The organism is Enterococcus sp. DIV0574, from assembly GCF_051711125.1.
Classification (GTDB): Bacteria; Bacillota; Bacilli; order Lactobacillales; family Enterococcaceae; genus Enterococcus_D; species Enterococcus_D gallinarum.
This window is the reverse complement of record NZ_JBIOMA010000001.1, coordinates 2,457,572-2,572,914: the sequence shown is the minus strand read 5'-3', so window position 1 is coordinate 2,572,914 and position 115,343 is coordinate 2,457,572. Positions and strand designations below refer to the sequence as shown.

Annotated in this window: 102 protein-coding genes, 1 tRNA gene and 1 riboswitch (2 of these 104 running past the window's edge); of the genes, 72 read left to right on the top strand and 31 right to left on the bottom strand. The window is 40.1% G+C overall.

Annotation, left to right across the window (positions count from 1 at the left end; genetic code table 11):
- A protein-coding gene (locus IGJ45_RS12415; protein ID WP_349703634.1) for an ABC transporter ATP-binding protein crosses the window boundary here: on the bottom strand, positions 1 to 1,520 show its 5' portion. It extends 223 nt beyond the left edge of the window; only the first 1,520 of its 1,743 coding nucleotides appear in the window; its start codon is at positions 1,518 to 1,520; the stop codon falls past the left edge of the window.
- 82 nt (positions 1,521 to 1,602) lie between these two features.
- Here IGJ45_RS12415 and IGJ45_RS12410 point away from each other — a divergent pair, with 82 nt between their 5' ends.
- Entirely contained in the window at positions 1,603 to 2,442 is an 840-nt protein-coding gene (locus IGJ45_RS12410; RefSeq protein WP_349703633.1) for a MerR family transcriptional regulator, read from the top strand.
- Between the two features lie 282 nt (positions 2,443 to 2,724).
- Here IGJ45_RS12410 and IGJ45_RS12405 read toward each other — a convergent pair whose 3' ends face one another.
- Positions 2,725 to 4,011 (bottom strand): metallophosphoesterase, encoded by a 1,287-nt coding sequence (locus IGJ45_RS12405; protein WP_349703632.1) that lies wholly within the window; start codon positions 4,009 to 4,011, stop codon positions 2,725 to 2,727.
- 96 nt (positions 4,012 to 4,107) lie between these two features.
- Positions 4,108 to 4,344 (bottom strand): hypothetical protein, encoded by a 237-nt coding sequence (locus IGJ45_RS12400; protein WP_347093564.1) that lies wholly within the window; start codon positions 4,342 to 4,344, stop codon positions 4,108 to 4,110.
- Positions 4,345 to 4,528: 184 nt separating this feature from the next.
- Here IGJ45_RS12400 and IGJ45_RS12395 point away from each other — a divergent pair, with 184 nt between their 5' ends.
- Positions 4,529 to 5,866: a CHAP domain-containing protein gene (locus IGJ45_RS12395; protein WP_081132112.1), complete on the top strand. Its 1,338-nt coding sequence runs from the start codon at positions 4,529 to 4,531 to the stop codon at positions 5,864 to 5,866.
- A 538-nt stretch (positions 5,867 to 6,404) separates the two neighbouring features.
- Here the strand turns inward: IGJ45_RS12395 and IGJ45_RS12390 are convergent.
- Positions 6,405 to 8,549 (bottom strand): HelD family protein, encoded by a 2,145-nt coding sequence (locus IGJ45_RS12390; RefSeq protein ID WP_349703631.1) that lies wholly within the window; start codon positions 8,547 to 8,549, stop codon positions 6,405 to 6,407.
- A 355-nt stretch (positions 8,550 to 8,904) separates the two neighbouring features.
- On the opposite strand from IGJ45_RS12390, the gene IGJ45_RS12385 reads away from it, so the two are divergent.
- From IGJ45_RS12385 to IGJ45_RS12335, 11 genes are all read left to right on the top strand, one after another.
- Positions 8,905 to 9,942, top strand: a complete 1,038-nt coding sequence (locus IGJ45_RS12385) for an NADPH dehydrogenase (RefSeq protein WP_003125693.1) — start codon at positions 8,905 to 8,907, stop codon at positions 9,940 to 9,942.
- Positions 9,943 to 10,083: 141 nt separating this feature from the next.
- The gene (locus tag IGJ45_RS12380) at positions 10,084 to 10,401 is read left to right on the top strand and encodes a PadR family transcriptional regulator (RefSeq protein WP_113850285.1); all 318 of its coding nucleotides are present in this window, start codon (positions 10,084 to 10,086) and stop codon (positions 10,399 to 10,401) included.
- A gap of 4 nt (positions 10,402 to 10,405) precedes the next feature.
- Positions 10,406 to 11,245 (top strand): hypothetical protein, encoded by an 840-nt coding sequence (locus IGJ45_RS12375; protein WP_103300268.1) that lies wholly within the window; start codon positions 10,406 to 10,408, stop codon positions 11,243 to 11,245.
- A 122-nt stretch (positions 11,246 to 11,367) separates the two neighbouring features.
- On the top strand, positions 11,368 to 12,315 hold the full coding sequence (locus IGJ45_RS12370; protein ID WP_113849369.1) for a tocopherol cyclase family protein: 948 nt from the start codon (positions 11,368 to 11,370) through the stop codon (positions 12,313 to 12,315).
- 78 nt (positions 12,316 to 12,393) lie between these two features.
- Positions 12,394 to 14,373 (top strand): S9 family peptidase, encoded by a 1,980-nt coding sequence (locus tag IGJ45_RS12365; protein ID WP_311809689.1) that lies wholly within the window; start codon positions 12,394 to 12,396, stop codon positions 14,371 to 14,373.
- Between the two features lie 319 nt (positions 14,374 to 14,692).
- Positions 14,693 to 14,845: a 50S ribosomal protein L33 gene (rpmG, locus tag IGJ45_RS12360; protein ID WP_081132107.1), complete on the top strand. Its 153-nt coding sequence runs from the start codon at positions 14,693 to 14,695 to the stop codon at positions 14,843 to 14,845.
- Between the two features lie 58 nt (positions 14,846 to 14,903).
- The gene (locus tag IGJ45_RS12355; protein ID WP_021150266.1) at positions 14,904 to 15,023 is read left to right on the top strand and encodes a putative metal homeostasis protein; all 120 of its coding nucleotides are present in this window, start codon (positions 14,904 to 14,906) and stop codon (positions 15,021 to 15,023) included.
- A 31-nt stretch (positions 15,024 to 15,054) separates the two neighbouring features.
- On the top strand, positions 15,055 to 15,234 hold the full coding sequence (gene rpmF, locus IGJ45_RS12350) for a 50S ribosomal protein L32 (RefSeq protein WP_003125700.1): 180 nt from the start codon (positions 15,055 to 15,057) through the stop codon (positions 15,232 to 15,234).
- A 16-nt stretch (positions 15,235 to 15,250) separates the two neighbouring features.
- Positions 15,251 to 15,649, top strand: a complete 399-nt coding sequence (locus IGJ45_RS12345) for a hypothetical protein (RefSeq protein WP_081132106.1) — start codon at positions 15,251 to 15,253, stop codon at positions 15,647 to 15,649.
- Between the two features lie 200 nt (positions 15,650 to 15,849).
- Entirely contained in the window at positions 15,850 to 16,077 is a 228-nt protein-coding gene (locus IGJ45_RS12340) for a hypothetical protein (protein WP_003125702.1), read from the top strand.
- 226 nt (positions 16,078 to 16,303) lie between these two features.
- On the top strand, positions 16,304 to 16,705 hold the full coding sequence (locus IGJ45_RS12335) for a NusG domain II-containing protein (protein WP_081132103.1): 402 nt from the start codon (positions 16,304 to 16,306) through the stop codon (positions 16,703 to 16,705).
- Between the two features lie 77 nt (positions 16,706 to 16,782).
- On the opposite strand, the gene IGJ45_RS12330 is transcribed toward IGJ45_RS12335, so the two are convergent.
- The 4 genes from IGJ45_RS12330 to IGJ45_RS12315 all read right to left on the bottom strand — a co-directional run bounded on the left by IGJ45_RS12330 (position 16,783) and on the right by IGJ45_RS12315 (position 20,914).
- On the bottom strand, positions 16,783 to 17,058 hold the full coding sequence (locus IGJ45_RS12330) for a hypothetical protein (protein WP_086269038.1): 276 nt from the start codon (positions 17,056 to 17,058) through the stop codon (positions 16,783 to 16,785).
- Positions 17,059 to 17,193: 135 nt separating this feature from the next.
- Complete coding sequence (locus tag IGJ45_RS12325; RefSeq protein ID WP_005470619.1) at positions 17,194 to 18,339, bottom strand: cation:proton antiporter; 1,146 nt, start codon at positions 18,337 to 18,339, stop codon at positions 17,194 to 17,196.
- A 187-nt stretch (positions 18,340 to 18,526) separates the two neighbouring features.
- Positions 18,527 to 19,339, bottom strand: a complete 813-nt coding sequence (locus tag IGJ45_RS12320) for an alpha/beta hydrolase family protein (protein WP_081131581.1) — start codon at positions 19,337 to 19,339, stop codon at positions 18,527 to 18,529.
- Positions 19,340 to 20,914, bottom strand: coding sequence for a PucR family transcriptional regulator (locus tag IGJ45_RS12315; RefSeq protein ID WP_103301028.1), 1,575 nt, complete (start codon positions 20,912 to 20,914; stop codon positions 19,340 to 19,342). It lies immediately after the preceding gene.
- 116 nt (positions 20,915 to 21,030) lie between these two features.
- On the opposite strand from IGJ45_RS12315, the gene fdrA reads away from it, so the two are divergent.
- From fdrA to allD, 6 genes are all read left to right on the top strand, one after another.
- On the top strand, positions 21,031 to 24,039 hold the full coding sequence (fdrA, locus tag IGJ45_RS12310) for a DUF1116 domain-containing protein (RefSeq protein ID WP_103301027.1): 3,009 nt from the start codon (positions 21,031 to 21,033) through the stop codon (positions 24,037 to 24,039).
- A complete protein-coding gene (locus IGJ45_RS12305; RefSeq protein ID WP_438768686.1) occupies positions 24,032 to 24,838 on the top strand; it encodes a DUF2877 domain-containing protein in 807 nt (268 codons plus the stop codon). The genes fdrA and IGJ45_RS12305 overlap by 8 nt, the downstream gene beginning before the upstream one ends.
- Positions 24,839 to 24,853: 15 nt before the next feature.
- Complete coding sequence (locus tag IGJ45_RS12300; protein WP_060814492.1) at positions 24,854 to 26,104, top strand: MFS transporter; 1,251 nt, start codon at positions 24,854 to 24,856, stop codon at positions 26,102 to 26,104.
- On the top strand, positions 26,101 to 27,033 hold the full coding sequence (arcC, locus tag IGJ45_RS12295; RefSeq protein ID WP_103301024.1) for a carbamate kinase: 933 nt from the start codon (positions 26,101 to 26,103) through the stop codon (positions 27,031 to 27,033). Before IGJ45_RS12300 ends, arcC begins: the two co-directional genes overlap by 4 nt.
- A gap of 13 nt (positions 27,034 to 27,046) precedes the next feature.
- On the top strand, positions 27,047 to 28,264 hold the full coding sequence (locus IGJ45_RS12290; protein WP_349703630.1) for a dicarboxylate/amino acid:cation symporter: 1,218 nt from the start codon (positions 27,047 to 27,049) through the stop codon (positions 28,262 to 28,264).
- 66 nt (positions 28,265 to 28,330) lie between these two features.
- Positions 28,331 to 29,392 (top strand): ureidoglycolate dehydrogenase, encoded by a 1,062-nt coding sequence (allD, locus tag IGJ45_RS12285; protein WP_103301022.1) that lies wholly within the window; start codon positions 28,331 to 28,333, stop codon positions 29,390 to 29,392.
- Between the two features lie 105 nt (positions 29,393 to 29,497).
- Here allD and IGJ45_RS12280 read toward each other — a convergent pair whose 3' ends face one another.
- Together IGJ45_RS12280 and IGJ45_RS12275 are read right to left on the bottom strand one after the other, a co-directional pair.
- Positions 29,498 to 30,280 carry a formate/nitrite transporter family protein gene (locus tag IGJ45_RS12280; RefSeq protein ID WP_003125717.1) on the bottom strand — a complete coding sequence of 261 codons (783 nt, stop codon included), beginning with the start codon at positions 30,278 to 30,280 and terminating at the stop codon, positions 29,498 to 29,500.
- A gap of 216 nt (positions 30,281 to 30,496) precedes the next feature.
- Positions 30,497 to 32,521 (bottom strand): urocanate hydratase, encoded by a 2,025-nt coding sequence (locus IGJ45_RS12275; RefSeq protein WP_003125719.1) that lies wholly within the window; start codon positions 32,519 to 32,521, stop codon positions 30,497 to 30,499.
- 217 nt (positions 32,522 to 32,738) lie between these two features.
- Here IGJ45_RS12275 and hutI point away from each other — a divergent pair, with 217 nt between their 5' ends.
- Together hutI and IGJ45_RS12265 are read left to right on the top strand one after the other, a co-directional pair.
- Positions 32,739 to 34,004 (top strand): imidazolonepropionase, encoded by a 1,266-nt coding sequence (gene hutI, locus IGJ45_RS12270; RefSeq protein ID WP_003125720.1) that lies wholly within the window; start codon positions 32,739 to 32,741, stop codon positions 34,002 to 34,004.
- A gap of 159 nt (positions 34,005 to 34,163) precedes the next feature.
- Positions 34,164 to 37,214, top strand: a complete 3,051-nt coding sequence (locus IGJ45_RS12265; RefSeq protein WP_113849380.1) for an AAA family ATPase — start codon at positions 34,164 to 34,166, stop codon at positions 37,212 to 37,214.
- 130 nt (positions 37,215 to 37,344) lie between these two features.
- Here IGJ45_RS12265 and glmL read toward each other — a convergent pair whose 3' ends face one another.
- The gene (glmL, locus tag IGJ45_RS12260; RefSeq protein WP_349703628.1) at positions 37,345 to 38,739 is read right to left on the bottom strand and encodes a methylaspartate mutase accessory protein GlmL; all 1,395 of its coding nucleotides are present in this window, start codon (positions 38,737 to 38,739) and stop codon (positions 37,345 to 37,347) included.
- Between the two features lie 588 nt (positions 38,740 to 39,327).
- On the opposite strand from glmL, the gene ftcD reads away from it, so the two are divergent.
- From ftcD to IGJ45_RS12190, 14 genes are all read left to right on the top strand, one after another.
- Positions 39,328 to 40,227 carry a glutamate formimidoyltransferase gene (gene ftcD / locus IGJ45_RS12255; protein ID WP_003125723.1) on the top strand — a complete coding sequence of 300 codons (900 nt, stop codon included), beginning with the start codon at positions 39,328 to 39,330 and terminating at the stop codon, positions 40,225 to 40,227.
- 13 nt (positions 40,228 to 40,240) lie between these two features.
- Complete coding sequence (locus tag IGJ45_RS12250; RefSeq protein WP_003125724.1) at positions 40,241 to 40,867, top strand: cyclodeaminase/cyclohydrolase family protein; 627 nt, start codon at positions 40,241 to 40,243, stop codon at positions 40,865 to 40,867.
- Between the two features lie 37 nt (positions 40,868 to 40,904).
- On the top strand, positions 40,905 to 42,572 hold the full coding sequence (locus IGJ45_RS12245) for a formate--tetrahydrofolate ligase (protein WP_170081299.1): 1,668 nt from the start codon (positions 40,905 to 40,907) through the stop codon (positions 42,570 to 42,572).
- A gap of 128 nt (positions 42,573 to 42,700) precedes the next feature.
- A complete protein-coding gene (locus tag IGJ45_RS12240; RefSeq protein ID WP_003125727.1) occupies positions 42,701 to 44,068 on the top strand; it encodes an APC family permease in 1,368 nt (455 codons plus the stop codon).
- Between the two features lie 109 nt (positions 44,069 to 44,177).
- Positions 44,178 to 45,710, top strand: coding sequence for a histidine ammonia-lyase (gene hutH / locus IGJ45_RS12235; RefSeq protein WP_003125729.1), 1,533 nt, complete (start codon positions 44,178 to 44,180; stop codon positions 45,708 to 45,710).
- 82 nt (positions 45,711 to 45,792) lie between these two features.
- Positions 45,793 to 46,668, top strand: coding sequence for a YitT family protein (locus tag IGJ45_RS12230; RefSeq protein ID WP_003125730.1), 876 nt, complete (start codon positions 45,793 to 45,795; stop codon positions 46,666 to 46,668).
- A gap of 9 nt (positions 46,669 to 46,677) precedes the next feature.
- Positions 46,678 to 47,280 carry a HutD/Ves family protein gene (locus tag IGJ45_RS12225; protein ID WP_349703627.1) on the top strand — a complete coding sequence of 201 codons (603 nt, stop codon included), beginning with the start codon at positions 46,678 to 46,680 and terminating at the stop codon, positions 47,278 to 47,280.
- A riboswitch (THF riboswitch) is annotated at positions 47,264 to 47,361 on the top strand. It overlaps the preceding gene by 17 nt.
- Positions 47,362 to 47,403: 42 nt before the next feature.
- On the top strand, positions 47,404 to 47,925 hold the full coding sequence (locus IGJ45_RS12220; RefSeq protein ID WP_029486503.1) for a folate family ECF transporter S component: 522 nt from the start codon (positions 47,404 to 47,406) through the stop codon (positions 47,923 to 47,925).
- 23 nt (positions 47,926 to 47,948) lie between these two features.
- The gene (locus IGJ45_RS12215) at positions 47,949 to 49,298 is read left to right on the top strand and encodes a bifunctional folylpolyglutamate synthase/dihydrofolate synthase (protein WP_376715940.1); all 1,350 of its coding nucleotides are present in this window, start codon (positions 47,949 to 47,951) and stop codon (positions 49,296 to 49,298) included.
- A 285-nt stretch (positions 49,299 to 49,583) separates the two neighbouring features.
- On the top strand, positions 49,584 to 50,945 hold the full coding sequence (locus tag IGJ45_RS12210; RefSeq protein WP_349703625.1) for a WD40/YVTN/BNR-like repeat-containing protein: 1,362 nt from the start codon (positions 49,584 to 49,586) through the stop codon (positions 50,943 to 50,945).
- Between the two features lie 154 nt (positions 50,946 to 51,099).
- Complete coding sequence (locus IGJ45_RS12205) at positions 51,100 to 51,561, top strand: single-stranded DNA-binding protein (protein WP_003125737.1); 462 nt, start codon at positions 51,100 to 51,102, stop codon at positions 51,559 to 51,561.
- Between the two features lie 191 nt (positions 51,562 to 51,752).
- Positions 51,753 to 51,986: a hypothetical protein gene (locus IGJ45_RS12200; protein WP_311810638.1), complete on the top strand. Its 234-nt coding sequence runs from the start codon at positions 51,753 to 51,755 to the stop codon at positions 51,984 to 51,986.
- A 213-nt stretch (positions 51,987 to 52,199) separates the two neighbouring features.
- Positions 52,200 to 53,954 (top strand): ABC transporter ATP-binding protein, encoded by a 1,755-nt coding sequence (locus tag IGJ45_RS12195; RefSeq protein WP_081131566.1) that lies wholly within the window; start codon positions 52,200 to 52,202, stop codon positions 53,952 to 53,954.
- Positions 53,938 to 55,686, top strand: a complete 1,749-nt coding sequence (locus IGJ45_RS12190) for an ABC transporter ATP-binding protein (RefSeq protein WP_347083150.1) — start codon at positions 53,938 to 53,940, stop codon at positions 55,684 to 55,686. Before IGJ45_RS12195 ends, IGJ45_RS12190 begins: the two co-directional genes overlap by 17 nt.
- Before the next feature lie 104 nt (positions 55,687 to 55,790).
- Here the strand turns inward: IGJ45_RS12190 and IGJ45_RS12185 are convergent, their stop codons facing one another.
- Positions 55,791 to 55,967 (bottom strand): hypothetical protein, encoded by a 177-nt coding sequence (locus IGJ45_RS12185; RefSeq protein WP_167757172.1) that lies wholly within the window; start codon positions 55,965 to 55,967, stop codon positions 55,791 to 55,793.
- Positions 55,968 to 56,199: 232 nt separating this feature from the next.
- Between IGJ45_RS12185 and IGJ45_RS12180 the strand changes: the two genes are divergently transcribed.
- Entirely contained in the window at positions 56,200 to 56,802 is a 603-nt protein-coding gene (locus IGJ45_RS12180) for a short chain dehydrogenase (RefSeq protein ID WP_060814500.1), read from the top strand.
- A gap of 60 nt (positions 56,803 to 56,862) precedes the next feature.
- Here IGJ45_RS12180 and IGJ45_RS12175 read toward each other — a convergent pair whose 3' ends face one another.
- From IGJ45_RS12175 to IGJ45_RS12165, 3 genes are all read right to left on the bottom strand, one after another.
- Entirely contained in the window at positions 56,863 to 57,444 is a 582-nt protein-coding gene (locus IGJ45_RS12175) for an SOS response-associated peptidase (protein WP_103301012.1), read from the bottom strand.
- Between the two features lie 102 nt (positions 57,445 to 57,546).
- Complete coding sequence (locus IGJ45_RS12170; protein WP_156247997.1) at positions 57,547 to 58,905, bottom strand: Y-family DNA polymerase; 1,359 nt, start codon at positions 58,903 to 58,905, stop codon at positions 57,547 to 57,549.
- A gap of 380 nt (positions 58,906 to 59,285) precedes the next feature.
- Positions 59,286 to 61,097 (bottom strand): sensor histidine kinase, encoded by a 1,812-nt coding sequence (locus tag IGJ45_RS12165; RefSeq protein WP_438768685.1) that lies wholly within the window; start codon positions 61,095 to 61,097, stop codon positions 59,286 to 59,288.
- Between the two features lie 50 nt (positions 61,098 to 61,147).
- On the opposite strand from IGJ45_RS12165, the gene IGJ45_RS12160 reads away from it, so the two are divergent.
- On the top strand, positions 61,148 to 61,858 hold the full coding sequence (locus IGJ45_RS12160; protein WP_003125750.1) for a response regulator transcription factor: 711 nt from the start codon (positions 61,148 to 61,150) through the stop codon (positions 61,856 to 61,858).
- On the opposite strand, the gene citG is transcribed toward IGJ45_RS12160, so the two are convergent.
- From citG to IGJ45_RS12145, 3 genes are all read right to left on the bottom strand, one after another.
- On the bottom strand, positions 61,855 to 62,715 hold the full coding sequence (gene citG / locus IGJ45_RS12155) for a triphosphoribosyl-dephospho-CoA synthase CitG (protein WP_138371112.1): 861 nt from the start codon (positions 62,713 to 62,715) through the stop codon (positions 61,855 to 61,857). The genes IGJ45_RS12160 and citG overlap by 4 nt on opposite strands.
- On the bottom strand, positions 62,708 to 63,403 hold the full coding sequence (locus tag IGJ45_RS12150; RefSeq protein ID WP_003125752.1) for a GntR family transcriptional regulator: 696 nt from the start codon (positions 63,401 to 63,403) through the stop codon (positions 62,708 to 62,710). The genes citG and IGJ45_RS12150 overlap by 8 nt, the downstream gene beginning before the upstream one ends.
- A gap of 144 nt (positions 63,404 to 63,547) precedes the next feature.
- Positions 63,548 to 64,894, bottom strand: a complete 1,347-nt coding sequence (locus IGJ45_RS12145; protein ID WP_349703624.1) for a CitMHS family transporter — start codon at positions 64,892 to 64,894, stop codon at positions 63,548 to 63,550.
- Positions 64,895 to 65,314: 420 nt separating this feature from the next.
- On the opposite strand from IGJ45_RS12145, the gene IGJ45_RS12140 reads away from it, so the two are divergent.
- Genes IGJ45_RS12140 through IGJ45_RS12095 form a run of 10 tightly spaced genes read left to right on the top strand, consistent with a single transcriptional unit; the run spans position 65,315 to position 73,023 of the window.
- Positions 65,315 to 65,641: a hypothetical protein gene (locus IGJ45_RS12140; protein ID WP_005470668.1), complete on the top strand. Its 327-nt coding sequence runs from the start codon at positions 65,315 to 65,317 to the stop codon at positions 65,639 to 65,641.
- A gap of 18 nt (positions 65,642 to 65,659) precedes the next feature.
- A complete protein-coding gene (locus tag IGJ45_RS12135) occupies positions 65,660 to 66,055 on the top strand; it encodes an acetyl-CoA carboxylase biotin carboxyl carrier protein subunit (protein ID WP_176332978.1) in 396 nt (131 codons plus the stop codon).
- Between the two features lie 47 nt (positions 66,056 to 66,102).
- Complete coding sequence (locus tag IGJ45_RS12130; protein WP_081131559.1) at positions 66,103 to 67,218, top strand: sodium ion-translocating decarboxylase subunit beta; 1,116 nt, start codon at positions 66,103 to 66,105, stop codon at positions 67,216 to 67,218.
- Positions 67,219 to 67,233: 15 nt separating this feature from the next.
- On the top strand, positions 67,234 to 67,359 hold the full coding sequence (locus IGJ45_RS12125) for an OadG-related small transporter subunit (protein ID WP_005470670.1): 126 nt from the start codon (positions 67,234 to 67,236) through the stop codon (positions 67,357 to 67,359).
- A 21-nt stretch (positions 67,360 to 67,380) separates the two neighbouring features.
- On the top strand, positions 67,381 to 68,367 hold the full coding sequence (gene citC, locus IGJ45_RS12120; RefSeq protein WP_081131558.1) for a [citrate (pro-3S)-lyase] ligase: 987 nt from the start codon (positions 67,381 to 67,383) through the stop codon (positions 68,365 to 68,367).
- 6 nt (positions 68,368 to 68,373) lie between these two features.
- Entirely contained in the window at positions 68,374 to 68,682 is a 309-nt protein-coding gene (gene citD, locus IGJ45_RS12115; protein ID WP_081131557.1) for a citrate lyase acyl carrier protein, read from the top strand.
- Positions 68,670 to 69,557, top strand: a complete 888-nt coding sequence (citE, locus tag IGJ45_RS12110) for a citrate (pro-3S)-lyase subunit beta (protein WP_081131556.1) — start codon at positions 68,670 to 68,672, stop codon at positions 69,555 to 69,557. The genes citD and citE overlap by 13 nt, the downstream gene beginning before the upstream one ends.
- 2 nt (positions 69,558 to 69,559) lie before the next feature.
- On the top strand, positions 69,560 to 71,092 hold the full coding sequence (citF, locus tag IGJ45_RS12105) for a citrate lyase subunit alpha (RefSeq protein WP_081131555.1): 1,533 nt from the start codon (positions 69,560 to 69,562) through the stop codon (positions 71,090 to 71,092).
- Complete coding sequence (citX, locus tag IGJ45_RS12100) at positions 71,085 to 71,636, top strand: citrate lyase holo-[acyl-carrier protein] synthase (protein WP_003125765.1); 552 nt, start codon at positions 71,085 to 71,087, stop codon at positions 71,634 to 71,636. The genes citF and citX overlap by 8 nt, the downstream gene beginning before the upstream one ends.
- Entirely contained in the window at positions 71,629 to 73,023 is a 1,395-nt protein-coding gene (locus IGJ45_RS12095) for an oxaloacetate decarboxylase subunit alpha (protein ID WP_081131554.1), read from the top strand. The genes citX and IGJ45_RS12095 overlap by 8 nt, the downstream gene beginning before the upstream one ends.
- Positions 73,024 to 73,281: 258 nt before the next feature.
- On the opposite strand, the gene IGJ45_RS12090 is transcribed toward IGJ45_RS12095, so the two are convergent.
- Positions 73,282 to 73,428, bottom strand: a complete 147-nt coding sequence (locus IGJ45_RS12090) for a hypothetical protein (RefSeq protein ID WP_086269049.1) — start codon at positions 73,426 to 73,428, stop codon at positions 73,282 to 73,284.
- Positions 73,429 to 73,699: 271 nt separating this feature from the next.
- Between IGJ45_RS12090 and IGJ45_RS12085 the strand changes: the two genes are divergently transcribed.
- On the top strand, positions 73,700 to 75,181 hold the full coding sequence (locus IGJ45_RS12085; RefSeq protein ID WP_138371108.1) for a helix-turn-helix domain-containing protein: 1,482 nt from the start codon (positions 73,700 to 73,702) through the stop codon (positions 75,179 to 75,181).
- Positions 75,182 to 75,395: 214 nt separating this feature from the next.
- Positions 75,396 to 75,701, top strand: a complete 306-nt coding sequence (locus IGJ45_RS12080) for a prepilin peptidase (protein ID WP_081131553.1) — start codon at positions 75,396 to 75,398, stop codon at positions 75,699 to 75,701.
- A 280-nt stretch (positions 75,702 to 75,981) separates the two neighbouring features.
- Here the strand turns inward: IGJ45_RS12080 and IGJ45_RS12075 are convergent, their stop codons facing one another.
- Positions 75,982 to 77,604, bottom strand: a complete 1,623-nt coding sequence (locus IGJ45_RS12075; RefSeq protein WP_349703623.1) for an amidohydrolase — start codon at positions 77,602 to 77,604, stop codon at positions 75,982 to 75,984.
- 1 nt (position 77,605) lies between these two features.
- Complete coding sequence (locus tag IGJ45_RS12070) at positions 77,606 to 78,685, bottom strand: ABC transporter substrate-binding protein (RefSeq protein WP_138371106.1); 1,080 nt, start codon at positions 78,683 to 78,685, stop codon at positions 77,606 to 77,608.
- Between the two features lie 228 nt (positions 78,686 to 78,913).
- Here IGJ45_RS12070 and IGJ45_RS12065 point away from each other — a divergent pair, with 228 nt between their 5' ends.
- From IGJ45_RS12065 to IGJ45_RS12050, 4 genes are all read left to right on the top strand, one after another.
- The gene (locus IGJ45_RS12065) at positions 78,914 to 79,882 is read left to right on the top strand and encodes an NADP-dependent oxidoreductase (RefSeq protein WP_349703622.1); all 969 of its coding nucleotides are present in this window, start codon (positions 78,914 to 78,916) and stop codon (positions 79,880 to 79,882) included.
- Between the two features lie 13 nt (positions 79,883 to 79,895).
- Complete coding sequence (locus tag IGJ45_RS12060; protein WP_171917231.1) at positions 79,896 to 80,258, top strand: TIGR02328 family protein; 363 nt, start codon at positions 79,896 to 79,898, stop codon at positions 80,256 to 80,258.
- A 172-nt stretch (positions 80,259 to 80,430) separates the two neighbouring features.
- The gene (locus IGJ45_RS12055; protein ID WP_311809682.1) at positions 80,431 to 81,483 is read left to right on the top strand and encodes an LLM class flavin-dependent oxidoreductase; all 1,053 of its coding nucleotides are present in this window, start codon (positions 80,431 to 80,433) and stop codon (positions 81,481 to 81,483) included.
- Positions 81,483 to 82,160 carry an NADPH-dependent F420 reductase gene (locus IGJ45_RS12050; RefSeq protein WP_195957862.1) on the top strand — a complete coding sequence of 226 codons (678 nt, stop codon included), beginning with the start codon at positions 81,483 to 81,485 and terminating at the stop codon, positions 82,158 to 82,160. The genes IGJ45_RS12055 and IGJ45_RS12050 overlap by 1 nt, the downstream gene beginning before the upstream one ends.
- A 29-nt stretch (positions 82,161 to 82,189) precedes the next feature.
- Here IGJ45_RS12050 and IGJ45_RS12045 read toward each other — a convergent pair whose 3' ends face one another.
- Positions 82,190 to 83,620, bottom strand: coding sequence for a helix-turn-helix domain-containing protein (locus IGJ45_RS12045; protein WP_103301000.1), 1,431 nt, complete (start codon positions 83,618 to 83,620; stop codon positions 82,190 to 82,192).
- 379 nt (positions 83,621 to 83,999) lie between these two features.
- On the opposite strand from IGJ45_RS12045, the gene IGJ45_RS12040 reads away from it, so the two are divergent.
- Positions 84,000 to 89,525 carry a Spy0128 family protein gene (locus tag IGJ45_RS12040; protein WP_438768682.1) on the top strand — a complete coding sequence of 1,842 codons (5,526 nt, stop codon included), beginning with the start codon at positions 84,000 to 84,002 and terminating at the stop codon, positions 89,523 to 89,525.
- Between the two features lie 297 nt (positions 89,526 to 89,822).
- Here the strand turns inward: IGJ45_RS12040 and IGJ45_RS12035 are convergent, their stop codons facing one another.
- Positions 89,823 to 90,272 carry a DIP1984 family protein gene (locus IGJ45_RS12035; protein ID WP_005470685.1) on the bottom strand — a complete coding sequence of 150 codons (450 nt, stop codon included), beginning with the start codon at positions 90,270 to 90,272 and terminating at the stop codon, positions 89,823 to 89,825.
- A gap of 490 nt (positions 90,273 to 90,762) precedes the next feature.
- On the opposite strand from IGJ45_RS12035, the gene IGJ45_RS12030 reads away from it, so the two are divergent.
- Positions 90,763 to 92,388 carry a peptide ABC transporter substrate-binding protein gene (locus tag IGJ45_RS12030; RefSeq protein ID WP_349703620.1) on the top strand — a complete coding sequence of 542 codons (1,626 nt, stop codon included), beginning with the start codon at positions 90,763 to 90,765 and terminating at the stop codon, positions 92,386 to 92,388.
- 71 nt (positions 92,389 to 92,459) lie between these two features.
- Here IGJ45_RS12030 and IGJ45_RS12025 read toward each other — a convergent pair whose 3' ends face one another.
- The 3 genes from IGJ45_RS12025 to ypfJ all read right to left on the bottom strand — a co-directional run bounded on the left by IGJ45_RS12025 (position 92,460) and on the right by ypfJ (position 95,175).
- Complete coding sequence (locus IGJ45_RS12025; RefSeq protein WP_208773880.1) at positions 92,460 to 93,743, bottom strand: cytochrome P450; 1,284 nt, start codon at positions 93,741 to 93,743, stop codon at positions 92,460 to 92,462.
- 115 nt (positions 93,744 to 93,858) lie between these two features.
- Positions 93,859 to 93,940 (bottom strand) — tRNA-Leu (locus tag IGJ45_RS12020).
- A 341-nt stretch (positions 93,941 to 94,281) separates the two neighbouring features.
- Positions 94,282 to 95,175, bottom strand: coding sequence for a KPN_02809 family neutral zinc metallopeptidase (gene ypfJ, locus IGJ45_RS12015; protein WP_349703619.1), 894 nt, complete (start codon positions 95,173 to 95,175; stop codon positions 94,282 to 94,284).
- 213 nt (positions 95,176 to 95,388) lie between these two features.
- Between ypfJ and IGJ45_RS12010 the strand changes: the two genes are divergently transcribed.
- The 5 genes from IGJ45_RS12010 to IGJ45_RS11990 are packed head-to-tail and all read left to right on the top strand — an operon-like array spanning position 95,389 to position 99,740.
- Positions 95,389 to 97,026: a BglG family transcription antiterminator gene (locus IGJ45_RS12010; RefSeq protein WP_349703618.1), complete on the top strand. Its 1,638-nt coding sequence runs from the start codon at positions 95,389 to 95,391 to the stop codon at positions 97,024 to 97,026.
- Entirely contained in the window at positions 97,023 to 97,454 is a 432-nt protein-coding gene (locus IGJ45_RS12005) for a PTS sugar transporter subunit IIA (RefSeq protein WP_081131547.1), read from the top strand. Before IGJ45_RS12010 ends, IGJ45_RS12005 begins: the two co-directional genes overlap by 4 nt.
- Positions 97,455 to 97,466: 12 nt before the next feature.
- Positions 97,467 to 97,748 (top strand): PTS sugar transporter subunit IIB, encoded by a 282-nt coding sequence (locus tag IGJ45_RS12000; RefSeq protein WP_002301437.1) that lies wholly within the window; start codon positions 97,467 to 97,469, stop codon positions 97,746 to 97,748.
- A 2-nt stretch (positions 97,749 to 97,750) separates the two neighbouring features.
- Positions 97,751 to 99,001, top strand: a complete 1,251-nt coding sequence (locus tag IGJ45_RS11995) for a PTS ascorbate transporter subunit IIC (protein WP_003125789.1) — start codon at positions 97,751 to 97,753, stop codon at positions 98,999 to 99,001.
- A 1-nt stretch (position 99,002) separates the two neighbouring features.
- Positions 99,003 to 99,740, top strand: a complete 738-nt coding sequence (locus IGJ45_RS11990) for a sugar isomerase domain-containing protein (RefSeq protein WP_002301439.1) — start codon at positions 99,003 to 99,005, stop codon at positions 99,738 to 99,740.
- 251 nt (positions 99,741 to 99,991) lie between these two features.
- Here the strand turns inward: IGJ45_RS11990 and IGJ45_RS11985 are convergent, their stop codons facing one another.
- Positions 99,992 to 100,831, bottom strand: a complete 840-nt coding sequence (locus tag IGJ45_RS11985; RefSeq protein ID WP_208773877.1) for an aldo/keto reductase — start codon at positions 100,829 to 100,831, stop codon at positions 99,992 to 99,994.
- Between the two features lie 141 nt (positions 100,832 to 100,972).
- Positions 100,973 to 101,800: a manganese catalase family protein gene (locus tag IGJ45_RS11980; RefSeq protein ID WP_010723486.1), complete on the bottom strand. Its 828-nt coding sequence runs from the start codon at positions 101,798 to 101,800 to the stop codon at positions 100,973 to 100,975.
- Positions 101,801 to 101,991: 191 nt separating this feature from the next.
- Between IGJ45_RS11980 and IGJ45_RS11975 the strand changes: the two genes are divergently transcribed.
- From IGJ45_RS11975 to IGJ45_RS11960, 4 genes are all read left to right on the top strand, one after another.
- Positions 101,992 to 102,939, top strand: coding sequence for a magnesium transporter CorA family protein (locus IGJ45_RS11975; protein ID WP_156232107.1), 948 nt, complete (start codon positions 101,992 to 101,994; stop codon positions 102,937 to 102,939).
- Between the two features lie 634 nt (positions 102,940 to 103,573).
- Positions 103,574 to 103,822, top strand: coding sequence for a GlsB/YeaQ/YmgE family stress response membrane protein (locus IGJ45_RS11970; protein ID WP_002292290.1), 249 nt, complete (start codon positions 103,574 to 103,576; stop codon positions 103,820 to 103,822).
- Between the two features lie 199 nt (positions 103,823 to 104,021).
- Positions 104,022 to 104,426 carry an organic hydroperoxide resistance protein gene (locus IGJ45_RS11965; protein WP_002292291.1) on the top strand — a complete coding sequence of 135 codons (405 nt, stop codon included), beginning with the start codon at positions 104,022 to 104,024 and terminating at the stop codon, positions 104,424 to 104,426.
- Positions 104,427 to 104,559: 133 nt separating this feature from the next.
- Positions 104,560 to 105,603, top strand: coding sequence for a hypothetical protein (locus IGJ45_RS11960; protein ID WP_349703617.1), 1,044 nt, complete (start codon positions 104,560 to 104,562; stop codon positions 105,601 to 105,603).
- Between the two features lie 117 nt (positions 105,604 to 105,720).
- Here the strand turns inward: IGJ45_RS11960 and IGJ45_RS11955 are convergent, their stop codons facing one another.
- Entirely contained in the window at positions 105,721 to 106,065 is a 345-nt protein-coding gene (locus tag IGJ45_RS11955) for a PepSY domain-containing protein (protein WP_003125823.1), read from the bottom strand.
- A gap of 193 nt (positions 106,066 to 106,258) precedes the next feature.
- Here IGJ45_RS11955 and pepA point away from each other — a divergent pair, with 193 nt between their 5' ends.
- From pepA to ytpR, 4 genes are all read left to right on the top strand, one after another.
- Complete coding sequence (gene pepA / locus IGJ45_RS11950; RefSeq protein ID WP_003125824.1) at positions 106,259 to 107,335, top strand: glutamyl aminopeptidase; 1,077 nt, start codon at positions 106,259 to 106,261, stop codon at positions 107,333 to 107,335.
- Positions 107,336 to 107,552: 217 nt separating this feature from the next.
- Positions 107,553 to 107,867, top strand: a complete 315-nt coding sequence (locus IGJ45_RS11945; protein WP_003125825.1) for a thioredoxin family protein — start codon at positions 107,553 to 107,555, stop codon at positions 107,865 to 107,867.
- Positions 107,868 to 107,885: 18 nt separating this feature from the next.
- On the top strand, positions 107,886 to 108,341 hold the full coding sequence (locus IGJ45_RS11940; protein WP_005470736.1) for a universal stress protein: 456 nt from the start codon (positions 107,886 to 107,888) through the stop codon (positions 108,339 to 108,341).
- A gap of 211 nt (positions 108,342 to 108,552) precedes the next feature.
- Entirely contained in the window at positions 108,553 to 109,164 is a 612-nt protein-coding gene (ytpR, locus tag IGJ45_RS11935) for a YtpR family tRNA-binding protein (RefSeq protein ID WP_349703616.1), read from the top strand.
- Positions 109,165 to 109,218: 54 nt separating this feature from the next.
- On the opposite strand, the gene IGJ45_RS11930 is transcribed toward ytpR, so the two are convergent.
- Positions 109,219 to 110,526, bottom strand: coding sequence for a S1C family serine protease (locus IGJ45_RS11930; protein WP_060814535.1), 1,308 nt, complete (start codon positions 110,524 to 110,526; stop codon positions 109,219 to 109,221).
- Between the two features lie 248 nt (positions 110,527 to 110,774).
- Here IGJ45_RS11930 and rlmH point away from each other — a divergent pair, with 248 nt between their 5' ends.
- Both rlmH and IGJ45_RS11920 read left to right on the top strand, forming a co-directional pair.
- The gene (gene rlmH, locus IGJ45_RS11925) at positions 110,775 to 111,254 is read left to right on the top strand and encodes a 23S rRNA (pseudouridine(1915)-N(3))-methyltransferase RlmH (RefSeq protein ID WP_081131541.1); all 480 of its coding nucleotides are present in this window, start codon (positions 110,775 to 110,777) and stop codon (positions 111,252 to 111,254) included.
- A gap of 48 nt (positions 111,255 to 111,302) precedes the next feature.
- A complete protein-coding gene (locus IGJ45_RS11920) occupies positions 111,303 to 112,151 on the top strand; it encodes an LEM-3-like GIY-YIG domain-containing protein (protein WP_081131540.1) in 849 nt (282 codons plus the stop codon).
- A 282-nt stretch (positions 112,152 to 112,433) separates the two neighbouring features.
- Here IGJ45_RS11920 and IGJ45_RS11915 read toward each other — a convergent pair whose 3' ends face one another.
- Positions 112,434 to 113,255, bottom strand: coding sequence for a MurR/RpiR family transcriptional regulator (locus tag IGJ45_RS11915; protein WP_349703615.1), 822 nt, complete (start codon positions 113,253 to 113,255; stop codon positions 112,434 to 112,436).
- A gap of 124 nt (positions 113,256 to 113,379) precedes the next feature.
- Between IGJ45_RS11915 and IGJ45_RS11910 the strand changes: the two genes are divergently transcribed.
- Together IGJ45_RS11910 and IGJ45_RS11905 are read left to right on the top strand one after the other, a co-directional pair.
- Positions 113,380 to 115,251 (top strand): beta-glucoside-specific PTS transporter subunit IIABC, encoded by a 1,872-nt coding sequence (locus IGJ45_RS11910; RefSeq protein WP_113849404.1) that lies wholly within the window; start codon positions 113,380 to 113,382, stop codon positions 115,249 to 115,251.
- 27 nt (positions 115,252 to 115,278) lie between these two features.
- Positions 115,279 to 115,343, top strand: the 5' end (the start) of a protein-coding gene (locus IGJ45_RS11905) for a glycoside hydrolase family 1 protein (RefSeq protein ID WP_349703614.1). Its footprint extends 1,414 nt past the window's final position; only the first 65 of its 1,479 coding nucleotides appear in the window; the start codon lies at positions 115,279 to 115,281; the stop codon falls past the right edge of the window.

The window sequence follows — 115,343 nt, the reverse complement described above, 5'->3', positions numbered from 1 at the left end:
TTTGCATCTGTTTGATAGTCAAGCGCCGAAAAACTGTCATCAAAAAAGTAAATGTGAGCGGGCTTCACTAATGCGCGCGCTATACTCAAGCGTTGTTTTTGCCCGCCAGAAAAATTGCTGCCCTTTTGAGCAACGTGACTGTCGATCCCATCGGGTAGACTTTCGATAAACGACTCTGCTTGCGCGATTTTGACGGCCTGTGCTACTTGTTGCGGATCGGGATTGACAATCCCGAAAGTCAATGTGTCCCAGATCGATCCACTGATCAACAATGCTTTTTGAGGAACATAGCTGATAAATGATCGTAGTGCGACCTGTGAGACTTCTCGAATATCACGATCATATAATGTGATTGAGCCGTTAGAAACGTCTTTTAACCGCAAAAGTGCTTTGGCGATCGTACTTTTTCCTGATCCGGTGCCGCCAACAATCGCAGTGGTCTGTCCGCGATGGATCTCAAAATCAATATCTTCCAGTACGGGTTCCTCTGCCCCAGCATAGGTGAAGGAGACATGATGAAAGGCAGCTACTAATGAGCTTTCTTTTGGCAAGATTGGCTGTGGACCGTCTGTCATCGTTTCTTCTTCAGACAAAACTTCTTCAATCCGCTGCAAGGATGTCAATCCTTTTGGGATCATGACGATCACCATTGCTGCCATGGTCAAAAACCAAAGGCTCAAAACGGTATATTCGATGATCGCAGTGATACTGCCGATGGGCAGGTTTCCTGAGAGACTTTGGAAACCGCCGAATCCCAAAATGCTTAGAATGGACAGCCCCATGAAAAAGTGTACGGCTGGATTCAAAACAGCGAATAAACGATTGACTTGGATCATCACTTTTGCGTACCCTTCAAAAGTTTGGTCTGTCCGCTTTTTTTCGAAACTAGCTTTGTCAAAGGCGCGAATCACCCGTACGCCTGTATAGGTTTCACGCAAAATCCGCATCATAGTATCTACTTTTTTCTGCGTTTTCTTTGCCAAAGGGATTGCTTGATAAATGACGAAAAGTGCGACGATCGAGAAACAAGCAATCGCTGCAATAGGGATCCACACCATTCGCCAAGATACACTACCTGTTAAAATAATCGAAGCCAAAATGATCAGTGGAGCGGGAAGAATCATTTGTAAAGCCATCATCAAGATTTGTTGAATGTTATTGATGTCATTCGTTGTTCTTGCAAGCAAGGTTGGTGTACCATATTTTTCAAAACTAGAGATCGCAAGCTCCTGTATTTTGTTGAATAGTTTGATCCGAAGATGATGCCCGAACTTCCCTGCTAGATGGGCAGAAAAATAACTAGCACTGACAGCAATCACACCAGTTCCTAGTGCAACAGCCAGCATCCAGCCCCCATAGCGGATGATAGCTGATTGATCTTGTTTTAAAATGCCATCATCAATGATCTTGGCTACAAAATAGGGAAGAAAAAGTGTCCCGAAAGAATGGATCAGCATAAATAAAAAAGTACCTAGAAATAGGCTTTTTTCGGTGAAAAAAAATTGTTTTAATTGTTTCATAAAAATTCCCTCCAATTACGTCGTTCTGTGCTAGAATAAACTGTAACGTAACGTAACAGTCAATAGGAGGGAGGCATTTTTTTTGAAAAAATTTTTGACCATCAGTGAACTTGCGGCTTATGGCGATGTTAGTCGTCGTACACTGCTTTATTATGATCAAATCGGGCTGTTCAAACCTAAACAGATCGGTGAAAACGGGTATCGTTATTACGGATTTGAACAGTGTGCGGAATTAGATGTGATTTTGGTCTTGCGAGCATTGGATATGTCCTTAGAGGAAATCCAAACATTTCTAAGAAACCGCAATCCTGAGACGATGCAAAAAGAGTTGATTGTCCGTCGTAAAGAAGTAGATCAGAAAATAACGGAACTAGAGGAACATAAAGCCGTTTTGGATCGGTTCATTTCGCGATTTGAAAAAGTGCAGACAGCCGATTTTACCAATATGACTTATAGTTATCGGTCAGAAGAATATTTTGCTGTTTCTGAAGAAATCAATGAGTATGATGAGACTTCGGTCTTTCAGGCTTTTTCACGTTTTTATCCTTATTTAGATTACAAGGATTTATTTAGTGGCTACCCCATCGGTTATTTAGTAGAAGGATCTGCATTCGATCAAGAGTCGATCCATGAAGCGCCTTACCGTGCATTAGTGATGATTCCCAAAGAACGACTGCCTCTGTACTCGGATCAGGCAATTATTTGTAGACCAGCAGGAAATTATGTGTCGGGATTCGTCAGAGGGGAGATCCATCATTTAAAAGATTTTACAAAACGATTCAAAGCCTATCTGGAATCAGCTAATTTACAGATAGATGGAGATATCTGGGAACTGATGTGGCAAGATGATGTATCCACGGATCAAAAAGAACAGCAGATTTTTGAAGTGATGTTGCCTGTTAAGGAAAGAATACCAAGCTAAATCTACACAAGAATGGAGAGAGGAAGTCTGTTGACGACATTTTTGCCAAAATGTGTTATACTGATTGAATACGAGAAATATTTTTGTACCAACGTTATCTTGTTTTTAGGAAATTTATTCAAAACTGGCGTAACTTCAGAGTTACAAGGATGCAGTAGAGGTTAGGGATTGCATCGTTTAAATGAGAAATAAATAATAGTAGTAATAGTCTGCTTCAACTTTCAAAGAATAAATATTGCATCGTTAGATAGCCTTCCCGTCTTATGACAGGAAGGCTATCGTTCATTTTATGGGAAGTGTCAGCGCATTATCTGGACTCTTATCTTCCAATAGCGAGTCAACATATTGTTTTAGAAAATAAGAATATGTTGCCAGCAGCTGGTATTCTTCAGAATGTCGAATCGTTTCTTTTTCTTCTTGCGAATAAGCGTCGTCACCAGTAAATAACGCTGCATTCATCTTTGCAATAAATGTACATAATGTGTTGATTTGTTCTTCTGTCAATTCAGTAACAGATGTGAGCTGTTGGCGCACCATTTTAGTTGTATCTTGTTGAAAGATGGTTGCTTGATAGTTGCTATACTGCAAAAGTTGAGGATCTTTCCGCTTGTTCTTAGCAGCCCATTGGTCCAAATCAATCACCTTTTTATCGTAGTTGATCGTTTTATCAGTAAGTGTTACGACCCCATAGCCAAGTTCTTGTGTGGAATAAGAGCCGGTGACAATTTCCTGAATACCAGAGGGTCCTTCTGTAATATCTTGGATATGGATGTGTCCAGAAAAAATCGCTGGTACCTGATAAGCAGTTAGTAATTGCTGCAATTGCGCCGAGTTATCTAAAATATAACCTTCTTTCAACAATGAATTATGTTCCAGAAGATTATGGTGCATGAAGAGAAGTGGTGTCTGCTGCTGTTGTTTAGCTGCTTCTAGTTGATCCTTCAGCCATTCTAAGGTGCTTTCTTTCAAGCGGCCATTCGTAGTTGGCTGGTTCCAATTCACTTGTTCTTCATAAATACATGAATCAAGTAATACTAAGCGATACTGGTCATTGAGATTGATGCTATAGCTTAATGAGGTCCGATCAACACTGTCAGCTTTCTCGTAGCCTTCGGAAAAAATATCTTTGAAATCTTGCGGGCTGATTTGATCGGCATAAAATTCCTTATCCCCATCAAAAATTCTGGCCCAACCATTGTAAATCTCATGATTGCCGGGCAAACTCAGTACCATGATCGAAGCTTCTTGTAATGGTGCCAATAACTCGGCGAGAGATTCTGCACTTGCTTTCTCTCCATTCAATGTCATGTCCCCTGTCAAGATCACTCCTGTTGGCCGTTTTTCTAGGGCTTCAGCAACAAAAGCTTCCAAACTTTCTTTCTGATAGCGCATTTCTTTACCAGCGGCACCTTCAGCAAACTGGTTGAAGGCTATACCATTATCGTGAAGTGCTGACGACAGGAAGTGAACATCGCTTAGCAGCCAAAATTCGCTTTTTGAATCTTTCTGCAACACACTGTTCGCTTTTTTGGTCGTCCAAAGAGCAAGCAAAAGTAAGCCGCAAACCAATGCACTACTGATCCAGATAATTATTTTTCTTTTGGAAATGATGCTTCCTCCTTTCGAGTGGTATTCTCCCTATTATAGGAAGAGAAAACTTGCTTGTCACTTAGAAAGGATCAAGTATTTTGCGTACACGGTATCTTCTTTAATGAAAAAAGAAACGGATAAAGAGAGAGCCAAAAGAGAGAAAAAAGGGGATTCACGCTGTAAAAAAGCAAATTTTTCGGTTTTTTCAGGAGTTTTTGGACTACCTGAAAAATAAAAAAGCGCTTTTTTATCGATTTCTTTTTTTGAAAAACATTTTAAAAATGCTGTTTTATCAAGCTTTATAGCTAGCATAGAAGAATATTTCTGATAAGAATTGTCTTTGAAACATTTTTGTAACATTCCTTTTATCTGTATGTCATATGCTTATGTTAGAATTCATTTGTCGTTAAATCGAACTTTAAATTTTCTTATATTAAGTAAATTTTTTATTAAGACAACTAATTTACACAAAAAGCGCTAGTCGGAGGAAAAACGAGTGAAGAAAAGTTTGTTATCAGCATTAATGGTGTGTTCTCTAACATTAACAGCAGTTGCAGGACCAGGATTAGTATCAGCAGATTCCATTGATGATCAAATCGAACAACAAAATCAAAAAATCGATTCCCTAAAAGGACAACAAGCAGATGCTCAATCACAAATCGATTCTCTAGAAGCAGAAATTGATTCAGTGAGTGCAAAAGTCAGTGACTTAGAAGCTAAACAAGTTGCACTAGGTAAAGAAGCAGAAAAATTGCAAGATAAAATTGCCACTTTAAAATTACGTATCGCAAAACGTGAAGAAGCCATCAAAAAACAAGCACGCGATGTGCAAGTAAATGGTCAAAGCACAAACTTTATCGATGCAGTTCTAGAAGCAGATTCTTTGACGGATGTTATTGGTCGAGTACAAGCCATGACAACAATCGTAAATGCCAACAATGATCTAGTTGAGCAGCAAAAACGCGACAAAGAAGATGTTGAACAAAAAGTAAAAGAAAATGAAAGCAAAATTCAAGAAGTAGCAGCAACTCAAGCTGAGCTGCAAAATCAAAAAGATGCATTGGCTACAAAACAAGCAGACTTGAATGTGTTGAAAGCTAATTTAGCTGCTGAACAAGCAACAGCTGAAAAAGACAAAGATGCGTTGAACAAGAAAAAACAAGAAGCGGAAGCTGAAAAAGCACGTGTCTTGAAAGCTCAACAAGAAGCAGCGGCTGCTAAAAAAGCAGAAGAAGCAAAACAGGCAGCAGCATTGAAAGAAGCGCAAGAAAAAGCAGCTGTTACAGAAGATGTTCAAACAAGTACAACGAAGACAGAAAGTTCTTCAGATACTTCTGTTGTTGAAACAGCAACTGCTGGATCATCAAGCAGCTCAAGTTCATCAAGTAATAGTTCAAATTCATCAAACAGTTCTTCATCAAATACAAATAACAGCAATAATTCTACAGTCAATACCGGTGGTAGTGGTAAAGACCACTCATCATCAGGTAACATGTATGCAGTAGGACAATGTACATGGTATGTTAAAAATCGCGCACCATGGGTTGGTACTTACTGGGGAAATGGTGCCCAATGGGGTGCATCAGCAGCAGCTGATGGATACACAGTGAATGGAACACCAGCCGCTGGAGCAGTTGTTGTCTTTGCCGCAGGCCAATCCGTTGGCGGAGAGTGGACAGCAGATGGTACGTATGGACACGTAGCCTATGTAGAATCTTATGATCCTGCAAGCAACACCATTACGATCTCTCAAGGTGGAATGGGCTTCCCTTCACCTACAGGACCAAACACAGCAACAATGAATGCATCCGGTTATACTTACATTCATCGTTAATCAATAGATTTAACCACTAATGATTCGTCATTAGTGGTTTTTTTGTATCTGCAAATAGCGGACGCTGCTCCAACTATTCCAACTGACAGTTGGACATTCAATGCTCCACTGTAGTGAAAATTTATGTAAAAAAGCCTTCCGCGCTTGAATAAAACAATTGAATTGGAGCAATTGACACGAGCTTCCAGGGTTGACGATCGCTGCAATTTCAATTATTGGACAAATGTTGTGACGAAATTATTCCGTCTAATTCTAATCCCATGGGAAATCTTTGCATCTACGTTTTTAAGATCATAGAAGAAGACAAGTAAGATTGTCACAAAGGGATGCGGATCAACGAAGAAGAGTCGGAGGTTGAAGGGACAAGTCAAAAAGGCTTAGGGTAAATAAAGTGAAACTTCATTTATCCTAAGCCTGGGCAGATGCATTTGCTCAAATAGATAAAAAGGTACTTTTTTCTAAAAAAACTTAGTTGTTAAGTGCTGGATCTGGCAGTAGTTTTATTCTGGGCTTTATTCAAGAATCAATGGTTTTCGGATTAGAAAAAGGCACTAAGTTCTTTTTTATAAGTAACCAGCATACTTTCCATGCCACGGGACAGCAGTGTATACAATATTCGCTTGTCTTGTGTTGTATAGAATTGTTCGTTTGAAACGTCATAAAGAATGACATGATCAAATTCTCTTCCTTTAGCGATGTCAATCGAATAAACAGGAAAGGGGAGTTGATTTGTCTGTCCTTTGAGATATTCTTCCAAAAAAGCAGCCTCCTTATGGCTCTTTGTCAGTATCGTATATTGCCTTCCCTTTTTTATGAAAGGTGTGATAGTTGCCAGCCATTCCAACTCGTTTTCAAAACGAATAAATCGAGGAGACTCTCCGGCCGGGCGAACAGGCATGATCGACATAGTTGTATGGTTGGCAAGCTTTGCAAACAATTTAGTAATTTCACCACTGGAACGGTAGCTAGTTCGTAAGTCATAGCGTGTGACTGATCGATTATTAGCCTCAAAGATTTCTTGAATCTCTCTAAAATCAATCGCAGAATTAAAAATTGCTTGATTTTCATCCCCAACCATGGTGAAGGCTGCTCGGGGAAATAGTGTCAATAACAGCGTACACTGAGCGGGTGTATAATCTTGGATTTCATCGATCAGCAAAAAAGCCAGCGAGGGTACAGGAAGTTTCTCGATAAATAGGTGTCGGTTGAATAAACGAATTACTGCTTCATCTAACGTGATAGTAGAATGTTTCAGATAAGGCTGTTGGGTGAACGCCGTATAATAGTGTTCTAAAAATTGATCCTCATCAATCCAGCTATTCTGTTTCAATTGTTCATCAACGACTTGATACCTCGTTCGCAATAATTGTTCAGTATACTTTTGAATACTGGAGGGAGAGTCGTCTTCGATCAAATGACCAAAGTATCGTTGCTGCTGCTGTTCAGAAAGTGCTAATACTTGATCTTGCAAGTGGTTCTTTTTGGCATTTCTGATCAATTGTGACTCCCACTCACTTATTAATCGTTTCTTGGTTGCTTGCAATCGCTCGATCATAGGGAGTTGTGGTGTAGATTGATAGATTGACTGAATCTTTTCTTTGGCTATAACGACTTTACCCTTTCGAAGGATTGAGTGAAACGAAGGTTCGATCAGGGCTGTCTTGCTGGCTGATTCTTTCAGAAAGGCCACAAACTCATTGCTGCGGAGCGTTTCTGTTTGAAAAGAAGTAGGTTCTTGTAAACGGAAAAAATAGGCTTCCTCATTTTCTAAAGGAACTGTATTTGCTTCTTGCAGCAAATACGAGCAAAATTGACGAATCGTCTGATTTAAAGGATTCTTTTCACCTAATGAAGGCAAGACATCTGAGATATAGTGGATAAAATCTTGATTGGGTGAAAGGATCAGTACATTGTCAGATGTGATCTGACTACGGTATTGATACAATAAATAAGCGACCCGTTGCATAATAACTGAGGTTTTTCCACTACCGGCTACTCCATTGACCAATAAGGTTTGACTTGATTGGTCACGAATGACTGCATTCTGCTCTCTTTGGATGGATGCTGTGATGTCGCGCATTTTTTTGCCGTCGTTCTTTTCTAGTGCGGTCAATAAGACATCATCTTGGATCGCGACAGAAGTATCGAAAAAGCGGATCAGTTTATCATGAGCGACAATTAATTGCCGTCTATTTTTAATAGATCCAGCAATTTCATGTTCATTGACTTGATAAGAAGAATCCCCTAACGTATTGTTATAAAAAAGCTCAGCGATTGGAGAGCGCCAATCATAGACTAAGTTATGACTATCTTCATCTGCAAAGCCGTTGATGCCAATATAAAAGGATTCAGCGGATTCACCATCAAGAAAGTCAACGACTATTTTCCCGAAATAGGGTGACTGGAGCAAACGTTCTACGGCTGCCAGTTCTTTTTCGGCTGTTTGCAAACTCAGATTCATTTGGTCAATTTCACGATTTTTGCTCTCAATGGCAGCATAAGTTTCCAGACTGTCTGACAAGTTATCAAAATTGAGTCGAATATCCGTGCCAATTGTTTGGAGGTCTTGCAAATGGCTTGCGTAGCCTTTATCCAGAAAAGAGCGTAGGGCTTTTTTTCGAGTGACCAATTTTTGATAAACAAAAGATAAATGACGTTTCTCTAATATGCGTTGCTTTTCCATCTGTTTTCACATCCATTTCCCAGAGTATGTTTCATTATACGAGGTGGCGGCAAAAATACTAGTCTGTTTTTTACTCGTTTTTTCCTGTATAATAACTATAGGGAAAAGAATTGCTGATAGAATTATTAATCAGCAATTCTTTTTTGTTTTTAAAAATAATAAAGGCTAACTCCATACTTAGCTAACGGGAGACTGTAGTTTTCAGCAAAGTAAATTGACTTTTGGTCTATTCGCCTACTGTTCTTTGATTCATGTTCAAAAAAAACAAACTCTTTCTGCTTGTATTTCTATGTGTAACAACTATACTGATAACAAGCAGAAAATGCAATTTAATGAGTAGCGGAGGAATGTCAGTATGTCATTACTATTATCGCCAGTTGAACTGGCGGGGTTATCGTTAGAGAATCGTGTTGTCCTTTCACCAATGTGCATGTATGAAGTGAAAAAAGAGGATGGGATTGCCACGCCATTTCACTTTGTTCACTATGGTGCTCGTGCATTAAGTAAAGTTGGCTTGCTGATCATTGAGTCAACTGCTGTGGAAGCAGATGGACGAATCACCAAGAATGATCTTGGTTTATGGAATGAAGCGCAACAAGTTGAGTTATCAAAACTCGTTGCATTGCTTCATGGTTTCGGTAGCAAAGTGGGGCTTCAGTTGAACCATGCTGGGCGCAAAGCAGCGGATGCAGGTTACCCAATAGCACCTAGCGCCGTTCGCTTTAACGAAAGCTATGCTGTTCCTCACGAAATGACGCTTGCTGAAATCAATCGTGTCCAAGAATCCTTTGTGGCAGCAGCCAAACGTGCGCAAGCTGCTGGCGTAGACATGATTGAATTGCACGGAGCTCACGGATATTTGATTGATCAATTTCTCTCACCAATCGTGAATCAGCGGACAGATGAATATGGCGGATCATTAGCAAGCCGCTATCGTTTCGTCAAAGAAATTGTTCAAGCGGTTCGAGCTGTCTTTGATGGGTCACTTTGGATGCGGTTGTCGTTAACCGATTATGAAACAGAGGATAAACAAAATTCAATCACAGAATGGCAACAAATTGGACAGTGGCTTGAAGCAGATGGGATTGATTGTTTAGATATCTCTACGGGCGGTTTGTTAGATAGAAAGCCAACGATCCCGGTTTATGAAGGGTATCAAACACCTTTTGCAACAGCTATGAAAGCAGCTGTTAAGATCCCAGTGGCTACCGTTGGGATGCTGGATAACCCTAATTTATGTGAACACATTCTGCAAACCAAGCAAGCGGATTTAATTTTACAAGGACGAGCGTTGATTAGAAATATTCACTGGTTGGCAGATGCCGCTACCCAGCTCCACGATCGCTCATTTCAACCTTATAATGATTCCTATGGGCGAGGAATCAAAAGATAACCGAAAACACAGTATGTTTACACGTACTGTGTTTTTATTTTTTTAACTAGTATGCTTTACATACTAGATGCTTTTTGATATACTCAAATCAACTAATAGGTAAAACATACTAGTAGAAGATGATTCATGGAGGTGAAAGTCGTGAAAGAAACGCAGTTGTTAAAAGGTGTGTTAGATGGTTGCGTCTTGCAAATTATTTCAAAAAAAGAAATTTATGGCTACGAACTTGTACAAGAATTGAGAGGATATGGTTTTGAAACGATCGTTGGCGGTACGATTTACCCCTTACTTCAGAAACTGGAGAAACAACGTTTGATCAAAGCTGAACTGAAAAAATCACCAGATGGACCAGACAGGAAATATTTTTCATTGACCGAAGCTGGAGAAGAGTACCTAAACAGCTTTAAACAACAGTGGGAAAACCTAGTGAGTAAAGTAGAACGAATTATTGAGGAGTGAGAAAATGAATAAGAAAAAACAACTAGCTTATTACCGAGACAAAACAAATGAAATTTCAAAACAACTGTCAGCAAGCAATCAGAAATATTTTGAAGATTTGAGGGAGTACTTACTTTTTTCTAGCCTGTTTCAAGATGAATATGCTGTGGTTGCTCAAGTCTATGAGATAGCCAATGATTTACTTGAAGCCCAAAATCATGGTGAAACAGCAGAAGAATATTTTGGGAAAAATCCTAAAGAAATGGCAGATGAGCTGTTGCGTAACACACCCAAAAGCCGTTTGATCGATCAGTTGAATTTGATTTATATTATGGTCGGCGTCTCATGGCTGGTCAAACTGTTTAATGACTTTTCTTCTGATAGTGTCTTGCAGTTAAATCTTTATTCTTATGTGACAACTGCTGTTTTTTCAGTCGTTTTGGTCATCCTCTTTTTCTTTGGGGTGCAAAAAACGATTTATTTAAAGCAAGGTTTTTTTCAGAGTAAGTTAAAGAAATTTCTGGTTTTGTGGGTGATAGCGATGGTCTGGATTGGTGGTTTGGTTTTACTGAATCTATATACCCCTAACCTTTTTGTGGTGACGTTATCTTATCCAATGGATATGGTGCTAATGTTGGTGCTATTAGTCGCTGCCTGCGCCTTGATTTTCTTGCGCAAGGAAAAAGACTTTTATCCCGTCGCCTTTATGCTAACGATTTTCGTTATACTTGGAATCCTTCAACGATGGGCCTCCAAAGAGAATTTGACAAATGATAATCGGTTTAAAGGGCTGTTGATTGCATTGCTTGTGGCAGCTTTTGCTGTTTATATCCTTTGGACCAGACGTTCTGCAAAAGATAAGTAAGCCGTGATCGAGAATACGAACAGAAAAATCGTAGATCTTACAATCCTGGATTGGTGAAAACGTCATAAGCCATCTTTTATGCCATTCATGCTACACTAGTTATAGCTGAATGGAGGGAATGTATGGCGATTACAACAGATCTTTTTTTTCATGGCAATACGAAGAAAGCTGCATTTTTTGAAGGATGGTATTTCAAACATCAAATTGGGGATGAGGTGTATGCATTTATTCCGGGGCTATCGATTGAATCGGATGGAAGAAAACAGCCATTTATTCAAGTGATCAGCCATGAAGGCTCTCATTATTTTCCTTTTAGTGAAGCGGAATTTTCAGCTGCTGAAGATCAGTTATTAATTAAGATCGGGGAGAATCACTTTAGCGAACAGGGAATTTCGTTATCATTAGAGAGTGCGGAATTATCAGTTAAAGGCACATTGACCTACGGTGCCTTTCATCCAATATCTCGGAGTCGCTATGCCCCAAGTATTATGGGGCCATTTTCCTACCTTTCATTTATGGAATGCTACCATGGTATTTTAAGTATGGCTCATAGCCTCTCGGGAACTTTGCTATGGAATGAGCAGTCACTTGATTTCTCTGAAGGAATCGGGTATCTCGAAAAAGACTGGGGAACCTCGTTTCCCGCTGCCTATCTTTGGGCGCAATGCAATCAATTTGAAGCGCCTGATGTCCGATTCTTTTTCTCAGCAGCAGACATTCCTTTTTTAGGAACGGCTTTTTTAGGGATTATTTCAGTCTTACAAATAGGGGATAAAGAATATCGCTTGGCAACGTATTATGGTGCCCGCTTAGATTCTGTGACTCGCAAACAAGGTCGATTAGTGATTATTGTTAGGCAAAAAGGGCTTGAACTAACGATTGAAGTTGCAGAAAAAGAGGGCCATTCCTTGATGGCACCAACGGATGGTGTGATGAATCGAATTATTCGGGAAAGTGCCAGTACGGAGATTTTGCTGACGTTGATTGAAAATGGTCAGACGATTTTCCGACAAACGGGTTTCTCTGCCGGTTTTGAAGAATCCGGCATCGTTCGTGGATATACCTATTAAGAATAAAGAGTGAATCCGCTGACATCATGTCAGCGGATTTTGCTATAATGGAATTATCCTAATTTTGGAGGCGGGTAAATGAAAATAAAAAAAGAGTCGTTGTTTGAGTTGAAGAGTGTGGCACAGCCAGTAGCTGCTGGTGAGCGCATATTCTATCTTGAGAATACAATCAATGAGGAAAAGAATTGCTATGAATCGGAGATATTCAGTGTTGATCGAGAGACAAAAGAAAGGCAGGTATGGGGCAACCAATTAAAAAATAGTACCGAGCTAAAAGTTTCTCCCGATGAAAAATGGCTGAGCTTTCTGTCGACAGAGAAAGAAACAGAAAAAAATCAACTAATGATTATGCCGTTAAACGGTGGACGAGCTTCTGTCTTAGTAGCAGAGCAGGGAATCAGCAATTATTTTTGGACAGACGATGCTACAGCGGTCTATTATCAAGTCTCAGCAGATAAATCAAAAGAACGAGTGGATGACTCTGAGAAAAAATACGATACGTCAAAAGAAAAAGCTGCTGAAAACGATTTTCCTAAAATAAAAATGACGACCAAATTAGGCTATCAAGCAGATGGTGCGGGCTTTTTATCTGAGAAAATCACGCGAGTAAAGAAAGTCTTATTAACGACGAAAGAATCAGCAACTATTTTTGAAACAGATCTGGAAATCCATCTTGAAGCAATCATGGAAAAAGAGCAAGGTCTACTCTATACCGCAGAGACGAAACCCGAACGAGAATGGCATTATGGAAGTATGCTGTATGCGTATGATCTGACAACGAATCAGCATCACTCATTTGAATCTGATCTGCCTGAAGGGACTTATTCTTTTGCTGCTTTATCTGGCAACCAATTGCTGCTTTTGGGGAATGACCTAACCTATGGATTTGTTACCCAGGAAGATCTTTATCTCATGGACCTTGAAACAAAGGAAGTAGTCAACCTCTCAAATGAACAAGACCTTGCCATCGGCAATACGATCATCGGTGATTTTCAACAAAAAAATCGTGGTGTTTCAGTAACCTGGATCAACAAACAACAGTTTATTGTACCAGTGACTACTCATGGAAAATTGCAATTGTACCGTGTCGATACGAAAGGACAATGGACATTACTATTTGACCAATTAATGGATATCACTGATGCAGCAAAGATTGATGAAACCCACTTAGCAATCACTTATTCGACACCAACGATCCCAAGTCGACTAGCGGTGCTTGACTTAACTAGTGGCGAGCTAGAACTAGTAGCTGATCCGAATGAAGCTCTGATGAATGACCTGTCGATCAGTGAACCGCAGCGTTTTTGGTATGAGGGAGCAGATGGTTGGCAAATCCAAGGATGGTATCTACCACCGATCGAGACCAGTCAAGAGCACCCTGCGATTTTATATATTCACGGTGGACCGCAAGTTTGCTATGGGGAGACGTTCTTTCACGAAATGCAAGTTCATGCAGCCAATGGTTACGGAGTGATTTTGCTGAATCCTCGCGGTGGGCAAGGCTATGGTCAGGAGTTTGTTCGCTCGATCCTAGGAGATTATGGCAATAAAGATTACCAAGACTTGCTCTTAGGTGTGGAGGACGTGCTTAATCATCATCCAGAGATCGAGCCCCAAAAAATTCATGTCGTTGGCGGTAGTTATGGGGGCTTTATGACCAATTGGATCGTAGGGCACACGGATCGTTTCTGCTCTGCCGTCACACAGCGGTCGATCTCCAATTGGATCAGTTTCTATGGAACCAGTGACATTGGACCATTTTTTGTAAAATATCAGTTGCTGCATGACCTAGATGAGTCTAAGACACTCTGGGAAATGTCGCCATTAGCTTATGCAGACCGTGTGACTACCCCTACATTGGTTTTACATGGCGAAAATGATCTGCGTTGTCCGCAAGAACAGGGGCAACAATTTTATACGGCATTAAAACGGAATGACATTGACACGAAATTGATCCTCTTTCCGCATTCTAGTCATGGCCTTTCTCGCAGCGGGTTGCCCAATCTACGTCTTGAACGCTTATCGGCTATCACGGAATGGATGAAGACACACGAATAATAAAAAACAAGATACCAGTAAAGTATTGGATAATTACTAGAACAATTTTTAAGAAGTTGTTCTAAAATACCAGCTTGCGGGTATCTTATTTTTTTTGTTAAATCAAAGTTTTTAAAGAGAGAAACAGCTATTTTTATTTCTGGTATTTTATTAAATAGAATTTTTTTCAGAAACGATCAACGACTCATATGAAACATCTTTCATTTATAAAATAACAAAAATATAAAAAACTTCTTGAATCTTCTACTTTTCTATGATAAGGTTTAAAACGTAATCGTTACGTTTTGTTTTTGAAGAGATTTTTGGAAGGAGTTTGAGGATGCGAAATAATATTATATTGGAATGTGTAGAAACCGGAGAACGACTCTATCTGACTAGCAAAAATCAGCGCAACACACCCTATCGATTGGAATTAAAAAAATATTCACCAAAACTACGGCGAAAAGCAATTTTTCGTGAAATAAAGAAGTGAGTAAAGAATACAGATGAATCTTAAAGAGAGAAGTAGGACGATAAAGGAGGAAAAATGATTGGAAAAAACAGATCTGGCAAGTGCTTATCGCCGCTTGAAAAGTCCAAATATCAAGACTCGCAAGCGTGCGCTAAAAATTATCCATGAATACAAGCGGAACAAGAAAAAAATTAGCTAACGAAACTATTTTTCCAAGAAAGGATTAAAAAATGGCAGTACCAGCTAGAAAAACTTCAAAGGCAAAGAAAAACCGGCGGCGGAGAAATCAACAATTGAAGAAGCCAGCCATCCATTTTGACAGTACCAGTGGGAATTATACACGAAGTCACCATGTGTCATTAAAGGAATATCTTTTGAAGAAACCGATCATAACGAAAGCAAATGACTGAAAGGAAGTAGAGAATAATGATGATCCAATATCCATCATTGGTTGAAGAGGCTTATTGCTACCAAAAGAAAGTTGATCCGACAGTCACTAAAGCAGAAATTTTTCAGCTTTTATATCACAAAGGATTGATTGGGCCAAAGGGTGAACCAACCAAAGAAGCATTAGATTCAGGTTACGTAAAGGATTATACAGAGTCCATGGACCTGACATACACTGATTTCTTAATTCTCTATCCAGTATTTGCCAGATTTTCGGCTGACCATTTCAAAAAGATCGACCATTTCTGGGAAATGGATCGAACACTGCAAGAAAGGATTTTAGGTGAAGTAGAAACGAATCAGTTTACAGAGGATGAATTGATTGATTTATCGGCTTATTTTGAAGACCGTAGATTATCAGAACCAACTGTCGAATAGAAAGATCAATTGAAAAAAGCTTCTTTTCAATAGAAGATATGCAAATACTTTAACAAAAAAACGGTGTTGTTTTCCATCCGAAAAATAGCCCTTCCTACTTTCGTTTTTCTTTTGGAGATATTAAAACTGGGAAAAACAAAGCAAATCAATTTGGTTTTTAAATAGAAGTTGCTACAATAAGATTCAGGAGGGGAAGTACAATGAAAAAAATTGAAGATGTGAAAGAAACTGAGGTGCTTGCCAAAGCCTATATCGCTGTAAAAGGGTATCAAGACCAAATCAATGTTTCAGGGGATGAAGTAAGTTTTTCCGGAGAAGTCGACAGTGGTAAGCATGATGGGGTACCAAGCAAATTACCCGATACAGAAGATGAAATCAAACAAGCAATCGATCAAATGATTGAAACCATTAAAAAAGAAACGATTTAAGTCGCCACAGCTGACAATGATGCAAAAACAGGAAGCATCCATTGAAACGCATGATGAGCACAACCAATCATTTATGATTTTAATTGTATTCAATAAAAAGGCATTGGCAAAATCAGGTGATTTTTGCCAATGCCTTTTTATTCAATTATTGAAATCAGCAAAGGACATAACTAGACGACTAGCTGTTTTAAAGAAAAAACAGTAAAAAAAGAAAGAGGTGATACGAATGAGGCTGCTAGATTCTTTTATTCGTTTATTAAAACCCTTTGATTACCTCCTCTTTGCTGCATTGATTGTAGGATCTTTTCTGCCATTCTTTTTCTCTGCACAAGCTGCGGAGAATACAGGTGATCGTTACGCGATCGTTCGAATCAACGGGCAAGAGGTTGACCGATTCAATCTCGAACAAATTGAATCATTGACAAAAACGTATGCTCCGTCTGGAAAACAATATAATATTATCGAAATAAATAACGGGAAAATTCGCGTGAAAGAAGACAATAGTCCAGATCAGATTGCTGTTAAAACTGGCTGGATCTCTCAAAATGGACAAACCAGTATTTGTTTACCTCATAAATTAGTGATCGAGATCTATCAGGCAGGAAGCGATGACTATTATATTTACTGATTGAGACCGTCTGGATTGAATAGTATTTATCGTAGAAGCAGTTGAAAAGTGCTCTTGCCAGTCATTCTAAACAAGAGTTAATTCTGCCTTTTTGAATGATCAGCAACTCGTCTTTGTTCTTCTAAAAAATAGTTGAATGTTTCGTCATTGTTTCCGGTAATATCGATGGTGCCTCTATTGATTTTAACGAGTGCACCATTCGCACCGCCGGATCCGGTATCGACCATGGGGTGCCACCCTTTATGAGGATCTTTTCCTCTTTCACGTAATTCAAAGTTCTTTTTTCTTAAAATCAGTTTTTTTTGCTCTTTTTTCTTTTGGTGATTTTCAATGGAGTTCTTGATGATTTTCATGAGAATACGCCCTTTCACGATGTGTTGTCGGCCTTTTGATCCTATATAGCTTTATTGTAATGTTTTTTTGCTTTAAATACAATAAAACACCTTCTCAATTCAGTTGAGAAGGTGTTTTGCCTTTTACGAATTGCATCAATAGATTTTTTTTGTAAAATATTTCAAAATCAGTGGGGAGATCAGTGTGCTCAATAAAACCACAATTACTAAGGGTGAATAAAGAGCAGGTGTGATCAAGTTATTTTGTTGTCCGATTTGTAAAATGATCAGAGCCATTTCGCCGCGAGATATCATCCCTGCACCAACCATCCAAGCACTATTGTTGGAGAACTGAGCGATTTTTCCGCCAGCAAAGCCTCCGACAAGTTTAGTCAAAATAGCTACTACCGTAAAGGCTAAGATAAAGAGTAATTGCTCATTCAACAAAGAAAAGTCTACTTCTAAGCCGACACTAACAAAGAATACTGGAATAAACACGGCATATCCCAATGCTTCTACACTGTGTTCCACTTCTTCTTTGACTTTTGTTTGGCTAACAGCGATCCCGGCAAAGAAAGCACCAATCACAGAGCTCAAACCGACTAAGTCAGCAAGATAAGCCATACCTAAACAGATGATCAGAGACATGATGATGACTGAGGCATTGGCAAAGAGCTTTTCTGCTAAAGAAAGTAAGAACGGCGCAATCCATTTAACAAGTAAGAAGATCAAAACAAAATAAATAAGTTCTACAAATAGTGTGACAGGCAAAGGGGTGCTTTGCGTACCCGAACCTCCCAAAAAGGAAAGGCTGAGGCTCAATACCAAAACGACCAAAATATCGTCGACAACTGAGGCGCCTAGAATCGTCGAACCCTCTTTGGTATTAACAACATTTAGTTCTTTGAGTACCTCGACAGAGATACTGACAGAAGTTGCTGCTAGAACAATACCAAAAAAGAAGGCTTCCGTTCCGCTGCTTTGAAATCCGATACCTGTGAGATAGCCGAATAACATCGGGAAGAGGATCCCCAAGATCGCTACAAACATTCCAGGGCGAAAATAGCGTTTCAGTAAAGAAATATCACTTTCTAAACCAGCTAAAAACATTAGCAAAATAACACCGATCTCAGAAAAATCGTGTACTAAAATGTCTGGATGTACCCAATTAAGTCCTGCACCTCCTAATAAAACACCAGCCAACAATTGCCCAATTACAGCAGGGACGCCAATCCGTCTTGCTATATGAGAGAAAAGAGTTGTTGTGAGGAGGATTAGGCATAAGATACCCACAAATTCCATTAAATTCATCCTTCTTTCTTTCAAATAATCATTTTTAGTATAGCATGTAACCAGCAATCTTGGTGTAAGTAAGCATTGTTTGCTGATTTTCAAGTTGAAAGAGAAGAAAAATTGATCAAAGGCAGCAGAGGGTTCTTTTTATAACACTCTGCTGCCTGTCAAAAATGATTTTGTTTTAGTTTTTTTGTCAGTGGTCATTTAACCAGGTATTTAAACGGGAAAAAACCATTTGGACTTGGTCATCATCTGTTTCTTTCAGGAAGTCATGCGGCAGGTCATAAACAGCTATAAATTTACTATCTGGAATTTTCTTTAATGCCTTACTATAGCGAAATGGGACTTCTTCATCGGTACTGCTGGCTGTACTAAAAACAGGAGGAAAGAGTTGTAGCTCTTCCGCTGGGAGCGCATAATCCGTCAACTGATTGGAGGAAATGCCATATACCTCAGTCAATTTTTGTTGCTGAAGTGCATAAATATAAAAGAGATAACGCTGAAACTGGGGATCATCCCATACTTTCTCTGTTAACTCGATTTTTGGCAGAAGGGACTCAGACAATGGTGGTTGAGTCGTCTGACGAGAAGCTTCAATGAAAGCTAAGTCTGTATAGCCATAAAAGTTAATTAGACTTTCGGGCATTGGCAGTTTTTCAGCAAAAATTTTTTTCGTCAGTGCCATCATCAAATACCCTCCCGCTGAACGACCGCAGATTCGATAAGGGTGCTCCTTGATTACTTTCGCTTTTAATTCCAAGAAATTCTCCCAGGTAGCGGCAATAATTTCAGAAAGTGAACTGTTTGGTGCCAACAAATAGTCCATAGATAGGATCGTATAGTTGTGTTCATGAAACAATTCGATCAATGGTTTGGGAATATCCTGCCGACTGCCGTAAACGAATCCGCCGCCATGCAAGTAAATCAGATAGCTCTCTTGCTCAATGGAATCAGCAGGGTAAAGACTAACTGAGGCACCGGTAGATAATAAAAAGTCTGTTTTCATTTATAAACGACTCCTTTTCTTCAATTCTAATAAATACGTACCGATTTCATAATTGACCAATTGGATAGGATTTGTCAAATCAATCTCCAGCAACTGCTCGATTTTGTTGAGACGATAGCGAATCGTTTTCGAATGCAGAAAAAGAGCCTCGGCAGTTTTCTTGTAATTGCGGTTGCTGATAAAAAAAGTATAGAAAGTAGTGAATAATTCCTCGTCTTCTTCTGACATTTGGTACAACTTTGGGGGAATGCTTTGCTGCAGTCGTTCCAGCTGATTTTCTTTGATAAAGGAGCTAAAGATTCCTAAATCACTGTAAGTTAAGATCGGTCCTAGATAGAACTGGCGGTTGAAGCGAATGGCATCGAGACATTGGGGCAAGATTTCCTTGATATGTTCTTTAGTGAAGACTTCGCTGACTGCTAAGCAAGCAGATTCTTCTGATAAGAGAGAGACTTCAAATTGTTTTTCCAAGTTCTTTTTACTGATTTCTTGGGCTAGCTGCTGAAAATTATACAGGACGACTAAATAATTATGATGCTCAAAAAACACATGGGCAGTTTTCAATGCCCGTAATTTGTGCAGGACAGCTATTTTTCTTTGCTTATCTTTAAAGGTATTGGAGGCAAAAGCAATTCCTTGGTAGTAATCATAACGATCTAATTGTGCCTCTTGCAGCAATGCAGCTAATTCTTCGGAATTATTCGGTGTACTTTGCAAAATGGCTTCGGCCAGATTGTTCATCCGATTATAGCGCTCTTTTTTTAGAAGATATTCCATTTGTAGCCGTTCGTAAATAACGTCTACGACATTCTCGATAATCATGACCTTTGCTTCGGGGATCTGAGAATCTTTTTGATAAACGATCAATGTACATAAGTCATTGAATGGGTTGATGATATCCACTTTGATTGCAGTGACATACTGATTGTTCTCATGAGAAAAAAGCTCTAGATATTCATAATGATTTTTTGTGAATTCGATGGTTTTCATTGGTTCACTCTTTGTGACTACATAATTCTTAAAGGATTGACCGATCGCAACTTGAACATCCAAATGGGGGATCCGTAATGAACAAGGTTTTTCGATCAACTGATAAAACTCTTGCATGATCTGCTCAAAGGACGAATGGTTGCGTTCAACCTTCATGAAACGCTGACGGACCTCATAGTAGGTTCGCAAGAGATGTGTTTGGTGATTCAAAAGCGGTTCATAAACCGCCAACATGATTGCTTCGTAACTAACATCTTGCTGTACTTTGATCAATGGGATCTGATAATCAAAACTAAGACCAATGATCCATTCAGGAATCATTGGAATCAGGCGATCGACTTTGACGACTAACCCACTGACCCCAATCTGCTGCATCTTTTCAAAAAAAACACGCAACTGATCCATAGGAAGATCCGTGAAGGCATAGAATGAAGTCAAGATCAACTGATCTTTCTTACTCCATTTTTCAATATCGATGGCTTCAAGCACCATGACAGAGGCCACCGGATTTGTTAAACCAATCGTGCCAGTCAGTGTCTTGCTATTTTTGAAAAGCGGCAGCTCAATCAATTCTTTTAATTGCATAAGATTCTCCTTTTTCCCCTTTTGGATAAAAAGTATAGCATTTTTTTAGACTTTTATCCAATGAAAACGCAAACAAGTCGCGTTAGAATAAAAATATAAGAAAAGGAGGAGAACAAATGTTAAACACAGTGATCTTAAAGAACAACTATCAAGATTCGATCAATCTCATGTTGTTGACGAATACGATCAATGATCTTGATGGCGTGACAATGAGTCAGATCATGATGGGGACAGATGCAAACAAAGATATTTTAAATAACACTGGCTTGCTGACGCCTGAAGCAGAAGCTGCTTCCCCGAATGACATGATGATCGTTGTCGACAGTGAAGACGAGCAAATCATGGAGGAAGTTTTACCGGCGATCGATACCTTTCTAGCTGATCTTTCCGCTAAAGGTGACGACAAAGAGAAACCTGCTGCAGCTTCTTGGCAAGAAGCACTGACTGCTTTGCCGGATGCCAATGTGGCGTTGTTCAGTATTCCGGGAGAATATGGCGCAGCCGAGATGGAAAAGGCTTTGAAGAATGGTCTGCATGTTTTTTCTTTTACGGACAATGTAGCTATTGAAGATGAAGTTCGCTTAAAGAAATTAGCGCATGAAAAAGGACTATTAATGATGGGACCAGATTGCGGAACAGGGATCATCTCTAGTATCCCGATTGCCTTCACCAATGTGGTTTCACCTGGAAATATTGGTGTAGTTGGTGCATCAGGGACAGGGATCCAAGAAGTCACAACGATCATCGATCGTCTAGGTGGCGGGGTAGTACATGCAATCGGAACTGGTGGACGTGATCTCAGTGATAAGGTGGGAGCCATCACTGTGAAAGATGCGATCGTCGCTCTGGAAAATCATGAACCAACCGATGTGATTTGTGTCATCTCGAAGCCACCTGCAAAAGAAGTGCGGGATGAAGTCGTTCAATTGCTGCAAAGTATCAGCAAGCCAGTCGTTGCTATTTTCTTAGGAGAAAAACCTGAAGCCCATGAAGGAAAAGTTTACTTGGCACACACATTGGAAGAAACTGCACAAATTGCTGTTGATTTAGCAAATGAAGAAGCTGTCAAACGGAATTATTTTACAAAATTGGACAAACCAAACGTATCCACTTTAGACAAAGACAAAGTTGTTAAAGGCCTTTATTCTGGCGGCACACTAGCTGCTGAAGCGGGCATGTTGATTTCGGAAGCGTTGAACTTAGAAGGTTTAGTCAAGCAAGAAGGATATATTTTGCATTCTCACGGCTACGATGTGATCGATTTAGGCGATGATATTTATACGCAAGGAAAACCTCATCCAATGATCGATCCAGAGGTACGGATTCAAAAAATCGAAGAGTATGCAGAGGATGAACAAACAGGAATTATTTTGTTCGACGTGGTTTTAGGTTACGGTGCACATGAAGATATGGTCGGAGCATTGCTACCTGCCATCGAAGCAGCACAAACAACAGCTAAAACAGCTGGGCGTGATCTTTACTTCGTGGCTACAGTCTGCGGAACCACGAAAGATCCGCAAAATTATCAAGATGCAGTCGATCGCTTGAAAGCAGCGGGGGTTTATGTAGCAGAAAGCAACGCGAAAGCTGTTCAATTAGCACTCTTGTTAAAAGGTGTCGAAATGTCAGAAGCAGATAAAGCGGTGGAAGACTACACGGGGACAACGATTGATGTACCAACGGTTAGTGAGCAAGTGATGGAATTATTGACAACAAAACCGCGAATCATCAATGTCGGCTTACAAAGTTTTAATGAATCGATCTTGCAATATGGTGGACAAACGGAGCAATTTAACTGGCGTCCTAGAGCGAGCGGCAATAAAAAAATGATTCGCATTCTGGATGCACTGGAAGATTTTGAGGATCAAATTGCAGCGGACAACCAAGAAGTGACAGACAAAATCAAGAATGCGCAACCTTTCTTGATCGATGTAGTACCTGCTAAAACAGTCATTGCTGAACTAAATGAGCAGCAAAAAACGTTATTACATGCTGGACCTCCAATCGAGTGGTCAGAAATGACTGGACCGATGCAAGGTTCTTGTATTGGCGCGGCGTTATTTGAACGGTGGGCAACGAATGAAGAAGAAGCACGCCGGTTGTTGGAAAGCGGAGAAGTTCGTTTCATGCCTTGTCATCATGTACAAGCTGTTGGCCCGATGGGTGGAATCACTTCTGCAAACATGCCTGTCTTTGTGGTTGAAAATCGTCTGACAGGAAATCGTGCTTACTGTATTTTGAACGAGGGTATCGGCAAAGTGTTACGTTTTGGTGCTTATTCCCAAGAAGTCATTGATCGCTTGGATTGGATCAAAGATGTTTTAGGACCGACGATCGCTAAAGCATTGCAGTTGACAGAAGAAGGCATCAATTTGAATGTCTTGATCGCGCGTTCGATCACGATGGGGGATGAATTCCACCAACGAAACATTGCGGCCTCATTGAACTTCTTGAAAGAAATTTCGCCACTAATCATTCAAACAGATATTCCGGAAGATCAAAAGTACGAAGTTATCAAGTTCTTAGCAGATACTGATCAATTCTTCTTGAACATCATGATGGCTACCGGTAAGGCCATCGTTGACGGTGCTCGTTCAGAAACAAAAGGGACAGTAGTGACAACGATGACCCGTAACGGTGTCAATTTTGGGATTCGTATCGCAGAAACAGAGGACGAATGGCACATTGCCCCGGTCAATACGCCAAAAGGTCTGTACTTTACCGGCTTTACTGAAGCAGACGGTAATCCTGATATCGGAGACAGCGCCATTACGGAAACCGTCGGTGTTGGGGCAATGGCAATGGTTGCTGCACCAGGCGTGACCCGTTTTGTCGGTGCTGGCGGTTTTGAAGATGCCTTGGAAACATCGAATGAAATGGCAAAAATTTGTCTGGGACACAATTCGACATTTTCGATCCCAACATGGGACTTCCAAGGAACATGTTTAGGAATCGACATTCGAAAAGTAGTCGAAACAGGGATCACACCAGTGATCAATACTGGAATCGCCCACAAAGAAGCTGGAGTAGGACAAGTTGGTGCGGGAACGGTTAGAGCACCTCTAGGCTGTTTTGAAAATGCTCTAACAGCTTATGCGAAGAAACTAGGGATCGACGTTGACTGAAAAAATCATTGCGAGTGATTACCTGTCTCCGATCCAGCAATTTGGAGGAATGGGGAAAATCCATAGTGTATTTGATCGTTCATTTAATATTCAAGTCAATGAACAGTTGATCAACATCAATAATTACCGCAGCTATCTGGCAGGATTTGGGATGTATTTACCTGAAGAACAGTTTCGGGCAATCATGCCTTATGTGGAGCCGGGAAATTTAGTCAAGATACGTAGTCATAGTTTGACATTTTATAGTACCAAAGGAACGATTGTTTTGCCTTTGACAGATGTTGCTTTTGTTTCGCTGCAAGTGAAGGACCTTACCTTCACTGCAGCGGAGCGAAACAGCTTAAAAGAAATACTGACCCAGCAAAATTTAGTAGAAAAAATTGGACTTCCTTTAGAAAAACGAGCCTTAGAAATTTTTGAAGCGTTGCGGCATCCCGAGCCAGATTGGCAGCAAGTGACTGCTTATCTAATTGGCCGAGGGAAGGGATTGACACCTAGCGGAGATGATCTATTGGTTGCTTACCAAGCAATGCTTTATGCCTTTGACCAACCAGCGGAGAAGTTAGCAACTGCTCTAGCGGTTCCTTTGTCTACTACTGATGTCAGTAAAGCCTATATTTCCGCCTCTATCAAAGGTTATGTCAATTCATTGATCTATCGATTATTGACTGATTTGAAAAGCCAAGATCAGCAGCTGATCGAAAAAGATGTAAAGGATGTCATGAAAATCGGCCATTCATCGGGCATTGATCTGTGTTTTGGCATTCTGCTAGCATTGGAATCAATCACTTTAGAATAGAAAAGAGGAGAAATCATGGAATCTATCAACCAGCGACCAGCTGAAAAAGTAAGTAACAATTATTGGAAAAAAGTTGTTGCCATTTTCTTTGTAGGTTGGATCTTAATGTATGCCACAAGGACGATCTTTAATCCAATCATGGGTGTGATCGGAGAACAATTCAATTTAAGCAATACGCAACTAGGTCTAGCAAATAGTATCTTCTTCTTGACCTATGCCATCGCCCAAATTCCTTTTGGGATCGTTGGGGACAAAATCGGTCGAAAGCTAGTCATTGCCATTGGTTTTGTACTGCTGGCCGTGACTACGTATTTCAGTGGATTAGCTACGAGTTTTGTCTTGTTCTTAGTCATTCGCGCACTTGCCGGTATCGGTCAAGGTGCGTATTATGGGCCTCAATACGCGTTATCAACAGAAGCGATTCCAGATAACAAACGAACCGTTGGAAATGCGATTATCAACAGCGGAATGGCTTTTGGGACTTCTGGCGGGTATCTATTGTCAAGTAAACTTGTTTTGGATAATGGCGATCATTGGAGTAAACCATTCTTTATCATGGCGATCCCAACATTGATTCTCGGTATCTTGTTTTACACGGTATTGAAAGAGAAAGTCATCCGTCCTGAAGATGAAGAAAAAGTGGTTAAAGAAGAAGGACCAAAAGAAAAAATCTCTCTTAAACAAATTTTTTCTAATCGTAATTTAGTGGCTGCCTTTATCTTATGTTTTACTAGCATTTATGCAAATTTTGTTATCATTACATGGTTACCACAATTTTTGATCGCAGAACGTGGATTTGAAGGAGCAAGTGTTGGATTTATTGCTTCTCTCGTCCCATGGGCTTCGATTCCTGGTGCCTTGATTTTTGCTCGGTTGAACGACAAAACAGGAGCAACGAAAAAACTGGTGTATTTCTTGGTACCCCTTGCGACACTTTCAGTTTTTGCGATTGCCTTTGTTACAGACCGCACGATATTGATCGCCGTGTTGATTTTGTATGGATTGACGGGCAAGCTTGCTCTTGATCCAATCGTGGTGACATTTGTAACGAAAAATGCACCAGCCGGAGCGTTAGGCACGACGCTTAGTGCCTACAACTTCATCGGAATGTCTGGTTCGATCCTCGCCCCATATGTCACAGGATTTTTAGCAGATTCATTAGGATCAATGCAAGTCGGTTTTTACTTATCGTGTGTGTTGCTGCTGATCGGATTAGGAATATTTGCCGTATTAGCGAAGGAAAATGAGAAGGAGACAGTAAAATGAGTTTAAATGTGATCGCACTAGGCGGAAATGCCATTTTGGATAAAGACCCTAGTGATAGTGGACAAAAAGCGGTAGTTGCTCAAGCAGCCAAATATATTGCTGATTTTGTTGAAAAAGGCGAACAAGTGATTTTGTGTCATGGAAATGGCCCACAAGTCGGTAATTTGCTGCTTCAGCAAAAAGCTGCTGAAAGCGAAAAAAATCCACAGCTGAAATTGGATACCTGTGTTGCGATGACACAAGGAAGTATCGGCTATTGGTTGCAACATGCACTAACCAATGAATTTGCCCAACGGGGTGTGCCGCAATCCGTGATTTCTTTAATCACACAAGTCAGAGTGGATAAAAACGATCCTTCTTTCCAGAAACCATCGAAACCGATTGGTCCTTTTTATGATAAAGAAGAAGCGGAAGCAGCGATGGCTAAAACCGGGGGTGTCTATCAAGAAGATGCCGGACGGGGCTACCGAAAAGTGGTTCCTTCTCCGATGCCACAAGAAATCGTCGAAAAAGACGTGATCAAGACCCTAGTCGATGCCGGTGTAATCACGATTTGTGCTGGAGGTGGTGGGGTACCTGTTTATCAAGAAAATCAGCACTATGTTGGCGTGGAAGCAGTCAATGACAAAGATTTTGCAGCCAAGGTTTTGGCAGACAATGTCCAAGCAGATCGTCTGATTATTTTAACGGGTGTTGATAATATCTACATTAACTACAATCAACCAGACCAACAAGCTCTCAAAGAAATCACTGTCGAGCAAGCAGAACAGTATATTGAAGAAGGACACTTTGCTGCTGGCAGTATGTTACCGAAGATCCAGGCAGCCATCGGCTTTGTAAACGAGGATGCGTCAAGGACAGCGATCATTACCTCAATTGAAAATTTAGCTGTACTTGATCAACAGGTAGGGACTATACTCCGCAAATAAAGAGGGGATCAAGGTGAAAATAAAAAAAATACCAATGGTCACACAAATCGTTATTGCTGTTTTGTTGGGGATCGTTTTTGGATTGCTGTTTTCACAAGCGGGCGTTCACTTAAAAATCGTTGGCGATATTTTTCTACGGCTCATGCAAATGGCAATACCGGTATTGATCTTAGGGCAAATCATTCAGGCTGTTGGGGGCATTGCCCCCAAAGAATTGACACGGTTAGGTGGGAAAACAATCGCGGTCTTCGGGATTTCCTCCTTACTTGCTGCGGCTTGGGGTGTCGCAATGGCAGTTTTCTTTACCCCTGGTAAAGGGATCGATTTTTCACAAACGGCTGCTGACACTGTCCAAGCGCAAGAAATCTCACCATCGGAGACGCTGATCACTTTTATTCCTACCAATATTTTCGATGCCTTGTCAAAAGGATCGATTATTCAGATCATCGTTTTTGCCCTGTTTTTTGGGATTGCTTTAAATCGTTTTTTGCAAAAGAATCCGCAGTCGCAATTATTAACAATCATTGTTGACTTGAATGAAGTCGTGCTGACGATCATCCGCTATGTCATGATTTTAGCGCCCATCGGGATCTTTGCGCTGATTGCTTCAACGATCAGTTCTTTGGGGTTACAGATCATTTTACCTCTAGGAAAGTATCTTCTAATCTATGGGTTAGCCACACTGACGTTTCTTGCCTTATGGATTGTTGCTTTGATGATCTATTGCCGCGTGAATCCATGGCGCTTGATCCAAAATATGAAAAATATGACCATTATGGCATTAGCGACTACCTCGTCCGCCATCACATTACCGGTCGCTATGGAAGAAGCCCAACATAAGCTGGGATTAAGCAGCCGTATCACAAATCTAGTCTTACCACTAGGAATGTCTTTAAATAGTAATGGTTCTGCGATGCATATGGCGATCACAGTGATGACGATTGCCCAGATGTATCAAATGCCTTTTGATTTGATCCAAATGATTACAGTGGCTGTCACTGCAACATTCGTGTCCTTGGCGAATGCAGTTGTTCCGGGAGCTGGCCTCGTTTCACTGGCGATTGTCGTCCCTCAATTAGGACTCCCAATCGAGAGTATCGCGATTTTTGCTGGTGTAGAATGGTTTGTCGGTATGCTGCGAACGATTTTGAATGTCAATTCAGATGTTTATTCTGCGATGATCATTGCGAAATCTGCGGATGAATTGGACTATCAGATATTTAATCAATAAGAGAAAGGAGAAGTCGCTGTTGTCACTATCAGGTACTTCTCCTTTATTGTTAAAGGAGGATTCACGATGGAAGAACTAGTCACTCTTTCTATTACTCAATTGGAAGAATTGATGAAGAAAAAACTGATCGCTGCTGGGTTGCCGCAAGAAGCTGCCAGCGAAACGGCGAAACATTTAGCTATTGCAGATGCAACAGGTGTCCATTCCCACGGTGCTGTACGCATGGACTATTATGCCGAACGGATCGCTAAAGGCGGAATCACATTGGCGCCTAAATTATCTTTTGAGAAAACCGGTCCTGCTACAGGGATTTTTCATGGCGACAATGGCATGGGACAATACGTCTGTAATGAAGCGATGAAGATTGCGATCCATCTTGCCAAAGAAGCTGGAATTGCCTATGTCGGTGTCGAACAAACCAGTCATAGTGGTACCATGGCTTATTATGTCAAAAAAGCGGCAGAAGAAGAGTTGATCGCATTAGCGATGTGTCAATCAGATCCAATGGCAGTTCCCTTTGGCGGTACCCGCAATTACTTTGGCACGAACCCAATTGCATTTGCTGCGCCACGAGCGGGACATGAACCCATTGTTTTTGATATGGCTACCACCGTTCAAGCGTGGGGCAAAATACTCGATGCCCGAGCCAAAAATCAGCCGATCCCAGAAAATTGGGCAGTGGACGAGACAGGACAACCAACCACAGATCCTACGGCCGTTAAAGGATTATTACCGATCGCTGGCGCCAAGGGCTATGGCTTGATGATGATGGTGGATATTTTAGCCGGTTCACTGTTAGGACTGCCTTTCGGGAAACATGTATCTTCTATGTATGCCGATCTCACTGAAAAAAGACGCCTAGGACAAATGTTTCTAGTCATTGATCCCAAACGCTTTACGGATCTTTCGGCATTTAAAGAACAGATGGATCAAATGGTAAATGAATTACATGAAATTCCGCCTGTAGAAGGACAATCAGAGGTCTATTATCCAGGCGAGATCAGTCAACTACAGTTTGAGAAAGCAAAGCAAGATGGTGTACAGATTCCGCGTTCCATCTACGAGTACTTGATCAGTGAGACCATCCACCAGAATAAGTATGGAGGGCAAGATGCATTTGCGAAGTAGGTGCTGAACTATTTTATAGTGGAAAATAACGAATAGGTATACGTCTTAAAAAGAAGATAAACATACGTATTGAGGATACATATGTTCATCTTCTTTTATTCTGTGCTAGTTATCTTTGGTAGTAGCATTTTTTGCTGAATAACTAAGATAATAAAATCCAGATACGAGAACTGCACCACCTACTATATTTCCTAGATAGACAGGGATAAAATTTAAAACAAACGCTTTCCAAGTAGCTTCTCCTTCAAAGATTGCTGCGGGAATAACAAAGCAGTTAGCGACACTATGCTGGAATCCAATTGCCACGAAAATCATGACTGGAAACCAGATAGATAGAATCTTTCCTGCCGCATCTTTTGCACCGTAGCATAACCACAATGCGAGTCCAACAAACCAGTTACAGCCAATACCGGAAATGAAGGCTTGTGAAAAAGAAGTGTTTAGCTTGTGCTGCGCTATTTTTATGACCTGTTCTCTAAAGACATCAGTATGCGTCAGTCCAACAAAGTAACCAAAAAAATAGGCAACAAAAATTGCTCCAATCATGTTTGTGATTGTAATCAATACCCAGTTGCCTACAAGCTTCTGATAAGAAATCCGGTGATCGTAAAAGGCAATTGTTACAGCCATCATGTTTCCAGTGATTAATTCCCCGCCAGCTAGTAAAATGACGATTAATCCAATAGGAAAAATTGCTGATCCTAACAATGTCCCTAATCCGGAAAAGTTTGATGGTATGGGGGCGGATACTCGGATATAAGCTAAATATCCCAAAGAAATCATAGCACCGCCAATAAAGCCTAACAAACATTTTGCTATTAGTGTTTTTTTTGTTTTGTTTGCCCCGTTTTTGATTGCTATTTCAACAATTTCTTCTGGTGCGTACATGGTTCGCTTCCTTTCAGTAGATCACTTAAAAAAGGAAGTGTGACAGAAGTATAAACTAGTCAAAAGGTATCCGTTCTCTATAATGATGAACTGTCTTTCTCTTAAGATTGTGCTGAAGACCGACTTCACCGTAAATAGTATCATGCAGTTCAGATGTTTAGTTTATTAAAAAGTACTTATATCACAGTTCCTGGGAAAAAATAATCCGTGTTTGATTTAATCAAAAAGCGCATTGATTGCGGCATCGATGCTGCTTTGTTCTGCAAGATAAGGGATAGTGATATGATCAGTCCCTTGATTCATTTTGTTATATTCAATGGACGTTTCAATTGCGTGATCATTTCGAGCCCAGCTTCTACGTGCCACTCCGCCCATCGTATCCCAGGCAATCGCTGACTTGATGATCTCATCCACTTGTTCTGAACCATCTAGTACAAGTCCAAAACCGCCATTGATTGATTTGCCAATTCCGACACCACCACCGTTATGCAGTGCAATCAAAGACATCCCCCTAGCAGCATTTCCGGCGTAGCATTGTGTAGCCATATCGGCACAAACATTACTTCCATCTTTAATATTTGATGTTTCACGGAATGGAGAATCTGTTCCAGAAACATCATGGTGATCACGTCCTAGCATAACAGGACCAATTTTACCTTCTCGAACCAATTCATTAAATTTAAGTGCAATATTCACTCGCCCCATACAGTCTTGGTATAAGATTCGAGCTTGTGTACCAACGACTAATTGATTTTTTTCTGCATCACGAATCCAGTTGTAATTGTCTCGGTCTTGATAACGGCGAGTCGGATCAATCACTTCCATTGCAGCATGATCTGTTGCGACCAAGTCTTCGTGTTTACCGCTTAAGCACACCCAACGAAATGGACCGTAGCCATAATCGAAAAGCATTGGTCCCATGATATCTTCAACATAAGATGGCCAAATGAAGCCATCCTTATCATCAATCCCATTTTTTGAGATTTCTTTAATGCCAGAATCATAGATTGCTTTCATGAAAGAGTTACCATAGTCAAAGAAATAGGTGCCTTTTGCAACAAGCGACTTGATTACATGGTAATGGCGTTTCAATGTTTCATCCACTAGCTGATGGAATTTTTCACTATTTGTGGCTAATAGTTTTGTTCTTTCTTCAAACGTAATGCCAGCAGGGCAGTATCCTCCATTGTACACATTATGACAAGAGGTTTGATCAGATAGTAAATCAACTGGTACATCATTTTGGTCAATGTATTCCAATAAATCGACAATATTGCCGTGATAGGCAATTGAAGTCTTTTCATTTTTATTTAGATAGCTTGTAGCAATGTTTATTGCTTCTTCTGGAGTTTCCGCAAGATTAGAAATCCATCCTTGTTCTAATCTTGTATCGATTCGTGACTTATCCACTTCAGCAATAATTGCCACTGCATTGGCGATTTCTCCAGCCTTACCCTGAGCGCCAGACATCCCACCAAGTCCAGAGGAAACAAACAGTTTTCCAGCTAAATCGCCATCATCTTTAATTCCAAGTTTCAAACGACCAGCATTCAAAAGGGTATTGAACGTGCCATGAACGATTCCTTGAGGACCAATGTACATCCAGCCGCCAGCGGTCATTTGTCCATAATTGGTTACTCCCATTTCTTCGGCAATTTCCCAGTCATCAATATTATCGTATTCTCCAACTAATAATCCATTCGTGATAATCACACGGGGAGCGTCTTTTTTTGATTTGAAAAGGCCCAAAGGGTGACCTGATTCAATCACCAATGTTTGTTCCTCTGTCATGATTTCGAGATATTTTTTAATCAAGTGATACTGCATCCAGTTGGAACAAACCTGACCAGTTTCTCCATAAGTTACAAGTTCGTAGGGATAAAGCGCCACAGCAAAATCAAGGTTATTATCAATCATTACCTGCATTGCTTTTGCGGCAGTACATTTACCTTTATATGCATCAATTGGTTTGCCATAGATTCTTTCTTTAGGATACCACCGATAACCGTAAATACGCCCACGTGTCTTTAACTCTTCTATAAATTCTGGAATCACGATTTCATGATATTTTGGATGAATGTAACGCAATGCATTTTTTAATGCGAGTTCTGTCTGGTCTTTTGTTAAACGGAATCCGCGATCAGGTGCGCGGCGAATGCCTTCTTGAAAAATAGTTTTTTCAGGTAAAAAGTCATCTAACTTAACTGTCATCGCTTGTTCGATGTCTTGTAATTGAATCATTAATACTTCCTCCTCAAGTGTATAATAATGGTGAATGAATAAAATATTCTTAATCGGCTTACGATTCTCAGTATATGTAAGCGGTGTCAACGAAACGTCTATCCGCACAAATAATTTTATTCCAATTTTATAAATGGTTGAGACGCGTCGTTTGACTTCTGTTAGACTATGATTTTTTATACTCAGAATATGAATAATTTGTAGAGGAGTAAGAATAATGAAAGCAGAAAAAATTTTAAACAATTTTAGTCAAATTTTTTGTCCGATTGATCAGGGTGCACCATTGAGAGGAAAGCAGATGAGTGAAGCGATAATCATCAACGGAGGCTATATCGCTATCAAGGATGGAAAGATTTTGCACGTAGGGGAAGGACAGCCAAACAATGATTTGGTTGATAAACATACGGAAATTATTGATTACACAGGGAAACTAGCGACACCTGGATTAATTGATTGTCACACACACCTCGTATATGGTGGTAGCCGAGAGCATGAGTTTGCCAAGAAATTAAATGGTGTGCCTTACTTAGAGATTTTAGCTGATGGTGGTGGGATTTTAAGTACAATGAATGCGACTAGACAAGCTTCATTTGACACGCTGTATAATAAATCTGCAGATCTGCTGGATAAAATGCTGATGCATGGTGTGACAACAGTAGAGGCTAAAAGCGGCTATGGATTGAATTGGGAAACAGAAAAAAAACAATTGGAAGTTGCAAAAAAATTGAATAACGAGCATGCAATCGATATTGTTTCTACTTTTATGGGAGCTCATGCGATTCCAGCAGAGTATCAGGGACGTTCTAATGAGTTTATTGATTTAATCATTGATGAAATGCTCCCAAAAGTAAAAGCAGAAAAACTAGCAGAATTTTGTGATGTGTTTTGTGAAGAAGGGGTTTTCTCTGCCGAAGAATCTTATCGATTGTTAAAAGCCGCAAAGGAAATGGGATTTAAATTACGTATACACGCGGACGAGATTGCATCGATTGGGGGAGTAGATATTGCTGCACAGTTAGGTGCAGTTAGTGCTGAACACTTAATGATGATAACTGACGAAGGAATCAGAAAGTTGAGCGAAGCCAAAGTTATCGGGAATTTGCTGCCTGGAACCACCTTTAGCTTAATGGAAGACACGTATGCACCAGCAAGAAAAATGATCGACAAGGGTATGGCAATTACATTAACGACAGATAGTAACCCTGGAAGTTGTCCAACAGCAAATTTACAGTTTATTATGCAGTTAGGTTGCTTTATGCAAAAGCTTACTCCAATTCAAGTCTTTAATGCGGTTACGATTAATGCTGCGTATTCTATTTGTCGATCAAAGAGCGTAGGAAGCCTAGACAAAGGAAAATCGGCAGATATTACTATTTTTGATGCACCGAATATCGATTTTCCATTGTATTTTTTTGCAACTAATTTGGTTACACATGTATATAAGGCTGGAGATCTTGTCGTCTCGCAACGTCAGCATAGTTAGAAATCTTTTTGCAGAGAACTCTCCAATTCTAGTGATAGAGTTAGAGAGTTTTTCTTATAAAAGGTTTAGAAGGTTATAATGGACAGTGTTGTAAGCGGTATCTTTATTAGGTTGGTTGTTTTAAAATAAAGATTAGTAAAACTGAAAGAAGGAGCAGTGATGGAGCATACATTGTCGTTTAAATTATTAGGAACACCAACAATAAAAGTGGATGGGAACATAAAAATTTTTTCTTTTTCAAAAATCAATGCTTTGCTGTATTACATGGTGATCAACAAACAAATTAGTCGGGATGAAATAGCAGGTATTTTATGGCCTAGTAAAGATGAAAAAAGTGCCAAGAAGAATTTGCGAAATACAATTTATCAAGCAAATCGCTCGTTGGGAGGGGAATTTATTGTTTCACCGAATAAATCTATTTTGACGTTTAATTCTGATTTAATCATTGAGAGTGATACGTATCGTTTTGAAAAGGATGCTTATGCTCATCTGGAAGACTATCGGGATGAATTTTTAAAAGGATTTTATTTGAAAGATTCCGATCTGTTTGATGCATGGTTGACTAAGATGCGTAATCTCTATGAACATCAATTTATAGAATGCTGCTATCAAAAGGTTGCAGAAGACATTTCATTTCATGCCGTAGCCGATGTAGAAAAAAATATCAGAAAATTAATTGCAATTGATGAATTTGATGAGCGCAATTATCAATTATTGATGCAATTTTATATTGAAAATCATCGCAATGGGAAAGCAATTGAAACCTATTATGAATTGGCAGAGACACTTAGAGATGAATTAGGAATTGAACCAAGTGAAGAAACAAAACAGCTCTATCAAAGAACATTACAGATTGCCAATCAAAAACAGCGAGTAAGTCAAAAAAAACGCGCGAATCACTTTTATGGTCGATCCAATGAAGTGGAGCGCTTGGAGTTGAATTTGGCGAATTTAAAACAAAAAAAGCCATTTCAATCGGTCTTAGTTACCGGAGATTTAGGTGTGGGAAAGTCTTCATTGTGTCAATTAGTCATAGAAAATATTCAATATCCTTATGAGCTATTCAAAGTGACTTGTTATAAAACGGAACAAGAGCATTGCTTGCGTCCATGGCGTGAACTACTGCAACAGATCATCCATTTATTGCAAAGAGAAAAGCTAGCTGAAGTTAGTCAATGGCAACAAACATTTAGTCAACAATTTCCATTTTTTAATGATTTAATAGCACAACGCGTACTTCGGTCCATTGATTCTGTTGAGTTAAATTTTTTGGCACAATGCATATCGGAAGCTTTGCAACAGTTGGGGAAAATAACTCCTGTTGTCATTTTTATTGAAAACTTACAATGGATGGATCGAACCAGTATTAGGCTATTAACGAGTTTAATTCTGCATAACCCCCATCGGGATATCATTTTTATCATGACATTGCAATCAAGCTTTCGCAAGGAAATACAAGACTTTATCGTAAGCGTTCGCCGCTATGAAAAAATTATCACATTGAAATTACTTCCATTTCAAGATTTTGAGGTCAGGGCTTTTTGTGAGAAACAATTGCCTAATCATACGTTCCAAACATCTACAATAGATTTTATTATGAGAGAATCAGAAGGTGTTCCTCTGTACATTAGTGAGTACTTAAATCAATTGGAAGAGAGCAACACATTGGAAAGATTAACGCAAAACATAAAGGATAAGCTTAGTCTACAGTTTGTAAACTTATTGCCTGTAGAAGTGGAATTGATTGACTTGATTTCTTTCTTTCAGAAATTAGCATTTATGAGTGTACTAATTGAGTTAGTCGATGGTCAAAAAGCAGAGGTTTATAAAGCGCTCGATAATTTAATCAAGCAAGGATTGATCAATGAGAATATTTATCTCGATGAAGTATGCTTTAGTTTTAAACATAATAAGATGAAACAATTTATTTATGCAAAACAATCAGATATGAAATTACGTGTGATACATGAAAAAATTGCTGTTTTATTAGAGCAAAAGTTAAATGAAGCAAAAAACGATAGCGAATTATTGGCAGCAATCGGGTATCACTATCGTCAGGCGCATCAAGAACTTAAGTCCTTAGATTATGAACTTTCTCATCATCAATTATTTTTACGTATTCAACATGAACTCTTTCCAATCTATCATCAAGAACATTTGGCATCACATGAATCGGTCAGAAGAGAAGACCCAAATGAATTAGAAAAATTCAAAGAGATAGGTGCAAGACTTAAGGAAATTGAAGGACAGTATGCAGAAGATAGTACTTATCAGTTGTTGCTCGTCAGATTTCTTTATCTAGAAGGTCGCTTTTTCATCAATTCCGGGGACTATAATCGAGGAATTGAAAACATTCAGCGAGTAATCGTAAAAGCGAAAGACTTTCATCTAACAACCTATTTATTGCGAGGGTATCGCCAAATGATTTATTACTATATTCAAACTGATAATGCGACGGACATGGCACATTATATCGATTTGGCAATGGATGTAGCAATTACTGCCAATAACAACGAATCTATCGGTATTTTATTGCGATTGAAAGGTTTGTATCATCTGATGATCGGTGATTTGGATCAAGCAGAATCGTACATCCAAGAATCGATTACAATTTTTAATATTGCCAACCGTTTTGACGAAAAGTATAACAGCAATATTGCTGCCGCGTATGATTATCTAGCAGAAATCCAGCGTTTGCGGTCTAACTATGAGCAGTCTATCAAACTGCAACAAAAAGCCATCAATTTGTGTGAAGGAAATAATTTGGTGACGAGCTTGGCTATTTTTTATGTTGATATGGGAATTACACTGTATGCAAAAAAAGATTATGATCAAGCGGAAACCTATTTTCTCAAGGCAAATGAATATTTTGAAGTTACTACTTCATTATGGAAAAGGGTTCAGTTAAATGCTTATTTAACATTAATTTACCTTCACAAAAAAGATTATGGAAAAGTGATAGAGTTTATTGAAAAGACAAGCTGTTACCAAAATCAACTAGCTAATCCGCGTGATAGTGGTCTCGTTTATTTTATCAAAGCACTGGTAAAAGAAAAGTGTCTAAATGAGAGGCATGCAAATCTACAATTAAATCATTTGGTTGAAGAAGATTTATCGTACTATTTGACAAAAGCAATGGACAACCTTAGTCAATACCGAGACCGCTATGAGTTGCAAGTTTTAAAAGAATTCTTTCATGTAAATCTATAAGATTGATATCTGAGGCTGTGACAGATGTGATCAGTTTCAAGAAATGAGAAGGAATTTCCGAAAAAGCTATTACTAACCGCTTATTCAGAAGAAGCTGTGACAAAACTTTTGTCACAGCTTCTTTTCACAACTAAGGGTTGAGTCGATAAAGTTTCTTCTTTAGAATGTTCAATGCTGCTTCGGGATAGTTTTGACTTAAAAGTCCTATTGCAGATAAAAGGTAGTCTTGGTCAATAAGAATTTGCGGATCTACTGGTAGCAAAGTATTAGACATGCCCTTGATGTCAGGTTTAACTATTTTTTTAGGAGATTGACTATGAATGATAACGCCACCAGTACCAATGATTGTTTGGAAATTTCGAAGATCTTTTCCATGCTGGTAGTAGATTGTACGATTTGGCGTATATTCTTTTCTTATCTTTCCAGCATGTCTCTCTAAAGCGATAGCCGTTGCCGATTGAGCTAAAAATTGATCAATTAGGCATTCTTCTCGTGTCTTTGGTACATATGTTGGATGACTACATCTATAATAGCAAGCAGCTTGAAGGGTCGTAAATTTCCAAGAAGACAATGCCCTGATTCGATTGGAATCTTCTACAATGCACCTTAGCAAGCTTGCTGCAGAAGAACGCATACCGAGATCACCTTCTACGGTACGCTTCAAATAGGGTTCTTCCAATCCTTCAAAGTAAACATTTTCTGCTTGGGGTAAACCATCTCCAACAGAATGAATATCTGTTGTCGCTCCCCCAATGTCAACAACGACTAAATTCCCAAAACCTTTCGAAGTTTGTGTCCCTTCTTTTAATAGCATGGCTGCAGCTAATACAGCTTTAGGGGTGGGGATGATGGGGGCACTTGCGTGAGCTGCAACTTGATGGATCCCTTTTGAATGAACAATTTTTTCTAAGAAAACTTTTTGGGCAATTTTTCTAACCGGAATAGGATTCAGCTTATTAACATCAGGCATCACGTTTTCGGTAAAGTAAGTATTATTTCGATCTTGCAAGAGCTTAGATAATTCTCCATAGCTGTCTTCGTTGCCAGCTACAATCAATGCAATCTCTGTAGAAAGCTGAGCAAGAAGACGGGCATTGTGACGGATGATTTCTTGATTTCCACCATTACACCCTCCTGTCAACAAAACAACATCTGGCTTTTGTTGTTCTATTTCCTCAAGCTGGTCCAGTGTCAAACGATAACAAAAAGTTTGAAGAATACGACTGCCTGCCCCCAGAGCCGCTCTTTTCGCCGCTTCTAATGTCAAACTCTCAGTTAAACCAATGGCAATCATTTTAAAGCCTCCCCATGCGGAAGAACAGAAATATTCTTCTATCTTTACTTGATCAGAAAATTTTAACGTTTGAAGTAATGCTTTTTTCCCTTCTGTATAGCACAACTGTAACCCTTCTTGACTACTTGTGGGAATCTGAGCTGTATGAAGGACTTCCATGGCGCTAGGATCGACCAGAGTTAATTTTGTATATGTGCTGCCAAAATCAATCAACAAAACAATTTTCTTCATGTTTCCACCTCTTTATTTGCTGATAATTTTCCAAAAGTTCAAAAGAATTATCGGCATAATAATTATTTTTTTCTAATGTTTATGTATAAAAAACGAAGGGCACCGACTATTAAACGTCAAAAATAAAACTTGAAGATTTTTTATGTGTTGATTACAAATTTTTGTTTATGAGTGTACCTATTCAAGCAAAAAAAGTACTTTGTAAAAGAAATCAAAAAGATTAAATAAAGTCTGTCTTGTTTTTTATTCAATGCGCAACGATAGGTTACCTTCAGTTTAAAAAAGAAAGTCAAAAAAAGGTCAAATAAAATAAAAGACAAAAAAATGCGGAAGACAATTAGGCGGATTTTCCAAAAAAAAACAGAATTTTAATTATGAAAAAATTATGAAAAGCTTTTTTTTACGGAGTTTGCAACCGATTTGAAAGAGTGTTAAGCTGATTTCGGTGAATGAAAGCGGTAACAAACAAACTGGTATATTAGGAGGTGTGGAAATAAAAATAACGCTATTCATAGATTTTTTTTAATGTAGTAAGAACAAATTTATGCCGTACCTAAAGTTCAAAATAAAAACAAGGAGCAATAGACCATGACAAAATTAATTGAATGTATTCCGAACTTCAGTGATGGAAGAAATCAAAAGGTTATTGATGGGTTGGTGGAGATCGCTAAGAATGTTAAAGGTGTCACATTGTTGGATCATTCTTCTGACACATCTCATAATCGTAGTGTTTTTACACTCGTTGGTGATGAAGAAGGAATCCAAGAAGTAGTATTTCAATTAGTGAAGTTTGCAAGTGAAAATATTGATATGACGAAGCATCAAGGAGAACATCCTCGTATGGGGGCAACAGATGTGGTTCCTTTTGTGCCGATCAAAGATGTCACCATGGAAGAGTGCATTGCTATTTCTAAGAAAGTAGCTCAACGAATCAATGAAGAATTACAGATTCCCATTTTTCTATATGAAGATTCAGCCACTACACCCGTACGTAAAAATTTAGCGAAGATCCGCAAAGGACAATTTGAGAAAATGCCAGAAAAACTTTTGGAAGAAGAATGGCAACCAGATTATGGCGAACGCAAAATTCATCCAACCGCTGGTGTCACAGCAGTGGGTGCCAGAATGCCTTTAGTTGCATTCAATGTGAATTTGGATACAGATAATATTGAGATTGCCAATAAAATCGCTAAAATTGTTCGCGGATCCTCTGGAGGATGGAAATACTGCAAGGGTATTGGTGTCATGCTTGAAGATCGTAATATTGCTCAAGTATCTATGAATATGGTGAACTTCGAGAAAACACCACTGTATCGTGTGTTTGAAACGATTCGCTTTGAAGCAAAACGTTATGGTGTGTCGGTTATTGGCAGTGAAGTAATCGGATTAACGCCAGCAAAAGCCTTGATTGATTGTGCTGAATATTATTTACAGATTGAAGAGTTCAATTATAATAAGCAAGTTTTCGAAAATCATTTATTGAATTGATAGGGGGATTGTCATGAAACTCGTTGAGATGCAAATAAACGATTTCATTGCTGTTTTAGGTTCGGATACACCGGCACCAGGTGGGGGATCTGCTTCAGCATTAGCTGCCGCACAGGGAATTGCTTTGACAAAGATGGTGACAGAACTCACGATTGGCAAAAAAAAATATGCAGAGTTCGAAGACGAAATTGAATTACTGCAAAAAAAAGCTAAATCTTTGCAAGAGGGTTTACTCAGGGCAATTGATGAAGATACAGAAGCTTTTAATCAAGTGTCAGCTGTTTTTGGACTTCCAAAAACAACCGAAGAAGAAAAAAAAGCCCGCCGAGAAGCAATGCAGAGTGCTTTAAAAGGAGCAGCTGTTACACCTTTTTCTATGATGGAAAAAATTGTGGATGCGTTAAAAGTCACACAGGCTGCGGTTGGCAAATCAAATACCAATGCTGCTAGTGATTTGGGAGTAGCTGCTTTGAATTTAAAGGCAGCTTTACAAGGTGCGTGGTTGAATGTATTGATTAACCTTGCAAGCATCAAAGACGAAATGTTTGTTCGCCAATACCGCAAAGCCGGGGAATCGCTAGTTGAGGAAGGCAGCAAAATTGCTGATGCAACCTATCAACAAATACTTGAATCGCTGTAATCATTTAGATTGGTAGATAGAAAGGAAGTTTATGGACATGGTCTTATCAGATATTGAAATTGCAAATTCTGTTGTGATGAAGCCGATTGAAGAAATTGCTGAATCAATTGGTATTGCTAAAGAAAATCTGTCTCTTTATGGAAAATATAAAGCAAAGATCAATAATATTGAGTCATTGGATGACAACGAGGATGGCAAGCTCATTCTAGTGACCGCAATTACGCCTACACCTGCTGGAGAAGGAAAGACCACTACTTCAGTAGGTCTCGTCGATGCATTGACAGCCATTGGGAAAAAAGCAGTGATTGCATTACGCGAGCCTTCATTAGGTCCTGTATTTGGTGTGAAAGGTGGTGCTGCTGGTGGTGGACATGCTCAAGTAGTCCCAATGGAGGACATCAACTTACATTTTACCGGTGATTTTCATGCAATTAGTGCCGCCAATAATTTATTAGCGGCACTATTAGATAATCATATTCATCAGGGGAACCTTCTCCAAATTGATTCTCGCAGAATTACTTGGAAACGTGTGGTAGATATGAATGATCGCCAATTGCGTCACATTGTAAATGGTCTTCAAGGACGAGTAAATGGCGTGCCACGTGAGGATGGGTATGACATTACAGTTGCATCAGAAATTATGGCCATTCTATGCTTAGCTAACGATATTGCTGACTTAAAAAATAAGCTGAGAAAAATCATCGTTGCATATAATTACGATGGGGAGCCGGTAACTGCTGGGGATTTGAAAGCAGAAGGGGCAATGGCCGCCCTATTAAAAGAGGCAATTCAGCCAAATATTGTACAGACATTGGAGCATGCCCCTGCTTTTATTCACGGAGGTCCATTTGCAAATATCGCACATGGATGCAACAGCGTATTGGCAACGAAACTTGCGCTAAAGTATGCCGATTATGCAGTGACAGAGGCCGGCTTTGGCGCTGACTTGGGAGCTGAGAAATTTATAGATATCAAATGTCGTTTAGCTAATCTACGACCAGATGCGGTTGTTTTGGTAGCAACGATTCGTGCGTTAAAAATGCACGGTGGCGTGAAGAAAAGCGATTTAGGAATAGAAAATGTCGATGCAGTATTTGCTGGAATACCTAACTTGTCTAAACACTTAGAGAATATTAAAGAAGTATACGGGATGCCAGTTGTTGTAGCTATTAACAAATTTCCAACAGATACAGCTGCAGAATTAGCTGCGGTAGAGAAAGCTTGTAAAGAAATGGACGTTGCAGTTGTTCTATCTGATGTTTGGGGGAAAGGAAGTGCAGGCGGTAAAGAGTTGGCGGAAAAAGTAGTTGCACTAGCAGAAGAGCCAAATCATTTTAGCTATGTCTATGATTTGGATGATTCAATTGAAGAAAAACTAAATAAAATCGTCCAAAAAGTATACGGTGGGGCAGGCGTAGAATTGGCACCAAGTGCGAAAAAAGAATTAAAGGAATTGGAACGTCTTGGATTTGGTAATTATCCAATTTGTATGGCAAAAACTCAATACTCATTTTCAGATGATGCGTCACTACTTGGAGCGCCAAAAGATTTTACTGTGATGATCCGTAATCTCAAAGTATCTGCCGGGGCAGGATTTATTGTTGCGCTGACAGGAGCTGTTATGACGATGCCGGGATTACCAAAATCTCCAGCAGCTGAAAGAATTGATATTGATGAAAAAGGAAATATAACCGGATTATTCTAGCAGTTGAGAGCTATTTTACAAGGAGGTGGAGGGAACTCTCCTTGTAAAATAGCTAACATGAACTGCTTACTAGAATAAAACGTGTAATTGAAAACGTTTTACAATAAAAAAAGAAGAGGTGAAATAGTATGCAAAAAGATGTCGAGGTTTCAGAGATAACGGATATTAAAGACATTGACTCCGCAGAGCTAGCGAAAAATGAGAATGCAAAATTTAGCTTTGGTGGTGCGACGCTATACGGAATCAATGCAGTAATTGGTTCAGGAATTTTTCTTTTGCCCCGAACCATTTACCAAGATTTAGGTCCTGCTTCTCTTGTTGCAATGGTTTTAGATGCGGTCTTGGTTTTGATGTTGGCCGTTTGCTTCGCCGAAGTTGCGGGTTACTTCAATAAGAATGGCGGAGCTTTCCAATATTCGAAAACAGCATTTGGCGATTTTATTGGATTTAATGTTGGTGTTCTGGGGTGGTTTGTGACGATTATTGCGTGGGCTGCAATGGCTGCAGGTTTTGCGAAACTTCTGATCCAAACTTTTCCAGCGTTAGAAGGACAGAATACATTGATTAGCATTTGTTTGGTTATTTTCTTATCTGTGATTAATAGTATGGGGATTAAGACTTCAAAAATTTTTACGATTGTTATTACAATAGCTAAATTGATTCCAATTATTGCCTTCACACTGATTGCAGTTTTTTTCATCAAAAATGGAATCAATCAAGGAAACTTTACACCGTTTCTACAATTGAATCCTGACATGACTTTATCTAAAGCCATGGCCTCAACGTCACTCACTGTCTTTTATGCTTTTATTGGTTTTGAAGCTTTACCTGTAGTAGCTGGAGAAATGCGGAATGCCAAAAAAAATGTGCCAAAAGCGATTATTGGATCCATAAGTATTGTTTCGTTGCTTTATTTTATGATTATTGCGGGAACGATTGCCATGCTTGGAACGGGAATTTTACAAAGCAATGCGCCAGTTCAAGATGCTTTTGTTGAAATGATTGGACCAGCTGGGAAATGGATTATTTCAATCGGGGCCTTGATTTCAATTGCTGGCTTGAATATGGGAGATTCTCTGATGATTCCGCGATATGGAGCTTCAATCGCGGATGAAGGATTGTTACCTAAGGTGATTGCTAAAAAAAATAATAAAAATGCACCTATCGTTGCTATTATTTTTTCTGGTTTACTAACCATAGCTTTTCTACTAAGCGGATCATTTGAACAATTAGCGGAACTGTCCGTAGTCTTTCGTTTCTTCCAGTACATTCCGACTGCATTGGCAGTTATTTGGTTGAGAAAAAAAGACATGGAAAATGTGCCTGCTTTCCGGCTGCCGTTTGGTCCAGTCATTCCAATTATCTCCATAGTTGTTAGTATTTGGATGGTCGCTGCGGCCAATCCGATCAATTTAATAGCTGGAGTTATTGGAGTTATAGTAGCAAGCATTTTGTATCTACTCTTAAACAATAATAAATCGAAGCAAGTAAATTAGAAAACTTGTGGAAACTGATACTTGGAAGGAATTTATTAGAAAAGTGGGGAATAAAACGATGAAAATGTTGATAAAAGAAGAAGCTCAGAATACCATTCCTAGTCAAGAAATGATTATTTTGGATGGTGCTAGCCTAACTTTAGAAGACGTAGTGGCTGTAGCACGCAACCATCGTCAATGTGTAATAGCCGAAAGTGCCAAAGAAGCAGTGAAAGAGTCGCGCAGGATTGTTGATAAAATTGTAGAGGAACGTCGCGTTGTTTATGGAGTCAATACGGGATTTGGTTCTCTTTGTAATGTCAGTATTTCAAAAGAAGACACTGTGCAATTACAAGAAAATTTGATTCGTACTCATTCTGCTGGTTACGGCGAGCCATTTTCGGAAGATATTGTGCGAGCTATTATGCTGATTCGAATTAATTCGTTGATTAAAGGCTATTCTGGTATTCGTTTAAGCACTGTAGAAGCATTGTTAGCGATGTTGAACGTAGGTGTCCATCCCTACATTCCAGAGAAAGGCTCATTAGGAGCATCCGGTGATCTAGCCCCATTAGCTCATATGGTTTTACCATTACTAGGTTTAGGTAAGGCTTATTATAAGGGCACGTTGTATTCTGGGAAAGAAGCAATGGAAAAAGCAGGATTGAAAATGATTCAATTAAGTGCCAAAGAAGGATTAGCTTTTATCAATGGGACAACAGTTTTGAACGCGGTTGGGGCATTGGCAACGTATGATGCTATTCAGTTATTAAAACTTTCAGATGTTGCAGGAGCACTCTCATTGGAAGTTCATGACGGAATTTCTAGTCCTTTTAAAGAAGACCTTCATACGATTCGCCCGCAAAGTGGGCAATTAGCAACCGCTCGTAATATTCGTCGTTTAATTGAAGATAGTAAATATATTACGGAAGCGACACCAGATCATGTTCAAGATCCTTACACATTACGTTGTATGCCGCAAATTCATGGTGCTAGTAAAGATTCGATTGCATATGTAAAAGAAAAAGTAGAAATTGAGATTAATTCAGTTACTGATAATCCAATCATTTCTAGAAATGGTGAAGTGATTTCCGGAGGGAATTTTCATGGAGAACCTTTGGCGCAACCATTTGATTTTTTGGGTATTGCTGCCGCTGAGATTGGCAATGTATCTGAACGAAGAGTAGAACGATTGGTGAATCACCAATTAAGTAATCTGCCTTCGTTCTTGGTGAAACATCCGGGGTTGAACTCTGGTTTTATGATCACACAATATGCATGTGCATCTCTGGTTTCAGAAAATAAAATCTTGGCACACCCAGCTAGTGTAGATTCAATACCATCCTGTGAAAATCAAGAAGACTTTGTTAGCATGGGTACAACTGCTGCCCGAACAGCTCTAGAAATCGTCAAAAATTCTCGGCGGGTCGTTGCAACTGAAATCATGGCGGCTTGCCAAGCACTAGACATCAAAGGATATCAGTCAGGACTTGGCAAAGGCACAAAAGCAGCTTATCTTGCATTTCGTCGACAAGTAAACTTTATTGAGCATGATAAAGACATCGAAATGTATGATGAATTAAACAAAGCAACTACCGTTTTAGAAGATAGAGATTTCTTAAAAGAAATTGAGAAACAAGTGACATTGGATCTGCAGTTTTAAAGGTATGACGTGATTTGTGCCGATTGACCGATATCAGAGGAAGCGATGTCTTCCTTTTATTTTAAGAAAAGGAAAGAGGATTATGTCACGTTTTAAAAGAATAGATATCTGGCAAGAGGTGGTTACAAAATTAACAGTGATTCTTATTTATGCCTTTTTATATTCCTTGGCGCTGAATCTTTTTTGGCAGCCAGGGAATATTTATGCCGGCGGTTTAACTGGGATCGCACAAATCATTGCGACTGGTCTTGCTAAAAGCCATATTGAAGTCCCTATTTCAGTTATATATTATCTCCTGAATGTTCCAATGTTTATGCTTGCATGGTTCAAAATTAATCGCAAGTTTGTCATCTATACGGTTATTTGTGTAACGGTTGCATCATTTGCCATCCACATCGTCCCAAGTACTGAGCTAACTACAGATCCGATTATTTGCGCCATTTTTGGGGGAACAATCAATGGCTTTTCTTTGGGGCTGGCATTAAAATATGGACTTTCAACTGGTGGTATGGATGCGCTCATTCTTACAATCAGACAAATCACCGGTCGAAGTATTGGCGTGATTTCGATTGTTTTGAATGGAGTCATTGTATTGGTAGCCGGTTATTTATTTGGCTGGCCCTATGCTTTTTATAGTGTTTTATCCATTTTTATAAGTGGAAAAGTTACAGATCTAGTGTATGTCAAACATAAAAAAGTTCAGGTGACGATTATTACGCAAAAGCCGAATGAAGTTATCCCAGCTCTGCAAGAAAAATTAAGTCGTGGAATCACAATCATTCCATATGCACTAGGCGCATATAATCAAGAAACTCAAACGATTCTGATTTTGGTTATTACTACTTACGAAATGGAAATTTTGGATCAAATCATGAAAGATGTTGATCAAAAGGCTTTTGTCAGTGTGGCACAAGATATTAAAATTTTGAGTCAATTTGAAGAATTAGATATTGTTTAAGGAAGAAGTGTGGGAACAATCGAGAAGAAAACATATGAAGATTACTTGTCCACAAAGTGGTCTGGAGGACAGACTACAGAACTTTTAGTGGAACCTGATTCAAGTAGCTTAGCTAAACGAGATTTTGATTTCCGTCTCTCAACTGCGACAGTGACTATGAATACCGTGGAATTTTCTGACTTTACTGGTTATCAACGAATCCTTATGTCTTTGGATAATCCAGTTAGATTAGGGCAATTAGGTTCTTGGATTAGCCTAAATGCTTTTGAGCCCCACCATTTCGATGGTAAATTAAAAACAACGTGTCAGGGTGAGTGTCAAGATTTTAATGTTATTTTTAAAGACGATTACGACGTCTTTGTTCAGGCGCTTAAAGGAAATGAGATGCATTTTATTAAACCGCAGACTATTGCTGTCATTTATGCATTGGAGAATCTTTCAATAGTGCTTCTGGGCGATAGGACACAGCGACAAATGTTGCAAAAAAATGAAACGCTGGTTATAAAAGATGAAACATTTATACAAGTGGAATCTAGTTCATCAGAGAAACAGAATCTTTCAAACAACAGGATTGCTGTTTTGACAAAAATAAAAAAACAGAGTAGAAGATAGAGCGTTAAGTGCTATAAGGATGGGATGTTGCCTTTTAGACGAAGAAACAAATTTCACGATTCTATCTTTGCATTCGCTGCATAAATTAATTGTGTAGCAGCTCTATTAAAGGAGATGCTAAGAATGAAGAAAAAAATCGACGCACATATTATCGCAACAATGGGATTACTGATTGGATTAATGGTCGTTTTGTCTCAAGTATTAGGGTTTGAAACCCAGCTGTTGAAAATTACCTTTGATTTTGTTCCAGAAGTGGTTATGGCTAGTTTATTTGGCCCTTGGTGGACAGCAATTGGTGCTTCAATTGCTGATATTATCGGGAATACTCTTTTAGGGAAAGCTCCTTTTTTCATTGGCTTTACACTGAATTCATTCATTGCAGGTTTGCTTTATGGCTACTTTTTTTATAAAAAGCCCATTACAATAAAAAATTCTTTTCTATGTGTTCTTTGCAATACATTAATTATCAGTTTGTGTCTGACACCAATTTGGTTGTCAATGATGTATGCAATTCCTTTGACCGATACGAAACTTTGGGGAATACGTATCGTCAAAGCGGTGATCATGCTACCTGTACAAACAGCCATGATCGTATTCTTTGGTCATGCGATTCCTTTGAAACGCTTCGCTCGTAATGTTTTCTAAACGAACTAACAATTCTATTGGGGATGATAAGAATGTTTAAAACAGGAGATGAAGCAGTACGCTGGATTCATTCGCGCAAAAAATTTGGATCGCGGCCTGGTTTGATACGAGTCAACGAGCTACTGAAGCTGTGCGGTCATCCCGAAAAGAATACTATCGGGATTCACATCGCAGGAACAAATGGAAAAGGTTCGACGGTAACTTACTTGCGTTGTTTATTAGAAATGCAGAAGCTAGCAGTGGGTACATTTACTTCGCCGTACATTGAAAGTTTTTATGAACGTATTTCGATTAATGGGAAAGCAATCTCCGCAGAAGAATTTGTCCAGCTAGCAAATGAATTTCGCCCTCTGGTAGATAGTATGGATGAGGATACACGCTATCAGGGAATAACAGAATTTGAGATATTGACTGCAATGGCCTTTTCTTATTTTCAAAAGCACGCAGACATCGCAATTTTCGAGGCAGGTATCGGGGGGAAATGGGACAGTACGAATGTTTTTATACCAATTTTAACTGCTATTACTACGATTGGATTAGATCATACAGATATATTAGGCGAAACTGAGGAAGAAATTGCCTTGCAAAAAGCTGGCATTATCAAAAAAAACATACCTATTGTTACAGGAAACATTTCGCAAAATGCAGTGAAAATAATTGAAGAAGTCGCTTCTAAAAAAAATGCGCCACTCTCTAAGAAAAATACCTCTTACCAAGTTCACTATGTGAAGCAAAGCCCTGAAAGTCATAGTCCTAAGGATTCTTTAAGTGGAGAAATGTTTCACTTCGAAAATGAAGACTTTCAATTTTTAAATCTTAGAATTCCTTTATGTGGAAAATACCAAGTGGAAAATGCAGCAACTGCCCTTCAACTTTTTTTGCTTTATTGTCAGCAGCAAAACAAAGCAATACAAAAAGAGAGCATACAGAAAGCTTTAGAAAAAGCGCGATGGCCAGGTCGTATGGAGAAAATCAGTTCACAACCGACGATCATTATCGATGGGGCGCATAATCCACATGCCATAAAAGAATTTGTTGATACAGTTACAGAAAAATTTCAACAAGGAAAGAAATATATTTTGTTTTCAGCGTTAACAACCAAAAATAGTAGGAAAATGATCCGACAGATGCAGCAAATCCCTAATAATTGCCTTATAATAACCACATTCGATTACCCGAAAGCGTTGAAAAAAGAAGATCTTGTTCGAGAAAATAGCCAATTTAAATATTATCAAGAGTGGCAACAAGGTATTAAGGAGATTGTTGCTAAAATGGGATCGAAAGATACTCTTTTTATTACTGGTTCATTATATTTTGTATCGCAAGTTCGCACATATTTATTAGATGATAGGAGATGTTTAGAAGGTATCTGAAGGAATAATCTGATCCATTAATCAACGTGTGTGAAGAAACCAGAGAAGCAATATAAGAATAAATATGAAAGAAACAGTAGAATGGTTAGAAATGACATACTTCAGTTTTTCCATCTTTGGAAAGCCTGAAGTATGTCACTTTTTTGCGAATGCTTTTATTTTTTCTAAAAACTATTTAATGAGGAACCCTTTTCTTAATTTCTTAAGAAGTGAAAAAGCATCTTGTGAGAAAAGAAACTTTTCATTATACTTCAAGTAATTGAAAACAAAAGGTGGGTTTTTCCCGTGAAAGAGCATAAAAAAATAGCAGCAATTCGGGTAGCGTTAGCTGTCGGTTTGACACTGATTGTGATTGGGCTAGTCATCTGGTTCATCATTGGCTTTTCTGTAGGACGAGCGGTCAGTTCGAGTGGTTCAAAATCATCAACTGTAGAGACTTCTCAAGCAAACCAATCCGCTAACAAAGAACAACCCGTTACTTATTTTAATCAATTTCTGCCCTTTGAAAGCGAATTTAACTATGATCCGAATACACAAGGATTTAATTTATTTTATGATTTGATGCGCTATTTTTCTTCTGTGAAGGTGCAAGAAGATGTACGGATCGATTCTTACAGTGTGAGTGGTGCAACCTATCAAGATGGGCTGCTGACGGTAAAATTTACTGTGTGGCCCAAGTCGATCAATCGTGAGACAATGACATCTTATTGGGGTAAAGTTTCCGATGACGGTTCTGTGCGGGATATTTGTTGGCAAGTTAAGGTTGCTACGACTGCTCAAGGGGACAAAGCGATCACGAATGTAGATGCGGGAGATCTAAGTGCGATCACCGATAAGAACAATCAAATGACCACCTCAAAGGAAACGAATCAGACGATTGCGTATAAAACAGAAATTGGTAAGAGTCAATTGAAATTAACTTATGATAGCTGGAAACATCAAATCATTCTGCCCTATCCGTTAGATGATTTTTTTGGCGGCGAGTATAGTGGCGACAAACAAGCGCTGATCGCTGGCAGCTATATTTTGACTCCTGAACGGACTGGATTTATTCGAACGGAATATGCTAGTGAGGGCAGTCCAACTCAAAATGTCTATTATACTTATACGGAAAATCAAGGAAATACGTGGAAGAATGTTGCTCTGGCAGAGCAGACAGCAGCTGTACGTTTTCGCAAATTGACATTTGGCCAAGACGGTTTTGGTTACATTTTCTTATCGGGTGGCCGCGTAATGGGGCAGGAAGGTTATCTCTCATATGTGACCCAAGATGGTGGCAAAACTTGGCAGGAAAAGCAAGTGGCTAAGGGAATCAGCCGACTCTTGACGGACGCATGCTACCTCAACGAGAATGTTGGCTTTATGAGTTTCGGCGGAGTAACGCCAACAGAACCAAGCCTCTATGTGACGACAGACGGAGGAAACACATGGCTGGAAGCTGCTTTTGAAATGCCTGATGAATGGAAGAAGGTTTTCGTGGTTGCTGAAGCACCTTATCTAGAAGATGGAAAGTTGAAAGTTATGGTCAATCAAGGTCCCATGGGGGATTACAAAGGTGGTACAGTCAAAGGTGTATTTACCTCAGAAGACAATGGCATGACGTGGACGTATGTCTCTGAAATAGATTCAACGACTGATGAAGGCTAAGCTCGATTAAATTTTGTTTAAAAGTCAGCGACAAAAACTGTAGAAGATCACTATAGATGTTCTCAAAAGAATTGCAAGAAATTTTTTTTGTGATAGACTATGGCTAATCTTGCATTAGTGCGAGTCTAAATAAAATGTAGAGTGAGGGAGTAACGTGGCAACGAACAAGGTGATCCTTACTGGGAAAATTAATGAGATGCCCAGTCGAGAACAACTGGCTTCTGCAGCAGCAAATAATACGTGTGTACGGTTTAATTTAGCAGTCGCTGCACAATGGCAAACAAGCGAACAGTTGCAAACAGAATGGTTTGCTTGTGTTATCAACGGCAAGCAAGCAGAAACTTTTTTGCGGTATACCCAGAAAGGTGCAAGTGTTAAAATCAATGGACATTTGCATATGTGTCCTTTTGAAACCAAGGAAGGACAATCTGTCTATGGTGCCGAAGTTGTAGTAGATAGTTTCCAATTGCTGGAATTGCCGCCAGAATCTCTACAAGAAACCGTCGAATCGATCGCTCAGCCTGCGGTCTCACCTAATCGTCGTCAGGAAGCTTCTGATACGGATACATTGAAAAATCAAGTATTAGAATTTTTGAAGGATGAACATTTTATTTAAGACCTAAAAGGATGTTCCCCATTTCTTCATCTTCTGAACTGGTATCGGACATCCTATTTCAAAAAAAGTGCGGCAAAAAAGAGACGAAAATGACCTTCATAAGCCTGCTCAAACGAGTAATAGTTTGTCGATTATTAAAATAGTAAAGAACAAAGTGTTGAAAAACGAAACTTTTTTGGGAGCAGATTTCTTTGTGGGCGGATTATGAAAAACTTTTTTTTGTGCCAAATAATGGCCTCCTTTGTCTTGACAGACTAAGGATTATCAAGACAAAAGAGAAAAAAGAACAAGAAGAATTCTTTCAGAATGGGAAAAGAATAAAGGGTCTTTTTTTATCATTAAATGATGAAAAGGACTATAAGAAAGTCAATCATTTTAAAAAAAAATTAATAAAAATTCTTGCAAATTCTCATAGTTATCTGTAAAGTGTTACTTGTAGTCAGCAAATAAAAAAAGAAGGAGGGATTACGATGCAAAACGTTACAGCAAAATTCGCAAACAACAAAATAGTAGTTAATCCCTTATTCGGTAATCCGTTAGTACACAGATAGTGTCGATATTTTTTGACGTTATGCTCTGTCCTTTTTCCGAAAGGGCAGAGCTTTTTTGTGTACTTTTTTAGATTGAGAGGGAAGAAAATGAAATATATTTTACAACAATTAACGACGTATTTTAAAGCGCATAAATTGCGTTATGCAATCGTATTTATTTTTATGGTTATTGCCAGTGCGATGTATGTAGCACCGATCTATATTTTGCGCTTATTCATTGATGCACTGATTCAAGATGACTTTACGATGGCAATTTTGATTCGCTATGTCAGCTTGTTTGCCGGTGCGATACTTTTAGGCTATATTGCAGAATTTATTTGGACATTTAATTTATTTATCGGATCATACGATTTGCAAAAGCAATTGCGTCAGCAATTGATGAAGCATTTCTTAAACATGGGGGCTCCCTTTTATCATCGGTTTCGAACGGGAGACTTAATGACTCGTTCTAGTGACGATGTTCAAGTCATGGGAATGACCGTAGGCTATGGGTTGATGGTTTTCTTGAATACGAGTCTCTATTTGAGTTTCATCGTTGCCATGATGGCGATTACAGTCTCTTGGGTATTGACAATCATTGCACTGATTCCTATGCCCCTCTTGGCGTACTACATTTTCAAATGGGGTTCGCAAGTAGATAAAGCTTTTACAGAAGCACAAAACTCTGTTTCAGAGATGAATAGTGAAGTGTTGGAGATCATCGATGGTATCCGAGTGGTACGGGCATTCGGCTTAGAAGCAGCAACGACGCAGCAATTTCAGCAAAAAACAACAGAAACTCGTGAAAAAAACGACATCGTTTCCGAGATTGATTCCCGTTTTGGGCCGCTGATTACAATCATTTTGGCGATTAGTTTTGTGATGAGTTTCGGGATCGGGGCTTTCCTAGTAGCCAATCAACAAATCACTATTGGTGCGATGGTATCTTTCCAAGTCTATCTAACGATGGTGGTTTGGCCGATGATTTCAGCAGGAGATCTGGTAAATGTGATGCAGCAAGGGGCTGCTTCTTGGCGTCGGATCAATGAAGTATTGCAGACTGGCGATCAGCTAGAATCTACAGGACAACAACTTGTACCGATGATCCAAACAATTGAATTCTCTGAGTACAGTTTCAAATATCCGAATACGGAACGATTTGTCTTACAAGACGTTGATCTGACTATTACCAAAGGAGAAGTGTTGGGGATCGTCGGCAAAACAGGTAGTGGTAAGACTTCCTTGCTACGTCAGTTCGGACATCGGTACCCGTATTCAAATCAAATGCCAATGATCAATGGGCAGCCTTTGACTGCTTTTCAGACAGAAGAGATTCGTCGTCACTTTGCGGAAGTTCCGCAAGAACATACGTTGTTTTCACGAACGATTCGCGAAAACCTATTGTTCGGGGATCCAGACGCATCCGAAGAACGCTTATGGCAAGCGTTATCACTCGCATGTTTCGCTGAAGACATCAAACGGATGCCAGAAGGCCTTGAAACATTAGTCGGTGAAAAGGGAGTTTCTTTATCAGGGGGTCAAAAGCAACGTTTGTCGCTAGCACGGGCCTTTCTGCGAAGGAGTGATGTACTGTTGCTGGATGATGCTTTGTCAGCTGTCGATGCAAAGACAGAGCAAACGATCATCGCAAACCTTAAAGCAATGACAGATGCACCGACTTCGATCATCGTGACCCACCGCTTATCCGCCATCACGGACGCCGATCAAGTGATTGTTTTGGAAGATGGGCATGTTATCCAAAGAGGGACCCATCAGGAGCTGATCGCAGTTCCTGGATGGTACCAAGAGCAATATTATCATCAACAGTTAAAGGAGGACGATCAAGATGTTCTCAACGATTAAGCGCCTGCTGTCTTATGTAGGCTATTACAAAAAGCAATTTTTGATCGGTGCAGTATTGCTACTGCTAGGTGCTGCACTGGAATTGACATCACCGCTGATTGCCAAACGATTGATTGACGGCGTCATGACTCCATCGGTTGAGACAGGGAAATTGAATATCCTTTTCTTGATCCAATTATTAGCGGGTTACTTGCTGATCAATTTGATTGGCTCGCTCTTTCGTTATATCAGCTTGCTGCAGCTGCGTAAAATGTCAAATCGCATTGTGAAGAAAATGCGGGACCAGCTTTTTGACCATATGCATCAATTGCCCGTTTCTTATTTTGATCAGATTCCTGCTGGGAAAGTAGTCGCGCGAATCACGAATGACACGGAAGTTTTGCGCTCCAACTTCTATGTGATCGTCATCAGTAATTTGATGAGCAATATCATTCAAATCATTGGGGCTTTCTTGGCACTCTTTTTCCTGAATCATACTCTAGGATTGGCTATGCTTATTCTGATTCCGATTCTGGGTATTTGGCAACATGTCTATACGAAGTATGCTTCCCGTTATAATATTGCCATGCGGGAATATATTTCTCAAATCAGTGGTCAGTTAAATGAATTTGTTCAAGGAATGGCAGTTATTCAGGCCTTTCAGAGAGAAGGCCAACTGCAGAAAGAATTCAATGAAACCGTCGAGAAATGGTTTCAGACAGGTCGAAAGTATCTGTTATTGGATTCGAGTATTGCCTGGGGATTGGGCAATCTTTTGCGGAATTCAACGATCCTGATTCTGATCACGACATTATCGGCATTCTTCTTGGATGGCCAGCTCGCTATCTCCGCAGGTTTGCTTTATGCCTTTATTGATTATATCAATCGACTCTATGACCCAATCGAAGGCCTGGTCCAAACGATCACCAATGTTCAGCAATCGCTAGCTGCTGGCAAACGAGTCTTCGAGTTTGCTGATCAGCCAATTGAAAAACAGCAAGAAGCAGTTATTGCGATCAAAGAAGGAAATGTTTCTTTCAATCAAGTAACCTTTGGATATGATCCAGAGCAAGCTGTTTTACATGAGATTGATTTTCAAGTATCTGCAGGTGAAACAGTCGCATTAGTAGGTCATACAGGATCTGGGAAATCCAGTATCTTGAACTTACTGTTCCGTTTTTATGACCCTCAAGCAGGGACTATCACGATCGATGATCAAGTGATCGAAGCATTCGACCGTCACAGCGTTCGTCGTTCGATGGCGATCGTGATGCAAGATCCCTATCTGTTTACAGGAACGATTGCCAGCAATATCGGTATGAATGATCCGTCAATCACAGAAGAGATGATCCTATCCGCATTAGAACAAGTTGGTGCCGGTTACCTGCTGACGCGTTACCCGAAAGGTATCCATCATCCCGTCGTAGAAAAGGGCAATGAGTTTTCCAGTGGCGAACGTCAATTGATCAGCTTTGCCCGTGCTTTGGTATTTGATCCAAAAATCTTGATTCTAGATGAAGCAACGAGTCACGTTGATACCGAAACGGAGTCAATCATTCAAAAAGCAATGACAGTCTTGCAAAAAGGACGGACCACTTTTATGATCGCTCACCGCTTATCAACGATTAAGCAAGCTGAGCAAATCCTAGTCTTAGATCAAGGTAGAATCGTTGAACGGGGCAATCATGCCAGTCTGGTACAAGCTGGGGGAATCTATCAGCAAATGTACCAAATGCAGTCAGAGCAACTTTGATTCATCAAGGATAAGACTCACTTTTTTAATAAGATAGAAGAAGCGTCAAGCCTAGGAATTTCCTTGTTTGCTTGACGCTTTTTTAGAGCAGTCTTTACTAACCGCTAATCGGTCAATGGCTGGATGTCACTGAGTTTGGCTACGCCGTAGTTGCCCCCTTCTAAAAGTTCGACAGTCGCTGTATTGCTCAGTAAGCGAATGATCTTGATCTTTTGTAAGGTAGGTTGTCCGATTACTTTCGCTAAATAGAATTTACTTGTACAAAGTTCTTCTTTTTTCATAAGCTTCACCTTCTTTTTTAGAGTTATACCATAGAAGTCCTTTTACAAGGAAGGCGTTTCACAAAACATTCAAACTTTTTTCGTAATTTGACAATAGCTGTCTTTATCCTATCCTCTTAAATCAAGACTTACCTGCACAGAAAGAAGGGAAAGAGGAAAAGGACAGCTAACGTTTGTAAAAAGAAAAAATCTGCCGTAGAATGAGAAAAAATAAGCGAAATGAGATGATTGGATGAAAGTTCTTTTAGTGGGACATACCGGAACGTTAGGGAAAATTTTGCTGGCTGGTTTACAAGACAAATCTGTTGAGGTTATCACGGCGAGTCGAAGTGCAGGGGACTACCGGGTGGAGATTGCTGATCCAGAAAGTATTCGGACGCTGTTTGCAGAGATCGGTACTGTAGATGCTATTATTTCCGCAGCGGGTAGTACCGTCTTCAAACCTTTTGCGGAGTTGACACCGGAAGAAAATCAGCGCTCCATTGACAGCAAGCTGCAAGGCCAAGTCAATCTAGTGTTGATCGGACAGCATTATTTAACGGAGGGCGGCAGTATCACGTTGACCTCAGGCATCATTCAAGACGAGTTTATTCCGATGGGTACTTCTTCGGCATTGGTGAATGGCGCAATCGGTGCTTTTGTTGCTTCAGCGGCGTTAGAAATTGGTCGTGGCATTCGTATCAATGCGGTCAGTCCGAATGCGCTGGCAGGCTCTTGGGAGACCTATGCTCCCTCATTCCAAGGCTTTCTGCCTGTCGCGGATGAAAAAGTTTTTGCTGCCTATGAAAAATCAGTTTTTGGTATCATGACAGGACGGACTTTTACTGTTTATTAAAGCCGTCACTCGCTAAAAAAAGCCGTCAGAAGAAGCAAATTCTTCTGGCGGCGTTTTGGTTTACGAAACAGGTTGTGGGTGAATATCAGGCATCGTTTGGAGTAGATAGTTTCTTGCGAAAGTCACATCCGTGATCCAAGGCAAAACATCTGCCTTCGACAACAAAACAGGCATCCGATCATGGATTGGTGCAATCGTTGCATTGGGCTTGGTCGTCAAAATAATGGATTCATCTTCCGAACCGCTGGCAGTAGAATGGTTCCGATAGAAACCAGCAAGGTAGAGGGGCTCCGAGGAGTCAAAGAGAAACTTGTGCTTATCGCTATCCCACTCATAAAAGCCAGACATTGGAAAGGCACAGCGTTTTTCCAGAAATGGCTTCTTGAAAGTACGTTTTTCTTCTACGGTTTCTGCTCGGGCATTGATTAAAAGTTGGCCTTTTTTGAAACCAGTAAAGCCCCAATGGGTTAGGATCGGTACGATTTGCTGCGAGTCATCGGCAATCAGCGTGACGACCTGGTTGGAAGGGAAAACTTCATCAACAGCGATTTTTTTGTTTTGTTCTTTGGCTATCGTGACTAGTTCTTGATAATAATCAGACAGCTCACCTGTCCTTGGATCAAATAAATATCTCCCACACATGGTGTTTCCTCCTTTTTAGCAATGCTGTGAATTCCGGCTGGTCTACAGATTCAATTTATCAGCAAAAGAGATAGGCGTATAGCAAAATGCTTAGCAGCCATCCTATTTTGGACGAACTGCTTTGCCTTGAGGTTCGTTTGAGATACCATCCATTCCACCGGCATGACCACCAACGAGATTCGCCCGTGCAATCGCTCGTCCGCCTTCTAATTTACTGGCAGCATGAACGATTGAAGTAAATCCATATTTGGCGCGAATTTTATCGATCAGTAAATCAAGCTTTCGCTGTTTTAGTTGTTCTTCCGGATCTTGGAACAAATCGAGCTGAACGCTTTGGGTAAAAACCAGTCTCGAATAAGTGATCCCCACATGACGAACCACTTGTCCTGTGTAGTATTTGCGAAATAAGAACAGTGCGTGAGCAATCAATAGTTTGGTGTTATCTGTCGCAGGGATTTTCATTTGGTGGGCAAAGCCCTTCTGTGTCTCTCCAAAAGCTGTTCCAATATAGAGATGGATACATTGTGTTTGGCAGCCTTCACGGCGGATTCGGGCGGCGACTTGTTCTGCCATTTCTTTGATAACTAATTCGATCTCGCTCTGCAAGTAATAATTTCGATTTAAGACTTGATTATTGCCATAACTTTTTTCCATTGTCTTTGGGGCTGGTTCTGCTAAAATCGTTCGATCGATCCCGTTGGCATGGTGGTATAATTGTTCCCCAATGATGCCCATACGGCTGCGCAAAAAATCTGGATCAGCATGAGCCAATGCTTTGATCGATTCGATCCCCAACTGAGTCAATCGTTTTTGGGTTCGAGAACCAATCCCCCAAAAATCAGTCATCTGCGAAATTCCCCATACTTTGCTTTCCACATCTTGATATGTCCATTCGGCAATGAAGGTGGGATTTTTCTTTGCTTCGGTATCGAGGGCCAATTTTGCAAGAAGAGGATTATCACCGATCCCGACAGTTACCCGCAGTCCAGTCGCTTTGAAGACATGGGCTTTGATTTTTTCTGCCATTTTGTGCCGCTTCTCGCTTCTAGAAAGAGAAGGATCAGGAAAAAATAAATGCAACGTTTGCGTCACATCCATCAGCGACTCATCAATTGAATAGAGTAAGAGATCTTCATCCGCCACATAGTTCCGATAAACGTTGTTGACTGTCAAATTTTCTTTGATATATAGATTCATGCGAGGTGAAACTTTATATAGATCCGGGTGGTTGGGCAAGTTGTCAGCACGAGTGACATTGGTAATCCCCAGAACAGTTTTCGCCATTGGCGAAGCTGCCAAGACTAATCCGTTTCCTGTGTTATCTGAATGAGACATGACTACTAGCAAGGCGGTCAAAGGATCTAGCCCTCTCTGGACACATTCGACAGATGCATAGAAAGATTTTACATCAATGAACAAAATATCCCGTAACGGTTCTTCTTCATAATTAAATCTCCCCATCAAAAACGCCTCCCTAGTTGTATAATACAAACATACGTTCTCTTTTGTAAAGCGAACACACCTTAAAACTTTTGATTTTTGTAAAATCATCGCGGCAATTAAAAACAGCTGCAACAAAAAAAGCCCTTGAGAAGGGCTTTAATGACATAAAAGCAGAACAGAAGCTGGCGCTAATAATCACGCGATGAGCTATCCTGTAATTTTTTCATTGCAGAAAAACAAGAGGGAATTTCCGTGACAAACTAAAATGAGTTTCGGCTGATGACGACAAACAATAGCTGGTTTTTTATTGTACTTTTCGTCAAACCTTCATTCTTTTTCGTTATAATAAAGGTATAGTGAATGAACGAACAAAAGGCTTAGATAAGTAATGCAAGCGATTACTGAACGTTGCCGCTATCTACTGGAATCCCTAGTGTAAAGGTCGTTCCATAGACGGTGCTTTTTACTTGTAAGATCCAATCGTTTTTCTTAGCAATCGATGAGACGATGAATAAGCCGAGACCAGTTCCATTGGACTCTGTCTTCGTTGTGAAAAAAGGCGTGAACATTTTACTTTCTATTTCTTTCGGGATCCCTGGACCATTATCTGTCACGGTAAGTTGCGCAAAATGTTTGTCGCAATAAGCAAGTGAATGGTTTTGGAATGCTGTCAACTGCTTATCTGCTGCTGCACTAAGTCTGACTTGGATGTGCGGGTTTTCTGGCTGAGCCTGATAAGCATTGGTGATCAAATTGTATAAAATAACTTGTAAGTCACTGGCTTCAATGAGTGCAGCGCCCACAAAAGAAGCTTGATAGGTCAATGTGACTTTCTTTGGTACGAGTACGCGCATGGTGTCAATGGCTTCTGATACCACTTCTTCGATCGAGAGGGATTCTTTCGTTTTGATTCCAGTCTTAGTAAAGCGCAATACATTCGTAGATAGGTTTTGGCCTTTTTGCGCTGCTTGGTAGACTTCATTTAGATCAGCAACGAGCGCTTCGTTTGACTGGTATTCTTCAATCAACAGTTGCAGATTTCCGATCATCGGAGTAAGAAAATTATTCATGTCATGAACAATGGTAGTGGTTAGCAGACCTACTGTTTCCAATTGCGATTTTTGCATCATTGATTTTTCAAGGGCATGCTTTTCCTTCAAAAAATTTTGCCGTTCAACTAAACGCAGATTTTCGATATAGGTCCGGTTTTGGCGATTGTAATGACTAAAACTGACTGCTAAAAGAATGATGATTGCTAAGAGAATGGTCAGTAAGCCAAGTATGATCAGATTTTTTTGCAGTGCGAGTCCATTTCGTTCATAAAAGTCCGATGAACTGGCAACGATCCAGCGTGCATCCCCAACCGTAATCCATTCATAGGCTGAGATTTTTAAAACTTTTTTGGGGTCTTCTTCTGTCCACCAGTAAGAATTGTAGCTTAATGTTCCTTTTTCATTGGTCTTTTGGACATCTTCTAAATGAGCCAAATCGCTGTAGTCGAGGTCAGGATATTTCAGCTTTCGCCCATTGATGATGTCTAATCCGATTTGTTCGGTGGAAGGGTGCATGAGCACTTTCATTTCTTCATTTTTGACCATCGTATAGCCATTTTGGTTTTCTGTTGTGTCAATCTCTTGCTGATATAGCTCTTCAAGATTGATTGGCAGAACCAAGATAGATTGAAGCACATGATGCTTGTCATAGACCGGTCGATATAAATTGACATAAGACGTATCATCAGCAAAGTAAGCTTCGCCGTTTTGAAGAACCGACCCCTTTAAAGCTTTGAGATAAAGGGGATCTTGATCAAAAGCCGTGACTTTGACAGGTTCTTTAACAAATTGGTCAGCATGGATGTCTTTGCCAGAAAGGAGAGTGCCCGTTGGTGAAACAAGATATAATCCGGCGGCAGCCGAGGTCTTGAATAGGAGACTGTTGTCCAACTGAGTGTCTTCGATCAGTTCATGGTAATTTTTTTCATTAAAAATATTCGAAGCATAATCTTCCAGTGCTAAAGTGTAAGATTTGATTTCCAATCGCAATATTTTGATTACAGAGTCATTGATTTTGGCTAGTTGATTCTCCCCCATTTTTAACGCATGTTTTTGTGTCTGCTGATAGCTGTTTGCTGTGATGACCATTCCTAATACAGTCAAAAAGAGGACGGTCATCATTCCTAGAACAAGCAATCTGCTTGAAGGCTTTTTCATAAAAAACGCTCCCTTTAATAATTTGATCCAAAGAACTAGGAGGAAAAAAAGTGAGAAACGAAAAAATTCTTGTCGTTGATGATGATCCAGCAATACGACGATTGATATGGAAATCACTCCAATCGACCGGAATCTTGATTTATCAAAGTGATTCGGTTGAAAAGACAGTCGATATCATGACACGGGTAAAATTTGATTTATTTTTATTGGACATTAGTTTAGAACATGAAAACGATGGGTACTATCTTGCTCAGATTATACGTGAAGAAGATCCACTTGTCCCGATCATTTTTCTCAGTGGCAAGAAAAATGAAGAAGACATCATTACTGGATTGGAAATGGGTGGAGATTATTATATTACCAAGCCATTTTTGCCTAACTTATTAAGAGCACAAGTAACAGTGACCCTTGATAGAGGGCAAGTTATCAAAGAGCATCGTGCCCTTTCAAAAGAGAGCAAAATCATGATTGGGGATTTCTGCTTTGACAAGTCCCGCTACCAACTCTACAAAAAGGAAGAGCCAATCAAGCTCTCATCCAAGGAAACAAAATTGATGCAATTTTTTATAGAAAACCCGGATCAAGTTTTTTCGAAAGAACAAATCTATCAAAGCGTATGGAACGGCAGTGAGCTAGACGCAAATACGGTCATGGTTTTTATCAATCATTTAAGAAATAAGATTGAAGATGATCCAAAGCAAGCTCGCTATATCAAGACAGTATGGGGATTAGGCTATACCTTTTTGCCCGATGGTGTTTAAAGGATCTCTTCTAGTTGAGCAAAATAAATACCTAATGCCAATAGATCTGCAGAACCTCCAGGACTTAAGTGGCGTTGAGTCAAAATCCTATCATAGCTTTGTAATTCATCAAGCAATTCTTCTTTTGAGAAGGGGGCTTGGTGAATTTTTTTGCTTTCTTCTTTCACTGTTTGCCAAGCGGATAAACCACCGCGATGCAATAAATTCCCATCTTCGATCTCACTCATCAAGAAAATCAGTCCCCGCAATAAACGCTCCTCCATTGGGAAATCAACAGTTGTCCGTAGAAACGGGAGTAGTTTGTGCGACAAACTAGGGTAGCCTGCTGCGGCTTCTCCTCGAATCCCGGTTATTCCGTATTCCAGATAAAGCTTTTCGCCATAAGTGAGCTGGGTCTTTATCTCTAAGTCTTTGAAATCTTCTGCGAGTAGGTGGTTTGTCATTTGCTGCGTGTAAGTCAAAATCCTCTCACTATCTTCTTTTATTAAAGGCAATGCCTTTTCTTGCAAGTACCAGCCAGTCGCCCCTAAAATGACTGCAAAAGAAAAATTGGCTCCTTTATGCGTATTGATGGCATGTGTTGCACGCAGCATGGCTTTTTCTGCAGCTACTCCGATTTTTCTAAGCTTATCAAACAACTCCCTAGGGGTTCCTTTGTGTGTCAGCCCTGCATGTAGGTACTGTTGAAAATACGGACGTAAGCTGATCGTGCTATCGATAAATGTGAATAAGTTCATGTCTTGGTGCGCACCGGTTGTCAAGGGATCCACAAGTCCAGGTTTAGGACTGAGACTGACTTCATAGAACAATGCTTTGATGGCATAGTCGGTAATCTGGTTCGAAAGGGACTCAGTCAATTTGTCTACGCTCCATTTCCGCCAAAATAAACTGCAAGGATCGATCAAGGTGTTCATGCGTGATCAGCGTGATTTGTTCGACATTTTTTGTTTTCATCCCGCGAAAAATCAGCCAGTGTTCTTCCAATGCTTTATCTCTTCGTTTCGTCGAACGGATAGCGATGTCGCGAAAATAAACGAGATAGGCTTGTAGTTCTAGGACAATTGATTTTAAGCGAGGCATTTGACTTTTTTCATAGATAAATGCGTTGAAATCAGAGAAATTTTTTAAAACCAGCTCTATTTCATCGGCCTCATTATATTGTTCCCCTTGTTCTAATAATGTTTGCAGTTCTTGGAAATCTGCTTCAGTCATTTGATTCATGGCTTTGATCGTTGCTAGGGTATCTAATGATTTACGGATATCATAAATTTCGTAGGCATCTTTGATACGAATACCTTTGACGACGATTCCCGCTTTAGGAATATGTTCGACAAGTTTTTCATTCACTAATTGCTTCATAGCCAGGCGAATAGGAGTTCGACTAATGTTCAATTCTTCAGCAAAGACTTTCTCGTTGATTCGAGTACCTGCTGGAATATCACCAAGGATGATGGTTTTTCGAAACGCTTCATAAATCAGAACGTTTAATGTTTTGTTTTGTGTTAAATCAAGATTTTTTTTAACGGCTTCAACTATATTACTCATTTATTTTCCTCATTTCTCATGATACCTCTGAAAATAAAACATGCTAGTAAATTTTTTTCAAGATTTTCTTTGATTTCCTCATGTATTACTAATAAAAATAGGGACGAGACCGCAATGACGACCCGTCCCAATCAATCCTGAATATTATTGTGGAATGTAAAGCGGCATATGACCTAATAACACAATGGTAACGATAAAGATGACAAAGATTCCCAATGCATATTTTGCTGATTCTTTTTGCCATTGACCCATATCCAATCCAGTCAAACGTAACAGCAAGTAGATAAAGGCAACCAATGGGCTTAATAAGTGGAACGCCTGTCCCATCAATGAAGCAAGAGCCATCTGCATATTGGTAAAGCCATAAGCACGCCCTGCTTCTGCTAATACAGGTAGCACACCAAAATAGAAACCATCATTTGAGATGAAGAAGGTACCTGGCGCAGAAATAAGGGCGATAACTAGCCCCCAGAAGCCGGCTAATTCTTTCGGAATAATGTGAGTAAAGCTGTTAGCCAATGCTTCTGCCATACCTGAACCTTGGAACAATCCCATAAATACGCCCGCTGCAAAGACTAAGATAACGACTTGAACAGCATCTCCGCCATTGGCTCCAATTCGTGAAGATTGGTCTTTTAAAACAGGGTAGTTGACCATTAAAGCAATACACGTTCCAACTAAGAACAACAAAAGTGGTGGCAGTGCAATCGAATCAATGAATGAGCTAGCTACGAGCCAGGCAATCAATCCAATCGTCAAGATACCATTGAAAAGAAAGTTTTTTGGCCGGCGAATCTGTAGTGTTTCAGGGTCTGTTACCGTTGTCATTTCTTCGATTTCATCTGCAGTCAATTCAGTGATTCCTAAGCGTGCCCGTTCCTGTTTCCCCATTCTGCGAGCAACAAAGAAGATGACATAAAGAACTGAGATGATCATTCCTGGTGCCAGATAAGTAAGGATATCGGCATCAACTTCTAAAACGGCCATAGCTCGAGCAGTAGGTCCTCCCCAAGGGAGCAAGTTCATGATGGTATTTTGCAAGATCACCAGTACCCCAAGGTTCATCATTTTCATGTTTAATTTTTTAAAAATCGGAATAAAGGCTGAACAGCAGATCAGGGTAGTGGTCGTTCCATCCCCATTTAAAGAAACGGTGGCCGCAACAACAGCAGTTGCCATCAAAACTTTCATCGGATCGCCTTTTGCGAAATAGATCATTTTTTTGGTAATCGGATCAAATAATCCAGCGTCCAGCATGATCGAGAAGTATAGTATCGCAAACAGCAACATAATCCCCGTATTAGAAGTTGTTTTGATTCCTTCTAGAACAAAATCCCCGATGTTTCCTTCTTTGGATACTCCTGACACCATTGCAACTAAGGTGAAAATCAAAGGAATGACCACCAAAGAAGTGAATGGAGACATTTTCTTTTTCATGATTACAAACATAAAGACAATAATCATGGCATAAGATAAAACCGTCAATAACATATTTTTCTTCCTTTCTACAACTGATTTAATAATTTCTGTTTTTGTAAACGGTGCCAATTCATTCCAATAAAAAACAAAGCTTCATGCCTTTGGGGGAGAAAGACACGTATTGGAAACAATTAGCTTTTCCGTTTGACGACTATAGAATAAGCAATATTCATTTGATAAGATAGATTGAAATCTGAAAAAGAACAGGAAAAAAACAATTTGGTATAGGTGTTCTTAAAAGAGGCTTAACAAGATATTAATAAAATCTTAACGGCTGATAAACGTTGATTTAACAATGTTTATCAGCCTTTTCGTTGTAAGGTGAAGAAATAGGAACAGAAAAAAAACAATAATCTTTGATTTAGAACTACCGGATTGGTCCATTATCAATATAATGTGGTTGAGAACGAAAAAAATGAAAGGAGTAACTTCATGGGATTATTCGCCCGACTGTTCAAAAAAAGTGAACCACATCAAGAAATAACAAAAACATCTTCTGAAACGCTCGATGATAATGAATCTGAAATGAAATGGAAAGCGGTTCCTGCATATATCGAAGCTAGTGAAGAAGAATATCAACTTGTTAGTTTGATCGCGACAGCCATTGCGGCAGGTGATCAACCTAAGAGCCAATTTGTGGTCAAGAAAGTAATGCAGCGCAATCCGGAGGCGAAACTTGTTTCCATCATCGCGTCAAGTCTAGCTGCTGGATTAAATGAAAAGAGTCAGTTTGTTATTCGAAGAATCAATAAAAATTAGCATTTTGGAGGAAAAACAATGTTACGTAAATTTAAAATTTCGATTGATGGCAAAGAATATCTAGTAGAGATGGAAGAAATCGGTGGTACACCACAACCTGTGCTACCCGTTCAACCTGTAGTTGAAACACCAGCTCCGCAAACCGCAACACCAGCCGCATCCGAGGCACCATCTGTTTCTAAGGCACCCATTGCCGCAGGTGCAGATGCCATGCCTTCTCCAATGCCAGGAACGATTTTGAGAATCTTGGTGAATGTTGGAGATACTGTGGCGGAAAATCAACCATTGATGATATTAGAAGCCATGAAAATGGAAAATGAGATTGTTGCCGGAAAAGCGGGAACAGTAGCTGGTATTCATGTCAATCAAGGAGAGATGGTCAATCCTGGTGACCCATTGATCACGATTCATTAATAGGGATGAATCAATAAAAAATTTAATGAATAGAGGAAGTGACGTTAGTGGAAACTCTGATTGAAGGCTTTTTAGGGATGGGACAAGAACCCGGACGGATTGTCATGATGGTAGTCGGTGGCATCCTGATGTATTTAGGAATCAAAAAAGAATATGAACCAACACTACTAGTTCCGATGGGACTAGGAACGATTTTAGTAAATTTCCCGAACTCTGGTGTTTTGAGTGCTGGCGGGGAACCTGGTCCTTTTCAAGTATTGTTTGATATGGGGATCTCAACCGAGTTATTTCCATTGCTTTTGTTTATCGGAATTGGTGCCATGATCGACTTCGGTCCGCTGCTCCAAAATCCTTTTCTGCTTTTATTTGGGGCTGCAGCCCAATTTGGTATTTTCTTTACGATTATCGTCGCTGTCTTATTTGGATTTGATTTAAATGATGCAGCTTCCATTGGAATCATTGGAGCCGCCGATGGTCCAACATCCATCTTTGTAGCCAACACTTTGAATTCCAAATATATGGGAGCAATCATGGTTGCAGCTTATTCTTATATGGCTTTGGTGCCGATCATTCAGCCGGTTGCGATCAAGGCGGTCACAACGAAAAAAGAGCGTTCGATTCGTATGAATTATCGCGCTGGCGAAGTCTCACAAACAGCAAAAATTCTTTTTCCGATTGTTATCTCTGTCGTTGCCGGGCTCATTGCCCCTGTATCTCTGCCATTAGTTGGTTTCTTGATGTTCGGAAATCTCTTGAGAGAATGCGGCGTATTAGACCGACTTTCTATCACGGCTCAAAATGAGCTGGTAAACATCATTAGTATTTTGTTGGGGCTCTCTATCTCAGTAAAAATGCAGTATGAAGAATTTTTGCAAGTCGATACATTGATGGTGATCGCTTTAGGCCTGGTTGCCTTCATCATGGACTCTGTAGGTGGTGTCTTGTTTGCAAAAGTGCTGAACCTGTTCAGAAAAGAAAAAATCAATCCAATGATTGGAGCCGCGGGGATTTCTGCATTTCCTATGTCAAGTCGAGTGATCCAAAAAATGGCAACGGATGAAGACCCACAAAACTTTATTTTGATGCATGCAGCCGGTGCCAATGTTTCTGGTCAGATTGCTTCAGTTATTGCAGGTGGTTTATTGCTTGCCTTACTAACCTAAGAAAGGAGAGATTCGATGTCAGCAGATTTAATGAAATCACTGGAATTATTAGTGCTGGGATGGGGCGGCGTCTTCGTGGTTATCTTGATTATCTATCTTGCTTCGATGCTGCTTAGCAAACTTTTTCCAATCAAAAAATAAAAAGATAAAGAAGAGACGTTTATGTATTCATTAAAACGGCTATGGCTAAGAGATCAAGGAGTCTATAAACAGTGGGCTTCCTTGATGGATCGAGCCGGTCTGAATAAAGAGGAAGAACTTGATTACACAGTGGGAATCTACGATAACGATTTACTGGTTGCTACTGGATCCTATTATCACAACATATTGAAATGCTTGGTTGTTTGCAAAGCCTTTCAATCAGAAAATCTACTGACGGAAATCATTCAGCATCTGGTTGATCGCTTGGCAGAAGAAGGAGAACAACATTATTTCTTGTATTCAAAACCCAGCAATGAATTGATCTTTCGCTCACTAGGGTTTCAGAAAATCATCGCAACCTCAGAAATTCTTTTTATGGAACGAGGACTGCCAAATTTTGCGAGCTATCTTTCTACGCTGGCTAAAGGGAAAAAAATGGGGACCGGAAGCGGGATAGTGATGAATGCCAATCCCTTTACCAAAGGACATCAGTATCTTGTCGAGACAGCTGCGCAGCAGAGTCAGCAAGTTTATGTCTTTGTGTTATCCGAAGATCGTTCAGAGTTTTCGACTGCAGATCGGATGGAAATGGTAAAACGTGGAGTCGCACACTTGTCCAATGTAACAGTTTTTCCCACCAATGATTACCTTGTATCTTCCGCAACGTTTCCTTCCTACTTTCTGAAAGACAGTGCCATAGAAACAGTAGCGAAGATCCAGGCAAAGGTTGATGCGCAACTGTTTAAAGAGAAGATAGCACCTGTATTAGACATTCGGACACGGTTTGTCGGAGAAGAACCCTATTCAAAGGTGACCGATACGTATAATCATGCGATGCAGGAAATGTTTGGCGACTCATTAGAATTGGTTATTTTACCTAGATTGAGTATTGATGGTGAGATCATCAGTGCTACCAAAGTTAGAGAAGCCTTGAAAAATCAGGATGACCGCCGTTTGAGACAATTTTTGCCATCAACGACATATCATTATTTAAAAAACGAGAGGTGAAACCATATGGAAATTACACAAATCGCAGTAGCCGGTACAGTAGAGTCGAGCGACATTTTGATTACTGTCGAGCCGACTGAAGCAGACCAAATCCAAATTTCTTTGGAAAGCAGTGTAGAGAAACAATTTGGTCAACAAATCAAAAAGGTGATCGAAGAGACCATCAAAAATTTAGGGATCAAGTCTGTTCGAGTAGCTGCCGTTGATAAAGGCGCTTTGGATTGTACGATTCAAGCTCGAACCATTACCGCGATTCATCGGGCAGCAAAAAAAGACGCATATGATTGGAAGGAGATTGATTCATGGAACGCTTAAGAAGAACCATGATGTTTGTTCCAGGTGCAAATGCAGCAATGCTAAGGGACGCACCCTTATATGGTGCAGACTCAATTATGTTTGATTTAGAAGATGCAGTTTCTCTTAAAGAAAAAGACTCCGCGCGTACATTGGTTCACTTTGCATTGAAAACATTTGATTACAGCAATGTAGAAACAGTCGTACGGATAAATAGTTTGGAAGCAGGTGGCGCCCAAGATATCGAAGCAATGGTTTTGGCTGGCGTTGAGGTTATTCGCTTACCAAAAACAGAGACGGCACAAGATATTTTAGATGTGGATGCGGTCATTACATCTGTTGAAAAAGACAATCAGATTCCAGTGGGCACAACGAAAATGATGGCAGCCATCGAATCTGCAGAAGGGGTATTGAACGCACGGGAGATTGCCAAAGCGTCAGAGCGACTGATCGGAATTGCTTTAGGAGCAGAAGATTACGTCACAAATATGAAAACCAAGCGCTATCCGGATGGACAGGAATTATCCTTTGCCCGCAACATGATTTTGCATGCAGCCAGAGCTGCAGGAATTGCGGCTATCGATACTGTCTATTCCAATGTGGACAATGTAGAAGGATTCCAAAATGAAGTGCAACAAATCAAGCAGCTAGGATTTGATGGAAAGTCAGTGATCAATCCACGACAAATTCCGTTGGTAAATGCTATTTATACACCGACAGACAAAGAAATCCAGAATGCCAAAGAAGTCATCTGGGGAATTCGCGAGGCCGAAGCGAAAGGCTCTGGAGTTATTTCAGTCAATGGGAAAATGGTGGACAAGCCAATCGTTGAACGTGCACAGCGAGTGATTGCATTGGCTAAGGCAGCGAAGTTGATTACGGAGGAGGATATTTAGGCATGGTCATGAATAAAGTAGGAAAAGATATTCCACAAGTATATGCTGACCAATACGGTGTTTTTGAAGGGGAATTGGCGCATATCGATACGTATCAAGAAGCAAGTCGTACCGTTACCCCCGTTCGTCCAAGAGATACCAAACTTCTTAGCAGTATTCGCGAGGCGATCGAAAAGACAGGGCTGAAAGATGGCATGACGATTTCCTTCCACCATCATTTTCGTGAAGGCGATTATGTCATGAATATGGTCTTGGAAGAAATTGCTAGTCTGGGGATCAAAAATATTTCTATTGCCCCTAGCTCCATCGCAAATGTCCATGCACCGTTGATTGACCATATCAAAAATGGCGTTGTAACCAATATTACTTCCAGCGGATTGAGAGACAATGTGGGTGCTGCTATTTCAGCAGGAATCATGGAAAATCCTGTTGTGATCCGTTCACATGGCGGTCGGGCTCGGGCCATTGCAGCTGGAGATGTGCATATCGATGTGGCTTTTTTAGGCGCACCAAGTGCAGATGCCTATGGCAATGCCAATGGTACGGTGGGAAAAGCAACCTGTGGTTCATTAGGTTACGCAATGATCGATGCAAAATATGCAGACAAAGTCGTGATCATCACAGATACGCTCGTGCCATTTCCGAATACACCAATCAGTATTCCGCAAACCGACGTGGATTATGTGGTTGAAGTGGAAGCAATCGGTGACCCACAAGGGATTGCCAAAGGAGCCACCCGCTTTACCAAAAATCCGAAAGAACTATTGATCGCAGAATACGCAGCAAAAGTGATCACAAATTCTCCTTACTATAAAGAGGGATTCTCCTTTCAAACAGGTACCGGTGGTGCTGCATTAGCTGTTTCCCGCTTTTTGCGCGAAGCGATGCTTAAAGATGGAATAAAAGCGAGCTTTGCATTAGGCGGTATTACCAATGCAATGGTGGAACTATTGGAGGAAGGATTGGTTGAAAAAATCATTGATGTACAAGATTTCGATCATTCTTCAGCCGTTTCATTAGGAAGCAATGCAGGACACTATGAAATCGATGCTGAGATGTATGCTTCGCCGTTAAGTAAAGGATCAGTGATCAACCAATTAGATACCGCTATTTTGTCCGCATTGGAAATCGATACAGACTACAATGTGAACGTGATGACAGGATCCGATGGTGTGATTCGGGGAGCGTCAGGCGGGCACTCTGATACGAGTATGGCATGCAAAATGAGTCTCGTTATTTCACCCTTAGTGCGAGGCAGAATTCCAACGATCGTTGACAAAGTAAATACGGTGGTCACTCCAGGAACAAGTATCGATGTGATCGTGACAGAAGTTGGGATTGCCATCAATCCAGATCGTCAAGATTTGATTGAACATTTTAAAACACTAGATGTGCCTCAGTATACGATCGAAGAGTTAAAAGAGAAAGCTTACCAGATTGTTGGAACGCCTGAAGCCATTCATTATGGCGATAAAGTAGTGGCATTGATTGAATATCGAGACGGCACGCTCATAGATGTTGTGAGAAATGTGTAGCTTGTTATTTGAGGGACCGGAAGTTTCATTAGCAGAAGTATTGGCGGCTAGAGAACAGCGTGCAAAACGGCAAAAGGAGTTACTGGAGTCGGCGCCCCAATACACACTGCTATCTGCCACCATGAATATTCCCGGACCTGTCAAAACATCAGATGAGTTAGAAGCTGTGTTTAAAAGCTTGACGGATGAAGTCGAGCGAGCAGTGGCGGATGCCTTTTCATTCCTTCATCTTTATCGAAATGAAAAAACTGGCTATGAATATTTTCTTTTACTTCCTTTAAAAAAAGAAGAACTAAAGAAAAGGATGGTGGCACTTGAAGAAAGACATCCTTATGGGCGATTAGCAGATCTTGACGTGCTTTGGCTAGAAGCGGGTGAAGTGCAGTCCATCAGTCGCGAAGCGTTAGGCTATCCAAGACGGCGCTGCTTTCTTTGTGACAAGGAAGCAAAACTATGCGGACGATCGAGAACGCATTCAGTCGAAGCAATACAGCAAAAAATAAATGAATTAGTTTCAAAAGGAAGGATGCAAGCAGATGACTAAGAAAATTCAATTCATGGAAACAGTCTTACGTGATGGCCAACAAAGCTTGATCGCTACCAGAATGCCGACGTCAGATATGTTGCCCATCATCAAAACATTGGATGAAGTAGGCTACCATTCATTAGAAATGTGGGGTGGAGCAACCTTTGATTCTTGTATCCGCTTCTTAAATGAAGATCCTTGGGAACGTCTTCGACAGATTCGCCGTGAAGTGAAGAACACGAAATTACAGATGCTTCTTCGCGGACAGAATCTACTAGGATACAAAAATTATGCGGATGATGTGGTGCGAAAATTTGTAGAGACATCGATCAAGAACGGAATCGATATTATTCGCGTATTTGATGCATTGAACGATACCAGAAATTTGGCGACTTCTATCACAACAGCAAAAGAAGCTGGTGGTCATTGCCAAACAGCGATCTCTTATACAACAAGCGAAGTTCATACCGTTGAATACTTTGTGCAATTAGCAAAAGAAATGGCCCATATTGGAGCAGATTCGATTTGTATCAAAGATATGGCTGGTGTGCTGACACCTCAAATCGGATTTGAATTGGTCAGCCGAATCAAAGATGCTGTGGATCTGCCATTAGAGGTCCACACCCACGCTACTAGTGGTATTTCAGAAATGACTTATTTGAAAGTTGCAGAAGCTGGGGCAGATATTATCGATACAGCAATTTCTTCATTTGCAGGGGGAACGAGTCAGCCAGCGACAGAATCTGTGGCGATCGCATTAGAAGAACTGGGATTTGATATAAACCTGGACAAAAAGAAATTGGCTGAAGTTGCTGATTATTTCAATCCAATCCGCGATCGGTTCCGAGAGGAAGGGATCTTGAATCCTAAAGTCAAAGATACAGAACCAAAAACACTGATCTATCAAGTGCCTGGTGGGATGTTATCCAACTTATTGAGTCAGTTGACAGAACAAGGTCTGCAGGACAAGTACGAAGAAGTATTGGCAGAAGTGCCGAAAGTGCGTGCCGACCTTGGATTTCCTCCTTTAGTTACCCCTTTGTCTCAAATGGTTGGCACACAGGCTTTGATGAATGTGATTTCTGGGGAACGCTACAAACTAGTCCCAACTGAGATCAAAGATTACGTTCGTGGTCTTTACGGTCGTCCTCCGGCACCAATCAAAACGGAGATCCAAGAAAAAATCATTGGGACGGAAGCAGTGATCACAGAACGACCAGCAGATTTGATTCCACCACAGCTCCCAGAATTCGAGCAAGAAATCAAAGAATATGCCAAAACGGAAGAAGATGTACTGATGTATGCACTTTTCCCAGCTCAAGCAAAAGATTTCTTGGGAAGACGAGAAGATCCGTTTTATGACGTAGCGATCCAGACAGTCGATGTGACTATCGCGATTCCATAAAAAGAAGATGACTGAAATGTTTCTGAGCGAGAAAACACTTTGTTTCAACTCAGACGTTTCAGTCATTTTTTTTGGCTAATAGAAGTGAAAAGGGGAAGAAATGGCCATTCAACAATTGATCGCAGCAGTGTATTTTTATTTTTGACAAGCGAGAAATAAAAACAAATAGAAAAAAGGATTTGTTAGAGAATATTTTTTAACAAAACAAAAAGAGTGGTCAACAATCAATGGTCGACGACTCTTTTTCAATAGTTTAGGTTATCCAATTTTTTTAACTCTCCCGCCAATTTTATTTGCGAAGCGTTCGGCATCTTCTTTGCATGTATAAGTCAAAGCAATTGATTTATCTCGAGTTCTTTTTCCTTGTGCTGTCAGATAACCATGAAATATCTTGATAGCATACACTGCACTATCCACCTCCTCTACCTTTAAAGAATAACAAAAATACCGCTTACAATCAAGAGGGCTTTAACAAAAAATAACAATTTTATACAATTCGATGCCTGTTTTTGTCAAGATGACCGTTTTTTTCATAACTGGGTCCCTTTTTCTCGTATAAATCACGATAACTGGTGCTGCCAGAAGCTTGCAACTGAGTATAATTCCTCCGCAGGGCGTATAATAAGGAAAACGATTCAGTCAATAACGGCAATGAAAACCAGTAAGGAGAAAAGAGATGAAAAATTTTCAACTTAATTTTATTACCAATAAGGAAACTGTAAGATGGCTGAAAATCTTGCATACCTTCGAGCGAATACCAACGCGATCAGTCAAAGAACTAGCCCAATTCACAAAAAGCACTTCACGAACGATCATTGCCGATATTACCGGAATTCGGCAATATTTTCAGCAGTCGATTCTGATTGAAAACACGAGTTCAGGCTATTTGTTCAAAGAAACCAATCGAGAAGCGTACCAAACTAAAAAGCGGTCATTGCTTGAAAATGAACCACTCTTTCACATTATTGAAGGGATTTTTCAAAGGCAGATCAAAGAGATCGGAGAATGGGCCGATCAACTCCACTTCTCAGAAAGTAGTTTGCTGCGCTATTTCAAAATGGTAGAAAATGAATTAGCGCGCTATCGACTGACACTGTCCCTGAAGAAAGTGGATTTCATTGGAAAAGAAATCGATATTCGCAGTTTCTTTCATGATTTTTATTATGAATCAGAAATAACTCCACACACGGTCTTGCCATCAATTGCCATCCAGTCGATTGCCTTTGCCTTACAAAAAAAGCACTTCTTCAGTAGCTATCCCAATGTTTCTTTGGGAGATTTTAGTTATACTCTAATGATTACTTTAGAACGTGAGGGAGACTTGCTTATCGAGTCAGAAATGATTCAAGCGCTGAAAGAACGAGAGGCATTCCAGCGTTTTTCAGCTATCAATGATGTGATTGATGCGTCAATCGGCAAACGTTTGCCAGTGGAGGAACTATTGTATTTGTATGTGATGATTTTGTGCCGGCGTTCATTGACGGATCTGGCTGGAGAACAGCAGTTTATTCAGGAACTCCAGCCGAATGTTGGGATTACAGACTGTGCCCAACTATTTTTATCCGCTTTTGGCCAGCAGAGCAATGACCTTCAGAGAGACATGATCCTTGTGCGGTCTTTTTTTACTATGCTGTATTTAAAAGAACAGCTATCACCAGTGACAAATCAAAATATTCTTGATATTCATGAAGTTGTCCAAGAGAAATACCCAGATTTATATCTTGAGTTATTAGCATTCTTTACCGAACACCATCAGACAATCTCAGGGGGAAAGACAGCAGTAACAGAAATCACCGTGATGGCCGTCCTATTCATGGACTCACTAAAGGAAATCCATTGGGGAGCACCTAAAAATATTGCTTTTTTATTAGAAGGAAACTACCTTGTTTGTCAGAATATCCAAGCAATGGCTATCAAATATCTTGGCCGATTCCAGCACCTGTTTTTCCCGAATGCATTAGAGATGAACTTAGATTATTTAGAGCAGAATCATATTGATCTAGTAGTGACAAATTATAGTGAATATGTCAGTGATCAATTGATTGGAAACTGGCATTTGCTTTTTAAGTCAATTCCAGACGCAGAGGATTGGAATCGACTATTGTGGGAAATCAATCCTCGAATCATCAATGAATTTTCTTTAAGAAATGGTCAGTAACACTCAGTTTGTCTCGCAACAAAGGAGGTGTCAGCAGTAGCAAATAGGAGCAAGAGGCTAGAGTCACATCCAATCAATTTGATGACATAAATCAGACGATCACGTACTGCTAGGTATCCGCTGTCAGCAGTACGTCGCTGAAGAATAAAAAAACTTCGTGTTTAAAAGAGCGTATTTGCTTATGAATAGGCTCTTTATTTGAGGTGTCGATTAGATGAGAGGAGTGTGTGGTTTGGGAAGAGCGTTGCTATTACCCATTTTATCAGTATTTAGTCTTGGTAGCTGTCTTAGTTCTTTTTTGATGGTTGTTGTTTATCGTTTGCCCCGTCAGGAATCATTGGGAGGCCGCTCTCATTGTGAGCACTGTGGAAAGGTACTAACCCCATGGCAGCTGATCCCTATTTGGTCATTTTTATTCTTAAAAGGCAAGTGCAGGAATTGTTTGGTACCGATTAATCGCAAGTATCCAATAAGTGAAATCGTTGGTGGGATCCTGTTGGTCATATTGTATATATTTTAAGGAATTGGAGGGAAAACAAAAGGGCAATGATTGAGCAGGAGTCAAGACGAAACAAAGCGAGAAATGATCAGAGGGAACAATCAAGAGGAACCAAATTATAGCCTGGCAGTATCCAGAACGAAAAAAAGGAGGGGGATTAGGGTGGTGTTGACAAAAAATCCCGAATAATACGGTTGACTAGCGTGAACACAGTCAAGGGGCTTCCATGAATGAGAGCCCTCGGACGAGAGAAGCAAGTCAGCCATTATTCGGGTATTCGAGGGATATGGTCAAAGATCAATTAGGAATTTTGCTGCGAAGCTTCGTCTTTTTGATAGACAAATGCACCGTTAAAAATGGTTGCAGTGACTTCTACCTCAAGCAGCTCTTTTTCTGAAAGGGGAAGAATGTTTTTTGAAAGAATACAAAGATCAGCCAACTGACCGACTTTGATCGAACCAATGTCTTGTCGACTGAGTGCCCGAGCTGCATCAGCGGTATGAGCAACCAGAGCATCCGCCACATTCATCACTTCAGAGGGCATCAATCCTTCTACTGGAGAGCCGTTTTTTTCTTTTCTAGCCACTGCATAATAGATCGAATCCAATGGAGACACATCGATCACTACTGGGCTGTCGGTTCCAAATGCTACTACAGCATCGTGGGTCAAAAAGGATTGAAAAGGAAACATTTGACTAGCGCGTTGCGGACCTACTTCTTCATCTAACGTTTCATAGCCGACTAATAAATGACTAGGTTGAACAGAAAGAACTAAATTGTCTTGTGCCACTAAAGAAAGATCTGCAGGATCCATGACTTCCAAATGCTCCAGTGTATTATTTTTACCGGCAGAGAGAGGGAAGCGCGCATGACTTTCATTAAAAAAAGACAACGCTTGATGGATCGCTTGGTCACCGATCGTATGGATGCGCATCGGCCAATTTTGCTGGTTTGCTAAGAAAATCAACTGGCGCATTTTTTCAATTGCAATCAGCGGCATACCAATATCACCAGTAAAATAAGGCGTTTCGTACTCCGATTTCAACAAAGCAGTATGGGTACTTGTTACACCATCAAAGAACTGTTTCACACCACCCATTTGGACTTTCTCAGATCGATAGTTTTGATAGATATCAGTTAAATGATCTATTTCCATACGCATCGCAGGGTAAAAAACCGCCCGTAAAGTCGCTTTTTCGGCAACTTTTTGGTAAAGCTCTGGATAAATCAAGTCGTCCCAGCTTTCGCCAGTCAGGGCAACATCGCCGATTGTAGTAATGCCATAGCGATTGAGCTGCTTCATGTAAGAAAGGTACGTTGAGTAACTGTTGGCTTGAAAAGATTGCAGCACCTCCGCCAAGTAATTAATAGCAACTGCCTCAAGAAAACAACCCGTCAATTCGCCATCTTTCATCAATGCTTCTCCACTGATTCCGGTAGGAACTGAATCGGTTGTGATTTCTAAGGCTTCCATTCCTTTACTGTTTAACCAAATGCTGTGGGCGTCTCCTGAGATCAGCATGACTGGCACTTCGTCACAGTAGTGATCAATCGTTGCTTTTGTGGGATAGACTTGTTGTCCAAAGTCACTGCTGAACCAACCAATCCCAATTTTCCAGCCATGGGTCACAGGAATTTGCGGTACTTGCTGGGCAAATGCTTCTTCAGTTGTTCCAGTGACATGAGTTAAATGCCCTGCATGAAGCAAAGCGGAAAGATAAAAGTGAATATGGGCATCGATAAAGCCAGGAATGATCATTTGGTCATGACAATCAATGATCGTTGTTTCAGCCGGTAAGTTGGTAGGTGTGGCATCCAAAGGACCCACATCCTTGATCCTAGTTCCTTCAATCAAAATAAAACCAGCAAAGGTCGTTTTTCTTTCTGTATCAAAAATGTAGGAAGACTTCAATAGTATATTCATTTTATAATCCCAACTTCCATTCGAGAAAAAGATCGTTGTACTGTTCAACGGCATTTTTTCCTAAGTATTCGTAGTGTTCCATCTGTTGCATTGCTTCCGGCTCTGGATAGAAAGCTTTATTGGAGGTCAATTCAGTCGGTAGCAGTTGCTTCGCGGTCTCACTCGGTGTCGCATAACCGACATACTCAGCGTTTTGAGCGGCGTTTTCAGGACGCAGCATGAAATTGATAAACGCATAAGCTCCTTCAAGATTGCCGACTGTTTTTGGAATCGCAAAGTTATCTGTCCAGATAGCACCGCCATCATCAGGGACGACATAGGTTATAGCAGGATTCTCAGACATGACATACGCTGCATCTCCTGAATAGCCAATGCCGATCGGTGCATCGTTGTTGACCATCAAAGTCTTGATCTCATCAGTGAGGACTGCTTTGACATTGGGGCGTAATGCTTCCAATTTCTCGATGGCTTGTTGAAGGTTTGCTGTATCTAGCTCATTTTGAGAAAGATCTAAAGTCTGCAAAGCCATTCCTAACGTTTCTCTTGCGCCATCAACAACTAGAATATCGTTGGCAAATTCCGGGCGCCATAAATCTGCCCAGCCATGAATGGTGGTAGGATCGATTTGGTCACTATTAACCATGATTCCAATAGTTCCCCAAAAATAAGGAATGGAGTAATGATTGTTTTTGTCAAAGCGCTGATCCATCAGAAAATCAGAAAGATCTTCACTGCCGACGAGTTTATCATGTTCTAAAGGAATCAGCAGCTGCTCCTCAATCATTTTAGGAATCATCGATTCACTGGGGAAAATCAAATCGTACCTGGTACCGCCTTGTTTGACCTTTGTTTCCATTGCTTCATTCGAATCAAATGTATTATAAATCACTGAATAGCCACTTTCAGTTTCGAATTTTTTTATCAGATCGGGGTCAATATATTCTCCCCAATTATAAATAATAACCGTGTTAGCATCATTTGCTGATGCACTTCCTGTTTCATTGGACAGTACAGCTTTGCCAACAAAAAGAATACCTAGGATCGCAATGATCCCGCCAAAAAATACGTGCAATCTTTTCAATTCATCAATTCCTTCTTTCTTATCACATTCTTATTCCTGTAGAATAAATGAAACCTTTTAAAAAGGCAATAAAAAGTTAGTCAGTGAAAAAACTGCTTTTTCTGATAGAAAAGGGAAAGTCGAATCAGTTGTAAAATCAGGGATCATTGCCTAAGCTATGAAAGAGACCTTTCGTTTCTTTAGAAAAATGACGGAAGCTCATTTACATAATCTCAAGGAGTGATTTACATGGAAACACGAGCAGTTGTTATTAATGAATATGGTGGTAAAGAAAAACTAGCAGAAGCGAAAGTTTCACTACCTGAACTCGGTGCGGATCAAGTGTTGGTGAAAGTTGCAGCAACTTCGATCAACCCAATTGACTGGAAATTACGCGAAGGATACTTGAAGCAAATGTTTCCTTGGTCATTTCCGATTATTCTAGGATGGGATGTTGCTGGAGAAATCGTTGAAGTTGGTCAGAAGGTTAAAGACTATCACGTAGGCGATCGGATTTTCGCTCGTCCAGAGACGACACGATTTGGGACCTATGCGGATTATACGATCGTGGATACCAACTTATTGGCACCTCTGCCAGAATCTATTGCCTTCACGGAAGCTGCAGCTGTGCCTCTAGCAGGATTGACTGCATTACAAGCTCTATTTGATCATGGTTCGTTAAAAGCTGGCGAAAAAGTGTTGATTCATGCCGGAGCTGGCGGAGTTGGGACCTACGCCATTCAACTTGCGAAAAATGCCGGCGCCTATGTCATCACGACGGTAAGTCCCCGTAATCATGAACTTGTTAAAAAATTAGGTGCAGATGAAGTGATCGACTACCATACAACGGATTTCGAAGAAGTTCTTACTGACATTGATTTAGTTTTTGATACAATGGGTGGCGAGATCCAAAAGAAAAGCTTCTCCGTTCTAAAAGAGCATGGCCGCTTGATTTCTGTACTGAGTATTGAAGATGAAACATTAGCCGCAACGAAACAAATTGAAGCAAAAGCAATTTGGTTACGTACAAATGGAGAACAGTTAAGCGAATTAGCTAAACTAATGGCTGATGGCAAATTAGTAAGTGTGATTGGCGAAACTTTCCCATTGACTCGTCAAGGTGTCTATGATGCCCATGCATTAAGTGAAACACACCATGCGGTAGGGAAAATCGTGCTCGACAACCAAGAGAATCTGGATAAAAATCAAGCGAAGTAGAGGAAGAGCGGAAATGAGATTGTGGCATGAAGCACTTTTGACTAAATTACCCCGGCAGCAATTGCTGGGACAGCATCGGGAAGTAGCTGCGCTGAGAGGCGCTGGCTGGGGAAAGAAACATGCGACAGTCGATTATGTTTTTGATCATTCTCCATATAAGTTGTATCAATACCATCTACTCGTCATGGCAGAGATGCAGCATCGGGGATACCGTCCAGCAGCAGCATGGTTAGAGCCTACTTATCGCGGTCAAAAGACACCTCCTTATCAGGTGTTAGTGCCGATTGAGCAATCAGTCCCTATTTATCCTGAACATACTGCAATGTATTTAGAGGAGTGTTTAGCTAATTTAAGAAGCAAAGGGATCTATCTCTGATGGCTAATTAAAAAACAAAAAAGTGCGCGTTCTTGTTTGAAGCAAGGACGCGCTTTTACTTTCTAAAACAATTCGTACACATTAGACTTACAAAAAGTAAGCATATCTTTCGCGTTAATAAAAAGAAGTTGTTATAGTGAATGCAGGAAGTATTTGAAAAGAGGGAAATGACATGACAATCAATAACAAACAATTAGAATTTGGGTTAGATACCTTTGGCGATCTTGCCTTTGATGACCAAACCCATCAACGAATCAGTTACAGCCAATCATTGAGAAACATTATTGCAGAAGGAAAGTTGGCCGATGAAGTCGGTGTCGATATCCTCGCATTAGGCGAACACCATCGAGAAGAATACGCAATCTCAAGTCCAGACACCGTGCTAGCTGCGCTGGCAATGGTCACTAAAAGAATCAAATTAGGAACGGGAGTAACTGTATTAAGTTCTGATGATCCAGTTCGGGTCTATGAACGATTTGCGACAGTTGATGCCCTTTCAAATGGTCGTGCGCAGATCATGTTAGGAAGAGGGTCATTCACTGAATCTTTTCCACTGTTTGGCTATGATCTGCAAGATTATGAAGAATTATTTGAAGAAAAAGTAGCAATGTTTCACGAACTCCTTAAAGGGGAGCCGCTGACCTGGAAAGGCAAATTTACTCAATCTTTGGAGAATGCCGAAGTTTATCCAAAACCCGAAGGAACACTGGATACGTATATTGGTGTGGGAGGAACACCGGAGTCGATTATTCGTGCTGTTCGCTACGGCTTTCCAGTTATGCTGGCAATCATTGGCGGGGAGCCTGCTCGATTTGCCCCCTATGTACAACTTTATCAAAAAGCAGCGCAACAAATGGGCAGACCGATTCTTCCGGTAGGGATGCATTCCCATGGGGTGATTGCGGAGACGGATGAAGAAGCGTACGAAATCGGTTGGCACTATATCAAGAAAAGTATGGATAAAATCGGAGAAGACCGTGGTTGGCCCAAGATGTCGAAAGAACGTTTCGATTTTGAAGTAGAACATGGCTCTTACTATGTAGGCAGTCCTGAGACTGTGGCACAAAAAATTGCGCGAACGATGCCGCAAGTCGGCGTCGAACGGTTTGATCTTGTTTATGGAACCGGTGGACAATTACAAAAAGACCGTCTGCGGACTATCGAACTTTATGGTACAAAAGTAATCCCTAGGGTCAAAGAACTATTGAGATCAGGTGGGAAATAATGGAAAAATCTAGAATTGGCATATTAGGAGCCGGCAAGTTGGGGTTAGCTTTAGCAAAATTAGGAGCAGAAGCTGGGTATGAGGTCTGGATCGCTAGCAGAAAGCCAGCGGAAAAGAATGCTCTAGCTGTTGAAATCCTTGCTCCAGGTGCAAAGGTGAAGAATGTCTCAGACATCCTGACGGAAATGCCAGTCATTTTATTAGCAATCCCTTTAAGCAACTATCCGTCACTTCCCAAGGAGCAGCTGGCTGGTAAACTTGTGATCGATGCAATGAACTATTGGTGGGAAGTTGATGGAACCAGCAAAACGTATTCGACTGTTGAAGAAACATCTTCAGAAAGGGTCCAAAAATATTTTGACCAAAGCAGAGTTATCAAGGCATTCAACCATATGGGTTATCATGATGTTCAAGACGAAGCTCGGCCGGCTGGTTCACCAGCCAGAAAAGCCATGGCAATCGCTGGTAATGATCCGGAATCTATGTCTCAAACGGCCAAAATCGTTGACGACTTTGGCTTTGATCCGGTAGTGATCGGTCGTCTAGCCAATGGTCTTATGCTAGAACCTGGCGGTGAACTTTTTGGCGCCAGTGAGACAAAAACAAATTTAAATCATTTAATTGAAACGTTTTATCAGAGTGCTCAAGGCAAACAATTACTCGAACGACAAAATTAAAAAGAACCTCTTTAGCGAAACTCACTTTTTCAGTGAGTAGGGCTAAGAGGTTCTTTTTGTTTCTCAATCTGCTGGATCGCTTTTTCTTGAATACTGTTTGCGATATAGCCAATCTCATTTCGTGTAATAAAGATGTCTGTTGCTTTGAAAGGAACTTTCTGAAAAGGAGGGACGATATTTCCGATAATCAAATCATAGGTTGCTTTGACGGCAGGGATTGAAAAAGAGTCTAACGGATTGAGAATCGTGATTTTCAGGTCGTAGGGGACGAACTGTTTGATTTGTGTTCGGATCATTTCCGTATGGTCGCTATTGGTATCGTAGAACAAGGCGAGATGATAATCTGCATGTTGATCAATGATTTGTTTTGTAAATAGTGGAAAAGAAGTATGAAAAATATAAATCAAATGGTTGATCGTAGCAGGGCGAATCGCCGGTAATTCAGAATGAGTCACTAGCTGAACAATATCCTTGTTGATTGCTTGCTGGACAGGATCGCAGTTATCAACAAAACGGGCCAGGCGATCATTCAAAATACAATACGGAACATTCAAATTCGTTTCCAGCAAATATTTGAAACTAACAGCATCCAATTTTTCTTGAAAGTCTGTTTCGGTGTAATGGTATTTAAGAAAAATTTGTTTAGTCAATTGATAGAAGATTTTTTTTACTTGTTTATAGATAGCTGGGTCGGCTGTGATATGAGAAGTCAGATAACCCATAACTTTTTCTAAATAAGAGCGTTTGTAGCGAGAGAATTCAGCGAGATCGATTTTTTCTAGAAAATATTCAATTTTATTCGATTGCACTTCCGTGGCAAAAAGCCTCTCTCGTTTACTATGTACATAAATGATAAACGCTATTTTTCGTATGTCAGAAAAATACAGCTTTAATGGAGTAACTTCAGCCAAAAGTTGTGCAACTTTTAAAAATTCTTGTTCCTGATTTTTACTGGCATCTCTAAACTCATGTTGGTATTTCTCCAAAAAGAAAACCATGTAAAACTGGCGAATAGTAATTTCATTCCCAGCTATGCGGATAGGTTTTTTTTCTATATGAAAATCAAAAGGACGTATGACCGTGTTGATTTTTTTAATTAAACGAATAATTGAGGATTTGCTTAGATTCAATTCAATCGCTAGTGTCTCATAACTGGAAAAGTGGGATGAAAACAGAAGTTCCAAGAGTTTGAAAGCAGAAGAGTCAGCCAAGAAAAAACTATAGACATCCGATCGTGAAGCGAAAGAATGGAATTCCAGACTCACTTGGGAATGATTGTCTATATTTATTTGAAGAAAGGACAGATCGTGATTGATCTCTGTCACATACTTTCTGAACAACGACAAAGACAAGTCAAATTCATCCAGCAAATCAGCAATAAAACAGTGACGGTCATGCAACAAACTTTCAATCAACTGCAATTTTATTTGTGAAGCAGTTGACAATAAACCTCTGAACATAGCTTTCCTCCAATCAGTTATGTATTGATGGTAGCACGTTTTTCCAAATAGTCAAAAATATTTGAAAAATGATTTTTTTTGAACACTTAGTTTATGCCAAATTTGGGAAAATAAAGGTGAGATAACACATGCTTTTTTATTGATACTTGTCTCTGATTTTCTATAAAAAAGGTATGTTATTGAATGAAAAATAGGTTCTGGTCTAGCTATATCAATCGTTATGCTGTCTTCGGAAGAATGAGGGAAGAACGTACAGTACGGTGCCATCATAAATAATTATATTGGTTGGTTCTTTTAGAAAAACTTATATTTTAGAAAAGTAAAAAAATTAAGTTTTTCTAAAAAGTAACAGTTGTTTTTTTAGAAAGGATGAATCACTATGAATAAAAAACTATGTGCATATTTGAGCTTGTTGATTTTGCTAGGTGCGACTTTTTGTACACCGGCAATTGCAGTAGCTGAAATGGTTTCAAATATAGAAGTTGAAAGTCAAACGAGTCAATCGAATTCACCTGCGACAGACACAAAAACGGAAGAATCAACAACAATTTCAGAAAACACGGAGAGTATTAGTCAAACAGTCGAAGATACCTCAAACAGTCAACCGGAAAAAGCGACCACTACTACTACGACTGAAACGTCCACTTCAGAGTTGAATCAAAATACAATACAGCCAAGAGCACCCACGGAGGATTCAGGGACTGAATCTACCGAACAAGCAGCCACTCCAAATGCTGTTAATCCAGATTTAAATGCTCGAGGAATTCAACTATTTGATAATGTACGAATTACAGATATGAATGATCAACCTTTTGATCAAGACAATCCTCCTTATTATAACGACAATATTAAGATTCACTTTGACTGGTCATTATCTGATCAGGAGGAAATCAAAAACGGTGATTATTATATTTATCAACTACCAAGCTATTTTGCTGTTCACAATGAGGTGTCAGGCACATTACAGCGTTCAGGTGGAGGATCATTAGGAGACTTTTATCTAAATACAAATGGAGAATTAAAGATTGTTTTCAATGAAAACGCAGAGAATCTATCAGGTAGAAGTGGGACAATCAATCTTGAAACCGAATTGAAAGTGTCAACAATCACAGAAGATGTTGTCATCGAAACTGGTATTTATGACCGTGATGGCAATGAGATCCTGATTACTTTACCAATCTATCAAATCGATATTACGAAGAGTGGGAAAGTAAGTACTAGTGGCTCAATTGTTTGGGAGATCGTATATAATACGGAAAGCAAGGAACTGGAAAACGTCGTTGTGACAGATAAACTACCAAGCGGATTGGCATATTCACATTCTTATGGTTACCTTTATGATGGAGACGCTTGGGTTAGAACTAGCGACTTGTATACTTATAACTCAACGACTGGAACTTTTACATTCAATCAAAAAATCGATAAGCCAGTCAAAATTGAAATTTATAGTGTTGTCAATGATCCAACGATTAACTCCTTCAAAAATGTTGCTCAAATCACTGGAGATAATTTCCATGAAAAATCAGTTGAAGCAACAGTCAGCTATGATGAATCTGCGGAATATAAGCGATTTTTAGGTTATGATCAGTCAACTGGTCGTGCTTCTTGGGAAGTTTCTTTAGATCTTAGCAAAGACGGTTCAATTCTCACTGATAAAACGTATTCTGGATCACTTTCAGAAAATGCATTGCATTATTTAGTAGCCGATTCTGTAGTGGTCAGAAACAAAAATGATAACAGTATTGTGACAGATTGGCACTTTGATGAAGCAGGAGAAATAAAAAAAGATAATCAGCTTGTTCAATTTCAACTTGTGTTTGCTCATGCTGGACAATATGTGATTCGTTATGAGACACAACTCTTTGATCCAGTACTGGCGAATACTAGAATTACTAACTATATAACTATCAAAGATGATACGACAACTTCTCATAATGGGTCGGGAACAGTGACCCCAACAAGCAAAATTGGTGTGACAAAAACAGCACCATCAAAAAGTTATCAGGATCAAACGATTCAATGGCAGATTGAGATAAATCAGCAATATGTAGAAGTGGAAAATATGGTCATCACAGATCGCTATCGAGAAATTAGCGGGGCAAATATTAGTGGATTAGAATTGATTGAAGACTCTCTTGTTTTAACTGCAACTAGCCAGTCAGGAGAAGTTAAAGAATTGACTTCAAGCGACTTTGATTTATCGAAGCAGCGTGAAACCACTTCTGGAGAAAATCCAATTGAGTACGAATCTGGTTTTCAAATTAAACTAAAAGGAAACTATGCAAAGACAGCAGACAAAATTACGGTCAGATTCAAAACGACTTTTGATATGACGACACAGATCGCTTTAGGAAGTGCCAAAACACGTTTTAGTAATTCTGCTTTTGTCGATTATGAAATTGACGGTAACTCTTATAGGGAAGCCGCTCAAGCAAATTCATGGATGGACACTACTTGGACCTTAAACGCGCTAAAAGCAGGGCTTTTCATTCCAAAAGGAGGAGATGTAAAAGCATACTTGCAAGCAGCTTTTAACCGTAATTTCCCAAATATCTTTTCAGAAGATGTTGCTACAAGTGATCAAATCTATTGGATGGGATTATTTAATACGTATAAAGCGACACTTCATGAAGGAACCAAGATTGTCGATCAATTACAAGATGGTCAAACATTTAAAGAAGCAGTAGTTTATACAGTTGACGTATCCGGAACAGGAAACCAAGTAAGATCTCTGAAGGAAGAGTTGAGCTCAGCTGATTATCGCTTGACGTATGATCCAGTGACAAAACAAGTGACAGTAGAACTGTTGAAAGACACTTCAGAAACGATTGCTGTCTTCATTGCTGTCGAAGCAGCTACAGATGTTTACAAGTACAATAATATGATCTCTTTGACAGATGGTACAACGGATTTAACTGCTGAAGCGCAAGTTGAGAAATCCGCAAAAGGAAACTGGTTAACAAAAAATGGCACTCAAAATGTTGACAATAATCGACTGTTGGATTGGGAAGTGCTGGTTAACCAAGATAGTCGAACGATCAAGAATGCTGTGATTGAAGATACGATCAATTATAATCAACAGACTTTCTTGTACGATGAGACAGGAAAAGTCCTTGTTGATGTGTATAAAGCCGTCAAAGACGGAGATCAATGGATAAAAGGTGAGAAAGTTATTTTCAATAATCAAGACAATCCAAATGTAACAACGAATGGTATTGATGGAACATTCACATTACGTATTGCTTTTGAGGATGTCATTGACAGTCCATACTTCATCGTTTATCAAACGAAACTTGATCCTGGCATTCGAAATAATGAAGTTGTTTCAAATGATGTGTCTCTTTACGGAAGTCAGACGGAAATCCATCAAGTAACAAAAGACGTAATCGTCAAATCTACCAACGGTAGCGGTACGTCAACGGGAACAAATGGCTCGTTGACAATCAAGAAATATGACAGAGAAGGGGATAAGGAAGCTGGGATCAACAAAGAGGCACATTTCCAACTCAGTCGTAAAAATGCCGAAGGAAACTACGAAGTTGTTTTCTCCGAACTTGTTGTCAGAAATAATAAGTTGATTCAAGGAACTAGCGAATTTGACCGCTTAGATGGGCTACGATATGGAGATTATAAAATCCAAGAAACGAAAGCACCAGATGGATATGAGCGGGATGAAAAAGAATATACGTTTACGATCTCGAGCGAGGAAGTCGATTATGTCTTTGAACTAGCTAATACAAGGGAAATTATCGAAACTAGCCTAGCTTTAACGGCTACGAAAGCTTTGGAAGGCCGACAGATCGAAGACGGGGAATTCACTTTTGTTTTGGCAGATGAAGAAAATAAAATCCTTCAAGAAAAGACGAACAAGGCAAATAATATTCTTTTTGATGAGATTACTTATCAAAAAGAAGGAACCTATCGATATAAAATTTATGAAGTACAAGGACATGACGCTACGATTAGCTATGATGATTCAATCACCAATGTTACAGTAGAGGTGAAAAATAACGACGGACAGTTAGAAGCAACAGCGTCTTATGAAGGCAATGCCGTCTTCACGAACACCTATACGCCAAAAGCTGGCAGTGTAGTGTTGGAAGCTGAGAAAGTCTTGACGGGCCGTTCACTAGTCGCAGGGGAGTTTACTTTTGAATTAGTCGATCAAGAAGGACAAGTAATTCAAAGTCAAACCAATGACGGCACAGGGAAAGTTTACTTCGATGCGATTCCATACGAAGAGGCTGGTGACTACAATTACACGATCCGTGAGAAAGCAGGTCAAGATGACACAGTCACTTATGATGATACGGAAGTGCCAGTGACTGTAAGTGTGAAAGACAATGAAGGACAGTTAGAAGCAACAGCGTCTTATGAAGGCAACGCCGTCTTCACGAACACTTACACACCAAAAGCTAGCAGTGTAGTGTTGGAAGCTGAGAAAGTCTTGACTGGCCGTTCACTAGTCGCAGGGGAGTTCACTTTTGAATTAGTCGATCAAGAGGGACAAGTGATTCAAAGCCAAACCAATGACGGCACAGGGAAAGTATACTTCGACGCGATTCCATACGATAAAGCCGGCGAGTACAACTACACTATTCGTGAGAAAGCGGGTCAAGATGACACAGTCACTTATGATGATACGGAAGTGCCAGTGACTGTAAGTGTGAAAGACAATGAAGGACAATTGGAAGCAACAGCGACTTATGAAGGCAACGCCGTCTTCACGAACACTTACACACCAAAAGCTGGCAGTGTAGTGTTGGAAGCTGAGAAAGTCTTGACTGGCCGTTCATTAGTCGCAGGAGAGTTCACTTTTGAATTAGTCGATCAAGAGGGACAAGTGATTCAAAGTCAAACCAACGACGGCACAGGGAAAGTTTACTTCGATGCGATTCCATACGAAGAGGCTGGTGACTACAATTACACGATCCGTGAGAAAGCGGGTCAAGATGACACAGTCACTTATGATGATACGGAAGTGCCAGTGACTGTAAGTGTGAAAGACAATGAAGGACAATTGGAAGCAACAGCGACTTATGAAGGCAATGCCGTCTTCACGAACACTTACACACCAAAAGCCGGCAGTGTAGTGTTGGAAGCTGAGAAAGTCTTGACTGGCCGTTCACTAGTCGCAGGGGAGTTCACTTTTGAATTAGTCGATCAAGAGGGACAAGTGATTCAAAGTCAAACCAACGATGGCACAGGGAAAGTTTACTTCGATGCGATTCCATACGAAGAGGCTGGTGACTACAATTACACGATCCGTGAAAAAGCGGGTCAAGATGACACAGTCACTTATGATGATACGGAAGTGCCAGTGACTGTAAGTGTGAAAGACAATGAAGGACAATTGGAAGCAACAGCGACTTATGAAGGCAACGCCGTCTTCACGAACACTTACACACCAAAAGCTGGCAGTGTAGTGTTGGAAGCTGAGAAAGTTTTGACTGGCCGTTCACTAGTCGCAGGGGAGTTCACCTTTGAATTAGTCGATCAAGAGGGACAAGTGATTCAAAGTCAAACCAACGACGGCACAGGGAAAGTTTACTTCGATGCGATTCCATACGAAGAGGCTGGTGACTACAATTACACGATCCGTGAAAAAGCCGGACAAGACAGTACAATCACTTATGATGACGCAGAGATTCCAGTGACCGTAAATGTCGAAGATCAAAACGGAACATTGGAAGCGAAAGCAGATTATGGTAGCGAGCCAACCTTTAATAACCGCTACACGCCAGAAAAAGCTACTGATCCAGCAAAAAATCAGAATACAAAAACACCGACGAAGAAAAACGAACTGCCAAAAACCGGTGAAACGTATCAAGTCAGCTGGATGTTAGTAGGCTTGTTACTAGTAGGCATTGTAGTAGTGGTATATCGCAGACAGAAAAGAAAGTAACTAGCTAAACGAACAAAGATTCCTTGATCTGGTTTCCTATGTTGGAAACGGATCAGGGGGTCTTTTTCTTTTGAAAGAGGTCTTGTTGAACAAAAAACCTCTGTTTACCTTTTGCGTAACAAAAGATAAACAGAGGCACCCACCTTGTCAAACCAGCACGTGGTCGTTAATTGAAAAATATAAGTTGTACGCTTGTAACTGAACAGCAGTCATTAAACTGGTCCCTGCCAGACCCCATTGGTGTACATATAAGCCTGTACCTGCTTTGTGCTCGCTTTTGACTCCCACCCAGCTGTTTTATAAATCAACAAGCCAATTTGTTTGTTGAATCTGCCCGTCTAATTCACGTAAGGCTTTTGCGGTTTGATTCAAACGGTCGGTGATTTGCTTGGTATCGATCGTTCGGATCATACGAATCTCATTACGTCCCATCCGTGGAGCAACCTTGGCTGCTTCCAATGTTGCCGTTAGCATCGCATGCGAACGCCTTAAAGCTTCCCGTTTCTCTAATGCAGCAGCAATCGTTTCTTGTCCACCGATTTTGGCGACCGCATTTCGCTGATTGATTGCAATGACCAACTGGGCAAATTCTTGGTTTGTTGTTTCATAATCCAGCAGTAAGTCGTCGATGCTGCGGTCTAACGTATCGCCTTCTTGGATCACGGCACTACTGGCAATCTCTTCTCGTAACAGAGTGAGTTTGGATTCAAGATCTCTTCGTAGTAATAATGCTTCAGCAAGTTTCATTGATTTCATCCTTTCGAGCAAGGTTTCTTTTCTTTATCCTAGAAAAAAAACACTAAGCTGGCAAGTATTTGCCCTCCAAAAAGTCTTGAAGCCATTATTGAAAAGATTGAAAATTCTAAAAACTGTTTGACTTGAAAAACGAGGAATAGTATACTTTTATCAATTCAGTAGAATATAGGACATCGATGAGAAGAGTAGCTTTGATGACTGTTTAAAGAGAACCCGGGTTGGTGAGAAAGGGGACAGAACGCTAAGTGAAGATGAGCTCAGAGTCTTTTAACTGGTTTACGCTGGTTAGACGGAACGCAGCCGTTATCCTGCCGAGTATGCATACGTACTGATGAGGTGTTATTTGTAAAAATGACACGAAAAAGGGTGGTAACACGAAGTCTTCGTCCCTTTGTTGATCAATGATGATCAGCAAAGGGACGAGGATTTTTTTATTTAATCAAGCTTGCAACTTGCAAGTGAAAAGGAAAGAGGAGAGTAAATGAAAAAGGGTTTGGTTGTTGTAGGGATTTTAAGTTTTTTGTTAGCAGGATGTAGCACGACTGGATCGTCCGCAAAGGAGACAGATCCAGAAGTTCAAGAGATTTCAGTCAGCTTACCGGCAGAGTTGACAACATTAGATACGACGCAAACAACGGATAAAGTTACGTTTACCGTTATCCAGCATCTTTTTGAAGGGTTGTATCGTTTTGATGAAAAGAGTCAGCCAGTTCCCGGTTTGGCGGAGGAAGCAGTCATCAGTGAAGATGGCAAGACATATACCTTTAAACTAAAGGAAGAAGCCAAATGGAGTGATGGGCAGCAAGTGCAAGCAGCAGATTTTGCTTATGCTTGGAAGAAACTGGTCGATCCTAAAACCATGGGGCCAAATGCGTATCTTTTAGACAATGTCGTCAACAGTCAAGATATTCGCGAAGGGAAAGCAGACATTGCGACGATTGGCTTAGAAACACCGGATGAAAAGACCTTTGTCGTCCATTTGGAACAGCCGCAACCTTCTTTTTTATCGGTGGTGTCGATTGGCTGGTTAGCGCCTCAAAGACAGTCTTATGTTGAAGAAAAAGGGACGGCATATGGGAAAACAAGTGAAGACTTGCTCTATACGGGACCTTTCATTCTGAAAGACTGGCAACAGACCGGTGCAGAATGGACGCTTGCCAAAAATCCTGAGTATTACGATCAAGCGGTAGTTAAGTTGGATAAAATCAAAGGTTCCACGATCAAAGAGGAGAATACTGGAATCCAGTTGTTTGAAAGCGGGGAGTTGGATCTGCAAAAAATCAGCGGACTCTATGTGCAACAGTACCAAAATAATGACTCCTTAGTCACTCAAAAGGATATTGCCAACTATTTTTTAGATTTTAATAAACAGGCAAATAAACCATTGGCAAATGTCCACCTTCGTAAAGCCATCGCTTTGGCGATTGACAAAGAGAGTCTCGTGAATGATGTGTTGAACGATGGAGCAAGCGTATTGAATGGCCTTATTCCCAGTGGGCTTTATGCCAATCCGAATACCAATGAAGATTTTCGCACTTATAGCGGGGACTACAATGAATACGATAGTAACAAAGCACAAGCAGAATGGAGCCAAGCACAATCAGCTATCGGTGACAAAATTGAACTGACTTTATTGGTAACAGATGATGATCACGGACAAAAAATCGGTGAATATCTGCAAAATCAGCTTCAAGATCATTTGCCTGGTTTGACGATTACAATCAATAAACAACCACGAACGAATTTGAATCAATCACGAGCAGATGGTCAATATGAGTTGTCGATTTCTGGTTGGATTGCTGGCAGCAGTGACTTGGAATCTTATTTCAATTTATATAAAAAAGGTTCTTCTTACAATTACGGTGGATATGTCAACGAGGACTATACGGCATTGACAGAAAACGCACGTACCGTGGATGCCAATGATCCAGATAAAGTATTTGAAGATTACAAATCAGCAGAATCAATTCTGTTAGCAGAAGATGCAGCTCAAGTTCCTCTATATCAGAGTGCATCAAATTATTTGATCAGGTCAACGATCAAAGATATCCAATTTCCCGCATACGGTGCCTATTTTTATTTCCGTACGGCATCTGTAGAGAAGTAAGCAAAAAACGCAGCCCTAAGCTTGCTTGGGCTGCGTTTTTGTGAGCTGCACTTAATAACAACGATCAGTAGTTACTCATTTTCTGTGGTCATTGCAGCTTCTTTAAATAAGAGAACTTTACTTTCTGGATAGGTTGGAAAGTGATTCATTGGAATCTTCCAATCTTGTTCAGGAACTTCAAACTGATAGTGGTTGACCAGTAAATCACTGAACACGCGCAACGTATGCAAAGTGATCCATTCACCAGCACAGCGGTGCATTTTGCGGAAATCACCGCCTCCTTGTGCGATCATTTCATATTCTTCCTCATAGGAAATGGCTTGTGTACGTCCGACAAAGCGATCCACTTTGAAGTCATCTGGCTGATCAAAGGTTCTCGGATCATGATTCGTACCATAAATATCTTGGACGACCCAGCTGTCCTTAGGGATCAGATAACCATCGACGACAACATCTTGCAAGCTAATGGCAGGCATCATTGGAAAGAAAGGATAAAAGCGGCGTAATTCTTGAATAAATGAATCCTGTAACTCCCAAAAGTTTTGTTTAAGTGCTTGGTAGATGGTCGTTGTACTAAAAAGGGCATGTCCCATCAAAGCGATCCAAACGGTTAAAGCAACCGTAGGGCGGATGATATTTAACAGATCGACGGCTGCAACTTCGATCGGCAGTAAATTACCTTCAAGATCAGTGGCAGTAGCGAAAGTATAAAGTGCTAATGATTCTTTGCCAGCAACAGGATGTTGACGAGCTTCTTCAATCAATCCTTGAGCCCATTTCTCAGATTTTTTACGATCTTCGACGCCTCTTAAATGGGCGACAGGGGAGGTGACAGTCCCGCTGAACATAGCAACTTGATAATCAGCTAACTCACTGATCTCTGATTGAGACAGTGGTGCTAGATTGATTCCTGACCATTCACAAATCGTTTTGAATAGAACATTTTTTGTGAGTGAAAAAAGCTCAAAGGTACCGGATTGTTTATTCAGTTCATGAGAAAGGTTTCGTTCCAACAAATCATGGTAATCGGTCATTCTCTCAGGTGTCATCAAGTCCATAAAGTAGTTTTTCCGATGGTGATGTTGTTCCCCGTCTAAAGTTTGAACCCCCTCTTCCCCTAACAAGGTTGAACGGACGAGTTTGGGCATTGCTCCTTCACGTTTAAAGTTTCGTGGATCATAAAAAATTTTTGCTGCTTCTTTTCCATAAATGGCAATCACTTCTTGATTCAGAAATTTAGCTCTAACGACTGGGGCATTCACCTCAGACCGTAATTCTCCTAAGATTTCATAACCAGCATCAAAGAGTTCTTTGACCTCAGTTAATTTGATTTTCGCTGTTGGTACTTCTTTCATTGGATTTCCTCCTGTCTTTTTCCAATTGATATACTTCTAGCTTAAGCTTTTTTCTTTATTTAGACAAAAGAAACACATAAAAAAGAGCAGATCATCCAAGATGACCTGCTCAAAATGCGGAAGATGGGAGTTGAACCCACACGAGATATACTCACACGCGCCTGAAGCGTGCGCGTCTGCCATTCCGCCACTTCCGCGCATAAATAACCTTAGCGCATTTTGAGAATTTTGGCAAGAAAAAAATAAGTCTGTCAGCGGGGACTGACAGACAAGGAGTAAAAAATGAAAAAGTTGGGTTGTTTGTTGGGTTATTTATATAGTAACCGGAAAATATGAAAAAATTGTGATCAACCCTTAGCGTTTTAAAGAAAAAAACAGGCCAAAGGTTAAAAAAAACTAAAATAGCACCATGATAAAAAAGGGCCTGCCAGCGGGGACTGGCAGGCAAGGAGTAAAATGAAAAAGTTAGGGTTTGTTGGTATGAATAAACTATACCGCCCAAATGTGAAAAAAGAGTGACCAAAAAGGAACGTTTTTGTTACGATACGTAGACCAAATCAAGGTTTTTTTCATTGAAGGTGTCTCCATGCTCCAAATCACCATATTTGAACCCCCGGTTGAACCATTCAACTCGTTGTTTTGAAGTCCCATGAGTAAAACTATCTGGTACGACATATCCTTGGTATTCCTTTTGTAACGTATCATCACCAATGGCATTAGCAGCTGTGATAGCCTCTTCGATATCACCAGCTTCTAAAATCGGTTGGCCGTTATAAGTTTTTCCTTGTAGATACTTGGCAAATGTACCGGCTAAATAATCCGCTTGTAGTTCCAAACGAACACTATATTGATTGTATTCTTTTTCAGAAACCTGTTGGCGGATCTTATCGAGTTGCTGTGTAATACCAAGTTCGTTTTGTACGTGATGACCAACTTCATGAGCAATGACATAGGCCATGGCAAAATCTCCGCTGGCCCCATACTTTTGAGAAAGTTCTGTTGCAAAGCTGAGATCCAGATAAACATTTTGATCGGCAGGGCAATAAAAGGGACCAACTTGAGAAGTTGCATTCCCACAAGCCGATTGAACACTTCCTGTAAATAAAACCAGTTTAGGATCTTGATACGTAGTCTGTTCTGCTTCAAAAACACCATTCCAATAATCTTCCAAATGGCCGAAGACGACAGCGGAGAATTCTTTTTCCTCTGTATACTCGTCTGAAGCCACATTTTCTGTTTGATAATTAGCGGCTTGTCCGCCTCCCAAAATATCTGTGACGGAGTTTAAATCACCCCCACTGAATAGAAAAAAGAGGACTGCGATAACAATCGTACCGATACCACCGCCGGCCATTATTTTTCCTCCTGAACCTGCGGAACGACCAGAGCGGTCTTCCACATTGGAACTTTGTCTACCCCCACGCCATTTCATTTTGTTTCCTCCTCATTTGACTGTTTACATTTATTATAAGAGAAAACGAGGAAGATGAGAAAAGTTTGGCTTGCTTGAAGCGATTTTGCGGAACAAACGACCGATATTGCTATCAAGGGAAAGGGTGTGCACACCTTTTAATCATTTTTTAATCTAACAATTGGTCTTCATATTTGTTAAGGTATCACTAGAATAAAGGTAGAGGGTGAGCAAATGAAAAACAATTATTCTTTGATCGAAGACCGACGCATGCAAATTTTTAAGCGGCTGATCAATGGGGAGCACTTGAGTTACCAGCAACTTTCTGATGAGTATTATGTTTCTAGGAGCAGTATCGCCAAAGATATCGCTTATCTAAAAACACTGTTTGTCAAAGAAAATTTACTGTTGCGTTTTGATAATTCAGGCACTTATTTTCAAGGAAGCGAGTCACAAATCCAACGAATGTTGAAGCGATTCATTCTCCTTACTATGGAGCATGGGGAGAACCTTTCTGTTCTGACAAATGTGTCATTATTTGAAAAGATAAATGCGGCTTTTCGCCATTCGATCACCGAAAAGCAAATGGAGATCCCAGAAAGCTACATCCAAAGCATCGTTGTTTCGATCTTGCTGATTGTCGAGCGCTCGAATCAGGCAAATCAGCTGGATATAGAAGAGAAGCGCCAATTTGGAAAATTGTTTTTGGAATTTGACAAGTATCCGTTGATTTATGAATTGTTGAAAGAAATTGAAGAACAAGAAATCTACCATTTTTCATCGAAAGAAGTTCAGTACCTAACCTATCTCATTGTAGGTAGTGGCTTACGTTTTTTTATGAAGAACGAATCGATTCCGTTCTCTTTTCGAGGGAAAGTCAGAAATCTGATTCAGAAAGTCAGTGAAGGCATCCAGATCGATTTGACACAGGATAGTCGCTTAGAAGAAGATTTGACGATTCATTTGTACCAGCTGTTTTTACGCATTGAGGCCCAAACTACTGTAGTCAATCCATTGCTAGATGAGATCAAACAGCATTATCCGGCGTTGTATGGGGTCGTTTGGTTCTCTTTGAACGACTTTCTAAAGGCCTACCATATTGGAATATCTGAGGATGAAATCGGGTTTGTTTCGATTCACTTTCAAGCTGCAGTAGAACGGATGCGGCAATTGAATAAAATCGTCTTTGTTTGTCCGAACGGTGTTGGCACCAGTTCATTTATTTCTGCCAAGATTCGTCGAATATTGCCTAATGTCGATAGTATTGAAACCGCTTCTGTCGCTAAGCTCAAAGAGATGGATATTTCTGCCATCGATTTCATTATTTCCACGATCGATTTACCTGATGTTTCCAAACCAGTCGTCCGCATCTCGCCGATGGTGACCAATCGAGACATGAAGCGGATCATGAATCACTATATCGATTTGATTATTGATAATGAACCGATTGCGGATAAGGTGAAAATCCTGCAAGATACACGGATGTTGATTGCACCGAAGATTTATTTTGAACGATTTGAGACCAAAGAACAAGCACTGGATTTTCTGATCAGTCAAAATGACTTTTCGTCGGAAAATCAGCGTACGGACTTTCAGCGTTCCGTCTTAGAACGAGAAGCATTGCAGTCGACCTATTTAGATAACGGTTTTGCCATACCTCATGGCAATCCTGAGTTTGTTTCAAAAACGACCTTTTCTGTATTGATTTTGGATCGTCCTGTTGATTGGAGCAACCAAAAAGTCGATATCATCGTGTTACTAATGATACGAGAAGATGAGGCCCAAGAAGTAGAACCTGTCATGAAGTTGATCATGCAAGGGATCGAAGACAAAGAATGGTTCATTTCAAAAATGTTGGAGGTAAAATCATGATCAATTTAAAAAAATTACTGCCTGAGGATCATATCGAGACCACGAATCAAATCCTCACTTGGCAAGAAGCAGTTCAATTGGCGAGTCAGCCGCTATTAAATGAAAAAGCCATCGATCAACAATATGTCGCTAATATGATCCATAGCGTTGAGGAGAACGGCCCGTATATGGTATTGGCTGATTACTTTGCATTGATGCATGCTCGTCCGGGGGAAGGTGTCTTTCATCAAGGGATGAGTTTGCTAGTGACTAAAAACGAAATCGATTTAGCTGGCAAGCCGGTCCGTATTTTCCTTGTTTTAGCTGCAAAAGACAATCAAAGTCATTTGGAAAGTTTACAGGAAATCATGGAAGTGTTTATGGATCAGGAAAAGTATCAACTTATTTTGAATGGTGACAAAGAACAGATTTGCCAATTATTCCAATAGGAGGAAAAGAAGATGAAAATTTTAGCTGTGTGTGGATTTGGTGTTGGAAGTTCAATGGTGTTAAAGATGACGATCGATAAGGTGATTAAGGAGCTGGGGCTGAAGGCGACTGCTGAGAATACGGATTTGTCTACTGCAAAAGCAACTCCTGCAGATGTTTATTTTACAAGCCACGAATTATTGAATGATTTGCAAGCTTCCGTCAAAGCACCTGTCTATCCCATCAAAAAATATATGGATGTCGCTGAAGTCAAAATGCAAATGGAAAAGTTTTTAGCTGAAAGAGAGGGATAATCATGAGTTTTGTCACAGATCATATTTTAAAGAATCCGCCAGTATTGCTCGGACTGATTGCAATGATCGGGTTGATCGTGCAACGAAAACCTTTTGCCGAAGTGGTGAAAGGCTCGTTGACAGCAGCCTTTGGGATGGTAGCATTGACCGCAGGGGTCAATATGCTGACGGGAACGATCGCACCAATCAACACAGCGGTTCAGACACAGTTGGGGGTTCAAGTAGCCGATGGTCTTTCTGATGTGACCTTCACAGCAGAATACGGGGGAACTGTTGGGTTAGCCATGTTTTTTGGATTGATCTTGCACTTATTGATTGCTCGTTTTACACCAGTTAAGACGATTTTCTTGACGGGTCATATGTTATGGTGGTTCCCATTTGTGATCGTTGCTGGTGGGGTTGAAGGTGGAATGTCGGGGATTCCATTATTGATTTTAGGAGCTGTTTTATCTGCTTGTTATTGGTCATTTATGCCTTGGATCATGCGGAAATATGTTTGGGATGCCACTGGCGATGATTCGTTCTTGATTGGACATCCTACAGGGATCTTATCGATGGTGTCCGGCTTCGTGGCAAAACGAGTAGGAAACAAAGAAAAATCGACAGAAGATTTAAAAGTGCCAGAAAACTTGTCCTTTTTCCGTGAGATTTCCATTACAGGTGCCTTGGTGATGTTTTTGATGAATATTGTTGTAGGAATTATCGCACCAGTTCTTGTCCCAGAAGGTGGGAATCTGGTCATGTTTGCTGTTCAAGCAGGCTTGAACTTTGGCGCAGGACTCTTGATCATGCTTTATGGGGTCCGCCTATTGATCAACCAAATTATTCCAGCTTTCCAAGGGATTGCCGAAAAAGTCGTCCCTGGAGCCAAACCAGCTTTTGATGTACCGATCCTATTCAATTATCGTCCGAATGCCGTGATTATTGGCTTTATCGTAGCTATGATCACCTCAACGATCCTTGTGATCATTGTCAATACGACGAATGTTTTTGGAATCTTGATCGTACCATTAGTTATCACCAGTTTCTTTGAATGTGGCGGCGCAGCAGTTATTGGAGAAGGACAAGGCGGCTTGCGTGGCGCAGTCATTGGTACCATTGCCGCATCATTTGTGATGGTCTTGTTAGTTGGTGTATCTGCCGTTCTATTCAGCACAACGATTCAAAACTGGATTCTGATCTTTGGTGGCAATGACTTATCACTTTGGGGAATCATTGGTCGTGGTCTCGGCAGTCTATTTGGGGGAATTTAATATGTATCAATATGTTGATAAAATTCATGCATTACTAGAAACCGTTGAAAAAAAGGAACAGCATGCAATCGATGAGGCAATTCGTCTCTTGACTACAGCAAATCTAGAGAAACATTCGATTTATATTTTTGGGGCTAGTCATGCGGGGATCTTGGCAGAAGAAATGTACTATCGCGCGGGAGGGATGATGACGATCAATGCGATCTTTGGACGAGAACTGATGTTGGATCGCAGTCCCATCACCTTTACTAGCAAAATGGAACGACTAGAAGGCTACGGCACCGCATTAGCGGAAATCCAGCCGTTCAAAGAAGGAGACGTGCTGATTTTACACTCAGTTTCAGGTCGTAATCCCGTCATAATCGATTTAGCACTAGCGGCAAAAGAAAAAGGCGTCAAAATTATCGCTTTAACAAACAAAACGTATTCGCAATCAGTCACTAGCCGCCATTCTTCGGGCCTTCGTCTGTTTGAAGTCGCTGATCTTGTAATCGATAATCATGGGGAAATTGGTGATGCAGGTTGTCAGATTAAGGGGATGGATCAAAAAGTGGGGCCTACTTCAACGGTGATTGGCGCTACGATCCTTAATACCATTATCGTCGAAGTTTGCCAACAATTGAAACAAGCAGGAATCGATTATCCGCCCATCTTTTATTCCGCAAATATGGATGGCGGCGATGAATTGAACCAATCATTGTTTGAACAATACAAAGAAGCCATTCATTATCAGTTGTAACGATGATTGTACAGAAGTTTTAACTCAGAAAAAGAACTGTGAGAAAAGCATAATCCAAATGAAAACTGATCGTGTCAGAAGTTTTTACTTCTCATAAAATAGCAGCAAGACTCCAGTAGAGCCTTGCTGCTAGTAGATCTAAGGAATTCAATTGGGGCAAGTCATCTCGCAGTTCTTTTTTTGTGACCATTCCAATTCCTATAATTGATGTGAGCCTATGAAATCCCTCATGAGCTTTGTGCTGTCTCACTTTACTCAAATTCTTCATATTCATTCGGATCTTGACCTTCAATACGTCCATCTTCTTTGTTCAAGCGATTGATTGCATTGATTTCTTCTTCAGTCAGTTCAAAGTCAAAAATAGCTAAGTTTTCTCGCTGATGGCTCAGGTTTCGGGATTTTGGTAGTGGTAGAATCCCGCGATCGACGTGCCAGCGTAAGATGACTTGACCCGCAGATTTTTGATATTTATTTGCTAGATCAGTGATGATGGATTCTTTGAGCGCCGCGCTGCCGCGGCCTAATGGACTCCATGCTTCAGAAATGATCCCACGTTTTCTGTTTTCTGCTACCATTTGTTCTTGGACCCAGTAAGGATGGATCTCGATTTGATTGATGGCTGGTGTGACACCAGTTGCCTCAATAATGGCATCTAAATGTTCAGGTTCAAAGTTAGATACACCAATAGAACGAATCAAACCTAATTTTTGCGCAGTCACTAACGCCTGCCACGCTTCAATGTACTTGCCGCGTTTAGGCAGTGGCCAGTGGATCAAAAAGGCGTCAAAGTAATCTAATCCCATGCGCGCCAGCGATTCTTGAATACTGGTCAGTGCATCATCATATCCATGATATTTTCCTGGTAATTTTGAGGTGATATAAAACTCAGAACGAGGGACACCGGATCGGCGAATCGCTTTACCGACGATTCCTTCATTGTCATAGTTCGTTGACGAATCAATCAAACGATAGCCATCTGCAATCGCTGCTTGCAACTGGCTTAAGCCTTCGCCACCGCGAATTTGATAGGTACCGATGCCCACGGCTGGGCGCATATTGCCGTCATTTAGTGTAAGTAAAGGTGCTTTCATATAATGATTCCTCCTTTTTCTTATACATTCTACTCTAACGCTTTTTTAGCTTTAAGGTAACCAACTTGCTCAATAAGACAAGAAAAGAGCAATGATTTCTTGTGAATGGAATCATTGCTCTTTTTATTCGTTTCGATCAATTTATTTTTCAGGTGGCGTGCCATACATTTTTGGTGTGACAGGATCTAGTTTTGGCGCTTTGCCTTCAACTTTAGGTGTAGAAAGCCATTGGTATTCACCTTCGCCATCAAGTGCTTTTCCTTTTGCCCAAGAGCCTTCTTTACTTTGATCTCCTTCAGAGAAATTGTAAAAGTCATAGGCGATGTCTAACCGTTCTTCATTACGAGGGAAAGTGCTCGGTACTAAGATTGTACCCTCTTTTTCTTCAAGTTCTTTGACAGCTTGTGCCCAAAGGTTTTGGTGATAGCTGTCCCGAGCTAATAGCACGGATAAGAGGTCTTTAACTCCACGGTCATCAATCATTTCATAGATTCGAGCGACTTGTAATCGTCCTTGTGATTCTGCATTTAAATTGGCACGGAAGTCTGCCAGTAAATTACCGCTGGCAATGATGTAAGCGCCACTCCATGGATTACCGACACTGTCAGCTGGACGTGGTCCTAAGCCAGCAACGATCGCATGTTGTGGATTCATTCCAGAGATAATTGCGCCAATTGCTGGGTCTTTTTTCATTGCGGCTTCTTGATCTTCTACCGGTGCACCTTCTAATAAACGAGCAACCATTGTAGCAAGCATTTCAACGTGTCCAATTTCTTCTGTCGCAATGTCCATCAACATATCTTTGTACTTTTCTTCTCCACGGCAGCTCCAACCTTGGAAGAGATACTGCATTGCTACACTCATTTCGCCATACTGGCCACCGATCAATTCTTGAAGATACTTCGCAATTAATGGATTTGGTTTGTCTGGTTTTGCTTCGAACTGTAGTTCTTTCTGATGTAGAAACATAGTTGTCCTCCTCTAAAATGATTTTTATTGGGCCCAAAAATATTCTCTCACGTTTATTTAGAATGGTCTAATCAAACGCTTGCTTTATTTCCGTATTAATAAAAACCGTTGAAATAGCGCTTTTTCTTGACAAAAAGCAGTCGCCATTAGATAGTTGAAGAGAAGTGAAGGAGTTAAAGGAGAGAGGCAAAATGTATTCGTACTATAAAATCGAAAAGAACCAAATCAGAGAATCATCCGAAGAAGACTATAATTGGTTGGTAGTCAAACATGGAAATGAAGAAGAAAAAAAAGAGCTGCTGACACTTTTTGATTTACCGGAAGATATTTTTATTGGCTCCGATGAACCAGAGGAAGTTTCTCGATTAGAACATTTACGAGACACTAAGTTAAACAATCCGTTTCTTTATACATTGATCGATCTTTCTTCAAATCATCAAGAACGCATTGAAAAACGCCTTGAACCTGTCACATTTATTCTTTCTAAAGGATTGATGATCACCTATGTCTCTAGAGAATCGAATCTCGTTGAGCGATTGATCGAGAAACATGGAAGTGAGCTTCGACATTTTGAGGATATCATTGCTTTTGCCACATTAATGATCTATACCCACTATATCAATGGGTTGAAAGAGATTAAAAAGCAAATCGACCAATTGGATGCGGCTGCCCGTAAAACAACCGAAAATAATGAACTATTTAATCTGGCAGACACAGAACGAGATATGGTTTATTTGGATCACACATTGAAAGATCAGAATCTTACAGTGAATCACTTGATGGAACGAAAAGAGTTTTTAGACAAATTAGATAATGAATCGTTAGTTTACGACATTAAACTGCGACAGAAATTTGCCAACAAGCTTGTCACGATCTATCGCGATTTATTGGAAACTATCGGTGGTCTATTCTCGGATATGATGGACAATAATTTGAACCATTTGATGAAATATTTAGATTCAGCAGCATTAGTGGTTGCAGTGCCATCATTGATTGCTGGACTTTGGGGGATCAACACTGGCGGACTGCCTGGGAAGGATAACACGATAGGAACGATTCTAGTCTTTGGGTTAGCTGTCTTAGTAGGCATCCTTACTGCTGTCTATCTTTCAAAGAAAGACTTTTCAAAAACAAAATAAAAAAGCAACTTTGTCTAGCATTGAACGCTGGGCAAAGTTGCTTTTTTTCGTGACTTCACAATCGCGAAGACTGTCCAATAAGCAGAGGGGAGAAGCGAGAAATGAAAAATATTAAGAAGAAAGGCCGGGGTACAATCCGAACAATTTATTTTTTACTTTACTCGCTATTGCATACGCTCACTTCTATCGCTCCTTTTTCTCATAATCCTTTTACATAGTGAGGGGAAGCAGGTTTCAAATACAAAAGGCAGAATCAAAGGAATGCCAATTGTTTTGATGTTTCATCAGAAGGATGTAGTGAATGAGGTGTGTACGACAATCAGGTTTCTTTGATTGCTTTTATTCATAGGGAAGATGACGGTTGAAAGCAGACAATGAAAGAAAATCGTACATAGTCTAGGTACCCTTTATCAGAAAATAACTTTTTGCTGATCGAAACGCTTTCAAAGAGCTGCGGCAGTTTTTTTGACCTCTTGCAGTGAGTGTTAATGATTCCAAAAAAGTTGATTTATCCTTAATATAACAACGTTTTAAATTTTTTTTGTTTTTTTAAGAGCAAAATTTTTGTGTATTTTTAAGAAGAAGCGTAACATAATATGTGTAATAAATATTTCACAGAAAGAAGGAGAAAATTATGCATTGGTTATGGGTATTAATCGTAGGAGCTATTATCGGTTTGATTGCCGGAGCAATTACAAATAAAGGTGGATCAATGGGATGGATCGCTAACATCGTTGCAGGTTTAGTTGGTTCAGCAATTGGACAAGCATTGTTAGGTAGCTGGGGTCCTCAATTAGCAGGAATGGCTTTGATTCCTTCTATCATTGGTGCGATCATTGTTGTTGCTGTAGTATCATTTTTCTTGGGACGTTCAAGAGGTTAATCGTCAAACATATCAGCAATTTTACCTATTATCTTAAGGAGCAGCTTTTCGCTGCTTCTTTTTTTGTATGGACAAACTGCTTCTATCACTGATCATCGATGTTGTCTAACTGATGTCGCCGAATGCAAGCATTACCTTTGTCAGATTAAAAAATACTCGTTACACTTAATATAGAACGACGAAAGAAAGGATGATCTCAATGAAAAAAATGTACGAAACAGCAATGATCAATCGTGGAGGCCGTGATGGCGAGGTTGAGGCACCAAACGGAAGTATGCACATGAAGATCGACCGCCCAGGAATCCATAGTGAAGGGACAAATCCGGAACAACTTTTTGCGGCTGGATACGCATCTTGCTTCAACGGCGCGGTTCAACACATGCTGGAAGAAAATAATCTTGAGTCTGATTCTGAAGTCAAAGCACGGGTATCTTTATTTCAATTAGAAGATGGGGGCTACCAAATCGGGGTTGTTTTAGAAGTTTCTTTGCCAGGACTTGAGAAGGACCAAGCAGAGAAAATCGCAGAAGAAGCCCACGCATTTTGCCCATACTCTAAAGCAACAAGAGGCAATATTGATGTGGAAGTGACTATAGTAGAATAAGGGATTCTTAATGTTACTATAAATGAGATTATGAAAGATCCTATAAAGAAACGCTAGTAAAAGAAACATGTAGTTACGGTAATTAATAGCGGTCTATGTACGATTGATCGAATAGACCAAGGAGGCAAAAAAAATGACACAGCGGGTAGCAATAATGATCTTAGTGTTGCTGGTCATTGGCCTCCTTGTTTACTATGTCCTAAAGTTTAAGCATTGGAAGCAGCAACGGATACATCAGGATATTGAAAAAAAGTTAAAACGGTATCCTATTGTTCAAGCAGCTTGGGAAAAGGCTGAAGCAAAACAATATAACATTCCTGGATTAACAGAAACAAGAATGGTGGTGCCGGAAACCGGCGAAAATGAGGTTTGTCAATGGATGACGCCGCAAGGGTTGGCTTTTTCTCAAGATTTTGTGTTTATTTCTGCCTACTGCTATGACCATCAGCATCATTCTATTATTCATGTACTGGATAGAGAAACAGGACAGCCGATCAAACTGCTGATTTTACCTAAACGGCCACATGTAGGGGGCTTAGTATATGATACAAAACGGGAACTTTTATGGTTGACAATCACAGGATCTGCTACTGGACGAGTAGCCGCTTTACGTTTGATCGATATCTTAGCAGATACATCTGAAGCGACGGGACAGCCAATCACTTATTGGCTGACAACTGATCTCTTAGAGATTCCACAAGCATCGTATTTGACTCAAAACAATGATCAACTGGTATCTGGCAACTTCACATTAAAAGGTGAAGGACAGTTGACTTTCTATCTATTGCCGACGATAGCTGAAATGAAAACAGCAATTCGCCGCAAAGACAAAATCCAACCAACCGTGACAATGAGCAGAAAAACATCTGATAAGATTCAAGGTGTGGCTTTTTATGGCCATTATCTCTTAGCCAGTCGTTCTTATGGTCCTTATACCTCGGAACTCTTAGTGTTCGAGCGGGACTCCCCTAGCCGGATCCTAAAACGAATCAAATTTCCACCGTATTTGGAACAAATCGTTGTTGTAGAAGATCGTCTAGCAGTATTGTTTGAAAGTGGCGCCGCAGCGTATCGCGAGAAAGCCAATCCTGTGTTAGCCAATGTTTTATTACTAGACTTAGCAACGTTGCTTCATGCAAATAAACGTCCCAAAAAGATTGCTGCAACTAAAAAATAGTCGGACAACTCAAGATGATCACTGTTGTTCATAAAGAACGACAAGAAAAATCATCTAGCGATGTTCGACTATTTTATGAGTTTGAATCATTGAGCGTCTGTTGTATAGCAATGCGTATTAATCAATGATCGATCGTTGAATATCCAAAACAGTTCCTGTTTTCGCATCTGCTAAAAATTCGTAAGTGATCAGTTGTCCGTCTTCGGTCCGAGTAATACCGCCGGTATATCCTTGAGATGTCACTGCAAATTTACGAAGTGGTTGCTTCTCAAAATTGATCCAGGAACCTTCGATCGGACCTTCTTTTAAAAATGCTGCTTTGATTTGATCGAGGACGTCATCTGCATTCATCGATTGTTTTTTCTTCATCCATAATGTCGAGAAGATCCCGCCTGCAAAACCGACACCCACGCCGATGGCCAGGCCGTTTTTAAAATAATTGAATGGACGTTCATTGATCATAAATGTTGTGCCTCCTTGAAGACTTCTCCTATCCTGTTAAGGAATAAACGGAAATCCTTTTGTCTGTTTAGATTATTTTACCATAGTTTAGAATTTTTCTATAAGAAAAGAACCAGAATGAGTAATTTGCGTTATAATAAATATAGATTTGCAAGAGGAGGGAAGGCTTGTTTCGATTCAAGCCGAAAAAAGTATGGAAGAAAAAACGTTTCAACGAATCAAAGAATTAACAGAATTGCAAGGAACTAGTGGATTTGAACAGGATGTTCGGGCTTATATGCGGGAAGCGATGACTCCATTAGTGGACGAAATCCAACAAGATGGACTTGGCGGGATCTTCGGATTACGTCATCATTCAGATGCAGATGCACCACGCGTGATGCTAGCTGCTCATATGGACGAAGTTGGATTCATGTTGACACAAATCACCGAACGCGGGTTATTTAAAGTGACACCTCTTGGCGGTTGGAACCCTTATGTCGTTTCAGCACAACGCTTCACTTTAAAAACTGCGAAAGGCAACTATCCATGTATTTCTTCATCAGTGCCCCCACATTTACTACGTGGAACAGCTGGACAAAAAGCAGTAGAAGTAACGGACATTCTGTTCGATGCTGGTTTTGATTCTAAAGAAGAAGCGGAAAGTTTTGGCGTACGACCAGGTGACACCATCGTACCTCAAGTAGAAACAATCAAGACAGCGAATGGCAAAAACATTATTTCAAAAGCTTGGGATAATCGTTATGGCTGTACGGTTGTATTAGAAGCATTGGAAGCATTGAAAGAAGAACAACTGGGTCATACATTGATTGCTGGTGCCAATGTGCAAGAAGAAGTTGGCTTACGTGGTTCAAAACCTTCTGTCACGAAATTCCAACCAGATCTATTCTTCGCTGTTGACTGTTCACCAGCTGATGATACAGTGACGAAGAATGGGACTTTTGGGCATTTAGGTGAAGGTACACTGATGCGTATCTATGATCCAGGAATGATCATGTTGCCTCGGATGAAAGAATTCTTGCTGGACACAGCAGAAACAAACAATATCCCTTACCAATACTTTGTGTCTAAAGGCGGTACGGATGCTGGTGCAGCTCATATGGCCAATGAAGGAATTCCAAGTTCTGTGATTGGTGTACCAGGACGTTATATCCATACCCATCAAACACTATTCAGCATCGCTGACTTTGATGCTGCGAGAGAAATGGTGATCCAAGTCTTGAAAGGTTTGGATAAATCAACAGTTGCTACAATTGTAGAAGGAAAATAAAAATAAAGAGCTGTGATACGACTCAACGCTAGATCAGACCTATTTGGTTCAATTTTTGATCTGTTATTGTAACTGTTTACGATAATCAGGAAATGGGACAACTAGGGTGCTGTTTTCAGTGACTAGCATGGGCGTGTTCACAGCTCTTTTGCTTGTGAGTTGGTTCCCTGTTTTAAAAGGTGTATAATTTGATTAGAGAAAAGAAAGTGGTGAGCGTGTGATTGTTCCAAAAAATTTAGAAGAATTGGCAACATATGTCGAAAAAGGAAAAAATGTCTTCTTTTTTACAGCAGACTGGTGTGGGGATTGCCGTTATATTAAACCGCAATTGCCTGAGATCGAAGCAGATTTCCCTGAATTTCAATTTGTTGAAGTTGATCGTGATGCTTATATGGATGTGGCTGTTGAATGGAATATCTTTGGAATTCCAAGTCTTGTAGTGATCGAAGACGGCAAAGAACTTGGTCGTTTAGTCAACAAAGATCGAAAAACAAAAGCAGAAATCGAATCTTTCTTATCAAGTCTAAATTAAACTTTCGAGGTGAAAAACATGAGTGGGCAAAGATATCAAAATATTTTAGTAGGTGTCGATGGCTCCGACCAAGCCAATGAAGCGTTCAAAAAAGCAGTTGAAGTGGCACGACGCAATCAGGGGAAAGTCTATGTAGCGAATATCATCGATCAGCAGATCCCCACGATGATGGGATATGCTCCTTTAGATACAACGATCATTGAGCAGGAAAAGGATACTGCCCAAGAATTAATCGAATCTTGTAAACAATATGGTAAATCCGTTAATTTTGATTTGATCGAAGGGATCATTGCTTACGGCTCTGCGAAAGAAGCAATGGCCAAACAGTTACCAGAAAAATATGGGATTGATTTGATCATGGTAGGCCAATCCGGACTGAATGCAGTTGAGCGGTTTATCACCGGGAGTGTAGCGAGTTATATTATTCGCGAAGCGAAATGTGATGTGTTGGTTGTCTCTCCTAGCGAAGAATAAGCAAAAGACAAAGCTGTGACAGAAGATACAGAGACAGGAAAAAAGAGCAAGCGAGTGCTTTTTCATTCACTAGCTGCCTGTTGGTCTGATTTCTGTCGCAGTTTTTTTATGGATTGGGAAGTGCAGCGATTGTAAACTGAGAAAATTCCCATGACGAACAGACAAAAATTTGTTAAGATTATGGGCGGAATAAGTAAGAGGAGGAAGACAAGTGATTTTTTCATACAACAAAGAATATGTGGGCGATACTTTGATCGTGATCACAGCAGATGATAAAGGGCTGGAACAAACGGCTGAACGAAAAGGAAATGTCGCTCAAATCAAAAATGAAGAAGGTACGATCGTAGGTTGGAACTTCTTTCACATTTCTGATACAGTTGCCATTGAAGGAAACGGGCAAGTAGTTTTGACGAAACAACAAGTGGAAACTTTGAACCGATTGATCACAGAAGCTGGCTTTACGGAGCAATTGGCAATTGATTTAGAGCCGAAAATCGTTGTGGGTTATGTCAAAACATGTGAACCACATCCAGATAGTGATCATTTATCTGTAACGGAAACAGAAGTCGGAGAAGGCGAGGTCCTGCAAATCGTTTGTGGTGCTGCCAATATTCGCAAAGGCTTGAAAGTCGTTGTTGCTAAACCAGGAGCAATGATGCCGGATGGGTTATTGATCTGGCCAGGAACGCTTCGTGGCGTCGATAGCTACGGCATGATCTGTTCTGCTCGTGAACTGCACTTAGCAAATGCACCATCGAAAAAAGGAATTCTTGAGTTACCACAAGATGCCGTTGTTGGTGAAGCTTTTCCAGTTGGAAAATAATAAAAAAGATCTGCCACGTCCTGTTTGTGTGGCAGATCTTTTTTTGACTTGAATTTAGTTGCTGCTGTCAGTCGATTGTTCATTGATCGAAGTATCTACAGATAGAACGACTTTGGCTGTTTTTTCTTCTTTGCCGCGGTAGAACGTCACTGTGATCGTATCACCGACTTTGTGCTTGTACAGTGCAGATTGTAGATCTGTGGTTGTGCTGATGTCGGTATCATCGATTTTCGTGATGACATCGTATTGTTTCAATCCTGCTTGTTCAGCTGGTGTCGCGTTATTTACTGAGTATACGACTACTCCGTCAGTGACAGAAGATGGTACTTTCAAGATTTGTTCTTGTTGTTGCGAAGTGATTGAGCTTAAGTTGATTGTTCGAATACCCAATGCTGGACGAACAACTTTGCCGTCTTTTTCTAATTGATTGATAATATCGACAACGTCGTTACTTGGGATCGCGAAGCCCATTCCTTCTACGCTGACACTTGATGTTGATTCAGAAGTGCTGGCGATCTTGCTAGAGTTGATTCCGATCACTTGTCCTTCAACGTTGATCAGTGGACCACCAGAGTTTCCTGGGTTGATCGCTGCATCTGTTTGAATCGCATTGATGCTGACAGCTTCACCAGATTCATTTTGGTTCGTTACTTGACGATTCAGAGAAGAAACAATCCCTTGCGTTACAGAATTTGCAAAGCTAGATCCTAATGGAGAACCAATCGCAATTGCTGGTTCGCCAACTTTTAGTGAATCAGAATCGCCGAAAGAAGCAACCGTGTCTACTTTATCAGAAGAGATGCGTAAAACAGCAAGGTCAGTGTAAGCGTCTGTTCCGACTAATTCAGCTTTGACTTTTGTGCCATCAGAGAGAACGACTTCCAAACCATCTTGTCCTTCTACTACGTGGTTATTCGTAACGATATACGCTTTGTCACCATCTACTTTATAAATCACGCCACTTCCTTCAGAAGAAGCTTCTAGTGAACTGTCATCGCCTGAATTCTCAGTCCCTGATCCTTGACCACCTTGCTGACCAGAGCCAAATAACCCTTCGAGGCCATTCGCATTATTTTGTTGCAAGTTGATGATCGAAACGACTGCTCCTTGCACTTTTTCGACTGCTTTTGTTACATCGCTGTTGACGTCATATTTAACATTGGAGACTTTCGTCTGTCCATTGTTATCTTGAACACCGCTGGTTGCGGTCGTTCCAGGTGAAGTCAAAGAAGAGCCCATCGCCAGATAAAGTCCGCCGAAGGTCAACAAACCACCAACTACTCCGCCAAGAATGCCAATACCTAATTTTTTTAATAAACCGGAAGAAGGTTTTCTTCCTGGTGTCACATTTTTTCGTACCATTTGTTATTCCCCCTATTGAATTGTTTGTATGTATTTATTATATTCTTTCTTTCTGACAATAGTCTACTAAGAGATTTTGAAAAAAATATGAAGAAGATAGGGAGGATTTAGACCAAAACAATGAAATTTCTTTTTTTAGTAAGAAGAGGATTGCTTGAAACGAGACATACTATTATAAAAGAAAAATCCATCTCGACATATATTCTAGAAAGAAATTCCATTATAATGATAGCGGAAGGTGAGTGGTCATGAATATTAAAATCGTCACAGTAGGCAAATTAAAAGAGAAATATCTGATTCAAGGCATCAATGAATACGTGAAACGATTAGGCGCTTATTGCAAAATCCAATTCGTGGAAGTTCCTGATGAAAAAGCTCCAGAAAGCATGAGTGAAGCTGAAATGCTTCAAGTGAAAGAAAAAGAAGGTAAGAAAATCTTGGCAAAGATCAAAGACCAGGAATACGTCTTTGCATTAGCGATTGAAGGCAAAAATCCCACCAGTGAAGCTTTTGCCCAGCAGATCGAGCAATTAGGAATCCAAGGCAAAAGCCAACTAGTCTTCGTAATCGGCGGCTCCTTAGGTCTCAGCCAAGAAGTGATGCAGCGCAGCGACACCCAAATCTCTTTCGGCAAAATGACCTATCCCCATCAGTTGATGAAACTGATTCTAGTCGAACAAATCTATCGTGCTTTTCGCATCAATACAGGCGCGCCTTATCATAAGTGAGGGTGTTTTCTCCACGAAAGAAAAAATAGTAAAACAGAGGAGTAACAAATGAGTGAACTTAACCATTTTTCTGCATCTACTTTAGCTGCGTTGCAAAAAGATGAGCAACATCCTTACTATGTTTATTGTTTGGTTGATCCTAGAAACAACCAGACTTTTTATATTGGGAAAGGCAAAGGTAACCGTATTTTTGCACATCGTCAAGCGGCTCTAAGTATGTTAAGTCAATCTGATTATTTTGAAGAAGATGAATCAGCTAGAACATTAAAAATAAAAACTATCCAAGAAATAAACGGAATGAATCTGCAACCATTGAGTTATATACTTAGCTATGGATTAACTGAGAATGAAGCTTACGCTAGTGAAAATGCGTTGATTAATTATGCTCAACTGATTCAAGGACTCTCTTTGACGAATTTAGTAAAAGGACATGGTTCTAAGCCAATGCTAGTGGAAGAGGTAGAAGAGCGCTATGGATTTCAACCCATATCTGTAAATCAAATAGCAACGGATGAGTTGGTCTTAGCAGTAAAAGTGAGAGATGCTTTTGAACTTTGTAAAGATGAGTCAGATGAATATCCGATTGACGACAAATTTCGTGATGATCATAATTTAAAATCTCGTACGCTAGGTAATTGGGTAATTGGTCGTGATAAAATTCATCGGATTCGCTACATTATAGCGATTAATACTGGAGCAGATAATGCGGTTGTTGCTGCATATAAAGTCTCCTCTCAATATTCAGAATCGAAGAAAAACGAAAACGGACGGACACGCTATGCGTTTCGTGCACTCTCTCAAAGAGATGATACGTTAAGAGAGCTGAATTTATACAAACGATCGTTGCCGGAGATTAAATTTGGTAGTGGAAGTGCAATTGCATATATTAATCATTAGAAAAGTGTTTCAAGAAAAGCCCAACACTAAAATGATATGACGGGATAACTTAAATAACAAAAATGCTGATAATTGATTTTTCTAAAAAAGAAAACCTTATAGACAATAGTTAGATGGAAGTTGCAATTGAGAAGAAATACATTGGAAAAGTATTGCCGGCATATTTGCTAATAATGGTAGATGACTACTTCTTCCTAATTAAAAAATAAAACCTCAAAAAGAACTGCTAGTGATAGGTTTCTCATCACTAGCAGTTCTTTTGTCAATTTCATTCGTAGGATATTATTGTTTGGGAGAGATTGTTGGAGGTTCAAGATACTGTCGATATTTACTAACGATGATATCCATAATGATTTGATAGATAAAAGAATGGGTTTGAAAAATAGTCTCATGAGGGAAAAGAATAACATCATGAACGAAACGATAGTTACGAACCTCTTCATTTGCTGTGATTACGAAAATCTTGGCTTTTGTGTTTTCAAATACATTTCTGTAGGGTATATCATCTCTAAGTTGTTGTCGCTGTAAAAAACCGCCAGAGTTAGAAAAAATAATCAATAGTGTCTCTTCATCGGCTTGTTCTATGAATTCGATTTGTTTGAGATCACTTTGATAAGTAATAATAAACTTTCCCGCATAAGCCAATTTGTATTGAAAATCAATGGCTGCTGATTCGGAAAATAGCAGTCCAAAAGCACCTACTTTATTATAGGTAATCAGACATTTTGCTAACTCATCAATACTTCTCATGTTGCTTTGCTGTTTGAACGCACTAATATCTTTAATGATGGCATCTAAATAATCATCATAACCATTTTTTTCAATTGGATTGATAATATTTGAAATGTAATTTAAGTCGAAATGGTATTTATTTTCAGCAAAGGTTGAGGATTTTTTTAATTCATAATAATCTTCAAAACCGATGGAACGTGCAAATTTTGAAATAGTTGATTTAGAGACAGTGCATAAAGTAGCTATATCAGAGATACTTGATTTATCGATAATGCTATAGTTATTCAAAAGTGTCTGAGCGATATGGTAGTAGGTAGAAGAAGTTGTTTCATTGTTAAGAACAGTCAATAGTCTAATAATTAAGGGTCCCATAAATACTAGCTCCTATCTGTGAAAGAGTTTCCAAAAAACGAAATTTTCATTTAATATGTTGAAAAAATTGTATATTACACATGTATTATAACAAACATAAACAAAATTGATAGGAGTTGTAACAATGGGGAAAAATTATAGTGCTCTTTCCAAAAGTATTATTGATTATGTTGGTGGAACAGAGAATATCATTAGTCTTTATCACTGTATCACTAGATTGAGATTCAAGTTAAAAGATGAAAGTATTGCACAAAAAAATACCGATGAAATTAAGAAGATTCCCGGTGTCTTGTCCGTCGTCGAAGCAAATAATCAGTACCAAGTCGTTATTGGAAATGAAGTGGAAGATGTCTATAAAACGATCATGGCTAACTATGACATTAAAAGCGCCTTGGGATCAGACGAGTCGGAAGCATTAGATGATGACCGATCTGGAAATATCTTCATCCGCTTCTTTAATACACTGTCTTCCATTTTTAATCCGATTATTATGCCTTTAGCTGGGGCAGGAATGATTAAAGCCTTGTTAGTGGTTTTAACGACATATCATTTTATGTCAGCAGATGGAAGTACCTATAAGATTCTTTCAGCAGCCGGCAATAGTGTATTTTTCTTCTTACCGTTATTTTTGGCTTTTAGTGCGGCCAGAGTGTTTAGAACAAATCAATTTATTTCATTAGCAATTGTAGCAGCACTTTTAGAGCCTAATTTCACAGCATTAGTCACAGAAAATGGTGTAACGGTTGACTTCTTAGGTATTCCAGCAATTTTAATGGGGTATTCTGGAACTGTCATTCCTGCGATTATTTCCATTTACCTCTATTCAAAGTTAGAAACGCTGCTAAAGCGAATGATTCCAAAGAGTTTAGAAATTTTTTTGTTGCCAATGGTTGCCCTTCTTATTATGGTTCCGCTAACAGTGCTAGTTGTTGGACCAATCGGCGTTACATTAGGGGATGGGATTGGAAGCGCTATGAACTTTATCAGTGACCGCAGTGGGTTACTGGCTGGTTTGATTATTGGGGCAGGATGGACTTTCTTGGTAATGATTGGCATTCATTGGGGTGTTGTGCCAATCATGATCAATAATCTTGCAGTCTATGGTTATGACGTTATTCGACCAATGGTTGCGGCTGCCACTTTTGCAAGTGCAGGTGTGGCGTTAGGCGTATTTTTAAGAAGCAAAGATAAAAATGTTAAAGTGCTCTCGCTATCTGCGATTGTACCAGCTTTACTTGGTGGGATAACTGAACCCATCGTCTATGGCTTGTCGGTAAAATATAAAAAACCATTGATTGCCCAAACAATCGCAGGTGGAATTGCTGGAGCTTTCATGGGAGCAATGCAGACAAAGGCGATTGTCTATGTTTTTCCAGCATTAACAACGTTACCAGCCTTTTTGGGTGATACCTTTGTTTATTACCTCATCGGAATCGCTCTTGCTTTCTTCCTGTCAGCAATTTTAACTTTTGCTTTTGGACTGGGAGAAGAATCTTCATCAAGTAATGAAGAAACAGAAGGTCAAGTCAATACAATCAGTTTACCATTGGATGGGGAAGTGATTGAGTTAGAAAAAGTCAACGATCCAGTGTTTTCAGAAAAAACGATGGGTGACGGATTTGCTGTAATACCAACTGATGGCGTAATTAAAGCACCATTTAGTGGAAAGGTCGAACTGGTTTTTCCTACAAAACATGCGATTGGATTAAAGTCAACATCTGGTGTAGAAGTATTGATTCATATTGGCATCAATACCGTTGAATTAAACGGCAACTATTTTGATTTAGCTGTTAAAGCAGGCGATGACATCCAAAAGGGGCAAAGAATCGGAAGTGTGGATATTGAAGGCATCCAGTCTGAAGGCTATGATCCAACCACGATCCTTGTAGTAACCAATTTGGATGATCTTGATGAGGTAGACATTATCGACTCTAAGGGTAAAATCATCCAAACTTTCACTGGCAAAAAAACGATACAAACAGAAATAATAGCATAAAAACAACAATCTGAAAGAGGTAATCGAATGAATAAAAGCTATTTTCCCAAGAACTTTCTTTGGGGCGGAGCAATTGCGGCGAATCAAGTAGA

Coding starts and splice junctions, on each gene's coding strand:
- IGJ45_RS12400 (WP_347093564.1), bottom strand. CDS start 4,344: ATGCTAGCTATAAAGCTTGATAAAACAGCATTTTTAAAATGTTTTTCA.
- IGJ45_RS12390 (WP_349703631.1), bottom strand. CDS start 8,549: ATGGAAAAGCAACGCATATTAGAGAAACGTCATTTATCTTTTGTTTAT.
- IGJ45_RS12385 (WP_003125693.1), top strand. CDS start 8,905: ATGTCATTACTATTATCGCCAGTTGAACTGGCGGGGTTATCGTTAGAG.
- IGJ45_RS12375 (WP_103300268.1), top strand. CDS start 10,406: ATGAATAAGAAAAAACAACTAGCTTATTACCGAGACAAAACAAATGAA.
- IGJ45_RS12370 (WP_113849369.1), top strand. CDS start 11,368: ATGGCGATTACAACAGATCTTTTTTTTCATGGCAATACGAAGAAAGCT.
- IGJ45_RS12365 (WP_311809689.1), top strand. CDS start 12,394: ATGAAAATAAAAAAAGAGTCGTTGTTTGAGTTGAAGAGTGTGGCACAG.
- rpmG (WP_081132107.1), top strand. CDS start 14,693: ATGCGAAATAATATTATATTGGAATGTGTAGAAACCGGAGAACGACTC.
- rpmF (WP_003125700.1), top strand. CDS start 15,055: ATGGCAGTACCAGCTAGAAAAACTTCAAAGGCAAAGAAAAACCGGCGG.
- IGJ45_RS12345 (WP_081132106.1), top strand. CDS start 15,251: ATGATGATCCAATATCCATCATTGGTTGAAGAGGCTTATTGCTACCAA.
- IGJ45_RS12340 (WP_003125702.1), top strand. CDS start 15,850: ATGAAAAAAATTGAAGATGTGAAAGAAACTGAGGTGCTTGCCAAAGCC.
- IGJ45_RS12335 (WP_081132103.1), top strand. CDS start 16,304: ATGAGGCTGCTAGATTCTTTTATTCGTTTATTAAAACCCTTTGATTAC.
- IGJ45_RS12330 (WP_086269038.1), bottom strand. CDS start 17,058: ATGAAAATCATCAAGAACTCCATTGAAAATCACCAAAAGAAAAAAGAG.
- IGJ45_RS12325 (WP_005470619.1), bottom strand. CDS start 18,339: ATGGAATTTGTGGGTATCTTATGCCTAATCCTCCTCACAACAACTCTT.
- IGJ45_RS12320 (WP_081131581.1), bottom strand. CDS start 19,339: ATGAAAACAGACTTTTTATTATCTACCGGTGCCTCAGTTAGTCTTTAC.
- IGJ45_RS12315 (WP_103301028.1), bottom strand. CDS start 20,914: ATGCAATTAAAAGAATTGATTGAGCTGCCGCTTTTCAAAAATAGCAAG.
- fdrA (WP_103301027.1), top strand. CDS start 21,031: ATGTTAAACACAGTGATCTTAAAGAACAACTATCAAGATTCGATCAAT.
- IGJ45_RS12300 (WP_060814492.1), top strand. CDS start 24,854: ATGGAATCTATCAACCAGCGACCAGCTGAAAAAGTAAGTAACAATTAT.
- arcC (WP_103301024.1), top strand. CDS start 26,101: ATGAGTTTAAATGTGATCGCACTAGGCGGAAATGCCATTTTGGATAAA.
- allD (WP_103301022.1), top strand. CDS start 28,331: ATGGAAGAACTAGTCACTCTTTCTATTACTCAATTGGAAGAATTGATG.
- IGJ45_RS12280 (WP_003125717.1), bottom strand. CDS start 30,280: ATGTACGCACCAGAAGAAATTGTTGAAATAGCAATCAAAAACGGGGCA.
- IGJ45_RS12275 (WP_003125719.1), bottom strand. CDS start 32,521: ATGATTCAATTACAAGACATCGAACAAGCGATGACAGTTAAGTTAGAT.
- hutI (WP_003125720.1), top strand. CDS start 32,739: ATGAAAGCAGAAAAAATTTTAAACAATTTTAGTCAAATTTTTTGTCCG.
- IGJ45_RS12265 (WP_113849380.1), top strand. CDS start 34,164: ATGGAGCATACATTGTCGTTTAAATTATTAGGAACACCAACAATAAAA.
- glmL (WP_349703628.1), bottom strand. CDS start 38,739: ATGAAGAAAATTGTTTTGTTGATTGATTTTGGCAGCACATATACAAAA.
- ftcD (WP_003125723.1), top strand. CDS start 39,328: ATGACAAAATTAATTGAATGTATTCCGAACTTCAGTGATGGAAGAAAT.
- IGJ45_RS12250 (WP_003125724.1), top strand. CDS start 40,241: ATGAAACTCGTTGAGATGCAAATAAACGATTTCATTGCTGTTTTAGGT.
- IGJ45_RS12245 (WP_170081299.1), top strand. CDS start 40,905: ATGGTCTTATCAGATATTGAAATTGCAAATTCTGTTGTGATGAAGCCG.
- IGJ45_RS12240 (WP_003125727.1), top strand. CDS start 42,701: ATGCAAAAAGATGTCGAGGTTTCAGAGATAACGGATATTAAAGACATT.
- hutH (WP_003125729.1), top strand. CDS start 44,178: ATGATTATTTTGGATGGTGCTAGCCTAACTTTAGAAGACGTAGTGGCT.
- IGJ45_RS12230 (WP_003125730.1), top strand. CDS start 45,793: ATGTCACGTTTTAAAAGAATAGATATCTGGCAAGAGGTGGTTACAAAA.
- IGJ45_RS12220 (WP_029486503.1), top strand. CDS start 47,404: ATGAAGAAAAAAATCGACGCACATATTATCGCAACAATGGGATTACTG.
- IGJ45_RS12215 (WP_376715940.1), top strand. CDS start 47,949: ATGATAAGAATGTTTAAAACAGGAGATGAAGCAGTACGCTGGATTCAT.
- IGJ45_RS12195 (WP_081131566.1), top strand. CDS start 52,200: ATGAAATATATTTTACAACAATTAACGACGTATTTTAAAGCGCATAAA.
- IGJ45_RS12190 (WP_347083150.1), top strand. CDS start 53,938: ATGTTCTCAACGATTAAGCGCCTGCTGTCTTATGTAGGCTATTACAAA.
- IGJ45_RS12185 (WP_167757172.1), bottom strand. CDS start 55,967: ATGAAAAAAGAAGAACTTTGTACAAGTAAATTCTATTTAGCGAAAGTA.
- IGJ45_RS12180 (WP_060814500.1), top strand. CDS start 56,200: ATGAAAGTTCTTTTAGTGGGACATACCGGAACGTTAGGGAAAATTTTG.
- IGJ45_RS12175 (WP_103301012.1), bottom strand. CDS start 57,444: ATGTGTGGGAGATATTTATTTGATCCAAGGACAGGTGAGCTGTCTGAT.
- IGJ45_RS12170 (WP_156247997.1), bottom strand. CDS start 58,905: ATGGGGAGATTTAATTATGAAGAAGAACCGTTACGGGATATTTTGTTC.
- IGJ45_RS12165 (WP_438768685.1), bottom strand. CDS start 61,097: ATGAAAAAGCCTTCAAGCAGATTGCTTGTTCTAGGAATGATGACCGTC.
- IGJ45_RS12150 (WP_003125752.1), bottom strand. CDS start 63,403: ATGAGTAATATAGTTGAAGCCGTTAAAAAAAATCTTGATTTAACACAA.
- IGJ45_RS12145 (WP_349703624.1), bottom strand. CDS start 64,894: ATGTTATTGACGGTTTTATCTTATGCCATGATTATTGTCTTTATGTTT.
- IGJ45_RS12140 (WP_005470668.1), top strand. CDS start 65,315: ATGGGATTATTCGCCCGACTGTTCAAAAAAAGTGAACCACATCAAGAA.
- IGJ45_RS12135 (WP_176332978.1), top strand. CDS start 65,660: ATGTTACGTAAATTTAAAATTTCGATTGATGGCAAAGAATATCTAGTA.
- IGJ45_RS12125 (WP_005470670.1), top strand. CDS start 67,234: ATGTCAGCAGATTTAATGAAATCACTGGAATTATTAGTGCTGGGATGG.
- citC (WP_081131558.1), top strand. CDS start 67,381: ATGTATTCATTAAAACGGCTATGGCTAAGAGATCAAGGAGTCTATAAA.
- citD (WP_081131557.1), top strand. CDS start 68,374: ATGGAAATTACACAAATCGCAGTAGCCGGTACAGTAGAGTCGAGCGAC.
- citE (WP_081131556.1), top strand. CDS start 68,670: ATGGAACGCTTAAGAAGAACCATGATGTTTGTTCCAGGTGCAAATGCA.
- citF (WP_081131555.1), top strand. CDS start 69,560: ATGGTCATGAATAAAGTAGGAAAAGATATTCCACAAGTATATGCTGAC.
- citX (WP_003125765.1), top strand. CDS start 71,085: ATGTGTAGCTTGTTATTTGAGGGACCGGAAGTTTCATTAGCAGAAGTA.
- IGJ45_RS12095 (WP_081131554.1), top strand. CDS start 71,629: ATGACTAAGAAAATTCAATTCATGGAAACAGTCTTACGTGATGGCCAA.
- IGJ45_RS12085 (WP_138371108.1), top strand. CDS start 73,700: ATGAAAAATTTTCAACTTAATTTTATTACCAATAAGGAAACTGTAAGA.
- IGJ45_RS12080 (WP_081131553.1), top strand. CDS start 75,396: ATGAGAGGAGTGTGTGGTTTGGGAAGAGCGTTGCTATTACCCATTTTA.
- IGJ45_RS12075 (WP_349703623.1), bottom strand. CDS start 77,604: ATGAATATACTATTGAAGTCTTCCTACATTTTTGATACAGAAAGAAAA.
- IGJ45_RS12065 (WP_349703622.1), top strand. CDS start 78,914: ATGGAAACACGAGCAGTTGTTATTAATGAATATGGTGGTAAAGAAAAA.
- IGJ45_RS12060 (WP_171917231.1), top strand. CDS start 79,896: ATGAGATTGTGGCATGAAGCACTTTTGACTAAATTACCCCGGCAGCAA.
- IGJ45_RS12055 (WP_311809682.1), top strand. CDS start 80,431: ATGACAATCAATAACAAACAATTAGAATTTGGGTTAGATACCTTTGGC.
- IGJ45_RS12050 (WP_195957862.1), top strand. CDS start 81,483: ATGGAAAAATCTAGAATTGGCATATTAGGAGCCGGCAAGTTGGGGTTA.
- IGJ45_RS12045 (WP_103301000.1), bottom strand. CDS start 83,620: ATGTTCAGAGGTTTATTGTCAACTGCTTCACAAATAAAATTGCAGTTG.
- IGJ45_RS12040 (WP_438768682.1), top strand. CDS start 84,000: ATGAATAAAAAACTATGTGCATATTTGAGCTTGTTGATTTTGCTAGGT.
- IGJ45_RS12035 (WP_005470685.1), bottom strand. CDS start 90,272: ATGAAACTTGCTGAAGCATTATTACTACGAAGAGATCTTGAATCCAAA.
- IGJ45_RS12030 (WP_349703620.1), top strand. CDS start 90,763: ATGAAAAAGGGTTTGGTTGTTGTAGGGATTTTAAGTTTTTTGTTAGCA.
- IGJ45_RS12025 (WP_208773880.1), bottom strand. CDS start 93,743: ATGAAAGAAGTACCAACAGCGAAAATCAAATTAACTGAGGTCAAAGAA.
- ypfJ (WP_349703619.1), bottom strand. CDS start 95,175: ATGAAATGGCGTGGGGGTAGACAAAGTTCCAATGTGGAAGACCGCTCT.
- IGJ45_RS12010 (WP_349703618.1), top strand. CDS start 95,389: ATGAAAAACAATTATTCTTTGATCGAAGACCGACGCATGCAAATTTTT.
- IGJ45_RS12005 (WP_081131547.1), top strand. CDS start 97,023: ATGATCAATTTAAAAAAATTACTGCCTGAGGATCATATCGAGACCACG.
- IGJ45_RS12000 (WP_002301437.1), top strand. CDS start 97,467: ATGAAAATTTTAGCTGTGTGTGGATTTGGTGTTGGAAGTTCAATGGTG.
- IGJ45_RS11995 (WP_003125789.1), top strand. CDS start 97,751: ATGAGTTTTGTCACAGATCATATTTTAAAGAATCCGCCAGTATTGCTC.
- IGJ45_RS11990 (WP_002301439.1), top strand. CDS start 99,003: ATGTATCAATATGTTGATAAAATTCATGCATTACTAGAAACCGTTGAA.
- IGJ45_RS11985 (WP_208773877.1), bottom strand. CDS start 100,831: ATGAAAGCACCTTTACTTACACTAAATGACGGCAATATGCGCCCAGCC.
- IGJ45_RS11980 (WP_010723486.1), bottom strand. CDS start 101,800: ATGTTTCTACATCAGAAAGAACTACAGTTCGAAGCAAAACCAGACAAA.
- IGJ45_RS11975 (WP_156232107.1), top strand. CDS start 101,992: ATGTATTCGTACTATAAAATCGAAAAGAACCAAATCAGAGAATCATCC.
- IGJ45_RS11970 (WP_002292290.1), top strand. CDS start 103,574: ATGCATTGGTTATGGGTATTAATCGTAGGAGCTATTATCGGTTTGATT.
- IGJ45_RS11965 (WP_002292291.1), top strand. CDS start 104,022: ATGAAAAAAATGTACGAAACAGCAATGATCAATCGTGGAGGCCGTGAT.
- IGJ45_RS11960 (WP_349703617.1), top strand. CDS start 104,560: ATGACACAGCGGGTAGCAATAATGATCTTAGTGTTGCTGGTCATTGGC.
- IGJ45_RS11955 (WP_003125823.1), bottom strand. CDS start 106,065: ATGATCAATGAACGTCCATTCAATTATTTTAAAAACGGCCTGGCCATC.
- pepA (WP_003125824.1), top strand. CDS start 106,259: ATGGAAGAAAAAACGTTTCAACGAATCAAAGAATTAACAGAATTGCAA.
- IGJ45_RS11940 (WP_005470736.1), top strand. CDS start 107,886: ATGAGTGGGCAAAGATATCAAAATATTTTAGTAGGTGTCGATGGCTCC.
- IGJ45_RS11930 (WP_060814535.1), bottom strand. CDS start 110,526: ATGGTACGAAAAAATGTGACACCAGGAAGAAAACCTTCTTCCGGTTTA.
- rlmH (WP_081131541.1), top strand. CDS start 110,775: ATGAATATTAAAATCGTCACAGTAGGCAAATTAAAAGAGAAATATCTG.
- IGJ45_RS11920 (WP_081131540.1), top strand. CDS start 111,303: ATGAGTGAACTTAACCATTTTTCTGCATCTACTTTAGCTGCGTTGCAA.
- IGJ45_RS11915 (WP_349703615.1), bottom strand. CDS start 113,255: ATGGGACCCTTAATTATTAGACTATTGACTGTTCTTAACAATGAAACA.
- IGJ45_RS11910 (WP_113849404.1), top strand. CDS start 113,380: ATGGGGAAAAATTATAGTGCTCTTTCCAAAAGTATTATTGATTATGTT.